At 63.1% G+C, this 114,212-nt stretch carries 97 protein-coding genes and 1 tRNA gene (1 of these 98 only partly in view); 37 read left to right on the top strand and 61 right to left on the bottom strand.

Annotated features, from left to right (window positions below):
* Positions 1–1,284, top strand: partial view of an alpha/beta hydrolase-fold protein gene (locus MFF34_RS22840; RefSeq protein ID WP_238216604.1) — the 3' portion only. 315 nt of this gene lie to the left of the window's left edge; 1,284 of the gene's 1,599 nt are visible here — the last part of the coding sequence; the start codon falls outside the window, past its left edge; it ends in the stop codon at positions 1,282–1,284.
* Between the two features lie 154 nt (positions 1,285–1,438).
* On the opposite strand, the gene MFF34_RS22835 is transcribed toward MFF34_RS22840, so the two are convergent.
* From MFF34_RS22835 to MFF34_RS22810, 6 genes are all read right to left on the bottom strand, one after another.
* The gene (locus MFF34_RS22835; protein WP_238216602.1) at positions 1,439–3,139 is read right to left on the bottom strand and encodes a SulP family inorganic anion transporter; all 1,701 of its coding nucleotides are present in this window, start codon (positions 3,137–3,139) and stop codon (positions 1,439–1,441) included.
* A 226-nt stretch (positions 3,140–3,365) separates the two neighbouring features.
* Positions 3,366–3,439 (bottom strand) — tRNA-Gly (locus tag MFF34_RS22830).
* A gap of 124 nt (positions 3,440–3,563) precedes the next feature.
* Complete coding sequence (locus tag MFF34_RS22825) at positions 3,564–4,448, bottom strand: alpha/beta fold hydrolase (RefSeq protein WP_099430304.1); 885 nt, start codon at positions 4,446–4,448, stop codon at positions 3,564–3,566.
* Between the two features lie 376 nt (positions 4,449–4,824).
* On the bottom strand, positions 4,825–5,517 hold the full coding sequence (locus MFF34_RS22820) for a pseudouridine synthase (protein WP_238216600.1): 693 nt from the start codon (positions 5,515–5,517) through the stop codon (positions 4,825–4,827).
* A gap of 33 nt (positions 5,518–5,550) precedes the next feature.
* A complete protein-coding gene (locus MFF34_RS22815) occupies positions 5,551–5,772 on the bottom strand; it encodes a cysteine-rich CWC family protein (RefSeq protein ID WP_027594127.1) in 222 nt (73 codons plus the stop codon).
* Positions 5,765–7,255 (bottom strand): sensor domain-containing diguanylate cyclase, encoded by a 1,491-nt coding sequence (locus MFF34_RS22810; protein WP_238216598.1) that lies wholly within the window; start codon positions 7,253–7,255, stop codon positions 5,765–5,767. The genes MFF34_RS22815 and MFF34_RS22810 overlap by 8 nt, the downstream gene beginning before the upstream one ends.
* 212 nt (positions 7,256–7,467) lie before the next feature.
* Here MFF34_RS22810 and MFF34_RS22805 point away from each other — a divergent pair, with 212 nt between their 5' ends.
* Positions 7,468–7,908, top strand: coding sequence for a hypothetical protein (locus MFF34_RS22805; RefSeq protein ID WP_238216596.1), 441 nt, complete (start codon positions 7,468–7,470; stop codon positions 7,906–7,908).
* Positions 7,909–7,952: 44 nt separating this feature from the next.
* Here MFF34_RS22805 and MFF34_RS22800 read toward each other — a convergent pair whose 3' ends face one another.
* Positions 7,953–9,059 carry an enoyl-CoA hydratase/isomerase family protein gene (locus MFF34_RS22800; protein WP_238216594.1) on the bottom strand — a complete coding sequence of 369 codons (1,107 nt, stop codon included), beginning with the start codon at positions 9,057–9,059 and terminating at the stop codon, positions 7,953–7,955.
* A gap of 126 nt (positions 9,060–9,185) precedes the next feature.
* Between MFF34_RS22800 and ung the strand changes: the two genes are divergently transcribed.
* Positions 9,186–9,878 (top strand): uracil-DNA glycosylase, encoded by a 693-nt coding sequence (gene ung / locus MFF34_RS22795; protein WP_238216592.1) that lies wholly within the window; start codon positions 9,186–9,188, stop codon positions 9,876–9,878.
* A 36-nt stretch (positions 9,879–9,914) separates the two neighbouring features.
* Here ung and MFF34_RS22790 read toward each other — a convergent pair whose 3' ends face one another.
* The 5 genes from MFF34_RS22790 to MFF34_RS22770 form a co-directional block, all read right to left on the bottom strand.
* Positions 9,915–10,946 (bottom strand): AbrB family transcriptional regulator, encoded by a 1,032-nt coding sequence (locus MFF34_RS22790; protein WP_238216590.1) that lies wholly within the window; start codon positions 10,944–10,946, stop codon positions 9,915–9,917.
* The gene (locus MFF34_RS22785; RefSeq protein WP_238216588.1) at positions 10,939–12,453 is read right to left on the bottom strand and encodes a tripartite tricarboxylate transporter permease; all 1,515 of its coding nucleotides are present in this window, start codon (positions 12,451–12,453) and stop codon (positions 10,939–10,941) included. Before MFF34_RS22785 ends, MFF34_RS22790 begins: the two co-directional genes overlap by 8 nt.
* Before the next feature lie 3 nt (positions 12,454–12,456).
* Positions 12,457–12,915 carry a tripartite tricarboxylate transporter TctB family protein gene (locus MFF34_RS22780; RefSeq protein ID WP_027594134.1) on the bottom strand — a complete coding sequence of 153 codons (459 nt, stop codon included), beginning with the start codon at positions 12,913–12,915 and terminating at the stop codon, positions 12,457–12,459.
* 136 nt (positions 12,916–13,051) lie between these two features.
* Positions 13,052–14,032 carry a tripartite tricarboxylate transporter substrate binding protein gene (locus MFF34_RS22775; protein ID WP_238216585.1) on the bottom strand — a complete coding sequence of 327 codons (981 nt, stop codon included), beginning with the start codon at positions 14,030–14,032 and terminating at the stop codon, positions 13,052–13,054.
* Positions 14,033–14,064: 32 nt separating this feature from the next.
* Complete coding sequence (locus MFF34_RS22770) at positions 14,065–15,354, bottom strand: OprD family porin (protein ID WP_238216583.1); 1,290 nt, start codon at positions 15,352–15,354, stop codon at positions 14,065–14,067.
* A gap of 200 nt (positions 15,355–15,554) precedes the next feature.
* On the opposite strand from MFF34_RS22770, the gene MFF34_RS22765 reads away from it, so the two are divergent.
* Both MFF34_RS22765 and MFF34_RS22760 read left to right on the top strand, forming a co-directional pair.
* Complete coding sequence (locus MFF34_RS22765; protein ID WP_027594137.1) at positions 15,555–16,226, top strand: response regulator; 672 nt, start codon at positions 15,555–15,557, stop codon at positions 16,224–16,226.
* Complete coding sequence (locus MFF34_RS22760; RefSeq protein WP_027594138.1) at positions 16,219–17,598, top strand: sensor histidine kinase; 1,380 nt, start codon at positions 16,219–16,221, stop codon at positions 17,596–17,598. The genes MFF34_RS22765 and MFF34_RS22760 overlap by 8 nt, the downstream gene beginning before the upstream one ends.
* Positions 17,599–17,762: 164 nt before the next feature.
* Here the strand turns inward: MFF34_RS22760 and MFF34_RS22755 are convergent, their stop codons facing one another.
* Together MFF34_RS22755 and MFF34_RS22750 are read right to left on the bottom strand one after the other, a co-directional pair.
* Complete coding sequence (locus tag MFF34_RS22755) at positions 17,763–18,569, bottom strand: HDOD domain-containing protein (protein ID WP_027594139.1); 807 nt, start codon at positions 18,567–18,569, stop codon at positions 17,763–17,765.
* Between the two features lie 55 nt (positions 18,570–18,624).
* Positions 18,625–19,566, bottom strand: a complete 942-nt coding sequence (locus tag MFF34_RS22750) for a folate-binding protein YgfZ (protein WP_238216581.1) — start codon at positions 19,564–19,566, stop codon at positions 18,625–18,627.
* A gap of 133 nt (positions 19,567–19,699) precedes the next feature.
* On the opposite strand from MFF34_RS22750, the gene MFF34_RS22745 reads away from it, so the two are divergent.
* Together MFF34_RS22745 and MFF34_RS22740 are read left to right on the top strand one after the other, a co-directional pair.
* Positions 19,700–19,954 carry a succinate dehydrogenase assembly factor 2 gene (locus MFF34_RS22745; protein WP_027594141.1) on the top strand — a complete coding sequence of 85 codons (255 nt, stop codon included), beginning with the start codon at positions 19,700–19,702 and terminating at the stop codon, positions 19,952–19,954.
* Positions 19,938–20,402 (top strand): protein YgfX, encoded by a 465-nt coding sequence (locus MFF34_RS22740; protein WP_238216580.1) that lies wholly within the window; start codon positions 19,938–19,940, stop codon positions 20,400–20,402. The genes MFF34_RS22745 and MFF34_RS22740 overlap by 17 nt, the downstream gene beginning before the upstream one ends.
* A 104-nt stretch (positions 20,403–20,506) precedes the next feature.
* Here MFF34_RS22740 and nadB read toward each other — a convergent pair whose 3' ends face one another.
* Complete coding sequence (nadB, locus tag MFF34_RS22735) at positions 20,507–22,111, bottom strand: L-aspartate oxidase (protein ID WP_099430295.1); 1,605 nt, start codon at positions 22,109–22,111, stop codon at positions 20,507–20,509.
* 433 nt (positions 22,112–22,544) lie between these two features.
* On the opposite strand from nadB, the gene rpoE reads away from it, so the two are divergent.
* The 10 genes from rpoE to pdxJ all read left to right on the top strand — a co-directional run bounded on the left by rpoE (position 22,545) and on the right by pdxJ (position 32,541).
* A complete protein-coding gene (gene rpoE / locus MFF34_RS22730) occupies positions 22,545–23,126 on the top strand; it encodes an RNA polymerase sigma factor RpoE (RefSeq protein ID WP_003252049.1) in 582 nt (193 codons plus the stop codon).
* 31 nt (positions 23,127–23,157) lie between these two features.
* On the top strand, positions 23,158–23,754 hold the full coding sequence (locus MFF34_RS22725; RefSeq protein WP_099430294.1) for a sigma-E factor negative regulatory protein: 597 nt from the start codon (positions 23,158–23,160) through the stop codon (positions 23,752–23,754).
* Positions 23,755–23,762: 8 nt separating this feature from the next.
* Positions 23,763–24,728 carry a MucB/RseB C-terminal domain-containing protein gene (locus MFF34_RS22720; RefSeq protein WP_238216578.1) on the top strand — a complete coding sequence of 322 codons (966 nt, stop codon included), beginning with the start codon at positions 23,763–23,765 and terminating at the stop codon, positions 24,726–24,728.
* A 209-nt stretch (positions 24,729–24,937) separates the two neighbouring features.
* On the top strand, positions 24,938–26,344 hold the full coding sequence (locus tag MFF34_RS22715; protein WP_371097684.1) for a DegQ family serine endoprotease: 1,407 nt from the start codon (positions 24,938–24,940) through the stop codon (positions 26,342–26,344).
* Between the two features lie 272 nt (positions 26,345–26,616).
* Complete coding sequence (gene lepA, locus MFF34_RS22710) at positions 26,617–28,416, top strand: translation elongation factor 4 (protein ID WP_085273580.1); 1,800 nt, start codon at positions 26,617–26,619, stop codon at positions 28,414–28,416.
* Between the two features lie 5 nt (positions 28,417–28,421).
* Entirely contained in the window at positions 28,422–29,276 is an 855-nt protein-coding gene (gene lepB, locus MFF34_RS22705; RefSeq protein ID WP_027594147.1) for a signal peptidase I, read from the top strand.
* Positions 29,277–29,437: 161 nt separating this feature from the next.
* Positions 29,438–30,127 carry a ribonuclease III gene (gene rnc, locus MFF34_RS22700; protein ID WP_027594148.1) on the top strand — a complete coding sequence of 230 codons (690 nt, stop codon included), beginning with the start codon at positions 29,438–29,440 and terminating at the stop codon, positions 30,125–30,127.
* Complete coding sequence (gene era, locus MFF34_RS22695) at positions 30,120–31,022, top strand: GTPase Era (protein WP_027594149.1); 903 nt, start codon at positions 30,120–30,122, stop codon at positions 31,020–31,022. Before rnc ends, era begins: the two co-directional genes overlap by 8 nt.
* Positions 31,023–31,073: 51 nt before the next feature.
* Entirely contained in the window at positions 31,074–31,757 is a 684-nt protein-coding gene (gene recO / locus MFF34_RS22690; RefSeq protein ID WP_027594150.1) for a DNA repair protein RecO, read from the top strand.
* 61 nt (positions 31,758–31,818) lie between these two features.
* Positions 31,819–32,541 (top strand): pyridoxine 5'-phosphate synthase, encoded by a 723-nt coding sequence (pdxJ, locus tag MFF34_RS22685; protein ID WP_189662533.1) that lies wholly within the window; start codon positions 31,819–31,821, stop codon positions 32,539–32,541.
* A 65-nt stretch (positions 32,542–32,606) separates the two neighbouring features.
* Here pdxJ and MFF34_RS22680 read toward each other — a convergent pair whose 3' ends face one another.
* Together MFF34_RS22680 and MFF34_RS22675 are read right to left on the bottom strand one after the other, a co-directional pair.
* Positions 32,607–33,989, bottom strand: coding sequence for a heavy metal sensor histidine kinase (locus MFF34_RS22680; RefSeq protein ID WP_238216576.1), 1,383 nt, complete (start codon positions 33,987–33,989; stop codon positions 32,607–32,609).
* Positions 33,986–34,660 carry a heavy metal response regulator transcription factor gene (locus MFF34_RS22675; RefSeq protein WP_238216574.1) on the bottom strand — a complete coding sequence of 225 codons (675 nt, stop codon included), beginning with the start codon at positions 34,658–34,660 and terminating at the stop codon, positions 33,986–33,988. Before MFF34_RS22675 ends, MFF34_RS22680 begins: the two co-directional genes overlap by 4 nt.
* 239 nt (positions 34,661–34,899) lie before the next feature.
* On the opposite strand from MFF34_RS22675, the gene MFF34_RS22670 reads away from it, so the two are divergent.
* The 4 genes from MFF34_RS22670 (at position 34,900) to MFF34_RS22655 (ending at position 38,691) form a co-directional block, all read left to right on the top strand.
* A complete protein-coding gene (locus MFF34_RS22670; protein ID WP_238216572.1) occupies positions 34,900–35,103 on the top strand; it encodes a hypothetical protein in 204 nt (67 codons plus the stop codon).
* 200 nt (positions 35,104–35,303) lie between these two features.
* Positions 35,304–36,467 carry an alpha-xenorhabdolysin family binary toxin subunit A gene (locus MFF34_RS22665; protein ID WP_238216571.1) on the top strand — a complete coding sequence of 388 codons (1,164 nt, stop codon included), beginning with the start codon at positions 35,304–35,306 and terminating at the stop codon, positions 36,465–36,467.
* Positions 36,468–36,480: 13 nt separating this feature from the next.
* Positions 36,481–37,476, top strand: a complete 996-nt coding sequence (locus MFF34_RS22660) for an alpha-xenorhabdolysin family binary toxin subunit B (protein WP_238216569.1) — start codon at positions 36,481–36,483, stop codon at positions 37,474–37,476.
* A 69-nt stretch (positions 37,477–37,545) separates the two neighbouring features.
* Positions 37,546–38,691, top strand: coding sequence for an alpha-xenorhabdolysin family binary toxin subunit A (locus tag MFF34_RS22655; RefSeq protein WP_238216568.1), 1,146 nt, complete (start codon positions 37,546–37,548; stop codon positions 38,689–38,691).
* Positions 38,692–38,694: 3 nt separating this feature from the next.
* Here MFF34_RS22655 and cmoB read toward each other — a convergent pair whose 3' ends face one another.
* The 7 genes from cmoB to MFF34_RS22620 form a co-directional block, all read right to left on the bottom strand.
* The gene (cmoB, locus tag MFF34_RS22650) at positions 38,695–39,651 is read right to left on the bottom strand and encodes a tRNA 5-methoxyuridine(34)/uridine 5-oxyacetic acid(34) synthase CmoB (protein ID WP_238216566.1); all 957 of its coding nucleotides are present in this window, start codon (positions 39,649–39,651) and stop codon (positions 38,695–38,697) included.
* The gene (cmoA, locus tag MFF34_RS22645; protein ID WP_085273574.1) at positions 39,648–40,391 is read right to left on the bottom strand and encodes a carboxy-S-adenosyl-L-methionine synthase CmoA; all 744 of its coding nucleotides are present in this window, start codon (positions 40,389–40,391) and stop codon (positions 39,648–39,650) included. The genes cmoB and cmoA overlap by 4 nt, the downstream gene beginning before the upstream one ends.
* A gap of 132 nt (positions 40,392–40,523) precedes the next feature.
* On the bottom strand, positions 40,524–40,916 hold the full coding sequence (locus MFF34_RS22640) for a protease inhibitor I42 family protein (RefSeq protein ID WP_238216564.1): 393 nt from the start codon (positions 40,914–40,916) through the stop codon (positions 40,524–40,526).
* 108 nt (positions 40,917–41,024) lie between these two features.
* Positions 41,025–43,445: an endopeptidase La gene (gene lon, locus MFF34_RS22635; RefSeq protein WP_238216562.1), complete on the bottom strand. Its 2,421-nt coding sequence runs from the start codon at positions 43,443–43,445 to the stop codon at positions 41,025–41,027.
* 147 nt (positions 43,446–43,592) lie between these two features.
* Positions 43,593–46,004, bottom strand: a complete 2,412-nt coding sequence (locus MFF34_RS22630) for a glucose/quinate/shikimate family membrane-bound PQQ-dependent dehydrogenase (protein WP_238216560.1) — start codon at positions 46,002–46,004, stop codon at positions 43,593–43,595.
* Positions 46,005–46,036: 32 nt separating this feature from the next.
* Positions 46,037–47,371 carry a carbohydrate porin gene (locus MFF34_RS22625; protein WP_238216559.1) on the bottom strand — a complete coding sequence of 445 codons (1,335 nt, stop codon included), beginning with the start codon at positions 47,369–47,371 and terminating at the stop codon, positions 46,037–46,039.
* A gap of 320 nt (positions 47,372–47,691) precedes the next feature.
* Complete coding sequence (locus MFF34_RS22620) at positions 47,692–49,743, bottom strand: TonB-dependent receptor (RefSeq protein ID WP_238216557.1); 2,052 nt, start codon at positions 49,741–49,743, stop codon at positions 47,692–47,694.
* 165 nt (positions 49,744–49,908) lie between these two features.
* Here MFF34_RS22620 and MFF34_RS22615 point away from each other — a divergent pair, with 165 nt between their 5' ends.
* Together MFF34_RS22615 and MFF34_RS22610 are read left to right on the top strand one after the other, a co-directional pair.
* Positions 49,909–50,130 (top strand): VF530 family DNA-binding protein, encoded by a 222-nt coding sequence (locus MFF34_RS22615; protein WP_027594165.1) that lies wholly within the window; start codon positions 49,909–49,911, stop codon positions 50,128–50,130.
* 1 nt (position 50,131) lies between these two features.
* A complete protein-coding gene (locus MFF34_RS22610; protein ID WP_238216555.1) occupies positions 50,132–50,773 on the top strand; it encodes a Pr6Pr family membrane protein in 642 nt (213 codons plus the stop codon).
* Between the two features lie 172 nt (positions 50,774–50,945).
* On the opposite strand, the gene MFF34_RS22605 is transcribed toward MFF34_RS22610, so the two are convergent.
* The 3 genes from MFF34_RS22605 to MFF34_RS22595 form a co-directional block, all read right to left on the bottom strand.
* Positions 50,946–51,707, bottom strand: a complete 762-nt coding sequence (locus MFF34_RS22605) for a siderophore-interacting protein (RefSeq protein ID WP_238216553.1) — start codon at positions 51,705–51,707, stop codon at positions 50,946–50,948.
* Positions 51,704–52,246 (bottom strand): PadR family transcriptional regulator, encoded by a 543-nt coding sequence (locus MFF34_RS22600; RefSeq protein WP_099430966.1) that lies wholly within the window; start codon positions 52,244–52,246, stop codon positions 51,704–51,706. Before MFF34_RS22600 ends, MFF34_RS22605 begins: the two co-directional genes overlap by 4 nt.
* Before the next feature lie 87 nt (positions 52,247–52,333).
* Positions 52,334–55,471 carry a transglycosylase domain-containing protein gene (locus tag MFF34_RS22595; protein ID WP_099430279.1) on the bottom strand — a complete coding sequence of 1,046 codons (3,138 nt, stop codon included), beginning with the start codon at positions 55,469–55,471 and terminating at the stop codon, positions 52,334–52,336.
* A 418-nt stretch (positions 55,472–55,889) separates the two neighbouring features.
* On the opposite strand from MFF34_RS22595, the gene MFF34_RS22590 reads away from it, so the two are divergent.
* On the top strand, positions 55,890–57,308 hold the full coding sequence (locus MFF34_RS22590; protein WP_027594170.1) for an amino acid permease: 1,419 nt from the start codon (positions 55,890–55,892) through the stop codon (positions 57,306–57,308).
* Positions 57,309–57,346: 38 nt separating this feature from the next.
* On the opposite strand, the gene MFF34_RS22585 is transcribed toward MFF34_RS22590, so the two are convergent.
* Positions 57,347–58,966: an FMN-binding glutamate synthase family protein gene (locus tag MFF34_RS22585; RefSeq protein WP_027594171.1), complete on the bottom strand. Its 1,620-nt coding sequence runs from the start codon at positions 58,964–58,966 to the stop codon at positions 57,347–57,349.
* 110 nt (positions 58,967–59,076) lie between these two features.
* Positions 59,077–63,357, bottom strand: coding sequence for a DEAD/DEAH box helicase (locus tag MFF34_RS22580; RefSeq protein ID WP_238216551.1), 4,281 nt, complete (start codon positions 63,355–63,357; stop codon positions 59,077–59,079).
* 127 nt (positions 63,358–63,484) lie between these two features.
* Between MFF34_RS22580 and MFF34_RS22575 the strand changes: the two genes are divergently transcribed.
* A complete protein-coding gene (locus tag MFF34_RS22575) occupies positions 63,485–63,898 on the top strand; it encodes an NUDIX domain-containing protein (protein ID WP_238216548.1) in 414 nt (137 codons plus the stop codon).
* Here MFF34_RS22575 and metR read toward each other — a convergent pair.
* On the bottom strand, positions 63,882–64,799 hold the full coding sequence (metR, locus tag MFF34_RS22570; RefSeq protein WP_027594174.1) for a transcriptional regulator MetR: 918 nt from the start codon (positions 64,797–64,799) through the stop codon (positions 63,882–63,884). The two genes, MFF34_RS22575 and metR, sit on opposite strands and share 17 nt — an antisense overlap.
* Positions 64,800–64,995: 196 nt before the next feature.
* Here metR and MFF34_RS22565 point away from each other — a divergent pair, with 196 nt between their 5' ends.
* Positions 64,996–65,991 (top strand): alpha/beta fold hydrolase, encoded by a 996-nt coding sequence (locus MFF34_RS22565; protein ID WP_085273565.1) that lies wholly within the window; start codon positions 64,996–64,998, stop codon positions 65,989–65,991.
* Positions 65,992–66,106: 115 nt separating this feature from the next.
* Here the strand turns inward: MFF34_RS22565 and MFF34_RS22560 are convergent, their stop codons facing one another.
* The 6 genes from MFF34_RS22560 to MFF34_RS22535 form a co-directional block, all read right to left on the bottom strand.
* Positions 66,107–67,435 (bottom strand): sigma-54 dependent transcriptional regulator, encoded by a 1,329-nt coding sequence (locus MFF34_RS22560; RefSeq protein ID WP_085273564.1) that lies wholly within the window; start codon positions 67,433–67,435, stop codon positions 66,107–66,109.
* On the bottom strand, positions 67,432–69,336 hold the full coding sequence (locus MFF34_RS22555; protein WP_238216546.1) for an ATP-binding protein: 1,905 nt from the start codon (positions 69,334–69,336) through the stop codon (positions 67,432–67,434). The genes MFF34_RS22560 and MFF34_RS22555 overlap by 4 nt, the downstream gene beginning before the upstream one ends.
* 67 nt (positions 69,337–69,403) lie before the next feature.
* Positions 69,404–70,138, bottom strand: coding sequence for an amino acid ABC transporter ATP-binding protein (locus MFF34_RS22550; RefSeq protein WP_027594178.1), 735 nt, complete (start codon positions 70,136–70,138; stop codon positions 69,404–69,406).
* Positions 70,135–70,806: an amino acid ABC transporter permease gene (locus MFF34_RS22545; protein WP_238216544.1), complete on the bottom strand. Its 672-nt coding sequence runs from the start codon at positions 70,804–70,806 to the stop codon at positions 70,135–70,137. Before MFF34_RS22545 ends, MFF34_RS22550 begins: the two co-directional genes overlap by 4 nt.
* Complete coding sequence (locus MFF34_RS22540) at positions 70,807–71,553, bottom strand: amino acid ABC transporter permease (protein WP_099430277.1); 747 nt, start codon at positions 71,551–71,553, stop codon at positions 70,807–70,809.
* 142 nt (positions 71,554–71,695) lie between these two features.
* Complete coding sequence (locus MFF34_RS22535) at positions 71,696–72,613, bottom strand: glutamate/aspartate ABC transporter substrate-binding protein (RefSeq protein ID WP_027594181.1); 918 nt, start codon at positions 72,611–72,613, stop codon at positions 71,696–71,698.
* A gap of 319 nt (positions 72,614–72,932) precedes the next feature.
* Here MFF34_RS22535 and MFF34_RS22530 point away from each other — a divergent pair, with 319 nt between their 5' ends.
* Positions 72,933–77,330, top strand: a complete 4,398-nt coding sequence (locus MFF34_RS22530; protein ID WP_238216542.1) for an NEL-type E3 ubiquitin ligase domain-containing protein — start codon at positions 72,933–72,935, stop codon at positions 77,328–77,330.
* 39 nt (positions 77,331–77,369) lie between these two features.
* On the opposite strand, the gene glpD is transcribed toward MFF34_RS22530, so the two are convergent.
* From glpD to MFF34_RS22510, 4 genes are all read right to left on the bottom strand, one after another.
* Positions 77,370–78,908 (bottom strand): glycerol-3-phosphate dehydrogenase, encoded by a 1,539-nt coding sequence (glpD, locus tag MFF34_RS22525; protein WP_238216540.1) that lies wholly within the window; start codon positions 78,906–78,908, stop codon positions 77,370–77,372.
* A 173-nt stretch (positions 78,909–79,081) separates the two neighbouring features.
* Positions 79,082–79,837 carry a DNA-binding transcriptional repressor GlpR gene (glpR, locus tag MFF34_RS22520; RefSeq protein ID WP_238216538.1) on the bottom strand — a complete coding sequence of 252 codons (756 nt, stop codon included), beginning with the start codon at positions 79,835–79,837 and terminating at the stop codon, positions 79,082–79,084.
* A 127-nt stretch (positions 79,838–79,964) separates the two neighbouring features.
* The gene (gene glpK, locus MFF34_RS22515) at positions 79,965–81,464 is read right to left on the bottom strand and encodes a glycerol kinase GlpK (protein ID WP_099430273.1); all 1,500 of its coding nucleotides are present in this window, start codon (positions 81,462–81,464) and stop codon (positions 79,965–79,967) included.
* Between the two features lie 51 nt (positions 81,465–81,515).
* Positions 81,516–82,367 (bottom strand): MIP/aquaporin family protein, encoded by an 852-nt coding sequence (locus tag MFF34_RS22510; RefSeq protein ID WP_027594186.1) that lies wholly within the window; start codon positions 82,365–82,367, stop codon positions 81,516–81,518.
* 303 nt (positions 82,368–82,670) lie between these two features.
* On the opposite strand from MFF34_RS22510, the gene ybaK reads away from it, so the two are divergent.
* Positions 82,671–83,141: a Cys-tRNA(Pro) deacylase gene (gene ybaK / locus MFF34_RS22505; RefSeq protein ID WP_054899441.1), complete on the top strand. Its 471-nt coding sequence runs from the start codon at positions 82,671–82,673 to the stop codon at positions 83,139–83,141.
* A gap of 40 nt (positions 83,142–83,181) precedes the next feature.
* Here ybaK and MFF34_RS22500 read toward each other — a convergent pair whose 3' ends face one another.
* Together MFF34_RS22500 and argF are read right to left on the bottom strand one after the other, a co-directional pair.
* Entirely contained in the window at positions 83,182–84,291 is a 1,110-nt protein-coding gene (locus MFF34_RS22500) for an ABC transporter ATP-binding protein (RefSeq protein ID WP_099430271.1), read from the bottom strand.
* Positions 84,288–85,208 (bottom strand): ornithine carbamoyltransferase, encoded by a 921-nt coding sequence (gene argF, locus MFF34_RS22495; RefSeq protein WP_238216537.1) that lies wholly within the window; start codon positions 85,206–85,208, stop codon positions 84,288–84,290. Before argF ends, MFF34_RS22500 begins: the two co-directional genes overlap by 4 nt.
* Before the next feature lie 364 nt (positions 85,209–85,572).
* Here argF and MFF34_RS22490 point away from each other — a divergent pair, with 364 nt between their 5' ends.
* Both MFF34_RS22490 and grxD read left to right on the top strand, forming a co-directional pair.
* Positions 85,573–87,681, top strand: coding sequence for a molybdopterin-dependent oxidoreductase (locus tag MFF34_RS22490; protein ID WP_238216535.1), 2,109 nt, complete (start codon positions 85,573–85,575; stop codon positions 87,679–87,681).
* A gap of 91 nt (positions 87,682–87,772) precedes the next feature.
* Positions 87,773–88,108 carry a Grx4 family monothiol glutaredoxin gene (grxD, locus tag MFF34_RS22485; protein ID WP_012313029.1) on the top strand — a complete coding sequence of 112 codons (336 nt, stop codon included), beginning with the start codon at positions 87,773–87,775 and terminating at the stop codon, positions 88,106–88,108.
* A 56-nt stretch (positions 88,109–88,164) separates the two neighbouring features.
* Here the strand turns inward: grxD and bfr are convergent, their stop codons facing one another.
* Complete coding sequence (gene bfr, locus MFF34_RS22480) at positions 88,165–88,638, bottom strand: bacterioferritin (RefSeq protein ID WP_027594191.1); 474 nt, start codon at positions 88,636–88,638, stop codon at positions 88,165–88,167.
* A 200-nt stretch (positions 88,639–88,838) separates the two neighbouring features.
* A complete protein-coding gene (locus MFF34_RS22475) occupies positions 88,839–89,057 on the bottom strand; it encodes a bacterioferritin-associated ferredoxin (RefSeq protein WP_099455144.1) in 219 nt (72 codons plus the stop codon).
* A 210-nt stretch (positions 89,058–89,267) separates the two neighbouring features.
* Here MFF34_RS22475 and MFF34_RS22470 point away from each other — a divergent pair, with 210 nt between their 5' ends.
* Positions 89,268–89,870 (top strand): peroxiredoxin, encoded by a 603-nt coding sequence (locus MFF34_RS22470; RefSeq protein WP_027594192.1) that lies wholly within the window; start codon positions 89,268–89,270, stop codon positions 89,868–89,870.
* An 86-nt stretch (positions 89,871–89,956) separates the two neighbouring features.
* Here MFF34_RS22470 and rnt read toward each other — a convergent pair whose 3' ends face one another.
* A complete protein-coding gene (gene rnt, locus MFF34_RS22465; RefSeq protein WP_371097688.1) occupies positions 89,957–90,568 on the bottom strand; it encodes a ribonuclease T in 612 nt (203 codons plus the stop codon).
* A gap of 59 nt (positions 90,569–90,627) precedes the next feature.
* Positions 90,628–91,674: a dihydroorotase gene (gene pyrC / locus MFF34_RS22460; RefSeq protein WP_099455143.1), complete on the bottom strand. Its 1,047-nt coding sequence runs from the start codon at positions 91,672–91,674 to the stop codon at positions 90,628–90,630.
* Between the two features lie 130 nt (positions 91,675–91,804).
* Between pyrC and MFF34_RS22455 the strand changes: the two genes are divergently transcribed.
* The gene (locus MFF34_RS22455) at positions 91,805–92,761 is read left to right on the top strand and encodes an OmpA family protein (RefSeq protein ID WP_238216533.1); all 957 of its coding nucleotides are present in this window, start codon (positions 91,805–91,807) and stop codon (positions 92,759–92,761) included.
* Between the two features lie 294 nt (positions 92,762–93,055).
* Positions 93,056–94,273 carry an argininosuccinate synthase gene (locus tag MFF34_RS22450; RefSeq protein WP_027594196.1) on the top strand — a complete coding sequence of 406 codons (1,218 nt, stop codon included), beginning with the start codon at positions 93,056–93,058 and terminating at the stop codon, positions 94,271–94,273.
* A 70-nt stretch (positions 94,274–94,343) separates the two neighbouring features.
* Here the strand turns inward: MFF34_RS22450 and MFF34_RS22445 are convergent, their stop codons facing one another.
* A complete protein-coding gene (locus MFF34_RS22445; RefSeq protein WP_238216531.1) occupies positions 94,344–94,778 on the bottom strand; it encodes a hypothetical protein in 435 nt (144 codons plus the stop codon).
* Between the two features lie 368 nt (positions 94,779–95,146).
* Between MFF34_RS22445 and MFF34_RS22440 the strand changes: the two genes are divergently transcribed.
* A complete protein-coding gene (locus MFF34_RS22440) occupies positions 95,147–95,773 on the top strand; it encodes a response regulator transcription factor (protein WP_033702663.1) in 627 nt (208 codons plus the stop codon).
* Between the two features lie 43 nt (positions 95,774–95,816).
* Here MFF34_RS22440 and MFF34_RS22435 read toward each other — a convergent pair whose 3' ends face one another.
* The 7 genes from MFF34_RS22435 to metG all read right to left on the bottom strand — a co-directional run bounded on the left by MFF34_RS22435 (position 95,817) and on the right by metG (position 101,509).
* On the bottom strand, positions 95,817–95,993 hold the full coding sequence (locus MFF34_RS22435; protein WP_027594199.1) for a PA3496 family putative envelope integrity protein: 177 nt from the start codon (positions 95,991–95,993) through the stop codon (positions 95,817–95,819).
* A 104-nt stretch (positions 95,994–96,097) separates the two neighbouring features.
* Entirely contained in the window at positions 96,098–96,736 is a 639-nt protein-coding gene (nth, locus tag MFF34_RS22430) for an endonuclease III (protein ID WP_027594200.1), read from the bottom strand.
* Positions 96,737–96,740: 4 nt separating this feature from the next.
* Positions 96,741–97,265: an Rnf-Nqr domain containing protein gene (locus tag MFF34_RS22425; RefSeq protein WP_238216529.1), complete on the bottom strand. Its 525-nt coding sequence runs from the start codon at positions 97,263–97,265 to the stop codon at positions 96,741–96,743.
* Positions 97,258–97,857 carry an RnfABCDGE type electron transport complex subunit G gene (locus MFF34_RS22420; RefSeq protein WP_238216527.1) on the bottom strand — a complete coding sequence of 200 codons (600 nt, stop codon included), beginning with the start codon at positions 97,855–97,857 and terminating at the stop codon, positions 97,258–97,260. The genes MFF34_RS22425 and MFF34_RS22420 overlap by 8 nt, the downstream gene beginning before the upstream one ends.
* Entirely contained in the window at positions 97,854–98,837 is a 984-nt protein-coding gene (locus tag MFF34_RS22415) for an RnfABCDGE type electron transport complex subunit D (RefSeq protein ID WP_238216524.1), read from the bottom strand. Before MFF34_RS22415 ends, MFF34_RS22420 begins: the two co-directional genes overlap by 4 nt.
* Positions 98,834–99,382, bottom strand: coding sequence for an Rnf-Nqr domain containing protein (locus tag MFF34_RS22410; protein WP_238216522.1), 549 nt, complete (start codon positions 99,380–99,382; stop codon positions 98,834–98,836). The genes MFF34_RS22415 and MFF34_RS22410 overlap by 4 nt, the downstream gene beginning before the upstream one ends.
* Before the next feature lie 87 nt (positions 99,383–99,469).
* Positions 99,470–101,509: a methionine--tRNA ligase gene (gene metG, locus MFF34_RS22405; RefSeq protein WP_238216520.1), complete on the bottom strand. Its 2,040-nt coding sequence runs from the start codon at positions 101,507–101,509 to the stop codon at positions 99,470–99,472.
* Between the two features lie 158 nt (positions 101,510–101,667).
* Here metG and apbC point away from each other — a divergent pair, with 158 nt between their 5' ends.
* Entirely contained in the window at positions 101,668–102,762 is a 1,095-nt protein-coding gene (gene apbC / locus MFF34_RS22400) for an iron-sulfur cluster carrier protein ApbC (protein WP_099430263.1), read from the top strand.
* A gap of 142 nt (positions 102,763–102,904) precedes the next feature.
* Here the strand turns inward: apbC and MFF34_RS22395 are convergent, their stop codons facing one another.
* A complete protein-coding gene (locus tag MFF34_RS22395) occupies positions 102,905–103,114 on the bottom strand; it encodes a cold-shock protein (RefSeq protein ID WP_027594207.1) in 210 nt (69 codons plus the stop codon).
* Positions 103,115–103,454: 340 nt separating this feature from the next.
* Here MFF34_RS22395 and dcd point away from each other — a divergent pair, with 340 nt between their 5' ends.
* Positions 103,455–104,021 (top strand): dCTP deaminase, encoded by a 567-nt coding sequence (dcd, locus tag MFF34_RS22390; RefSeq protein ID WP_012313046.1) that lies wholly within the window; start codon positions 103,455–103,457, stop codon positions 104,019–104,021.
* Between the two features lie 95 nt (positions 104,022–104,116).
* On the top strand, positions 104,117–104,344 hold the full coding sequence (locus MFF34_RS22385; RefSeq protein WP_027594208.1) for a hypothetical protein: 228 nt from the start codon (positions 104,117–104,119) through the stop codon (positions 104,342–104,344).
* A gap of 12 nt (positions 104,345–104,356) precedes the next feature.
* On the opposite strand, the gene pdeM is transcribed toward MFF34_RS22385, so the two are convergent.
* From pdeM to MFF34_RS22355, 6 genes are all read right to left on the bottom strand, one after another.
* Positions 104,357–105,010: a ligase-associated DNA damage response endonuclease PdeM gene (pdeM, locus tag MFF34_RS22380; RefSeq protein ID WP_238216517.1), complete on the bottom strand. Its 654-nt coding sequence runs from the start codon at positions 105,008–105,010 to the stop codon at positions 104,357–104,359.
* On the bottom strand, positions 105,007–107,460 hold the full coding sequence (locus MFF34_RS22375; protein WP_238216515.1) for a ligase-associated DNA damage response DEXH box helicase: 2,454 nt from the start codon (positions 107,458–107,460) through the stop codon (positions 105,007–105,009). Before MFF34_RS22375 ends, pdeM begins: the two co-directional genes overlap by 4 nt.
* Positions 107,461–107,527: 67 nt before the next feature.
* Positions 107,528–108,643, bottom strand: coding sequence for a succinylglutamate desuccinylase/aspartoacylase family protein (locus MFF34_RS22370; protein ID WP_238216513.1), 1,116 nt, complete (start codon positions 108,641–108,643; stop codon positions 107,528–107,530).
* 98 nt (positions 108,644–108,741) lie between these two features.
* On the bottom strand, positions 108,742–110,400 hold the full coding sequence (locus MFF34_RS22365; RefSeq protein ID WP_238216511.1) for an ATP-dependent DNA ligase: 1,659 nt from the start codon (positions 110,398–110,400) through the stop codon (positions 108,742–108,744).
* Complete coding sequence (locus MFF34_RS22360; RefSeq protein ID WP_238216509.1) at positions 110,397–111,413, bottom strand: ligase-associated DNA damage response exonuclease; 1,017 nt, start codon at positions 111,411–111,413, stop codon at positions 110,397–110,399. Before MFF34_RS22360 ends, MFF34_RS22365 begins: the two co-directional genes overlap by 4 nt.
* 175 nt (positions 111,414–111,588) lie before the next feature.
* Positions 111,589–114,030 carry a penicillin acylase family protein gene (locus MFF34_RS22355; protein WP_238216507.1) on the bottom strand — a complete coding sequence of 814 codons (2,442 nt, stop codon included), beginning with the start codon at positions 114,028–114,030 and terminating at the stop codon, positions 111,589–111,591.
* Positions 114,031–114,212: the final 182 nt, after the last annotated feature.

Here is a 114,212-nt window from a genome sequence, read left to right as displayed (position 1 = left end):
CTGGACGGGCGCCCGGGCGCCCCTTTCAGGCTGCGCCTGGAGCAGGTACTGGTGCGTGCCGAGCAGCGGCAAAGCCCACCACGGCTGGCCAGCCCGGCCCTGGCTGAGCTGGCGGGGCAGCTTGCCCAGGGCGGTGATACCGAAGCGTTCTGGAACGCGCGAAAGGCCCAGGGCACGCCGCTGGTCGAGCGGCTACCGGGCCAGCCGCAGCAGCGCCTGGTGACGTTTCTGTGGCGCGGCGCCCAGCACAATGTGCGGATGTTCGGCGCGCCGTCGGGCCGTCACGAAGCGCTGCAACGGCTTGGCACCAGCGATGTCTGGTACGCCAGTTTCGAGGTCCCGGCCAGCACCCGGCTCAGCTACCAAATGGCGCCTGATGTGCCACCGTCGGATGACCGCCGGGTGATTCTTGCCACCACGCGCCGCGACCCGCTCAACCCTGCCACCTTCGCCGACAGCAGCGGTGATGCCTGGCTGTCGCGTTCACGCCTGGAATTGCCGGATGCGCCCCCGCAGCCCTGGGTAGCTGAGCGACCAGGTATCGCCCGTGGCACGCTCGAACGCAAGCGCCTGGCCAGCGACGTGCTGGCCAACACGCGCGATGTCTACCTGTACCGACCGGCTGGCTGGCGCCCGGGTGCTGCAGGCCAGGCCTTGCTGGTGCTGTTCGACGCCCACGCCTATACCCGGCAAGTGCCTACGCCGACCCTTCTCGACAACCTGATCGCCGATGGCCTGATCCCGCCCACGGCAGCCATCATCATCGCCAACCCCAGCGACCTCAGCCGCCAGCAGGAACTGCCACCCAACCCACGGTTCGCCCGTTTCATGGCCGAACAACTAATGCCCTGGGCGCGACAACAAGGCTTGAGTGCCCCCGCGGCCAGTACGGTAATCGCCGGCTCCAGCTACGGGGGGCTGGCCGCGTCCTACCTGGGCCTGATGCACCCTGAGTTGTTCGGCAATGTGCTGAGCCTGTCGGGGTCGTATTGGTGGGCCAAGGACGGGGAAGAGCCAGGCTGGCTGACCCGTGAGTACGTCCAGGCAACTCCCAAGCCGCTACGTTTCTACCTGCAATCGGGGCTGTTCGAAGGGCCGACGATTCTGGATACCAACCGCCACCTGCGCGATGTGTTGCGTGCCAAGGGCTATGCGGTTGAAGCGGTGGAGTACCCCGCGGGGCATGATTACCTGCAATGGCGCGGGTCATTGCCGTGTGGCCTGGTGAGCCTGATCGGCAGGCCGGGTGAGGTAAGTTCCAAGGCGTGCGCTGAATACCGTTGATGCCCTGCATCCCCTGTAGGAGCAGCCTTGTGCTGCGAAGAGGCCAGCGCTAACAGCGAAGGGTATGTGTTGTCACTGGCCTCTTCGCAGCACAAGGCTGCTCCTACAGTAGAGGGTGATTGGCCTGGATTCAGCGTAAGCACTTTGACGCGTTTTACTCCGGCGTTGACACGTGGCGACTCCTGTTCCGCCACACCCGATAGGCGCGGATCCCGGCGCGTACCGAGCCGAACAGCAGTTTGTCCTCCATCTCCCTTGCCATCCCTGAGCGCACCAGCATGCGCAGGAAGGTGCCGCGGGCGCGGGCGATGGCGAAGAAGATGCCTTGGGCAGCCAGGGTGTCGCGCACTTCGCGCAGCGCGGCAATGCCGCTGACGTCGATGCTGGTCACCGCTTCGGCATCGAACAGCACGACCTTGGGCTGGGCCTGGCTCTGCACGGCTTCCAGCAGGCGCATCTTGAAGTAGTCGGCATTGAAGAACAGGATCGCATCGTCGAAGCGGTACACCACCAACCCCGGTACGGTGCGGGCGTCCTTGAACTTGCGAATGTCGACCTGGCCCTCGGTGCCCGGCAGCCAGCCCAGCACTGCGTCGGTGGGCTGGTAGATGCTGTATAGCAGGCGCAGGATCGCCAGGGTCACGGCAAACACGATACCCGGCAGCACGCCCAGGCCCAGCACGCCGACCGTGGTCAGCAGGCAGAGCCAGAACTCGAAGCGGCTCAGGCGCCGGATGCTCTTCAGCGACTTGATGTCGATCAGCCCCCAGCCCGCCATCAGCAACACGGCACCCAGCGCCGCCTGGGGGATCCAGGCCATAGGGGCGGTGAAGAACAGCAGGATCAGGGCGATCACCAGCGCAGCGATGATGCCGACCAGCTGGCTCTTGCCGCCGACCATGTCGTTGACTGCGGTACGCGAGTCGGCGCCGCTGATTGCAAAGCCTTGCGACATCCCGGCCGCCAGGTTGCTCACCCCGAGTGCCACGAATTCATGGTTGGCGTTGATGGCGTAGCCATGGCGTGCGGCAAAACTGCGCGCTGTGAGCATGGCGCTGCAGAAACTGACGGTGGCAATACCCAGGGCGTCGCGCAGCAGGCTTTTCATTTCTGCCAGGTTGCTTTGCGGCCAAGCCAGCTGCGGCATGCCGGCCGGTACCGGGCCAAGGATGGCGACACCGAAGCGGTCCAGGCCGAACAGGCCTACCACAACCGTGAACAGCGCCACCGCCACCAGCGCCGACGGTAGCCGTGGGTAGCGCTGCGGGAGCCAGATCAGCAGCGCCAGCGCGGACAGGCCGATGGCCAGGGTCACCCCATGAATCTCGCCCAAGCGCTGGAAGAAGTTGACCAGGCTGAGGATGAACCCGTCGCCCTCGATCTTGAACCCGACCACCTTGGACAACTGCCCGGCGATCAGGCTCAGGCCAATGCCATTGAGGTAACCGATCAGGATCGGCCGTGAGAAGAAGCTGGCGATGAACCCGGCCCTGGCCAGGCCCGCCCCGATCAACATCACGCCCACCAGCACGGTGACAATTACCGACAGCTCGGCAATACGCTGCGGGTCGCCCAGCGCCAACGGTGCCACGGCCCCGGCGATCATCGCGCAGGTGGCGGCATCCGGGCCGACCATCAGCTGACGCGAGCTGCCGATCAGCGCATACACCATCATCGGCAGCACGCAGGCATACAGGCCATATTGCGGCGGCAGGCCTACGATTTGTGCATAAGCGATGGCGATGGGGATCTGGATCGCCGCCACCGAAAGCCCAGCCTGCAGGTCGGCATGAAACCACTCACGGCGGTAGTGCAACAGGTTGGCGAGGCCAGGTAGCCAGCGGGACAGAAACATGCGCGGTCCTTTCGAAATGTTTCACGAATCCATCAAGCATATGCGCTTCAAGCCGTTTCGCTTGCAAGCGGATTCGCCAGCCGCGCATTCAAGCGCAACGGCTGGGAAGTGGCCATGGGCCAGATCAACAAAGGGGCATGAAAACGAATAGGCAGAAACGAAAAAAGGAGCCGAGGCTCCTTTTGACAGCGATGACGTTGCTGGAACGCCATGCGGGAATGCGAGGTGGAGCGGGTAGAGGGAATCGAACCCTCAACTAAAGCTTGGGAAGCTTTCGTTTTGCCACTAAACTATACCCGCGTCTGCGTTCGACTTTTTACCAGAACCCTCATCGAATTAGAAGCCCTAGTTATAAAAAGGGTTATAAAAAAGCTTGTCGGCGACCCATAGCCTGCGGGTAAAGGGCTACAGGACGCCGAGGCGCTCAGATGGCCAGTGCATGCTGCCCCTGTACGTGCTGGTAGCGTTGACGTGGCTCACGCACGGTCGGCTTGAGGAAGCCGAGCAGCGCGCTGCGGGTGTCTTCGCAGGCCGCCTTGGTTTCCATGTCGAGGAAGTGCCCAGCATCGCGAATCACGCTGAAGTGGCTCTTGCCCACATGGCGACCAAACTCGCGCGCATCTTCAGCCGTGGTGTACTCATCGCGGTCGCCGTTGATGAACAGCACCGGGATATCGATGTTGCGCGCACCACTCAATGCCCGTTCCAAGTCATGTTGCAGCACTTCGTTGATGTGGAAGTGCATCTGCGCGTACTCGTGGCTGTCCAGGCTGCTCACGTGGCGATAGTTGAAGCGCTTGAACAGCGAGGGCAGGTGCTTGCCGATGGTGTCGTTGACCAGGTTGCCGACCTGGTAGCGGTCACAGGCGGCCAGGTACTGGCAGCCACGGTCCAGGTAGTCGCGCATCGGTTCGTTGATCACCGGTGAGAACGAGCTGACCACGGCCTTCTTCACTCGCCGCGGCTGGTGCGCCAGCGCCAGCAGCGTGCTCGCACCGCCCCACGAAAACGACATCACGTGATCGGCCTGGAAGTGCTCGATCAGCTCAAGGAGGATATGCGCCTCGGTCTCCTTGGTGATCAGCCGTTCCTGGCGGTTGTGCGGTTTGGATTTGCCGGCGTACGGCTGGTCGAACAGCACGACGTTGAATTGTGGGTGCAGGTTCCGCACTGTCTGGGCGAACGAGGCCGTGGTGGCCAGCGAACCGTTGATCAAAATGATCGTCTTCTCGGCTGCATCCGCGCGATGGAACTCCGTGTAAACCCGATACTGACCTTGGATATCAAGTACAGCGATTTCTGGCCTCATGTCATCGACTCCTGGCGCAAAAAAGGGTATTCGCGTCACCTAGGGTGCACGTTCTTTATGACAGGTAGGCATTTGCCTTGAAGAGTTACCGGGGGCCCTGTGTCGATCCTTGGCACACATGTCGACGGTATTGTTTTTGGCGGGCAATTTGCCGTGCCCCAAGGCATCTAGGCGTTGGGTGGCCGGCAAAAAGGTGTCTTCGACTGCGGGCGTGACTCATGAGTCACATGCAGACTGACGATTTGGATTCAAGCAGTGGCCTGGGGATCCTGCAAGTGCCGTTCGGGGGAAAATGTGACTTGGGCCGCCGGGCGGTCGTGTGACACTGCCCTGGCCTCTTCGCGGGCAAGCCCGCGAAGAGGCCGGTGCAAACAACCTAGACCGAGGCGATTTCCTCAGTCGTCAACGCCCTGAATGCCCCCGGTGCCAACGTCGGATCCAGGCGAATCGCGCCCATGCTCTCGCGGTGCAGCCCCACCACCTTGTTGTCGAAATGGCCAAACATGCGTTTGACCTGGTGGTACCGCCCCTCGACGATTGCCAACCGGGCCTGGCGGGGGCCAAGGATGTCGAGTTGGGCGGGCAGGGTGGTGAGGTTTTCGAAGGCGAAATACAGGCCTTCGTGGAACTTGGCAGCATAATGCTCGCCAATCTCGTCCTCGGTCTCGACCAGGTAATGCTTGGGCAGTTTGGTCGTTGGCTGGGTCAGGCGACGCGACCATTGGCCGTCGTTGGTCAGGATAAGTAGGCCAGTGGTGTTGAAGTCCAGGCGCCCGGCGATGTGCAGGTCGTCGCGCAGTTCAGCGGGCAGCAACTCGAGGACCGTGCGGTGTTGTGGGTCCTGGGTGGCGCTGACGCACCCGGTCGGCTTGTTGAGCATTAGGTAGCGCGCCGGCCGCCCGGCCTGCAGCAGTTGCTCATCCACCTCGACGCGGCTGAACTCACGCACCTCCGTCAACGGGTCGACTGCCACTTGGCCATCGACCCGCACGCGGCGCTGCACCAGCAGCAGGCGAACGTGCTGGCGGTTGTAGCAGGGCAGGTTGGCAAGAAAACGGTCGAGGCGCATGGCGAAGGGGGCTGAAGTTAAAGGCCGCGCAGTCTAGCGCTTTGTGCCGGGCGGCGCTGCCTGCAGTTGCGCTTCGACCGCTGCGCAGCGCGGGCACAGGCAGGCCTTGTCACGCAACTCGGCGGGCAGGGCCTGGAGCACGGCGGGGTCGATGGTCACGCTGTAGCACCAACAGGCCTGCGTGGCGCTGCGAGGATCAGCCAGGCTGCACTGGTTGAGGGCGCCGCAGGCGGGGCAGTGCTGGCTGTCATTCATGGTCGGGTCCGGAAACTTCACTGCAGACGCGGTTGCGGCCGGCCTGCTTGGCACAATAGAGCGCACGGTCGGCGCGGGTCAGCAGGGCATGCAAGGTATCGCCCGGTTGCAGGCTGCTCAGGCCGATGCTGGTGGTCAGGCGCAACGGTCGGTCGTCGTAGCTGAAGGTCAGCTGTTCGGTGCGGCGGCGGATTTTTTCCGCCACTTCCTCCGCTTGCCGGCCTTCTGCCTCTCGCAGCAGCACGATAAATTCCTCACCGCCCCAGCGGCAGAGTATATCCGACTGGCGCAGGCTGCCCTGCAGCACATTGGCGAACTGGCGCAGCACTTCGTCGCCGGCCAGGTGGCCATGGGTGTCGTTGAGCACCTTGAAGTGGTCAAGGTCGATCAGCAGGGCCACCAGCGGGCCGCTGTCGCGCTGGGCCTCATGCAGGGCCTGGGCGGCCAGCAGGTCGAAGCTGCGCCTATTGGGCAGGCCGGTGAGGCTGTCGAGGGTGGCCAGCGCCTCGGTGCTGGCCTGGTGGCGCTTGACCATCGCATGCACCAGTAACAGCACCACCAGGGTGATCATCGCGCAGATTGCCAGGTTCAGGTACAGCGAGTGGCGGATGCGGTCCAGGGTACCGGTTTCGCGCTTGTCCACCAGCAGGTACCAGTCCAGCTCGGGCAGGTGCCGCACATTGAGAAAGTGGCTGTGGTTGTCGCTGTCGCGGTATTCGTGGCTGCCTTCGCCAGGTACCGGTTGCTGTGCCAGCAGGTCGCTCAGCTCGGAGTTGTCGCTCAGCGGCTGGCCGACGCGCAAGCCGTGGGGGCCACCTTCGGAGCCGGTCAGCAGGACCTTGCCCTTGGCATCGGTGAACAGCACCGAGCGTTGGTAGCGGCGCTGGTACTCGTCGATCAGCTTGACCACCGACGACACACTCAAGCCCACCCCGGCCGCGCCGAGGAAGCGGTGTTGGTAGTCCAGCACCTGGTAGTTGATGAACACCGTCAGGCTGTCCTGGTTGGCCATGTCCAGGTCGACGTTTATCTCATAGGGTGCCTTGAGGTCGCGTAGGCGAAAGTACCAGGCATCGCGCCAGCTGCCTGGCTTGATCTGCTTGAGTACGCCCTTGGCCTGGTAGTAGGTGAGGCTGCGGTCGGAGACGAAGAACGAGGTGAAGATGTCCTGCTTGCCCATGATCTCGCCCAGGTAGCGGGTGATGCGCTGGGTGTCCTGCTCACCGGACAGTACCCAGTCCCGCAAGAAGGTGTCCTGGGCCATCATCGAGGCGATCAGCACAGGGCGGATCAGGTCTTTCTGGATTTCCGAATAGGCCGTGTCGGAGGTCAGTGGCAGTTCAGTGTTGACGATGCCATCGCGAATGGCGCTGCGTGAGGCGAAGTAGCTGAGCAGGGAAGTGGCGAGAAAGCCGCTGGCCAGCAGCATCAGCAGGGTGACGATCAGCGAACGCTGCGAAAACAGAGCGGAACGTGCAGGCATGATCTTCCCGTGATGTGTGCCAAGGCGGTCATTCTAGTGAGATGACCGGTAAATGACTGCAAGTTTTTCAGGGTTATCGCACCTGTTTCAAATTATTGCAAAAATGGCACTGCACCTCGGTATGGCGGTCTTATTCAGTGTCGATGAACGCGTTTTGCATCGACGCTCGCCAGCGCCGCTGTTCGGGCACTCCAGCGGTCCAGGAGGCCGCCATGTCCTATCGAATGCTGTTGATCGCCCTGTTGGGTCTGATGACCTCTGCCTGCGCCCCTTACTACGGCGACGGGGGCTACTACCGATCGGATTACTACTCCACCGACCGTTATGTATCGCCGGGGTATTACCGATACGACCGCTACTATGTAACGCCGCAGCCGCGTTACTACTATCAGCCCGCACCTCGTTATTACCGCCCGGCGCCGGTGCCGCAGTACAGGCCCCACCCACAGCCAGGCATGAACCAGTGGCATGGCAACCCGCGGTACGACTACGGCAATCGCCAGCGCTATGACTATGGGCGTGACCGTGACCGCCATGACTATCGCGATGGCAGCCAGCGGTATCAGAATGATCGTTGGCATTCCAATGGGCGAGGGGACCGTGACCGCAGGCCAGATGGCGGCCGGGGGCAGGGCCGCAACTGGCAGCGGTGAGATGCCAGAAGGGGCCGTCAAGCGGCCCCTTTTAATTAATTGGCTCAAGCCAAATCCGCCAGTGGATGGCGCCCCTCCCAGACCTTGGCAAAATGCGCCTCGACCACCGCCGCTGGCACCTGCGCTACATCCGGCCAGTGCCATCGCGGCTGATTGTCTTTGTCCAGCAGGCGCGCGCGCACCCCTTCGCTGAATTCCGGGTGACGGCAGCAATTCAGGCTCATGCCGAACTCCATCTGGAATACCTGCGCCAATGACAGGTGCCGGGCCCGGCGGATCTGTTCCCACACCAAATGCGCGGTCAACGGGCACCCCTCATGCAGGTGTTCACCTGCTTCGGCCAGCAGAGGGTCGTTGTGATATTTCAGGCCTTGCAGCGCATGCCACGCGCCGGCGGGGTCGGCGACATCCAGCAGCTCATCGATCACTTGGCGCCGGGGCAGCCATTGCGCCTCGGGTAGCTCCTCGCACGCGCGATGCTGCTCAGCCTTGAGCAGGCTGTTGAGCTGCAACTCGGTCTGCTCCTGCCAGTTCAGCTGCAACAACTCTTCGATCAGCTCCTCCTGCTGGTGCTCGCCGAAGAAACGATCGGCGAGACCCAGGTCGAGGGCATCGCGGGCATTGATTGGGGCGCCGGTCAGCCCGAGGAACAGCCCCAGCTTGCCCGGCAGACGGGCGAGGAACCAGCTGGCGCCGACGTCGGGGTAGAGGCCGATGCTGATCTCTGGCATCGCCAACCGGCTGCTGGGCGTGACGATGCGCACATTGGCGCCTTGCAGCAGCCCCATACCGCCACCCAGCACATGCCCGTGCCCCCAGCACAGCAGCGGCTTGGGGTAGGTGTGCAGCAGGTAATCGAGGCGATACTCGGCAGCGAAGAAGGTGGCGGCCAGCGGCGGCACGCTGCCGGGGTGATCGCGGCAAGCCTGGGCCAGCGCCCTGACGTCGCCCCCGGCACAGAACGCCTTGGCGCCATTGCCCCGCAGCAGCACGCAGACCACGCCAGGGTCGCGGGCCCAGGCGTGCAACTGCTCGCCGAGTACTTCGATCATCCTCAGGTTCAGCGCATTGAGCGCCTTGGGTGCATCCAGGGTGGCGATGCCGATACAGGCGCCATCGGCACCGGTGAGTACCTCGCAATGAATAGACATGGACTACCTCTCGCAGGTCATCGCACAAGTATGGCCTGCCTGCGGGATCATGCCGGTCGTCGGTCGGATCGTTTGACAAGCGGAGGAGGCTTACCTAGTGTCGCGCCATTGTTTACGGATGGCCCCATGACTGACGACGATCGCATCAAACTCGAACCCAGCTGGAAAGCCGCATTGCGCGACGAATTCGACCAGCCCTACATGCATCAGCTGCGCGAATTCCTGCGCCAGGAGCACGCGGCCGGCAAAGAGATCTACCCTCCAGGCCCGCTGATCTTCAATGCCCTTAACTCGACGCCGTTGCAGCAGGTCAAGGTGGTGATCCTCGGCCAGGACCCGTATCACGGCCCAGGCCAGGCCCATGGCCTATGCTTCTCGGTGCAGCCTGGCGTCGCCACGCCGCCGTCGCTGGTCAATATCTACAAAGAGCTGCAGCGCGACCTGAACATTCCGATCGCCAGCCACGGCTACCTGCAGAGCTGGGCCGAGCAAGGTGTGCTGCTGCTCAACACGACCATGACCGTGGAGCGCGCCAATGCGGCTTCACATGCCAAGAAGGGCTGGGAGTTCTTTACCGACCGGGTCATCCAGGTGGTCAGCGAGCAGTGCCCGAACGTGGTGTTCCTGCTGTGGGGCGCGCATGCCCAGGGCAAGCAGAAGCTGATCGATGGCACCAAGCACCTGGTGCTGAAGTCGGTGCATCCGTCGCCCTTGTCGGCGTATCGAGGCTTCCTCGGTTGCGGGCACTTCAGCCGGGCCAACAGCTTCCTCGAACAGCGTGGGTTGGCACCGATCAACTGGGCCTTGCCGCCGCTTTGATGGCATGAAACACCGCGAAGTAGGCGACGCGGTGTTTCAGGCTTTTTCTGCGTTCCAGAGCCGGAACAGCGGCTCTGCCAAAAACAACACGAACAACAACCGCATCACTTGCAGCGCTGTCACCAACGGCACCGACAGTTGCAGGGTCTCCGCCGTCAGGCTCATCTCCGCAATCCCGCCGGGCATCATCCCCAGGGTCAGCGAACGCAGGTCTAGCGACGTCATCACGCTCAACCCCCACGCTGCGCTGCCGGCAATCAACATGCACAGCGCCGTGGCCAGCAACGTACGGCCCAGAAACGAAGGTGCGCGGCGGAAAAACGCGCGGTTGAAGTGGCAGGCCAGGCCGCTGCCAATCAGCCACTGGCCGATTTGACTAGCGCCATCAGGCAGGCCGATCTGCAGGTTGCCCGCCAGGCTAACCGTCGCCGCCACCAGCAGCGGCCCGAACAGCCAGGGGTTGGGCTGGCGCAACCGCTGCCAGATAAAGCCCGCGGCTATACCCAGCGGGGCGATCAACGCTAGCCAGCTCCAGCTCACACTGCCGGCATGATTGAGCGGTACGCCGTCACCCATCAGGAACTTGAACAGCGCCGGCACGCACAGCACCACTGCCAACACACGCAGGCTTTGCGCCGCCGCCACCTGGCTGAGCACCGCGCCATTGCGCGCGCCCAGGTTGACCATCTCACCCGAACCGCCCGGCATGCTGGCGAAGAAGGCGGTTGCGCGGTCTTCGCCGGTACGTCGCAGCAACCACACGCTGATCACGCTGGACAGGGTAGTGAACAGCGCGCCAAAGAAGATCAGCAGAAAGTGGCTGCCCACCTGTTCGATCACAGCGGGGGTGAAGTGCAGGCCGATGCCCAGGCCGATGATGCATTGCCCGCATTTGCGCCCATTGGGGATTTCCGACAGCTGCCAGGGGGTCAGGCAGCGCACCAGGATGATCGCCAACAACGCGCCGACCATCCAGGGCAAAGGCCAGCCGACCGTGCTGGCGAGATACCCACCAGTAAGGCCGACCAGCCCGGTCGCCCAATACAGGGGCAACGACCGATCAGGCATCAGCCATGGCCCGGCGCTGCAGGCTGCGCTTGCGCCAGATACGCAGCAGCGGCAGGCACAGCATGCACACCGTCAGTACCCACACGCCCATGCTGATCGGGCTCGACCAGAGGATGCCCAGTTCACCGTTGGAGATCGACAGCGCACGGCGCAGGTTCTGCTCCATCAGCCCGCCGAGGATGAAGCCGAGCAGGATCGGCGACAGCGGGAAGTCCAGCTTGCGCAGGATGTAGCCCATGATGCCGATGCCGACCATCAGGAACAGGTCGAAGGTGGTGGCGTGCACGGCATACACGCCGATCCCGGTGATGATCGCGATCACCGGCACCAGCGCCCAGTTTGGTACAGCGAGGATGCGGGTGAAGATGCGGATCATCGGGATGTTGAGGATCACCAGCATGATGTTGGCGATGAACAACGAGGCGATCAGGCCCCAGACGATGTCTGGCTGCTGTTCGAACAACAGCGGGCCGGGGGTGATGTTGTACAGGGTCAGTGCGCCGATCATCACCGCGGTGGTGCCCGAACCTGGCACGCCGAGGGTCAGCATGGGGACCAAGGCGCCGCAGCAGGAGGCGCCGATAGCAGTTTCTGGCGCGGCCAGGCCACGGGCATCACCCTTGCCGAACTTGCCGCTTTCGCCAGCGATACGCTTCTCGGTCATGTAGGCCACGGCACTGGCCAGGGTCGCGCCGGCACCTGGCAGCACGCCCATGATGAAGCCGAGCAGGCCGCAGCGGATGTTCACTGCGAACACCGAAGCCGCTTCCTTGACGTTGAACAGCATGCGCCCCGTGGCCTTGACCGCCTGGTGGCCATGGTGGGTCTTTTCCAGCAGCAGGAGGATTTCGCTGATCGAGAACAGCCCCAGCACCAGCACCACGAACTGGATGCCGTCGGCCAGGTGCACGCTGTCACCGGTGAAGCGGTAGACGCCGCTGTTGGCGTCGATGCCGACCGCCGACAGGAACAGGCCGATCAGCGCAGCGATGAAGGTCTTCAACGGTTTGTCGCCGGCCATGCCGCCCAAGGCGACAATGGCGAACACCATCAGCACGAAGTATTCCGCCGGGCCGAAGGCGATCGCCCATTTCGCCAGCAGCGGCGCGAACAGCACCATGCCGCAGGTGGCGATGAAGGCGCCGATGAACGAACTCCAGGCAGACAGCGACAAGGCAACGCCTGCCAGGCCCTGGCGGGCCATCGGGTAGCCGTCGAGGGTGGTCATCACGGTCGAAGCTTCGCCCGGGATGTTCAGCAGGATCGAACTGATGCGCCCGCCGTATTCGCAGCCCAGGTACACCGCAGCCAGCAGAATCAGCGCCGACTCAGGCGGCAGGCCCAGGGCAAAGGCGATGGGGATCAGCAGGGCCACGCCGTTGATCGGGCCCAGGCCCGGCAACAGGCCGACCACGGTGCCGATCAGGGTGCCACTGAGGGCGGTGACCAGGTTGTACGGGCTCAGGGCGACGCCGAAGCCCTGGCCCAGGTAGCTCAAGGTATCCATGTGTCAGTTCTCCAGTACGCTCAGCAGGCCAAGGGGCAGGGGCACGTCCATCACGCGGTCGAACAGCCAGTAGAGGAACAGGCTCATGCCGACCACGACGATGGCGCTGTGCAGCCAGCGGCCGCCGTACAGCCGGGCCATGGGCAGGCCGACCAAGATGGCGCTGAGGATGAAACCCAGAGGTTCGAAGGTGGCAGCGAAGACGATCAGCAGGCCGACGCAGGCGGCGATCTTGATCAGGGTTTCGCGGTCCAGTTCCGGCTCGTCGTCTTTGCGCACGATGGGCGTTGGGCGAATGGCCAGGTAAAGCAGGCCCAAGCCCATCAGGCCGAGCATCAGCAGCGGATAGGCCCGCGGGCCAACCGGTTCGTAGGAAAACGCAGCCTGGTACGGCCAGGCCATCACGGCCAGGGCGGCGCATACCGCCAGCAGGACCAGGGCGAAGAGGCGTTGCAGGATCATCGGGGAATCCTCGTTGGACGCGGACTCTGTGGGAGCGGGCTTGCCCCGCGAACACCGGCAAAGCCGGTGCCATGCACCGAGGTGCCAGCTTCGCGGGGCAAGCCCGCTCCCACAGGAGGGTGGAGGGTTTGAAGGCTTACTGAATCAGGCCGAATTCCCTGGCCAGTGCCTTGTAGTCAGCCACCTGCTTCTTCACATAGCCGTCCAGCTCTTCGCCGGTCATGGCGAACGGGAACAGCTCGCGCTGGTCACGCAGCTTGGCGAAGTCTTCCGAGGCCAGCATCTTGTCGAACGAGGCCTTCCACCAGGCGTAGTCCTCGTCGCTCACCTTAGGCCCCAGGTAGAAGCCGCGTACCACCGGCCAGACGATGTCGTAGCCCTGCTCCTTGGCGGTAGGGATGTCTTTCATCTCTGGCTCGTCCAGGCGGTTTTCGGAGAACACCGCGAGGATGCGCATGTTGCCGCTCTGAATGTGCGGCATGGAGTCGGAGATGTCGGTGGAGCCGACCTGGATGTGCCCGCCCAGCAATGCAGTGGCAATTTCACCGCCGCCTTCCAGGGCCACGTAACGCAGGTCACGCGGGTTGATGCCGGCGGCCTTGGCGATCAGCGCGGTTTGCATCCAGTCCTGGCTGCCGACCGTGCCACCGGAGCCGATCACGACCTTGCTCGGGTCTTTCTTCAGAGCAGCAACCAGGTCGGCGAGGGTTTTGTAGGGCGAATCGCTCTTCACGGCGATGGCACCGTAGCTGGTGCCGACCGCTGCCAACCACTTGACCGCGTTCTCGTCGAAGCGGCCGAACTTGCCTTGGGCTAGGTTCAGCAGCGAGCCGCTGGACCACGCCACCAGGGTGCCGGCATCCCCTGGGCGCTGGGCCACCACGGCGTTGTAGGCCACCGCGCCGACGCCGCCGGGCATGTAGGTGACACGCATGGGCTTGCTGAGGATCTTCTCCTGTACCAAGGCGCTCTGCACCAGTTTGCAGGTCAGGTCGAAGCCACCGCCGGGCGAGGCAGGGGCGATGCATTCAGGGCGTTTCGGTTCGGCAGCGAGGGCGTTGCCGGCCAGCAGCAGGCAGCCGGTAGCGAGGACGAGGCGGCGCAGTGAAAAGGTCATCGTCAATCTCCGTGAGCGTTGTTGTTATTGGGTTACCACAGGGCCACGCTGTAGCTCACCAGCAGCCGCACTTCGTCGGCGTCGCGGGCAAAATTCGAGCGGAAGGTGGCGTTGCGCAGGCGCACGGCGACGTTTTTCAACGGGCCGCTTTGTACCACGTACTTGAACTCGGTGTTGCGTTCCCACTCCTTGCCCTCGCTGCCATCGGCGCGGCTGACGTTGTCGCCGCTGATGTAACGGGTCATGAAGGTCAGGCCGGGGATGCCCAAGGCCGCGAAGTTGTAGTCGTAGCGCATCTGCCAGGAGTGCTCGTCGGCACCGGCGAAGTCGTTGATCTGCACGAAGTTGACCAGGTACGGGTCGGCGCCATCGATGTAGGGGAAGGCGCTGTCGCCGGACAGGTGCTGGTAGGCGGCACTGACCTTGTGCCCGCCCAGGGCGTAGCTGAGCATGCCGTTGACGGTGGTGTTGTCGATGTTGCCCGCCTTGGCAGCGCCGGCATCGTCACTCACGGCCAGGCGCAGGTCAGCGCCCAAGGTGCCCGGCCCCCACGGCTGGGTGGCGACCATGCCGAGGAAGTGCTGGCGGTAGATGTCGTCGAGTTGGGCGAAGTGGTAGCTGCCGGTGATGCGATCGGTGAACTGGTAGTCCAGGCCCGCGAGGTCGAGGTTATCGGCCGTGAAGGTGCCACCGAAGCGGCCGTTCTTGTTGTTGAGGGCCAGGTCTTCCCAGTTGGTGTCGTTGCGGTCCTTGGCCTTTTCCAGGCGCCCACCGGTGAAGGTCAGGTGGCTGATTTCTTTCGAGGTGAGCAGGCCGCCTTCGAAGGTTTGCGGCAGGATGCGCCCGTCGTTGGGCTGCAGGGTCGGCAGCTCGGGGATCAGCGTGCCGATCTTCAATTCGGTCTTGGACACTTTGACCTTGCCGGTCAGGCCGAGCTTGGAGTATTCGTCGGCGGCCTTGCCGTCGTCATGGGTCGGCAGCAGGCCGGTGTCGGTGCGGTCGGGGCTGGAGTCGAGCTTGATGCCGAGCATGCCCAGCGCATCCAGGCCAAAGCCCACGGTGCCGTCGGTATAGCCAGACTCGAAGTTGAGCATGAAACCCTGGGCCCATTCGTCGCGCTTGGATTGCTGCGCGCTGGTGCCGTCGCGAAAGTCGCGGTTGAAGTACATGTTGCGGGTTTCGAAGGTCGCCGTGCTGTCTTCGAAGAAGGCGGCCTGGCTCATGGGCGCGACACCGGCGAGCGCAAGGGCGCTGGCGATGGCAGAAGGGCGTGCGGCAAAGGAACGGGTAGGCACGTATGCCTGCGGCTGCGATGACAGCATCGTCGATGACTCCGTTTATTGTTCTTATTCGTTGCACCTTGCTGGTGCTTTTTTCGGCGCGTGGGGCGACCGTGGTGCGATGCTAGGTAACGAACCTTTCGCTAACCTTTCAGCGTGAAAGGTTTGTCAGAAGGGGCTTCACAGGCCGGTCGACAGCGGTACACTCCGCGCCACCGCCCCACCCGAGCAGGGAGAATCCGATGCGTGTGCTGCTGGTCGAAGACCACCTGCAACTGGCCGAAAGCGTGGCCCAGGCCTTGAAAAGTCACGGCCTGACCGTGGATGTACTGCATGACGGCGTGGCTGCCGACCTGGCCCTGGCCAGTGAGGAATATGCCGTTGCCGTGCTCGATGTCGGCTTGCCGCGCATGGATGGCTTCGAAGTGCTGGCGCGTTTGCGTGGCCGCGGCAAGACCCTGCCGGTGCTGATGCTGACCGCGCGCAGTGACGTCAAGGACCGGGTCCACGGGCTGAACCTGGGGGCTGACGATTACCTGGCCAAGCCGTTCGAACTGACTGAGCTGGAAGCCCGGGTCAAGGCCTTGCTGCGCCGCAGCGTGCTGGGTGGCGAACGCCAGCAGCGTTGCGGGCCGTTGGTGTACGACCTGGATACCCGGCGCTTCAGCCTGGGCGAGGACAACCTGACCCTGACCTCGCGTGAACAGAGCGTGCTCGAAGCGCTGATCGCCCGCCCAGGCCGGGTGATGAGCAAGGAGCAACTGGCCGCCCAGGTGTTTGGTCTGGACGAAGAAGCCAGCCCCGACGCCATCGAAATCTACATCCACCGCCTGCGCAAGAAGCTCGACGGCCACCCGGTGGCGATTGTCACCTTCCGTGGCCTGGGGTATCTGCTCGAGCATCGTGATGCGTGACAACGGCAGCTTGCGCGGGCGGCTGCTGGGCAACCTGGCACTGTTGCTAGTGGTGCTGATGCTGGCCAGCGGCCTGAGCGCCTACTGGAACGGCCGCGAAGCCGCCGACACGGCCTACGACCGGACCTTGCTGGCCTCGGCACGGACCATCGCCGCGGGCTTGTCGCAACGCGACGGCTCGTTGAGCGCGGACGTGCCCTATGTGGCCCTGGATACCTTCGCCTACGACAGTGCCGGGCGTATCTACTACCAGGTGCTGGACATCAAGCAGCGCTTGATCTCGGGCTACGAGAACCTGCCAGCGCCGCCGCCTGGCACGCCGCGCACCGACGACTACCCGGCGCTGGCGCGGTTCTACAACGCGACGTACCTCGGCCAGGACGTGCGCGTGGTCAGCCTGCTCAAGCCTGTCAGCGAGCCGAACATGAACGGCATGGCGGAAATTCGCGTGGCCGAGACCGAAGAAGCGCGGGTGCGCATGGCGCGCGGGCTGATGGCCGATACCCTGCTGCGCCTTGGGATGCTGGCACTGGGCGCCTTGGTGATGGTGTGGTTTGCGGTCAGTGCCGCGCTACGCCCGCTGGAGCGCCTGCGCACCGCCGTGGAAGAGCGCCAACCCGATGACCTGCGGGCCTTGCCGGTGGTGCAGGTGCAGCGCGAACTGGGCCCACTGGTGCGGGCCTTGAACCACTTTACCGAGCGCTTGCGCGGGCAGTTCGAGCGCCAAGCCCAGTTCATCGCCGACGCCGCCCACGAGTTGCGCACGCCCTTGGCGGCGCTCAAGGCGCGGGTTGAGTTGGGTTTACGTTCATCCGAGCCGCAGGAGTGGCGGCAGACGTTGGAATCAGCCGCCCAAGGCACGGACCGCTTGACCCACCTGGCCAACCAGCTGTTGTCATTGGCACGGGTCGAGAATGGCGCCCGGGCAATCGCCGAAGGTGGCGCGCAGCGCCTGGACCTCAGCCAGTTGGCCCGCGAACTGGGCATGGCCATGGCGCCCTTGGCGCATAACCGTGGCGTGGCATTGGCCCTGGAGGCCGAGGCGCCCGTGTGGCTCAAGGGTGAGCCGACCTTGCTCAACGAACTGCTGAGCAACCTGGTGGATAACGCCTTGGCGCATACCCCGGCCGGTGGCAACGTGATCCTGCGGGTGCTGGCGCCGGCGGTGCTGGAGGTCGAGGATGATGGCCCGGGTATTCCCGAGGATGAGCGCGAACGGGTGTTCGAGCGCTTCTACCGCCGCAGTGCTCAAGGCAGTGGGCTGGGGTTGGCGATTGTCGGCGAGATCTGCCGCGCGCACCTGGCGCAGATCAGCCTGCACGATGGCGAGAAGGGCGGCTTGCGGGTGCGGGTGAGTTTCATCGCTGACTAGGGTTTCATTTCCATTGGCCCGTCGGCACGTAGGAGCAGCCTTGTGCTGCGAAAGGGCCAGTGACTGCTGCGAAGATTTGCTGTGTTGTTAACCGTCTCTTCGCAGCACAAGGCTGCTCCTACCTGAATCGCGCAGGAGGGTAGGTGTAGCGGGCTTTCGGCGGCCTAGCGCAACAGGCTCCGCGCCTCGAGCAGCTCTTCGACTTCCAGTTCGGTGCCGAACGGCAGCCCCAGGTGTCGGTACGCCGGCAACGCGGCCAGTGGCCGGCTACGCCCACGTTGGCTGATGCAGCGGGCGATCTGCACGACGTCGATATAGTCGACCTTGTCGGTCTGCCGGTCGAGGTCCTGAACCTGGCTCGGCAGGTTGACCAATTGCTCGGGAAACTCCCACGCCTTGAGGATCTTGTCACCCAGCACGGGCTGGATCTGCTCGATCACGTAGTGCAGGCAGACCGGGTCGGACAGCAGCTCGTTGTGTTCTTCGGCGTAGATCAGCACCGGCAGGGCACCGATCTGGTTGACCAGCCCACCGAGGGTCGCCTGGTCGGGTTTGAGGTGGGTGAAGCGGCGGCAGATTTCGTAGCTGATGCCTGCCACTTCCAGGCTGTTGACCCAGATATCGCGCAGTTTTTGCTCAACAGCCGGCGAGCGGGCATGAAAGATCTGTTCGATCACCAGGCCGATGGCCAGGTTGCAGCTGTAGTTGATGCCAAGGCGAGTGATTGCGGTATGCAGGTCGGTGACCTCTACCGCAGCGCGCAACAGTGGGCTGTTGACGACTTTGATCAGGCGCGCCGAGAGGGCCGCGTCGCGACCGATCACCTTGCTCAGGGCCGACACGCTGATCTCGCTATCCTCGGCGGCCTCGCGGATGCTCAAGGCAACCTCGGGCAGGGTCGGCAGGACCAGGTCATCCTTTTCGATGGCATCGAGCAACTGTGCTTGAACCATCTCGGCCAGCTTGTTCATGGACTTCTCTACCGCAGTGGTGGTGCGGCCCCGTCACGCGGACGGGGCAGGCTGGTCAGCGCTGGATTTCCCGGTCGCGGTCCAGTTCGTAGGGCAGGCTCAGCACGTGCAGGCGTGGCCCTTCCAGGCTGCCCAGGTGCAGGTTGTCGTCGGCCACCGCATCGGCGCTGAGCACCGCGAGCAACTCGCAACCGGTACCCGTATTGGCCGCTATCACCACTTCACCGACCGACGAGCCATGGGTGGGCGAGAAAATCTCGGCACCTGGCGCGGGGATGTCCTGTTGATCGAGCGCGAGGCGATACTGACGGCGCTTGAGCTTGCCCAGGTACTGCATGCGGGCAACGATTTCCTGGCCGGTGTAGCAGCCCTTCTTGAAGCTGACGCCATCCACGGCCTGCAGGTTGATCATTTGCGGGATGAACAGCTCGCGGGTAGGGCCCATGACCTGGCCAACACCTGCGCGGATCTGGCCCAGCAGCCAGTCGTTGAGGCTGCCTTCAGGCAGGCTGGCGGCGAGTGCCGCGCCTACGTGGGCGGCCTGCTCGGCAGGTACCCACAGCTCGACACGGCCTGCGGACACGGCGATGGCGATCAGGCCCTCGTGGCGCACGGTGGCGCCCGCTTCGACCGGCGGCGTCAAGCCCAGGGCTTGCAGTGCCGCCTCGCCGCCCTGCAGGCCAAAGCGCGCCCAGGCGGCGCTCTCGTCGCTGAGGGTAGCCTTGGAGAACACGGCGTACTTCTTGAGGTCGGCCAATTGGGCATCGAGCAGCTCACTGGCCATGGCCAGCAGGTAGCCATTGCCTTCGGGCACGATACGGAAACTCGACTGCATGCGCCCTTTGACCATGCAGCGGGCACCGAGGCTGGCATGTTCCTGGCTGAGGTAGTTGATGTTGCAGGTCAGCTGGCCCTGCAGGAACTTGCCTGCGTCGGAGCCGCGGACGGCGAGGATGCCCTCGTGGGACAGGGGGCTGAAGAAAGCGGAATCGGCCATGGGTCATCGCGGTGGCTAAAGACTGGCGGCCATCATAGAACGCCAGTAACAAAATAGGTAGGTGACTAGACCAACGCCCTGTGCCGCTTCGCTCGCCTGGCTGTATACTGGCGGGCCATTCGAGGAGGGCCCCATGGTCGAACAAACTGAACTCAACCGGCTTTTCTGGCACAGCCGCCGCGGCATGCTGGAACTGGACGTACTGTTGGTGCCTTTCACCCAGGAAGTCTACGCCACCCTCAACGAAGCCGACCGCGAACTCTATGTACGCCTGTTGAGCTGCGAAGATCAGGACATGTTCGGCTGGTTCATGGAGCGCACCGAGTCTGAAGACCCGGAGCTGCAGCGCATGGTCCGCATCATCCTGGACCGTGTCCAGCCCAAGTGAGTTTTTCGAAAGCCGTTGGCAAGGCTCGCGCCTGCTGCTGACGGCCTACCTGAGTTGCCAGGTGCTGGCGCTGTTCACCGTATGGATGAGCGCGTTGCCCTGGTGGCTGTCCCTGGCGGCCACTGCCGCGTCTGTCGCCCACGCCTGCTGGGCCATCCCCCGATGCATTTTGCTCACGCATCCGCGTGCGGTTACCGGGCTGCGCCGAGACCTGCTTGGTTGGCGGGTATTCAGCCGCGCCCAGGGTTGGCAGCCGGTGCGTTTGTGCCGGGACAGCGTTGCGTTGCCGGGGATGGTGGTCGTGCGGTTTGTGCGGGAGGGGCGTTGGCTGGGGGAGGGGCAGTGCGTTCCCAGGGATGCCCTCGGGGCTGATGAGCATCGGCGGTTGCGGGTAAGGCTGAAGTTCAGCCGGCGGCGCTGGGCTGAGGTGGGAGCGATTCAGGGCTGATAGGTTTTCACCGTGGCAGGTTCAGTGCCTGTGAGATCGAGCGCCGCGCGGGCGGCGCTCGATCTCACAGGCGCTGCAGCTTTCAGACCAGACCGCTGCAGCTTTCAGACTGGGCTGAGGATGGTGTCTTTAGCCTCGTCCAGCATCCCCGGATAATCCAGCGTGTAATGCAACCCACGGCTTTCCTTGCGCTGCATCGCCGAACGAATCATCAGTTCCGCCACTTGCGCCAGGTTGCGCAGCTCGATCAGGTCGCGGCTGACCTTGTAGTTGCTGTAAAACTCGTCGATTTCGTCGAGCAGCAGGCGGATGCGGTGTTCGGCGCGCTGCAAGCGCTTGCTGGTGCGCACGATGCCGACATAGTCCCACATGAAGCGCCGCAGCTCGTCCCAGTTGTGCGCGATGATCACATCCTCGTCCGAGTCGGTGACCTGGCTGGCATCCCAGCCAGGCAGGGCTTTGGGCATGTCGACCTGTTCCAGGTGCGCCTGGATGTCGGCGGCAGCGGCGCGGCCATAGACGAAGCATTCAAGCAGTGAATTGCTGGCCATGCGGTTGGCGCCATGCAGGCCGGTAAAGCTGGTCTCACCGATGGCATACAGCCCAGGCACGTCGGTATGCCCGCGGTCGTCCACCACTACACCGCCGCAGGTGTAGTGGGCTGCAGGTACTACCGGGATCGGCTGGCGGGTGATGTCGATGCCGAAGGCCAGGCAGCGTTCGTAAACGGTGGGGAAGTGGCCTTTGATGAAATCGGCCGGCTTGTGGGTGATGTCCAGGTACACGCAGTCCACGCCCAGGCGCTTCATCTCGTGGTCGATGGCGCGGGCCACGATGTCGCGTGGGGCCAGTTCTTCGCGGGGGTCGAAGCGCGGCATGAAGCGCTCGCCGTTGGGCAGGCGCAACAGGGCGCCTTCACCGCGCAGGGCCTCGGTGATCAGGAAGCTCTTGGCCTGAGGGTGGTACAGGCAGGTCGGGTGGAACTGGTTGAACTCAAGGTTGGCCACCCGGCAGCCCGCGCGCCAGGCCATGGCGATACCGTCGCCGCAGGCACCGTCCGGGTTACTGGTATACAGGTAGACCTTGGCCGCGCCTCCTGTGGCGAGCACGGTGAAGCGCGCCCCGTAGGTGTCTACTTCGCCCGTATTGCGGTTCAGCACGTAGGCACCCAAGCAGCGCTCGCCGGGCAGGCCCAGGCGGCGCTCGGTGATCAGGTCGACCGCCACGCGCTGCTCCAGCAGCTGGATGTTCGGGCGTAGGCGGGCCTGGGCCAGCAAGGTGGTAAAGATTGCGGCGCCTGTGGCATCGGCGGCGTGGATGATGCGCCGATGGCTGTGGCCCCCTTCGCGGGTCAGGTGGAACTCGAAGCCCCCATCGTCGACACCGTGCTGCTCATCCCGGGTAAAGGGCACGCCTTGCTCGATCAACCACTGGATGGCTTCGCGGCTGTGCTCGACGGTAAAGCGCACGGCATCTTCATGGCACAGGCCACCGCCAGCATTGAGGGTGTCCTCGACATGTGACTGTACGGTGTCGGTGTCGTCCAGCACGGCGGCAACACCGCCCTGGGCCCAATAGGTCGAGCCATTGGCCAAGTCGCCTTTGCTGAGCACGGCGATACGCAGGTGGCTGGGGAGGTTCAGTGCCAGGCTGAGACCGGCGGCGCCGCTGCCGATCACCAGGACATCATGTTGGAATTGTTGGCTCATGTCGGGACACTAGTAATCTACGGAAGGGGCACGGCACAATAGTCACGCGCCGATGGCATTGTGAAACTATCGTTAAACCAGGCCGGGTTGCCTTTATAGCAGCCCCGGGTGGCCAATTTCCATGCCACTTGCCAGGAAGCAGCGACCTTGTGGGAACTTTCCGACAGCTACGGAAATCCTATGAAGGCTGCCCGCACGCCACAAATGTCGCGGCGACGCACGGCGGCAGCTCTATTCGGGCTGACACCTGCGTATTCGAAACCTGATTATTGACGTTGCCGGCCGTGACCGCGCCGCGTCTTCCGTGCGAGCCGACCAAGGGCTGCAGGAAACTTGCTTGGAGGGGAGAACTTTTGCGCAAAGCCCGAGTCTATGTTTGCAAGCCTGAACGATGGCTGTTGCAACACTCCTTCGAGTCTACCGAGGAGTGTTCATGCTAACCCAGGAAGAGGATCAGCAGCTTGTCGAGCGCGTGCAGCGCGGTGACAGGCGAGCTTTCGATCTGTTGGTGCTGAAGTATCAGCACAAGATTCTCGGGTTGATCGTGCGGTTCGTTCACGACACCCACGAGGCCCAGGATGTGGCACAGGAAGCCTTTATCAAGGCCTACCGTGCGCTTGGCAATTTTCGCGGAGACAGTGCGTTTTATACCTGGCTGTACCGCATCGCCATCAACACGGCGAAGAACTACCTGGTGTCCCGTGGAAGACGGCCACCAGACAGTGATGTGAGCTCCGAGGATGCGGAGTTTTACGACGGCGATCATGGTCTCAAGGATCTCGAGTCCCCAGAGCGCTCGTTGTTGCGGGATGAAATCGAAGGCACGGTCCATCGCACCATCCAGCAACTGCCCGAAGACCTGCGCACGGCATTGACCCTGCGCGAGTTCGACGGATTGAGTTACGAAGACATTGCCAGTGTCATGCAATGTCCGGTGGGTACCGTGCGCTCTCGAATCTTCCGCGCTCGGGAGGCCATAGATAAAGCCCTGCAGCCGTTGTTGCAGGAAACCTGAGACAGCGGCTACAGCCAAGAGAGGAACCGCCATGAGTCGTGAAGCGTTGCAGGAATCGCTGTCCGCGGTAATGGATAACGAAGCGGACGAACTGGAATTACGTCGGGTACTGAGTGCCGTCGACGATGCCGAAACCCGTGCCACCTGGTCGCGTTACCAGGTCGCTCGCGCAGCGATGCACAAGGAACTGCTGCTGCCCAACCTCGATATCGCCTCGGCGGTGTCGGCAGCGTTGGCTGACGAAGCGGTGCCGGCCAAGGTCAATAAAGGCCCATGGCGCAGCGTCGCTCGCCTGGCAGTCGCTGCCTCGGTGACGGTTGCCGTGCTGGCGGGTGTGCGCATGTACAACCAGGACGAAATCACCGGTGCAGAGCTTGCCTCCCAGCAGCCTGCGCAGCAGGGGCTGAGCGTGCCACAAACTCAAGGCCCGGCGGTATTGGCAGGCTATAGTGAAAGCAGTGAGCAACCGACCGGGCCGATGGCCAACGGTGTGCTGCAGAACCAAGCCGGCTGGGATCAGCGTCTGCCAGGCTACCTGCGCCAGCACGCCCAGGAATCTGCGCTCAAGGGCAGCGAAACCGCGTTGCCGTATGCCCGCGCCGCCAGCCTGGATAACCCCGCTAAGTAAGGAGGATCATGCGCGCGCTACCTCTCCTGTCGCTGCTGATAGGCAGCTGCATGACGGTGCCAGCGTTGGCGGCCAACTCTTCGCCCGAGGCGAATGAGTGGCTGAACAAGCTGGCACAGGCCGAGCAAAAGCAAAGCTACCAGGGCTCTTTCGTCTACGAGCGCAACGGCAGCTTTTCTTCCCACGATATCTGGCACAGGGTTGAGGACGGCAAGGTCAGTGAGCGGCTTCTGCAGCTCGATGGCACTGCCCAGGAAATCGTGCGCGTGGATGGCAAGGTTGCGTGCGTCAGTGGTGCCTTGGTCAACGGCGTTACGACGCCGCCCGATGCGGCGCCGCGTGCGCTAGATCCCCTCAAGTTGATGGGCTGGTACGATTTGGGTGTGGCGGGCAAGTCACGTGTCGCCGGGCGCGACGCCGTGATCGTCACCCTCACACCGCGCGACCAGCACCGTTATGCGTTCGAATTGCACCTTGATCGCCGCACCGGCTTGCCGCTGCGCTCGTTGATGCTCAACGACAAAGGGCAATTGCTCGAACGCTTCCAGATGACCCGCCTCGATACCGATGACCTGCCTAGCGCGGATGACTTGCGCCCCAGTGCCGCTTGCAAACCGGTGGAACGTGGCACCAGCACCGGCGAGGAAACCGTCGCCGGATGGCGCTCAGACTGGCTGCCGCCGGGTTTTGAGCTGGTCAACAGCTCGGTGCGCCGCGACCCGGCCCGCAGCAGCACGGTCAGCAGCCTTATGTATGACGATGGCCTGGCGCGCGTTTCGGTGTTCCTCGAGCCGGTCAACGACAACTCAGGCACCGACACACGCGTGCAACTCGGGCCAACCGTTGCGGTATCACGCCGTCTGAACACGCCGAAGGGCAAGGTCCTGGTCACTGTGGTAGGTGAAATACCCCTGGGTACCGCTGAGCGCATTGCGCTGTCGATGCGGCCTCAGGATGCCCAGGCGCGGCAATGATGGCGTGCGCTTTTCAGGTGGTTTCCGGCGTGAGAGACATGCTCCTGAAATGAAATTAAAGCATTGTCATTTGCAATCTTTCCGTAAATTTTCTATAGGTCAGGCTTCTTGGAGCCTGGCCTTTCCTGCTTGTGCAGGGGCCTTACGCTAACCACGCTCGTTGTGACGGGAGCCGTATGTCTATACCACGCTTGAAATCCTACCTATCGATGTTCGCCGCCGTGCTCATGCTCGGCCAGGTGCTCACCGCCCAGGCCGAGGAAGCCCTGCCAGACTTCACCACGTTGGTCGAGCAAGCCTCGCCGGCCGTGGTCAACATCAGTACCAAGCAGAAGCTGCCGGACCGCCGCATCGCCGCAGGGCAGATGCCGGACCTCGAAGGCCTGCCGCCGATGTTCCGCGAATTTTTCGAGCGCAACATGCCGCAACAGCCCCGCTCGCCGCGGGGTGATCGTCAGCGTGAAGCCCAGTCGCTGGGTTCGGGTTTCATCATTTCCAGCGATGGCTACGTACTGACCAACAACCATGTGGTGGCCGACGCCGACGAGATCATCGTCCGCCTGTCGGACCGCAGCGAGCTGCAAGCCAAGCTGGTCGGCACCGACCCGCGCACCGACGTCGCGCTGCTTAAGGTCGAAGGCAAGAACCTGCCGACCGTCAAGCTGGGTGACTCCGAGAAGCTCAAAGTGGGTGAGTGGGTGCTGGCCATCGGTTCGCCGTTCGGCTTCGACCACTCGGTGACCAAAGGTATCGTCAGTGCCAAGGGCCGTACCCTGCCTAACGACACCTACGTGCCGTTCATCCAGACTGACGTTGCCATCAACCCGGGCAACTCCGGCGGCCCGCTGTTCAACATGCAAGGCGAGGTCGTGGGTATCAACTCGCAGATCTTCACCCGCTCGGGCGGCTTCATGGGCCTGTCGTTCGCGATCCCGATCGATGTCGCGATCGACGTATCCAACCAGCTGAAAAAAGACGGCAAGGTCAGCCGTGGCTGGCTGGGCGTGGTGATTCAGGAGGTCAACAAGGACCTGGCTGAGTCCTTTGGCCTGGACAAACCGGCTGGTGCCCTGGTGGCCCAGGTGCTGGAAGATGGCCCAGCCGCCAAAGGTGGCCTGCAGGTGGGTGACGTGATCCTGAGCATGAACGGCCAGCCGATCGTCATGTCGGCCGACTTGCCGCACCTGGTCGGCAGCCTCAAGGATGGCGACAAAGCCAAGCTCGAGATCATCCGCAACGGCAAGCGCCAGAACCTGGACGTCAGCGTCGGTGCGCTGCCGGACGATGACGCTGACATCGGAACCGGTACCGGTGCAGATGGCAGTGCCGAGCGCAGCAGCAACCGTCTGGGCGTTTCGGTCGCTGACCTCAGCGCCGAGCAGAAGAAAGCCCTCGAACTCAAGGGTGGCGTGGTCATCAAGGAAGTCCAGGATGGCCCGGCCGCATTGATCGGCCTGCGTCCAGGTGATGTCATCAGCCACCTGAACAACCAGGCCATTGGCTCGGCGAAGGAATTCACCGAGATCGCCAAGGATCTGCCGAAGAACCGCTCGGTGTCCATGCGCGTGCTGCGCCAGGGGCGTGCGAGCTTTATCACCTTCAAGCTGGCTGAATAAGCGGGTCTTCAGGTAGGAAAAGGGGCAGCGTTGGCTGCCCTTTTTCGTGGAATCTACGGAGAAATGGGCTGGTCCGATCGCCGGCAAGCCGGCTCCCACAGGTGGGGTGGAGCTTTCAGGTACGGCGCTGCGGCGTTACGAAGCGGCTTGCCAGCGACACTGTCGGCACAGACAGCCGATCAGGAATCTCCCATATCCCTGCTGCTTGAGGTACAATTCCCGGCTATTTTTCGGCGGGCGTCCCGGCTCGCAGCCTTTTCGAGTGTTGACCCGTGAGTGATTTGAGTCATATCCGCAATTTCTCCATCATCGCCCACATCGACCATGGCAAGTCGACGCTGGCCGACCGTTTCATCCAGATGTGCGGTGGCCTGTCTGCGCGCGAAATGGAAGCCCAGGTCCTCGACTCCATGGACCTGGAGCGCGAACGCGGGATCACCATCAAGGCCCACAGCGTCACGCTTCATTACAAGGCGCAAGACGGCAAGACCTACCAGCTGAACTTCATCGACACCCCCGGCCACGTCGACTTCACCTATGAAGTCTCGCGCTCGCTGGCCGCCTGTGAAGGCGCACTGTTGGTGGTGGACGCCGGTCAAGGCGTCGAAGCCCAGTCCGTGGCCAACTGCTACACCGCCATCGAGCAAGGCCTCGAGGTTATGCCGGTGTTGAACAAGATGGACCTGCCCCAAGCTGACCCGGACCGCGTCAAGGACGAGATCGAGAAGATCATCGGCATCGACGCTACCGACGCCGTGGCGTGCAGTGCCAAGAGCGGCATGGGCGTCGACGAGGTGCTCGAGCGCCTGGTGCACACCATCCCCGCGCCGGTAGGCGAAATCGACGCGCCGCTGCAGGCGCTGATCATCGACTCCTGGTTCGACAACTACCTGGGCGTAGTCTCGCTGGTGCGTGTGCGTCAGGGCCGCGTCAAGAAAGGCGACAAGATCCTGGTCAAGTCCACCGGCAAGGTGCACCTGGTCGACAGCGTCGGCGTCTTCACCCCGAAACACACCCAGACCGCCGACCTCAAGGCCGGTGAAGTGGGCTTCATCATCGCCAGCATCAAGGACATTCACGGTGCACCGGTTGGTGACACCCTGACCCTGTCCTCGACCCCGGAAGTCGAAGTGCTGGCGGGCTTCAAGAAGATCCAGCCACAGGTCTACGCCGGCCTGTTCCCGGTCAGCTCGGACGATTTCGAAGACTTCCGCGACGCGCTGCAGAAGCTGACGCTCAACGACTCCTCGCTCCAGTACATGCCGGAAAGCTCCGACGCCCTGGGCTTCGGTTTCCGCTGCGGCTTCCTGGGCATGCTGCACATGGAAATCATCCAGGAACGTCTGGAGCGTGAGTACGACCTGGACCTGATCACCACTGCGCCTAGCGTGATCTACGAGCTCGAACTGAAAACCGGCGAAACCATCATCGTCGACAACCCGTCGAAGCTGCCGGACGTTTCGTCCGTCACCGACTTCCGCGAGCCGATCGTCACCGCGACCATCCTGGTGCCGCAGGAGCACCTGGGTAACGTCATCACCCTGTGCATCGAGAAACGTGGCGTTCAGCGCGACATGCAGTTCCTCGGCAGCCAGGTTCAGGTGCGTTACGACATGCCGATGAACGAGGTGGTACTGGACTTCTTCGACCGCCTCAAGTCGACCAGTCGCGGTTACGCCTCGCTGGACTATCATTTCGATCGCTACCAGTCGGCCAACCTGGTCAAACTGGATGTACTGATCAACGGCGACAAGGTCGATGCCCTGGCGTTGATCGTGCACCGCGACAACGCGGCCTACAAAGGCCGTGCGTTGACCGAGAAGATGAAGGAGCTGATCCCTCGGCAGATGTTCGATGTGGCGATCCAGGCAGCTATCGGCGGCCAGATCATCGCGCGGACAACCGTCAAGGCGCTCAGAAAGAACGTACTGGCCAAGTGCTACGGTGGTGACGTCAGCCGTAAGAAGAAACTGCTGGAGAAGCAGAAGGCCGGTAAGAAACGCATGAAGCAAGTGGGCAACGTGGAGATTCCACAAGAGGCCTTCCTTGCTGTGCTCAGGTTGGATAGCTAGGTCCTATGTCGCTAAATTTCCCGCTGTTGCTAGTCATCGCCGTAGCTGTCTGCGGCCTGTTGGGCTTGATCGACCTGCTGTTCCTGGCCCCGCGCCGGCGAGCGGCAATCGCCAACTATCAGGGGCGCGTCAATCCGCCCGAGATGGCGGTGGTCGAGCGCCTGAACAAGGAGCCGCTGCTGGTTGAATACGGCAAGTCGTTCTTCCCGGTGCTGTTCATCGTGCTGGTACTGCGCTCGTTTTTGGTCGAGCCGTTCCAGATCCCTTCGGGGTCGATGAAGCCTACCCTGGAAGTGGGCGACTTCATCCTGGTGAACAAGTTCTCCTATGGCATTCGCCTGCCGGTGATCGACAAGAAGGTCATCGAGGTGGGTGACCCGCAACGCGGCGATGTGATGGTGTTCCGCTATCCGAGCGACCCGAACGTCAACTACATCAAGCGTGTCGTTGGCCTGCCGGGCGACCAGATCCGCTACACCAACGACAAGCGGCTGTACGTCAATGGCCAACCCATTGCCGAACAACTGGTGGGCACCGAACCGGGCACCTTGGGCAGCGCCGAGCTGTACAAAGAGAAGCTGGGCGAGGCCGAACACCTGATCCGCAAGGAGATGAGCCGTTACCGCATGCCGCCGGACCAGCAATGGACCGTACCGGCTGGCCATTACTTCATGATGGGCGACAACCGCGACAACTCCAACGATAGCCGTTACTGGGATGACCCGAACATTCCCAAGGAACTGCACGGCATGGTTCCGGACCGGAACATTGTCGGCAAGGCCTTCGCGGTCTGGATGAGCTGGCCAGAGCCCAAGCTCAGCCATATGCCCAACCTGTCGCGGGTCGGCCTGATCCATTGATACCCTTCGGCGCTGTCCAGCAGACAGCGCCGAATGCATTTCTGACATAGGCTGTGTTCTCAGGGATCGAGAGTTTCGCCGCGTACAGCGGCGGGCCACAGCCAAACAGTCTTTCAGGATGTTGATTTGAACAACGCGTTGAACAACGAACGGGTGGCCGCATGAGTGCTTCCCTCGCCGCACTGGAGCGAAAGCTCGGTTACACCTTCAAGAACCAGGACCAGATGCTTCTGGCCCTGACCCATCGCAGCTACGCCGGGCGCAATAACGAACGCCTGGAGTTTCTGGGCGACGCCATTCTCAACTTCGTGGCCGGTGAGGCGCTGTTCGAGCGCTTCCCGCAGGCCCGTGAAGGCCAGTTGTCGCGCTTGCGTGCGCGTCTGGTCAAGGGTGAGACCCTGGCCCGCCTGGCGCGAGGCTTTGATCTGGGCGAGTACCTACGACTGGGTTCGGGTGAGCTGAAAAGCGGCGGTTTCCGCCGCGAATCGATCCTGGCCGATGCCCTGGAGGCGCTGATTGGCGCCATCTACCTGGACGCGGACATGCAGACCGCCCGGGAGCGTATCCTGGCCTGGCTGGCCGATGAATTCGAAAGCCTGACCCTGGTCGATACCAACAAGGACCCCAAGACCCGCCTGCAAGAGTTCTTGCAGTCGCGCAGCTGTGAGCTGCCGCGCTACGAGGTGGTGGATATCCAGGGCGAACCGCACTGCCGTACCTTCTTCGTCGAATGCGAAGTGGTGCTGTTGAACAACAAGAGCCGTGGTCAGGGTGTGAGCCGGCGTATCGCTGAGCAAGTCGCCGCTGCGGCTGCATTGATCGCCCTGGGCGTGGAGAATGGCAATGACTGATAACAACCCGACTCGCTGCGGCTACGTGGCCATTGTCGGCCGCCCCAACGTGGGCAAGTCGACCTTGCTCAACCACATCCTCGGGCAGAAGCTGGCGATCACCTCGCGCAAGCCGCAGACCACCCGCCACAACATGCTCGGCATCAAGACCGAGGGTGATGTGCAGGCGATCTACGTCGACACGCCGGGTATGCACAAGGCCAACGACAAGGCCCTGAACCGTTACATGAACCGTAACGCTTCGGCAGCCCTGAAAGACGTCGACGTGGTGATCTTCGTGGTTGACCGTACCCGCTGGACCGACGAGGACCAGTTGGTGCTCGAGCGCGTCCAGTACGTCAGCGGCCCGGTCATCCTGGCGGTCAACAAGACCGACCGCCTGGAAGAAAAAGCCGACCTGATTCCGCACCTGCAATGGCTGCAGGAGCAACTGCCGAACGCGGAAGTGGTACCGATCTCCGCGCAACAGGGGCATAACCTCGAGGCGCTGGAAGGCCTGATCGCCAAGCACCTGCCGGAGAACGAGCACTTCTTCCCGGAAGACCAGATCACCGACCGCAGCAGCCGTTTCCTGGCCGCTGAACTGGTGCGCGAGAAGATCATGCGCCAGCTGGGTGCGGAGCTGCCGTACCAGATCACCGTAGAGATCGAAGAGTTCAAGCAGCAAGGGCACGTGTTGCACATCCATGCGCTGATCCTGGTCGAACGCGATGGCCAGAAGAAGATCATCATCGGTGACAAGGGCGAGCGTATCAAACGCATTGGCTCCGACGCGCGCAAGGACATGGAAGTGCTGTTCGACGCCAAGGTCATGCTCAACCTCTGGGTCAAGGTCAAAGGCGGTTGGTCCGACGATGAGCGCGCCCTGCGCTCGCTGGGCTACGGCGACCTGTAACCCTATAGCGGCCCGGATCTCTCCGGGCCGCTCTGCTTTCGGGCCACTCCCATGGAACAACCTGTCGGCCAGCCGGCCTATGTGCTGCACAGTCGTGCCTACAAGGAAACCAGCGCACTGGTGGACTTCCTCACGCCGCAAGGCCGTGTGCGGGCCGTATTGCGTCGTGCGCGGGGCAAAGGTGGCAGCCTGGTGCGGCCGTTCGTGCCGCTGGAAGTGGAGCTGCGCGGGCGCGGCGAGCTGAAGAATGTTGGCCGTCTGGAGACACTTGGCATCGCCGCCTGGTTGCACGGCGATGCGCTGTTCAGCGGGTTGTACCTCAACGAGCTGCTCATGCGTTTGCTGCCCGCCGAAGCCCCTCACCCTGCGCTGTTCGAGCACTACACCCTGACATTGCAGGCGCTGGCCGCCGGGCGCCCCCTGGAGCCGTTGTTGCGTTCTTTCGAATGGCGCCTGCTGGACGAGCTCGGTTATGCGTTTTCGTTGCAGCATGACGTGAACGACTTGCCGATCGCCGCCGATGGCCGCTACCGCTTGCGCGTGGATGCCGGGCTTGAGCGGGTCGAGTTGCTGCAGCCCGGGTTGTTCCTGGGGGGCGAGCTGTTGGCCCTGGCGCAAGCCGACTGGGAAGCCCCGGGGGCGCTGCTGGCAGCCAAGCGGTTGATGCGTCAGGCACTGGCCGTTCATCTGGGTGCTAAACCCCTGGTCAGCCGGGAACTGTTTCGCAAGCGCTGATCACGTCGTATGCTGTGGGGCTTAATCTTCAGGAGAGCCTTTCGTGACTCACAGCAACCGCATGCTTCTCGGCGTAAATATCGACCACGTGGCGACACTGCGCCAGGCCCGGGGCACGCGTTACCCTGATCCGGTCAAGGCTGCCCTGGATGCCGAAGAGGCGGGTGCGGACGGCATCACCGTGCACCTGCGCGAAGACCGCCGGCACATTCAGGAGCGCGATGTGGTGGTGCTCAAGGATGTACTGCAGACCCGCATGAACTTCGAAATGGGCGTCACCGAAGAGATGATGGCCTTCGCCGAGAAGATCCGCCCGGCGCACATCTGCCTGGTGCCCGAGACCCGCCAGGAGCTGACTACCGAAGGCGGCCTGGACGTGGCGGGACAAGAGGCGCGGATCAAGGCAGCAGTCGAGCGCCTGGCCCGCACCGGTGCCGAAGTGTCGCTGTTCATCGACGCCGACGAGCGGCAGATCGAAGCCTCGCGTCGCGTAGGCGCGCCGGCCATCGAACTGCACACCGGCCGTTACGCCGATGCACAGACGCCGACTGAGGTGGCTGAAGAGCTCAAGCGCATCGCGGACGGTGTTGCGTTTGGGGTGGGCCAAGGGCTGATCGTCAATGCCGGCCATGGCCTGCATTACCACAACGTTGAGGCAGTCGCAGCGATCAAGGGCATCAATGAGCTGAACATTGGCCACGCGTTGGTGGCCCACGCGCTGTTCGTCGGCTTCAAGGCTGCGGTGGCGGAGATGAAGGCGTTGATCGTGGCGGCTTCGCGCTGATCGCAGGTTGACGGAAATGGTCTCATCGCCGGCAAGCCGGCGATGAGGACGGTACCAGCAGCCGGTCACTCGGCTCTGAACACCAGGGTAAACCGGGTTGGCCCTGCCGGGCTGCTCATCACCTCGACCCGCCCACCATGCAACTGCATGATCGACTTCACGATCGCCAGCCCCAGCCCTGTGCCCCCCTCAAGCCGTGAGCGCCCAGCGCCCACGCGATAGAAACGCTCGAACAACTGCGGCTGATGCTCTGCGGCAATCCCCACGCCCTGATTCTCCACCCATACCCTGACATCGCCTGCGTGGCGCTCGATACCGAGGTCTATGCGCTTGCCTATCGGCGCATGCCGAATGGCATTGCTCAACAGATTCGACAGCGCACGCTGGAACATCAGCCGATCACCCAAGGCCGTGCCCCAGCCCTGAAGGTGAAGCTTGATGTCCTTGAACTCCGCGCTGATGGCAAACAGCTCCACTACCTGTGCAGCCTCACCGGCGAGCGCCAGGGGCTTGAGCGCCACTTGCGCCTGAGGCTGGCTAACCTGGGCGAGAAACAGCATGTCGTTGATGATGCGGTTGAGCCGGGTCAGCTCTTCGATGCTGTCCTCCAGCACTTCCCGGTAGTTGGCGTTGTCGCGCTCGCGGCTGAGGGTGACCTGGGCCTTGCCCATCAGGTTGCTTAGCGGCGTGCGTAACTCATGGGCAAGGTCGTCGGAAAACTGCGACAACTGTTGCACGCCTTGGTCGAGCCGGTCGAGCATCACGTTGATGGCCCTGGCCAGCTCGCCCAGCTCTTGTGGCAGGCCACTGTCGGGCAGGCGGTGGCTGAGGTCCTGGGCCGAAACCTGGCCGGCCACCCGGCGAAAATGGCGCAAGGGTTTCAGGCTGCGTTGCACCAGCTTCCAGGCGCCGATGCCGATCAGTATCAACAGCAAGGGCAGGGCGAGCAGGGTCGAGTGCAGGTAGGCCTGGAGCAGGGCGTTGTCGTCGGCGCGGTCGAGCGTCATCATCACCCGTACTGGTGTCTCGTCGCGCAAGCGCATCTGGCGTGTCGCAGTCAGCATTTGGTTACCACGGCTGTCGCGCCATTCGTGAAACGTCAGCCGGGCGCCGGTCGCCAGCGCGCCCACGCTCGACTCCAGGGCTGGGCCCAGGCTGAGCAGGTGCGGGTGGCGGCCCTCGAGCGCGAGCACGCTGAGGCTGAGGTTGTCGTGCCCCATGACCAGGTCGAGCAGGGGGTGGGCGCGACTGCCCAGGTCCTCGCTGCGCAGGTCGACACGCAGGTTATGTTCCACCTGCAACATCTTGCGCGCGAGGTCCTTGCGCGCGCGGCTGTCGAGCTCGTGATCGAGCGCCAACACCGCCAGGCAGGCCAGCAGCAGCACCAGCAGGGCGCCCATCAGGGTCACGCTCAGGCCTAGGCGCAACGACAGGCTGGCAGTCTTCAATGGCGCGCCTCGAGCACATAGCCGACGCCGCGCAGGGTATGGATCAGCTTGTCTTCGAAGGGGTCGTCGATCTTCGCCCGCAGGCGACGGATGGAAACCTCGACGACATTGGTGTCACAGTCGAAATTCATGTCCCAGACCAGCGAGATGATTTGCGTGCGCGACAGTACTTCACCGCTCTGGCGCATCAGCAGGTGCAGCAGGGAAAACTCCTTGGCGGTCAGGTCGATGCGCTTGGCGCCGCGCCAGGCCCGATGCCGGCCTGGGTCGAGTTCGAGGTCGGCGACCCGCAGGGTGGTGGGTTGCAGCGGCTGCTCGTTGCGCCGCAGCAGGCTGCGGATGCGCGCCAGCAGCTCGGGGAATTCGAACGGCTTGAGCAGGTAGTCATCGGCGCCCAAGTCGAGGCCCTTGACCCGGTCCGCCAGGCGACCGTGGGCGGTGAGCATCATGATCCGCGTAGCGGATTCGGCACGCAGCCGCTGGAGCACGCTCCAGCCGTCCAGCTCGGGCAAATTGACGTCGAGGATCACCAGGTCGTAGGCCTGTTGACGGGCCAGGTGCAGGCCGTCGACGCCGGTGCGGGCGCAGTCGACCACGTAGCCGTTCTCACGCAGACCCTGCTGCAGGTAATCGGCGGTGCGCAGTTCGTCCTCGATGATCAGTAGACGCATGGTAGGGCTCGGTTGAATGAAAGATGGCGATTCTCAGCCCTGTAGCGGGAACAGGGTCAAGCGCCGGGATGTTACGTCATGCGGGCGCCACACATCGCTGGATAACAGATTTGTAATCATGTCGCCATGTGCCGGTCAGCTGCCGCCCAGCTTGCAGGACTGTAATGTCCGCCTCACCTTGGTGTTAGCTGGCGTGCCCCAGGATGGCCTCATCTGAATCACTCGATGAGGTAACCCTGATGAACCTGACTCGGTATGTGTTGTGGGTGCTACTGGCGCTGGGCAGCACCAGCGCGCTGGCGGAGGGCGGCGCAGAACGCTCGCGGCAGTTCTGGGAGGCGTTCCGCGAAGACCAGCAACGCCTGCATGGCCAGGCGGACCAGGCGCTGGCGGAACGTCAGCGCAAAACCCAGCAAGCCACCGAAAAGCTGGCCAAGGACTGACTTCGACCTCCGCCTTTGCGTGCTCCCGCAATGACGGTTCGTTTGGCGCCCCAGGTGGGCGCCTGTTTTGCGTGTGCCAGGCGCAGCGCCCGGTGCACCGCTGCAAATGGCGGAAAAACTGCCCGCTGCTGTGCCTCCTGTCGCTGCCTTAGCGTGGTCGGACCAAGCCTTCCCAGGGCTTGACTCGAGGAGACACGACCATGAGTACACAAACGGCTGAGTACGATCAGCTACAGGCGGATGCGGCAAAGACACCGGCCAAGCTGATCCAGGCCATGGCCGAGCGCGATGGCGAGGATGAAGGCGGACTGACCCTCAGCCGCGAGCACATCATCACCCTCAATCGGTATGTCAATTTTGTCTTCGGCCTGCCGTCGACCCCTGACAATCTGCAGCGCTGGCTGGGCTACACGCAGATCGACGAACCCGAACTGGCCCCCGCCGGCATGACCACGTTGTTCGATGCGTTGCGTGGCCATGCGCGCAGTTGGGGCCCGCTTTCCGACAGCAACAAGAAGCTCGCCAGCGAACTGGCCTCCACGGCCGCGTCGATCAACGCTGCCGGGGAAACCATCGTCGAAGAGTGCCGGCAGATTCGCGCGTTGGGCTCCGACATCAAAGCGTGGGACAAGGTCGTGCTGGGTACCCCGGTGAAACTGGACCGTGCCGACCAGCGGGCGGTTTCGTCGCTGGTCGATTACCTGCAGATCCTCCAGGAGGATGTGCAGCGCTACGCGGTGCGGGTCGCCACCGTGCGCGGCGAAACCGAGACGTTCCGCGATGCCGCGCGCTTCAAGCTGATCCCGGCGGTGAAACAGAAAGGTCAAGCGGTCGAGCGCACCAAGGGTGACAGTGTGGTGGAGCGCCTTCGCGTGCAGCTCAAGGAGCTGGACGACGAGATCGCTGCCTTGAGCAAAGAGTATGACCAGTACGTCAAGCAGGCCCTCAGCGGCCTGGTCGCAGGGCCGATCGGCGCGGTAATCACCGGCGGCATCTACGGGAGCAAGGCCGAGAAGGTTCGCAAGGAGCGCAAGCGTCGCCAGGCAGAGCGGCGTGCTACCAGCGAGCAACTGCGCGTGCGAGTCAATCTTGAGGGCCGCATGGAAGAGATGGCGACCTTCGTCGGCGAGCTCGATACCCGCTTGCAGGACGTGGTGACTGCGGCGTCCCACTTGCAGACCGCCTGGGAAATCGTCGGTGCGTACATCGACGCGTCGATCGGCAAGCTCGAACAGATCTCCGACAACCGCGCGTTGGCCAGGTTTGTCATTTATTTCCGGCAGTTCCTGGCGCAGTGGATCCAGATCGAAAAGACCTCCCTGCAACTGACCCGCATCTTCGACGACGCCGCTTCGGCCCACTAACAGGTGAACGACCATGAACGACAAAATCAGTGTTCTGCATACCCGCGCCAATCCGCCTGAGTTGGGCAACGTGCTGGGTGCAACGCGAGGCTTCACCGAAGCCTGGCAGCGCGGCGAGTTGAAATTTCAGCCGGTGATCCACGAGTCGCTGGAGCGCCACATGAAGCTGTTCATCAACTGCGCCGACGTGATGGCGCGCAACGCCCAGCGCGTTGTCGCGGAAATTTCCAATGAACCACTGCGCGACATCCTCGACGCCCTGGAGGACGGCGACGATGAGGAGGTGTTGGCAATTGCTGGAGAAGTCGCCAACACGGTGAAGTCTCTGCTGGACACCCAGGTGGCCCACCTGGGCAGGGAACAGCAGGCGCTGGCCGCCCTGGCAGCGCTGGCTTGGGCCCGCGACGAACAGCGGCTGCTCAAGCAACAGCAGGATCTGGCCAACCTGCACACCCAGGTAAGCGCCGAGCATGATCGCGAGAAGCACAGCCAGTCGGCGATCGAGCAGGCCATTGCCACCCTGGAGGCCCAGGGCTTGCAGACCCGCTTCGGAGGTGTCGTACCTTCGGCGCAAGACCTGGTCAAACTGGCCGTACCTGGCGCTGAGGCCGCAGCGATAGCCGACGCCGTGGACAAGGCGGTAAAGCAGCTGCAAACCCTGCTTGGCGATGTCGTCGAAGGCATGCGCTACGCCCAGTTGCAGCAGGCGCGGCGGGCTGCCCGCGAGCGGGTGGCGAACCTGGCGCGACAAGTGCGCGAACTCGATCAGCGTCAGCAGGTGGTGAGCGCGCAACTGGCGGCACTGCTAACGATGCCGCGTTTGCACGAGCAACGCTCCGAGTGGGACGCCGGCATCAATGTCGTGCGCCAGGCCCTGGCCAACTTCGTGCCGCGAATAGGCACTGCGGCCCCGAGCAACGTTGTGCAGGTGCAAGCCCTGGACGACACCTTCAAGCTTCTGCTGGCCTATCAGCGACAACTGATCGAGCAGCATCGTCACGGGCTGTAACGGCCCATGTCGACCGTGCTCATCGGGCGCGGTCGGCTGCGCCATACCCAAGTGGATAAGAGTCGAACCATGAATCCCCGGACATTGAGCTTCCTAGAACAGCAACAAAAGGCGATTGTCCTGCCAGGCGCCTTGATTGGCGCCATGGACGACCGCGACGGACAGGGCCGGGCGGGCTTGATCCTGACCTGTGAATCACGCCAGACCCTTAGCGACTACAGCCTGCGTATGCTGGCGCTGCCGGGCGATCGCTTGCAGACCTTGCGCTGGCTCGGCTACACCAGCATTGCCGAGCCAGAGTTGACGCCTGATCGTATGCTCGCCATGTTCAAGCGCTTGCGGGCCCACGGGCAAAGCTGGAGCCATCTGGAGCGCAGCACCCAGGCGGTCACCCTTCAGCTCGATGCGCATGCCAGCCAGGTCGAGGATTGCGGTGCCGAGGTCGTGCAACTGGTCGCGCGCACGCGTGCGCTGGGGCCCAATCGACCTTCGTGGGACAGCCTGCGCGAGGCGCCCGATGTACCACTCGATGGGCATGACCGCACGTTGATCAATTCGATGGCTGACCGGCTGATGGGCTTGCATGCGCTGATCGACGATTTTGACCTGCAACTGGATAGCGTGCGGCTGGGCTTCGAGCGCTTTCGCGACGAGGCGCGCTTCAAGCTACGCCCGGAAGTGGTCGAGAAGTGCCGAGCGGCAGCGCGCTTTTCACAGGCCCCGGATGGCGAAAACCTGGCTTGGGAGCTGGCCAGCCTGGATGAGGACATCAAGGCGGTGCGCAGTGAATATGAACGTTACTCCAGGCAATCCTCGCTCGGCTGGATCGGCGGTCCTTTCGGCGCGTTGATCGGCAATTCGATCTATGGCTCCAAAGCCAAGTCAGCGCGCGCCGAACTTCGCCGCCTGGAGCATCGGCGCAGCGCAGTCAGCCAGCAGTTGAGCGAGTTTCGTCGGGTGGAGGGGCGCGTGCAAAAGCTGTACTCCAACATGGGCCAGCTGGAGCTCGACCTGTGGGATGTGGTGCTTGCGGCGGGTCACCTGCACACGGCCTGGCAAACCATCGAGGCCTACCTGGAAAGCGCGGCAGGCCAACTTGGCAAGATGGACACCCGCCAGCAACTGGCGGTGTTCATTTACTACTTCAGGCAGTTTCTCGCCCAGTGGGCAGGGATACGTAAACATTCCCAGGAGATGGCGAAGGTCTTCAACTAGGCGCTACTTGCGCGCTACGATCGTTGCCCGCCGTGGCGCGGGCAGGCCTTCGATGGTCAGGCTTTGGTCATTGGGGTCGAGGAAGTCGCTCAGTGACTGGTAGCGCATCCAATCGGTGCTGCGCTGTTCTTCGATGCTGGTGACGCTGACATCGACGCAGCGTACATCGCTGAAGCCGGCGCGGCGCAACCAGCGCTCCAGGGCGGGTACCGAGGGCAGGTACCAGACGTTGCGCATTTGTGCGTAGCGGTCTTCTGGGACCAGCACCTGTTGCTCGTCGCCTTCGACCACCAACGTCTCCAGCACCAGCTCGCCGCCTTTGACCAGGCAATCCTTGAGCGCCAGCAGGTGCTCTATGGGGGAGCGGCGGTGGTAAAACACGCCCATGGAGAACACCGTGTCGAACCCTTCAAGGTTTGCCGGCAAATCTTCCAGGGCGAACGGCAAGTGCCAGGCTGGCAGCTCGGGCAAGTACTGCTGCACGGCCTGGAACTGGCAGAAGAACAGCCAGTTGGGGTCGACCCCGATCACCATATCGGCACCGGCGCCGAGCATGCGCCATTGGTAATAACCGTTGCCGCAGCCGACATCGAGCACGCGCTTGCCCTTGAGGTCCAGGTGCGGGCTGACCCGCGACCACTTCCAGTCCGAGCGCCATTCGGTGTCCACGTGCACGCCGAACAGGTCGAACGGCCCTTTGCGCCAGGGCGACAAGCCCATCAGCGCCTCACGCATCTGCGCGCGGGTGGCGTCGTCGCAGTCGCAATCCAGGCGCAGCCCGTTGACCAGGTCGATTTCGCTGGGTTGCAGGGCGGGAAGCGCATCCAGCGCGCCGCGCCAGCGATCGAGGTCGCCGTGGCCTTTTTCCAGCTTGGCTTCCAGTTGCGCTTGCAGGCCTTGCGACCAGGAAGCCAGGGGGGTACCCGCCAGGCGGCGGACCAAAGGGGACAGATCGATCATGGCAGGGCTATCAGCGAGGCGAAGTTGAGGCATTGGAACCACGGCACGACCTTGGAGAAACCCGCAGCGCGCAGGCGCGCCTTGTGCGCATCCAGGGTGTCGGGCTTCATCACGTGCTCGATGGCACTGCGCTTCTGGGCAATCTCCAGTTCGCTGTAGCCGTTGGCCCGTTTGAAGTCCAGGTGCAGTTCATTCAGCAGGTTTTGCTCGTCATCGTCGGCGAAACGCAGCTTTTCCGAAAGGATCAGCGCGCCGCCCGGCAGCAGTGCCTGGCGGATACGGCCGAGCAACTCAAGGCGTTGGTCGGGTGCGATGAATTGCAGGGTGAAGTTCATCGCCACTACCGAGGCCGGCTCGAAGGGCAGGGCGAGGATGTCGGCTTCCAGCACGTTGACCGGCAGCAGCTCCTGGAACATCGAGTCCTGCGCGGTGAGGTACTGGCGGCAGCGCTCGACCATCGCAGCGGAGTTGTCCACGGCGATGACGCGGCAGCCGTCGCTGCGTACATGACGGCGCAACGACTGGGTGACAGCGCCCAGTGAGGCACCCAGGTCGTACAGCGTACTGTTCGGCTGGGCGAAGCGTGCGGCCAGCACGCCGAGGTTTTCGACGATGGTCGGGTAGCCTGGCACCGAACGCTTGATCATGTCCGGGAACACGCGCACCACGTCTTCGTTGAAGGCGAAGTCGGGTACCTGCTCCAGAGGTTGGGCGAAGAGGCGGTCGGGTTGTTTGCTCACTGCGGGCTCGATACGGGGTGAAACGGAAACGCATTTTAGCCAAAGGCGGAGCATCTTGCCATGGCAGTACTTCGGGGCCAGTGCACGTGCCAGCAGGCAGTCAAGGTTGCCAGCGACAGGCGTTAAGCGCGGTCAGCGGACGATGACCTTGCACTCGAAGCTCTGCACCGGTGCGACTTCAGCCTCCCAGGGGCGTTGATACACCAGCACCAGTTGGGCTTCTCCGGCACTGCTGGCAAGGTAGCGCCAGGTGGACGAGCCGGCACTGCCGACCACGTCGGTGTCATCGGGGGCACTGTAGACCTCGGGGCCGAGGCTTTGCAGGATGCTTGCGGCAGGGTTCTCAATGCGCCAGCGGTAGCCGGTTGAGGGGTTTCCTGGAAGGGTCAGGGTCAGTGCCTGGCCCACCTTCAGACGCTGGGGGCATTCGCTTTCGGCGTCCAGCTCGACGGTTGGCAGGGGGTGCTGGGCGCAGGCAGCAAGCAGGGTAAGGCTCAGTGGAACGAGCAGACGAGGGGCGGTCATGTTGGCTCCGTAGGCTGGCGATGACCTGAGGATAACCGAAGCACGTGCAAATTTGTGCCACCGGTACAGGCCTGTTCACGGCGAATGCCGCAAACAGGCCAGGGCTGATCAGAACAGCACTTTCGCCACGTCGGCAAAGCGCTTGGCAAAATGCACCGTCAGCCCTTCACGCAGGTAGTCTGGCAATTCTTCGAAGTCGCCGCGGTTGGCCTCGGGCAGGATCAGCTCGAAGATCTTCTGCCGCTTGGCGGCAATCACCTTCTCACGCACCCCGCCAATGGGCAGCACCTGGCCGGTCAGGGTCAGTTCACCGGTCATGGCCACGCCTTTTTTCGGCGCCTGGTCCCGCGCCAGAGACAGCAGCGCGCTGGCCATGGTCACCCCCGCGCTTGGGCCATCCTTGGGCGTAGCACCCTCGGGCACGTGCAGGTGGATGAACGCCTCGTTGAAGTAGCCTGGGTCACCGCCAAACTGCTTGAGGTTGGAGCTGACGTAGCTGTAGGCGATCTCGGCGGACTCTTTCATCACATCCCCCAGTTTGCCGGTCAGCTTGAAGCCGCGGCTGAGGGTATGAATGCGGGTGGCTTCGATCGGCAGCGTGGCGCCGCCCATGCTGGTCCAGGCCAAGCCCGTTATCACGCCTTTGCCGGCCAGCACCTGCTCGCTGCGGAATACCGGCATGCCGAGCGCGGCCTCCAGGTCTTTGCTGCCAATCTTGAGCTTGGCATCCGGGTCCTCCAGCAGCTTGACCACGGCTTTGCGCACCAGTTTGCCCAGTTGCTTCTCCAGCTGCCGCACGCCGGCCTCACGGGCATAGCCCTCGATCACGGTGCGCAGCGCGCTGTCAGTGATGCTCAGGCTGGTCTTGGTCACGCCAGCCTTGTCCAGTTGTTTGGGCCACAGGTGGCGCTTGGCGATGGCCAGCTTTTCTTCGGTGATGTAGCCGGAGAGGCGGATCACTTCCATGCGGTCGAGCAACGGCCCGGGGATCGAGTCGAGGGTGTTGGCTGTGCAGACGAACAGCACTTTGGACAGGTCCAGGCGCAGGTCCAGGTAGTGGTCAAGGAAGTCGACGTTCTGCTCGGGGTCGAGGGTTTCCAGCAGCGCCGAAGCCGGGTCGCCCTGGTAGCTCTGGCCCATCTTGTCGATCTCGTCGAGCATGATCACCGGGTTCATCACTTCGACGTCTTTCAGCGCCTGCACCAGCTTGCCCGGTTGGGCGCCGATGTAGGTGCGGCGGTGGCCCTTGATTTCCGCCTCGTCGCGCATGCCGCCGACGCTGAAGCGGTAGAACGGCCTGCCGAGCGATTCGGCAATGGACTTGCCAATGCTGGTCTTGCCCACACCCGGTGGGCCCACCAGCAGCACGATCGAGCCGCTGATCTCGCCTTTCCAGGCGCCCACGGCGAGGAATTCGAGGATGCGTTCCTTGATGTCATCAAGGCCGGCGTGGTGCTGGTCGAGCACCTTGCGCGCGTGCTTGAGGTCGAGCTTGTCTTTGCCGTAAACGCCCCACGGCAGGGCGGTGGCCCAGTCAAGGTAGTTGCGGGTCACGGCGTATTCTGGCGAGCCGGTCTCGAGGATCGCCAGCTTGCCCATTTCTTCGTCGATGCGCTTCTGCGCCTGGGCGGGCAAGGTCTTGCCCTCAAGGCGCTGCTCGAACTGTTCGAGGTCGGCGCTGCGGTCGTCCTTGGTCAGGCCCAGCTCCTGCTGGATGACCTTGAGCTGCTCCTTGAGGAAGAACTCGCGCTGGTGCTCGCCGATCTGGCGGTTGACCTCGGCCGAGATCTCGTTCTGCAGGCGCGCCACCTCGACCTCTTTGCGCAGCATCGGCAGGACCTTTTCCATGCGTTTGAGCATGGGCACGCAGTCGAGCACTTCCTGCAACTGGCTGCCGGTGGCCGACGTAAGGGCTGCGGCAAAATCGGTCAGCGGTGAAGGGTCGTTGGGGCTGAAGCGGTTGAGGTAGTTTTTCAGCTCTTCGCTGTACAGCGGGTTGAGCGGCAGCAGCTCTTTGATCGCATTGATCAGCGCCATGCCGTAGGCCTTGACCTCGTCGGTAGGCTCGGTGGGTTGGCGCGGGTATTCCACCTCGACCAGGTAGGGCGGGCGATGGTGCTTGAGCCAGGTCCGGATGCGCACCCGGGTCAGGCCCTGGGCCACGAACTGCAGCTTGCCGTTCTCACGGCTGGCGTGGTGCACCTTGACCAGGGTGCCGTACTCCGGCAGGGCGGAGGTGTCGAAATGGCGGTGGTCTTCGGGCGGGGTGTCCATGAAGAACAGCGCCAGGCAGTGGTCGGGTGACTTGGCGACCAGGTCGAGGGTTTCTGCCCAGGGCTCTTCGTTGACAATCACGGGCAACACTTGTGCCGGGAAGAACGGGCGGTTGTGAATCGGGATCACATAGACCTTGTCCGGCAGTTGCTGGCCGGGCAGGGCGAGGGCGTGGCCGGGTGTGGCCTGGGTATCGGCGTGCTCGACTTCGCTGTGTTCGTCGGGGTGTTCGGGGAAATCCTGCTGGTTGCTCATGGGGCACCTGCGTGAATGACTATGGTGCTTAGATGGGGCGCGGGGGGATGGGTTTCAAGCTTTGCGTTAGAAGGTGCAAGCTGCAAAAAAAAACGGGGCCCTGCAGGCCCCGCTTTCTCTTGTGGCTTGTAGCTTGCCGCTAGAAGCTTAGTCGGCGAGTTTGTAAGCGATGATGTAATCACCCATCTTGGTGCCCAGCGAGCCGTGGCCGCCAGCGGTCACCAGCACGTACTGCTTGCCGTCCTTGCCGCTGTAGGTCATCGGCGTGGCCTGGCCACCGGCCGGCAGGCGGGCTTTCCACAGCTCTTTACCGTTGTTGGTGTCGTAGGCACGCAGGTACTGGTCCAGGGTGCCGCTGAGGAAGCCGACGCCGCCTGCGGTAACGATCGAACCGCCCATGCTCGGCACGCCTACCGGCAGGCCGATTGGCACAGGTGTGCTGTCGCGGGTGGTGCCGTTCTTGTGCTTCCACACGACCTTGTTGGTGAATAGGTCGATGGCCGCCACATAGCCCCAGGCAGGCGCCTGGCACGGTACGCCCAGCGGCGACATGAACGGGTGCATGGTCACCGCGTACGGTGCGCCGGTGTTGGGCTGCACGCCGCTGGTCTCGCTTTCGCGCTTGCTGCCGGCGGCCACTTGCTCGCGCGGCACCATCTTCGACACGAAGGCCATGTAGTTGGGCGAGGTGAACAGCAACTGGCGTACCGGGTCGACCGACACGCTGCCCCAGTTGAACACGCCAACGTTACCTGGGTAGATCAGCGAACCCTGCTCGGACGGCGGGGTGTACTGGCCTTCGTAACGCAGTTCGCGGAACTGGATGCGGCACAGCATCTGGTCGAACGGTGTGGCGCCCCACATGGCCTGTTCGGTCAGCTCAGGGCCGAGCAGGTTGAGGTCGGAGCGGGCCTGGGTCGGCGAGGTGTGGTCGCCTTTCACGGCGCCTTGCGGGGTCGGGATTTCACGGATCGGCACGATTGGCGTGCCGTCGCGGCGGTCCAGCACATACAGGCTGCCCTGCTTGGTCGGCACGATGATCGCCGGCTTCACGCCATCGGCGGTCTTCAGGTGGACCAGGGTTGGCTGGCTGCCGACGTCCATGTCCCACAGGTCGTGGTGGGTGAACTGGTAGTTCCAGCGGGCCTTGCCGGTGGTCAGGTCGAGGGCGACAACACCTGCGCTGTACTTTTCCGCGCCGGGGGTGCGGTCGGCGCCCCATTGGTCTGGGGTCTGGTTGCCTAGCGGCAGGTAGATCATGCCGAGGTCTTCATCGACGCTGGCGATCGACCACATGTTTGCAGAGTTGCGGCTGTAGGTCTTGCCGGGTGCCAGAGGCTTGGTGTCGTCCGGGTTGTTGCTGTCCCAGTTCCACACCAGGTGGCCGTCGTGTACGTCGTAGGCGCGGATAACGCCAGAGGGCTCGTTGGTCGACTCGTTGTCGGTGACATGGCCGCCGATGATCACCAGATCACGGGTGATCGCCGCCGGCGAAGTGGAGTAGTAGCCGCCGGCGGTGAATGGGCCGATGCCGGTGGTCAGGTCGATCACGCCCTGGTTGGCGAAGCCTTCGCAGACCTTGCCGTTGTCGGCGTTGATGGCGATCAGGCGGGCGTCGGCGGTGGGCAGGTACAGGCGGCGCGGGCAGGCCTGGGCGACCGTCTTGCCGGCATCGGTGATTTTCGGTGCTGGGCTGCCATCACGGCTGACGTAGTTGTTCTCGTCATAGTACGAGGCGCCGCGGCAGGTCATGTGGGCGAAGCCCTTGAAGGTACCGACCGGGCTCTTGACCTGTGGGTCGTATCGCCAGATTTCGGCGCCGGTGTCCGGGTCCAGGGCCAGCAGCTTGCTGTGCGCGGTGCAGGCGTAGAGGATGCCGTTGACCTTCAGCGGGGTGTTCTGGTTAGTCAGCTCCACCGGGTCGTTGTCCGTCGGCAGGTCGCCGGTACGGATGCGCCAGGCTTCTTCCAGGCGGTAGGCGTTCTGCGGGGTGATCTGGCGCAGCGGCGAATAGCGGTCACCATGCTCGGTGCGGCCGTAGGCCTGCCATTCGCCGTCGGGCATGGCCGGCGCGGCGCTGGCCATCTCACTGCTCTCGCGGCCCAGTTCGCCGAACACTTCACCCGGGTGGGTGAATTGGCTGCCCAGGGCGCAGGCACCGGAGGCGACCACGGCGACGCTGAGCAGCGCGGTGTTGGCCTTGGCGGCCGGGCCGATCAGTGGGCGACGTGCCCAAGGCAGCAGCAGGACCACGCCAATGGCGAACCAGATGGCCAGGCGCGGCACCAGTTGCCACCAGTCCAGGCCCACTTCCAGCAATGCCCAGGCGGTGCTGCCGAGCAGCACCAGGCCGTACAGCCCGAGGGCGATGCGGCGCTGGGCCAGCAGCAGGATACCGGACAGGGCAAAGCCGATGCCGGCGATCAGGTAATACAGCGACCCCCCCAGCTGGCTCAGCTTGATGCCGCCAGCCAGCAGGGCCAGGCCCATCAGCAACAGCAGCACGCCCAGAAGGCGCGGTAGCCAGCGGGTTCCATTCTTGGCACCGTCAGTGCTCATCGTAGGTTCTCCGTTATGTCAAAAAAGTTGATTCAGAAAGTGCTTTGGATCTTCAAGCCGCCGATCAGCGCATCGTCAACCTGCGACACCCCGCCCGGGTGGCGGATGTACTGCAGGTTGGGGCGCACTGTGAGCCAGTCGGCCAAGTGAATGCCGTAGTACAGCTCGGCGCTGTACTCCGTGTCCTGCGCGGGCAGGTAGCCAGGGTTGTCGTAGTCGTCGAGGCCGGCGGCCTGGTTGGCCAGGCGGGCGTTCTTGCGGTAGGCCGGGTTGACGTGCACGCGGGCGAGGGCGAAACCGATGTCGTCCTTGGCGCGGGCATCGAAGGGCCCTTTGTATACCAGTCCTGCCTGAACATAGTTGTCGATGGCATTGGTCTTCTTGTCGTGCAAGGTGGCGTTGGCGAACAGGCTCAGGCCACGCGACTGGTCGGACGCCAGCGAGGTGACCTGCTGCTGGGCGCCGAGCCACATGCCGTGCTTGCTCGAACGGCTGCGGTAGGCGGCGCCACTGAGCGCAGCCGGCTGGCCGTTGCTGTCGTCGAGCACATCGAGTGCCTTGGCATTACTGTAGTAGTAGCCGGCGCGATATTCCCCTTTCAGGCCATTGACCTGTGGGCTCCACACCAGTTCGACCGGCAGGATGGCGCCCTGGGTGCCGCTGCCACTGAGCTTGAAACCGTTGCCCGATTCCAGGTTGGAAGGGTTTTGCTCGTACACGCCGACTTGGGCATAGAGTGCGTCGGTGAGGTTGTAGCGCACGCGCAGGGCCCATTGGCTGACGGGCCAGTTGTACCAGATGCCGCCAACCCAGTTGCCTACCTGCGAGCCGCAGAAGGCCAGGTTCTGGAAGTCGCAGGGGAAGCTGTTGAAGTCTTCGCCTTCGCCGAAACGGCCGAATTTGACGTCCAGCGCGCCGTCGAAGTACTTCTGTTTGACCCACAGTTGCGTGAGCCGCCAGGTTTCACCGCGGCCCCAGACTTCCTGGGCAGAGGTGAAGCCGCCGACACGCGGGTCGTTGATGCGGTCGTTGCTGATGTTGTCGCCGTGGCGCTCGGTGAGGGTCAGCTGGAACTCGGTGTCGTTCCAGCCAAAGATCTTTTCCAGGTCCAGGTGGCTGCCGAAGGTGAACTGGTCGCTGTAGCGCGCGGTACGGTCGTGGTCGAAGCCGCCGTGCAGGTTGCTGCCCATTTCGCCGGTATAGCCGAGGGTGAAGTCGTAACCTTTTGCCAGTAATTCACTGCGGGTGCCGCCCCAATCGCCCAGCATCCACGGGGAATCGCTGGCGAACATTTCGCTGGCGCTGGCAGGGGTTGCACAGGCGGTGAGGGCAAGGCCGATGAAACAGGTTTTGGGCAGCTGGAACATGAGATAGCGCTATCTTTTGATTATTGAACAAACGACAAGGGCATCGAAGGGCGGGCCCTTCAATGGAGATGACAACAAGGTGGAGTCGATGAAGCGATTCAGCTTGCGGCGGGGAGGATATAGGGGAAGTTGTAAGAAAAAAAGACAAATTGTCGCAGTTGATTGTTGTCGATCCGGTAACAGTGCCGTTTGTAGGAGCAGCCTTGTGCTGCGAAGAGGCCGGTGAAATCAGTAAAGATTTGCTGTGTTAGCTCAGGCCTCTTCGCAGCACAAGGCTGCTCCTACACGCGAATGGGGGCGCAGGGCGCCCCGATGACAGCTCAAAACGTCGTACGCAGCCCCACTTCCACACTGCGCCCCGGCGCTGGCGCAATATCCCGCAGAATCGAACTGGCATAGCGCACCGTCTGATCCGTCAGGTTTTCACCCCGCACGAAGGCCAGCCACTCGCTCTGCCCGATGTCGAAGCGATAGCCAACACTCGCGCCCAGCGTGGTGTAGCCATCGGTGCTGGTTTCGTTGGCCGGTGTGCGATGTTGCGACGCGGCATGCTGCACATCGACCCGCGCCTGCCAGCGGTCCAGCGCCCAGACCAGGCCGCTGTTCAGCCGCAGCGGTGCGATTCGCGGCAAAGGCTCGCCACTGTCGAGGTTCTTGGCCCGGGTGTAGTCGCCGGACAGCTCCAGCGCGAAGCTGCCATAGCGGTTCTCGACCAGTTGCCAGCGGTCTTGTGCCTCGATGCCATAGAAGCGCGCCCGCACGCCCTGATACTGGTATTCCGGGAAGCCGTCATGGTCGTGATCATGATCGTGGTCATGCTCGTCCTCGCCATGGTCGTGGTCATGGCCCTCACGCAGGTTGCCTGTGCCGATCAGGCCAATGTAGTTGCGAAAGTGGCTGTAGAAAACCCCGACGCTGCCTTTGTGAGTGCCGTTGTCGAAGCGCAGGGCCAGGTCGCCGGAAATGGCCTTTTCCTTGTTCAGGCTGGCATCGCCCACCTCGTAGGCCCCGGTGGCCACATGCGCACCGTTGGCATACAGCTCATAGAAGGTTGGGGCGCGCTCGGTGTAGCCAAGGTTGGCGGCCAGTGCCCAGACCGGGTCGAGCTGGTATACCGCCCCGGAGGACAGGCTGAAGGCATTGAAACTGCTGGCGCTGTCAGCCGCGGCAAAGGTCTCGTTGCCCTTGGCATCTGGGTCGACGCGGGTGTGCTCCAAACGCGCGCCCAGGCTCAGGTTGAGGCGCTCGGTGGCCTGCCATTGCTCAAGCATGAACAGCGCCAGGCTGTCGGTATCGGTATGTGGGACGAACGCTTCCTCCCCCAGTGCCGAGAACTCGTTACGGCTGACCTGGGCACCGATCACCCCTTCAACCGGCCCGAGGGGCTGATGGCGCGCCTCGATGCGTGCCTCGTAGCCCTTGTTCTTGAAGGTGGTGTGCACGTCCCCTTCTTCGATTTCGCTGTGCTCGTAGTCGGTATAGCCGGCATCGACCTTGACCGAGCTGAACGGGCCTTCGAGGTCACGCAGTTCAGAGGCGAATGCGTAGTGGTCTTGCTGCATGTCCAGGCGTACGCCGGGTTCGGCCACCGAGCCGTAGTTGCTGTCGTAGCGGCTGTAGGACAGGCCGGCATAGCCATGGTCCCACTGGTAAGACCCGCCGACGGCGCCCCCATCCTGACGCCCGTCGCTGTTCTCCAGGCGGTGTTTGCTGCCCGGCTCGTCGGCGTCACGCACCTTTGAGCTGCGCGCGTAACCAGGGATGCGCAAATCGTTGAACTGGCGGCTGTTGGCGTCCAGGTGCAGGGCGAAGGCGCCGTTGCCGGCTTCCAGTTTACCGGCGCTGCTGCGGGTGGTGTCGGCGCCGCCATAACGCAGCTCGCCCGCCCCGTGGATGCCTTCGATCGGCGCATCGGGGATGCGGTTATCGAAGGTATTGACCACACCGCCAATGGCATTGCCACCGTAGAGCAGGGCAGCGGGCCCGCGGACGATTTCGACCCGCTCCACGGTTACCGGGTCGAGCGGGACGGCATGATCATAGGACAGCGATGAAGCGTCCAATGCACCGACGCCGTTGCGAAGGATGCGGATGCGGTCGCCGTCCAGGCCGCGGATTACCGGGCGGCTGGCGCCAGGGCCGAACCAGGTAGAGGCGACGCCGGGCTGTTTGTTCAGGGTTTCACCGAGGCTGCCGTGTTGCTGTTGCAGCAGGTTGTCACCTTCGAGGACCGTGCTCGGGGCGGCCAGTTGACGATTGCCCAGCGGGTTGGCGGTGATGACCTGGGGTTCGAGTTCAACGGCCTGGCTGGGTGATGAGGCCAGCCACAGCGCGACGGCGAGAGGGGAGAGGCGGAGCGGGATGTACAGCATGGGGATGGGGCGTTCCTTGGCAGAGGCTTTTGTATTGTTACTGTATAACATTGCTATTTCAGCACAAGGCTTTCGCCTCTGGCCAGCGGTTTTTCAAGCGACCTGAGGTCCCCTGGCCACTACACTCGTGTAAGGTGCGCACCTTTCCCACGCTGGAGCACTGGCATGAGCACGGCCCAACACAACGCGCTGCACGGCAAGACCCTGGAGCAGATCCTCACCGAACTGGTGGCTCACTACGAATGGCAGGGCCTTGCCGAGCGCGTCGATGTGCGTTGCTTCAAGAGCAACCCAACCATCAAGTCGAGCCTGACCTTCTTGCGCAAGACGCCCTGGGCGCGGGAGAAGGTCGAACAGCTGTACGTGAAGCTGCAGCGCAAGGCCTGAGGTGCGGCGCCATCCGTGGCTGAGCCTGGCCGCCGTGCTCGGTTGGTTCGGCCTAGCGGTGCAGGTCTATCTGGTGCTGTTGGCGCGCTGGCAGGAGCAGGCCAGCCTGATTGGCGGCCTGGTCAACGTGTTTGGTTATTTCACCGTGCTGACTAACACCCTGGTAGCAACGGTTTTGAGCTATGCCGCGTTTGGCCGGGAGGGCAGCGCCAGGCGCTTCTTTTTGTTGCCGCCGGTCAGCTCCGCCGTGGCGGCCAGCATCGTGCTGGTGGCGTTGGCCTACAGCGTGCTGCTGCGCCACTTGTGGCAACCCGAGGGCTGGCAATGGCTGGCAGACGAGTTGCTGCATGATGTGATGCCGGCGTTGTTCGTGCTGTACTGGTGGTGCGCGGTGCCTAAGGGCCATTTGCGGCTGTGGCACCTGGCGGGCTGGGCGCTGTACCCGGCGGGGTACTTTGCCTATGCGCTGTGGCGGGGCAGTGAGATTGGCGTGTATGCCTACCCCTTCATCGATGTGGCGAGCCTCGGGTATGGGCGGGTGATGCTCAATGCCCTCGGGGTGTTGGCGGGGTTCTGGGGTATCGGGCTGGTGTTGCTGGGGTTGGACCGCTGGCGCGGCCGGCAGTTGGCGGTCAGCGTGTAGGAGCAGCCTTGTGCTGCGAAGAGGCCAGTGGCATCACCCTAGATCTCTAGGGCTGGCACTGGCCTCTTCGCAGCACAAGGCTGCTCCTACAGAAAGCTGAGCTGCGCCACAGATGTTGGGCAGCCGTCCATTATCTGGGGCGAAGCTCGAGCGCGTTACGCGAGAGCGGCGCTTACTCGTCGTCCGCAGTACCGTCCGCCCGCCAGTAGGCCGCTGCCTTCAAGGTATCGTCCGGCACGCCTTTTTCCAGCAGCAACGCCTTGGCCTGGCGGGTCAGGGCTTTTTCCAGCGCCACCCAGCCGTACAGCCTGCCTTGCGGCAAGGTCAGGTTCTTCAGCAGGGCGAGCAGGTCCTCTTCCTGGCGCCGGACCCAGATCACATCCACCTGTGCCTTGCTTGGCAGCGGCTGGCGTTCCTGTTCGTCTTCGATCTGGATTACCGCCAGCACGTGCCGGCCCGCTGGCAGTTCTTCAAGGCGGCGGCCGATAGCGGGGATCGCCGTCTCGTCACCGATCAGCAGGTAGCTGTCGAAGATATCCGGTACCACCAACGAGGCCCGTGGGCCGGCGATGTTCAGGTGTTGGCCTGGCGCAGCCTGGGCGGCCCAGGTGGAGGCAGGGCCATCACCGTGCAGGACGAAGTCGATGTCCAGTTCGTTGGCCACCAGGTCGATGCGCCGTGGTGTGTATTCGCGCATGGTGGGCCGTGCGCCGCCGTCGCGGCCCAGGTTACGGGCGTCGATGGCTTGCTGTTGCGCCGGCGTTTCGGCAAACAGCAGCTTCACATGATCGTCGGTACCGACGCTGGTAAAGCCCGCCAGTTCCGCACCGCCCAAGGTGATACGGCGCATGCGTGGGGTCAGGTCGGTGACGCGCAGCACGTCAAGGCGGCGCTGGCGGATTTCGTGGTTGACGCGGTGAATGGTGTCACTCATGGGGTGTTCTCCGTAACGGCATCGTCCGGCCCGGAGGCAATGGCCTTGGCCGTGTTGTTGAGCAGGTCGCGGACCCGTTCGATTTCTTCCGGTGTCCAGCGCCCGCTGTGCATGTGCAGCGCATGGCGCAGGTTGCCGACCGCTTCGTGGATCTCAGGTGGGCGGTCGTGCCCGCGCAGGGCGCGTTTGCTGACTTCGATGCGCATGCGCACGCCGTCGAGGGCGACCGCCTGCTCGGCCAGTGCGGTGCGGCCGGCATCGGTGATGGCGTACAGGCGTTTGCTGCCCTGGACTTGGCCGCTGATCAGCTCGGCCTCTTCAAGGAAGTTGAGGGTCGGGTAGATGACGCCGGGGCTTGGGCTGTAGCTGCCGTCGAACAGGTTCTCGATCTGGCGGATCAAGTCGTAACCGTGACCAGGTTGCTCAGCCAGCAGGGCCAGCATCAGCAGCTTGAGGTCGCCGGGGGCGAATACGCGAGGGCCGCGTTCGCCGCGGCCGGGGCGGCGCTCGAAAGGATCGTGGGGTGCAGGGTCGCGCATGAACATGGGCTCCGTCTTGTTCGATATATCTTAAGATATTACTCAAGATATATCTAAAGACAAGCCTTGAATGCCAATGATTATCATCTAAATGTTAGATGAGTCGCTCCCGTGCATGGCAACCTGCGGCGCTTTGCATTCATTCGGGTTGCCCGGCTGCAGGTATGGCATGAGGATCGGCGCCATGCCCTTGAGCACTTGCACGGGCAACGCCGAGGTGAACTTGAACGCTTCGGCCGAGCGCCCCGGCACGAATGCGGTCAATGTGCCGAAGTGGTTATCGCCCAGGAAGAACACGAAGGTGGCGGTGCGGTTCAGCGAACGCGAGCCGATCAAGCGGCCCCCGGCACCGAAGCTTTCGATGCGGTTGTCGCCGGTACCGGTCTTGCCGCCCATCACCAGCGGTGTACCGTCCTGCAGTTTGAAGCTGCCGGAAATACGCCGTGCAGTCCCCGCGTCGACCACTTGCGACATGGCGCCTTTGAGGGCCCGCGCGACCTCCACTGGGAGGATCCGCTGGCCGCGATCCGGGTCACTCACCAACTTGGTCTCGTAGGGGGTGTTGGCGGCGAAGTGCAGGGTGTCGATGCGCAAGGTCGGCAGGCGCACGCCGTCGTTCTGAATGATGCCGACCAGTTCGGAGAGGGCGGCCGGGCGGTCACCCGAGCTGCCGATGGCGGTGGCCAGCGACGGCACCAGGTGGTCGAACGGATAGCCCACGCGCTTCCAGCGCTGGTGGATGTCGAGGAACGCTTCGATCTCGACCATGGTGCGGATACGGCTGTCGCGTGCGCCCTGATGGCGGCTCTTGAACAGCCAGCCATACACCTCCTGGCGTTCGAAGCGGCTGGCATTGACCATTTCGGTCAGCGTCGAGCTTGGGTGCTTGAGCAGGTAACCGAGCAGCCACAGGTCCAGCGGGTGGACCTTGGCGATGTAGCCCTGGTCGGGCAAGTCGTACTTGCCCGGGCCGTAGGCGTCGTACATTTCCGACAGGCGACCGTCGGTGAGTTTGCCCAGGGCAATCTTGTCGTCCTTGCTGTGCGCGCGTACGAAGGCGTTGAAGGTTTCCTGGCCGGCTTCGGGGAACAGGTAGCGGTGCACCGCCGCCAGGCGCTGCGGGGTCACGCGCATGCTGTCGAGGAAGGTGTCCAGGCGTTGCTGCGAGGTTTTGCGCTGGTACTTCTTCCAGAAGCGCATCAGGTAGTTGGTACCCTCCTTGTCGGCGAAACGGGCCAGGTACTCCTGGCGGCGGGGGTCGGCGTCATCCTTGAGCAGCGGTACGCGATTGAATGGCTGCTGATAGGTGACGTAGCGCACCAGGTCGCGCATCAGGCGGATGAACGGCAGGTTGATCGATTCGCGCAAGGCGATCTTCAGCGTTGGGTTGCGGCTGTTGTCTTCCTTGCGGAAGTTGTTGAACACGTGCATGCCACCCCCGGTGAAGAAGGCTTCGCCGGTGTTGGCCGAATACTTGCGTTCCAGGGCGGCGTCGAGCATGGCATCGAGGTTCTGGTCCTTGCTGTTCTGCATCAGCCATTCCAGTGACCACTGGGTGATGCGGTCCAGTTCGGCCACCTCGACCTTCTTCAGTTCGGCGGCGGGCTTGCCGGCATACTTGTCGTGCAGCTCGGCGATGATTTCCAGGTAGGTGGTGAGTACCCGCAGCTTGGCCGTCGAGCCCAGTTCCAGCTTGCTGCCTTCGTTGATGTCGAACGGCTGGTCGGTGCTGTCGGTCTGCACCCGCACCCTCGAGCCATCGGCGGTGCGCTCGAACAGCGTGAAGCTGTAGCGCACCTGGTCGGTGGTCTTGGTGGTCAGCAGGCGCTCGCCGATCAGCCCGATCTGCGCTGCGAACTCAGGGTCCGAGAGGTTCTTCAGGTACTGGCTGACCTGCATCTGCAGGTCAGCCTGCAGGGTGCTGGTGGCCGACAGGTCGAGGCGGTCGAGGTCGTACAGCGGGCGGTTGAGCATGGCCGCCAAGCGGTTGCGGGCCAGGCTGATGCCCTTGTTGGTGATGATCGGCACGATGGTCGGTTGTGCCACCCAGTCGCGATACACCGCCTTGCTGGCCAGTGCCGCATCGGCCAGCGGCTGGTCGATGACCTTGTTGGCGGCGAGCACGCGGACATGGGAATCGGTGAGCTCGGCCAGTTCGACCCGGCCTTTGGACAGGTAATGCGAGGGGCGACGCTGGGCGATCATCAGCGACAGCACCTGGCGCAGCGCAAGGCCACGCGCCGCGAGGCTTTCGGGGTCGCTGGCGGTCGACAGCAGGGCCTGGTTGACCTGGTCGAAATCGGCGCCGTACCACACCCGCAGGCCTTCAGCCATGCCATGCACTTCACCGTGGCCGGGCACCGCCGAGAGCGGCACGCTGTTGAGGTAGTCGCGCACGATGCGCTGCCGGGCCTCGGTGGTGTCCGGGCCGCCCTGGTAGGCACGCACGCTGGCGGACACCATCTGGCGGATCTTCTCAGCGCCGGACACGGTCAGGCCATCCGGCGAGTGGCGGTACTTCTCCAGCTGCGTCGCCAGGGTACTGCCACCGGCCGACTGGCCGGGCAAGGCAAAGTACTTGGCCACCTGGCTGTAGGCGGCCTTGGCGAAGCGCGGCCAGTCGACTGCCGGGTTGTTGCGCGGGTCGGTGGTGTCGAGCAGGTCGCGGTTTTCGATGAACAACAGGCTGTTGACCATCACCGGCGGGATCGCTGCAAAGTCCGGGTACAGGTGTTGCGGGTAGTTGTACTGGTACAGCGTGTCGCCACGGCAGTCGGTAATCGACAGGCCAGCCTGAATTTTCTCGATATAGGGGGCGAACAGGCCGTGATCGACGTAGTCCATCAACGCGGGCGAGAACTGCACCTGTTCGCTGATCAGGTAGTCGCGTTTGAGCAGCCGCGGCAGGAATTCACCCAGCGCGCTGTAGCCCAAGCGTTTGTCGAACGGGCCTTCACCGGGGTAGACGATGGCATCGCTGGGACCTGGCTGCAGCGAGTAGGTCAGGGTGGTGGCGAGCTTGCTGAACTCCCGCGATTGCAGGTTGGAGGTGCGGAATTCGTCATAGGCGGCAAAGCCCAGGGCGATGAGGGCCACCAGCAGGATCAGAATGATCAGCCGCCACCAGAGCCGACGCTGACGTGGGGACTTTGCAGGTGGCGTCTCGGCCGGAGGGGTTGCGGGTGCTTCCGTTCTGGTTGGTTCCGATTGCCACAGTGCGCCCATAGTCTTCAATCCGGCCAGGTATTTTCGTCTTGCTTGTCTGAAGCTTAGACGTTGACCGGGTTGGGTGAAAAATTTGTAGGAAGGCGAGAAAAGTGGCGTAGGGATATGCGGCTTTGGTGTGGGTTTCGGGACCAGGTGATGTTGGTAAGGTGTCGCCCTGAATCTGCGGCGTGTAACAGCCTCAGAACCCTATCATTTGTGGAATAGACCCGAGATTTCTCGCCAAATTTACCCGTTTATACAGTGAAAATCCCTACAGGTAGCTTCCTATACTGCTCGCCCCTTCGACCTGCCGGACGCTCTACTCCGGCACACGGGCCGGCCCACAAGGCCAGCCCGGCCAATCAACGCCCCGCCTATCGGCGCGGCAGTTGCGGCACGAAGGTCAAATCCAATAACAAAATGAGGTTGTATTGCTATGCCAGTCGGCAACCACCCTGCCCATGCCGAGACCGCACAAGGCGGCCCTCTCAAGCGTGAACTGGGCGAACGGCACATCCGTCTTATGGCGCTGGGCGCCTGTATCGGTGTCGGTCTCTTCCTCGGTTCGGCCAAAGCCATCGAAATGGCCGGCCCTGCCATCATGCTTTCCTACATCATCGGTGGCCTGGCCATCCTGGTCATCATGCGCGCCCTCGGTGAGATGGCCGTGCACAACCCCGTTGCCGGCTCGTTCAGCCGCTACGCCCAGGACTACCTTGGCCCATTGGCCGGTTTTCTCACCGGCTGGAACTATTGGTTCCTGTGGCTGGTGACCTGCGTGGCGGAAATCACCGCAGTGGCCATCTACATGGGCATCTGGTTCCCCGACGTACCCCGCTGGATCTGGGCCTTGGCGGCGCTGGGCAGCATGGGCGCGGTCAACCTGGTTGCGGTCAAGGCGTTCGGTGAGTTCGAGTTCTGGTTCGCCCTGATCAAGATCGTCACCATCATCGCCATGGTCCTGGGGGGCATCGGCATCATTGCCTTTGGCCTGGGCAACGACGGCGTGGCGGTGGGTATTTCCAACCTGTGGAGCAATGGCGGCTTCATGCCCAACGGCGTGACCGGTGTGCTGATGTCGCTGCAGATGGTGATGTTTGCCTACCTGGGCGTGGAAATGATCGGCCTGACCGCCGGCGAAGCGCGCAACCCGCAAAAAACCATCCCCCAGGCCATCGGCTCGGTGTTCTGGCGCATCCTGCTGTTCTACGTGGGGGCGCTGTTCGTGATCCTGTCGATTTACCCATGGAACGAGATCGGCAGCCAGGGCAGCCCGTTCGTGATGACCTTCGAGCGCCTCGGCATCAAGACTGCGGCCGGCATCATCAACTTCGTGGTCATCACGGCGGCGCTGTCGTCGTGCAACGGCGGCATTTTCAGCACTGGGCGCATGCTCTACAGCCTGGCGCAAAATGGCCAGGCCCCGGCGACCTTTGCCCGCACCTCGAAAAACGGTGTGCCGCGCAATGCGTTGCTGCTGTCGATTGGTGCACTGTTGCTGGGCGTGCTGGCCAACTACCTGGTGCCGGAGAAAGTCTTCGTCTGGGTGACCTCGATCGCCACCTTCGGCGCGATCTGGACCTGGGTGATGATCCTGCTGGCGCAGCTCAAATTCCGCGCCGGGCTGTCGACTGCCGAGCGCAAGGCGTTGAAATACCGCATGTGGCTGTGGCCGCTGAGCTCCTACCTGGCACTGGCCTTCCTGGTGCTGGTGGTGGGGCTGATGGCGTATTTCGAGGATACCCGCGTGGCGCTGTACATCGGGCCGGCGTTCCTGGTCTTGCTGACCGCCTTGTACTACACCTTCCGCCTGGCGCCGAAGGAGGCGCAAGGGGTAGCGAGCACCGCATCTTGATGTGAACTGACTGGGGCCGCATAGCGGCCCCAGCCATGTCAGGCTGCCACCTCACTGTTCGGCTCGAAGCTATCCGCCCTGGCCAGCTGCCACATCCGCGAATAAAACTGCCCATTCACCTCGCCGGTCAGCAGCTCGCCCGGCTTGAGGAATACGTGCATCTGCGAGAACAGCTTGATCTCCGTGGCCGACACACGCCGCACCAAGTGCTTGGCCTCCAGTTGCGCAGGGTGGTCCAGGCCGGCCGCTGCCAGCATTTCGGCCAGGGCGCGCAGGGTGTTGTGGTGGAAGTTCAGCACCCGTTGGGCTTTGTCCGGCACCACCAGCGCACGCTGGCGCAACGGGTCTTGCGTGGCCACGCCAGTCGGGCACTTGTTGGTGTGGCAGCTTTGCGACTGGATGCAGCCAATGGCGAACATGAAGCCGCGCGCCGAGTTGGCCCAGTCGGCGCCGATGGCCAGCACGCTGGCGATATCGAACGCGCTGACAATCTTGCCGCTGGCGCCGAGCTTGATCTTGTCGCGCAGGTTCAGGCCCACCAGGGTGTTGTGCACGAACAGCAGGCCTTCGCGCAGCGGTACGCCGATGTGGTCGGTGAACTCTACCGGCGCAGCGCCGGTGCCGCCTTCCTTGCCGTCGACGACGATGAAGTCGGGCAGGATGCCGGTTTCCAGCATGGCCTTGGCGATGCCCATGAACTCCCACGGGTGGCCCAGGCAGAACTTGAAGCCGACCGGCTTGCCGTCCGACAGCTCACGCAGTTGGGCGATGAACTGCATCATTTCTATTGGGGTGGAGAAGGCGCTGTGGCGTGACGGCGAGATGCAGTCCTCGCCCATGAGCACGCCGCGGGTTTCGGCAATCTCCTGGGTTACTTTGTGCTTGGGCAGGATGCCGCCGTGGCCTGGCTTGGCGCCCTGGCTCATCTTGATCTCGATCATGCGCACCTGCGGGCTGCGTGCCTGGGCGGCGAAGCGCTCGGGGTCGAAGCGCCCGTCAGGCGTGCGGCAGCCAAAGTAGCCGCTGCCCAGCTCCCAGACCAGGTCGCCACCGTGTTCCCGGTGGTAGGGGCTGATGCTGCCTTCGCCGGTATCGTGGTGGAAGTTGCCCAGCTTCGCGCCCTGGTTAAGGGCGCGGATGGCGTTGGCGCTGAGTGAGCCGAAGCTCATGGCGGAAATGTTGAAGATCGACGCCGAATACGGCTGCCGGCACTGCGGCCCGCCGACGATGACGCGGAAGCTCGCCGGGTCGGTCAGCGGTGCCGGGCGCATGGAGTGGCCGATGAATTCGAAGCCGGACTCATACACGTCGATCAGGGTACCGAAGGGTTTGTCCGAGGCTTCGTTCTTGGCCCGGGCATAGACCAGCGAGCGTTGCGCGCGGGAGAAGGGCAGGGCGTCGCTGTCGGCTTCGAGCAGGTACTGGCGAATCTCTGGGCGAATGCCCTCGACCAGGTAACGGATGTTGCCGAGGATCGGGTAATTGCGGCGTACGGCGTGGCGTTGCTGCAGCAAGTCGAACACACCGATCAGGCTGAGCACGGCAGTGGTCAGGGTGAATGGCCACAACCATTCATGGTGGGTGAACGGCAGGCTCGCCAGGGTGAACAATACACAGGCGGCGAAGAAGGCGTAGCGGCTGAGAAGTGACAGGCTCATACGGGGTCCTTGCGATGGCGCGGTCAGGCTCAGGGCCTGGGGCAAACCCCGACCATAGCCCGGTTGGGCGATGCTGAAAATGAAAATCGGGGTATCGAAAATCATTCGCTTCAGCGTGCATCGCTCAACAACCTGCGGCGCCAGGTGTCCTGTTCCTCCACCGAGGCCTCGATGAGGAACTGATAACGCCCGGCGACTCGCACCGCCACCGGCACCCCATCGCGGTACAGCAAGCGGTTACCGCTCACCGCGGGTAGTTTCGCCCCCGGCAGCAATGACCCGACCACATTGAGCGGGTCGCTGGCGCTGACCATCACCAGGGCCCCCTCTGGTTCACGCCGGCGCACTTGCCGCAACAGGCCTACAGCCTCTGGCAAGGCGAACTGCTCACCGGCCAGCCCAGCAATGAAGCGCCCACCCCGGATTTCGCCGCGGGCCTCCAGGCGGTGATAGCAACGCAGCAATTCGCGCCAGGGCGGCAATACATCACTTTCCCGTTCCAGCAGCCGCCAGCAGATCACCCCATAGCGGCGCAACAGGGCGCGGGCGATGTGCTCCAGACGCTGGCTTTCGTCTATTGCAGCAGTGCCCCTGCGCAACAGCGCCCAGCGGCCGGCGTGGGCCATGCTGGTGGAGAGGGGGGCATGGCCGCGCCTGCTGTTGCGCGAGGTGCGTTTTGCCGCTGGCGTGATCAGGCTGCGCAGCCCGATAAAACTGTCGGCACCCACCAGGCCAAAGCCCACCAGTGCCTGCAATGCGGTTTCCAGTTCGCTGGGCAGCAGGTGGGCTTCCTGCGTCAGTTCATCGAAGAACAACGCCCCATGCGCCTGCAACACGTCATGCACGCGTTGCGCCCGCGGGCCGAGCTCGTCTACTGCCGGTACGGGCGCCAGGCTGCGCCAGAGGCCCAGGTGTTCGCGCGGCAGCAGCACCAGCGGTGTACTGGCCAAGGTCGTGCTGGCCACCGTAGTCGCCAGCCGGCTCCAGGCAAACTGCCCGCTGCGGCAGGTGTCGTCGAGCCAGTGCGGGCTGTAGTCCTGGATGCGTGCCGGCAGCAGCTCCGCCTCCCAGGCGCCGGCCGCAGCGGGGAAGCCCTGCAACTGTGCCAGCACTTCGGCCACGGCCTGTGGCCCGCGCAGGCGCTCGTCTGCGGCCAGGTGCTGCCAGTCGAACAGAAAGCGCATGAAGTCTTGCAGGCTGACCGGTTCGATCTCCCGGCGCAGGCGTTTGACCGTGTAGCGGTGGATGCGCGCCAGCAAGTGCCGTTCGCACCACTGCAGCTGTTGTTCCGCAGGCCTGAAATAGCCGCTCAACACGTAGCCTTCGGCTTCCAGGCGGGCCAGGGCCTGTTCGATGTCTGGCTGCGGCTTGCCTAGCGGGGTGGCGATCTGCGCCAAGGTTTGCGGGCCGTGGCCACTTAAGCGGGCACGCAGCAGTTCGCTTAGCGCATTGTCCGCCTCGATGGCCTGCTCGAAGCCTGGCAGCACGTTCAGCGCAGGTTCGGTGGCTGAACCTGGATACACACGTTGCAGCAGGCTCAGGCGTTCACGCGCCAGCCACAGCTGTTGATCCGGCAGGCGCAAGGCGCGCCCCGCTTTGGCCAGTTGCCGAAGCAGCAAATCCCAAGGGGCGTTGGCCTGCACTTCATGGGCAGTGATGGCCCCCAGGCTCATCAACGCTTCGTGCATCTCGTCGGCGTTAGCCGCTTGCGGCCAGGCCTCGCTCTCTACGGCGGCGATGGCATCGGTGTCCAGCGCGCCCAGGTCATCCGCGCTGTGCAGTTCGTTCCAGCGCCGGTTGAGCACGGCCTGGGTGCGTCGCTCTTCCAGGGGCGCATCGTCAAGAAAGGCGTAGGGCCTGGCGTTGAGGATGGCCGAGGCCAGTGGCGACGGGGCCGGCAGGTCACGGCTGAGCAAGCGCACCTCACCGCCTTCGATGCGGCGCAGCAAGGCCAGCCAGCCTTCGCTGTCCATGGCTTCGTGCAGGCAGTCGTCGAGGGTCTGCTCGACCAGCGGATGATCCGGAATCTGCCGTTCGCCGGCGATGTTTTCCAGGCAGGCGATTTGATCGGGGAACACCGAAGCGATCAGGTCCTCGCTTTTCATCCGCTGGAGCTGCGGGGCCACCTTGCGCCCACCGACGAAGCGCGGCAAAGCCATGGCCACGGCAGCGTTCCAGCGCCAGCGCACGCCGAACAAGGGCGCATCGAGCAGGGCCTGGATCAGGAGCTGTTCGGCGCTGCGGCTGGACAGGTAGCGCCACACCTCGTCCAGCGCAAAACTGTGGCTGGTGGACAGCGACAGGACGATGGCATCTTCGCTGGCCGCTGCCTGCAGTTCAAAATTGAAGGTGCGGCAAAAGCGCTTGCGCAGGGCCAGGCCCCAGGCTCGGTTGATGCGGCTGCCGTAGGGCGAGTGGATGATCAGCTGAGTACCGCCGGACTCATCGAAGAAGCGCTCCATGATCAGCGTCTGCTGCGAGGGCAGGGCGCCCAGCACTTCGCGGGTGCGCCCCAGGTAATCGAGCAACTGGCTGGCGCTGTCTTCGCCCAGTTCGAAGGTGCGCTGAAGCCAGCCCAGCACGGCGGTACTGTCGGCGCCGGGCAACCCCAGTCGCTCATCGATGCGTGCCTGCAGCCGAGCGACCGCGGCGGACAATTCGTCACTGCGCCCCGGTGCTTCGCCCAGCCAGAAGGGGATGGTCGGCGGCAGGCCATGGGCGTCTTCTACCCGCACCCGGCCCGATTCGACGCGCAAAATTCGGTAGGAGGCGTTGCCCAACTGGAAAATATCGCCGGCAATGCTTTCCACGGCGAAGTCTTCATTGACGCTGCCAATGTTCAGCGCCTGCGGTTCGAGTAGCACGGCGTAGTCGGCGGTTTCGGGGATAGTCCCGCCACTGGTCAGCGCAGTCAGTTGGCTGCCGCGGCGGCCGCGCAAGGTGCCGCTGACCGCGTCGCGGTGCAGGTAGGCGCTACGGATGCCCTGGCGGCCGTTATAGCCTTCGGCGAGCATGCGCAGCAGCGCCTGGTAATGGTTGACATCGAGTTCGGCGTAAGGCGTTGCCTGGCGCAGGCAGTCGAACAGCGCTTGTTCCTGCCAGGGCTGATTACTGGTTTCGGCGACAATCTGCTGGGCCAGCACGTCGAGGGGCGCAGTGGGAATGTGCAGTTGGTCGAGCTCCCCGTGGCGCACGCAGTCCAGCAGGGCGATGCATTCGATCAAGTCGTCGCGCGAAGTGGGGAACAGGCGCCCTTTGGGGGTGCCCTCGACCTGGTGCCCGGAGCGCCCGACGCGTTGCAAGAAGGACGCGATCGAGCCGGGTGAGGCGATCTGGCAGACCAGGTCGACATCGCCGATGTCGATGCCCAACTCCAGTGACGCCGTGGCCACCAGCACCTGCAACTGGCCGGTTTTCAGGCGCTGTTCAGCATCCAGGCGCAGTTCCTTGGCCAGGCTGCCGTGGTGGGCGGCCACCGCGTCCTTGCCCAGGCGGTCGCTGAGGTGGCGGGTCAGGCGTTCGGCCAGGCGCCGGGTGTTGACGAACACCAACGTGGTGCGGTGCTCGCGGACGAGGGTTGCCAGGCGGTCGTAGACCAGGTTCCACACGTCCGTGGCCATCACCGCGCCCAAGGGCACGGGCGGCACCTCGAGGGCCAGGTCGCGCTGGCGGGCGTGGCCAATGTCGACGATCGCGCAAGGGCGCTGATGGCCAACCAGAAATTGCGCCACGCGCTCTACCGGCCGCTGGGTGGCCGACAGGCCAATGCGACGTAACGGCCGCCCGGTCAGCGCCTGCAGGCGTTCGAGGGTCAGTGCCAAGTGCGCCCCCCGTTTGTTGCCGGCCAGGGCGTGGATCTCATCGACGATCACCGTGTGCACGCTAGCCAGGCCCGCGCGCCCCGAGGCCGAGCCCATCAGCACATAGAGTGATTCCGGCGTGGTCACCAGGATATGCGGGGCCAGCTTGCGCATGGCTGCACGTTCTTTTTGCGGTGTATCGCCGGTGCGCACTGCGGTGCTGATGCGGGGCGGCTTGAGGCCCTGGTCTTCCAGCGCCTGGCTGATGCCTTCGAGCGGTGCTTGCAGGTTCAGGCGAATATCGTTGGACAGCGCCTTGAGCGGCGAGACATACACCACTTGGGTGCACGCGGGCAGTTCGCCGCCGTGTTCGAGGCCTTGGCAGAACAGTTCGTCGAGCACGGCCAGAAAGGCGCTCAAGGTCTTGCCGGAGCCGGTCGGTGCGGCCAGCAGCATCGACTGGCCGCCGTGAATCAATGGCCAGGCACGCGCCTGGGCGTCGGTGACCGTGGCGAAATGGCGACGGAACCAGGTGCCGACGGCGGGGTGGAACAGCGCCAGCACCGGGTGCTGTTGGGCGGGTAGGTTCATGTGTTGGTTATGGCGGGTGCGCGGCGGGTTGGCAAGGGGCCGTTCGTCTGTGAGGGCAGGCTGCACCGACCTTGTCAGGCGATGAACCCCATGGGATCCTCTCAGGCTTTTGCAGCGAGCCCATTCCATGCCCAACACCCTTCGCATCGCCGCCGCCCTGCTGATCGACCCCCAGGGCCGCACCTTGCTGGTGCGCAAGCGCGGCACCGTGGCCTTCATGCAGCCCGGCGGCAAGATCGATGCGGGTGAGTCGCCGGTAGAGGCGCTGGTGCGTGAGCTGCATGAGGAGCTGGGCCTGCGCATCGACCCCGCCCAGGCCGTCCACCTCGGCCAGTTCAGCGCGCCGGCTGCCAACGAGCCAGGCTACCAGGTGCAAGCCGAACTGTTTCGCGTCGACAGCGCCGAAGCCGTGACCCCGGCGGCGGAAATCGAAGAAGTCGTCTGGCTGGCTGCGGACCAGGCGCCTGCGCTTGAGCTGGCGCCGCTAACCCGCGACCTGATCCTGCCGTTGTACCGCCAGGCCGTCAGCGTACCGCGCTGACCCCATCGAGGGTGGCGAACGAAGTGTCCTTGGCGGTCAGCAAGAAATCGCGCATGTACGGCGCATCGAGCATGTCGGTGCGCACCGCCGCATAAAGCGTGGCGAACAGGCCCTTTTCGCCCAGGCGCTTGCCTTTCACGTAGCCCCGCGAGCTGTACTCGTGCAGTGCCCAGTGCGGCATGCCGCACACGCCACGGCCGCTGGCGACCAATTGCATCATCATCACCGTCAGCTCCGAGGTACGCACGGCGGCTGGCTCGATGTCGGCCGGCTCCAGGAAGCGGGTGAAGATATCCAGGCGATCGCGTTCCACCGGGTAGGTGATCAGGGTCTGGTCGAGCAGGTCTTGCGGCACCATGTAAGGCTTGCTGGCCAGCGGGTGCTGGTTGGCCACGGCGAGCATGGCTTCATAGGTGAACAGCGGCACGTAGGTGATACCGGCCAGGTCCAATGGGTCGGAAGTGACCACCAGGTCCAGGTCGCCACGGGCCAGCGCGGGCAGGGGAGCGAAGGCAAAACCCGAGGCCAGGTCCAGCTCGACTTCCGGCCAGGCATCGCGGAACTGGTCGATGGTCGGCATCAGCCATTGGAAGCAGCTGTGGCATTCGATGGCCATGTGCAAGCGCCCGGCGGTGCCACCGGCCAAGCGCGCGATGTCACGCTCGGCGCCGCGCAGCAGCGGCAGCGTGGCATCTGCCAGTTGCAGCAAGCGCAGGCCGGCACTGGTGAAGCGGATCGGTTTGCTCTTGCGCACGAACAGCGGCAAGCCCAGGCGCTCTTCCAGCTCTTTGAACTGGTGCGACAGCGCCGACTGCGTCAGGTGCAGGCGTTCGGCGGCCTCTACCAGGCTGTCGGCCTCGCGCAGGGCATGAAGGGTTTTCAGGTGGCGGATCTCCAGCACTGCTGACTCCGAGGGTTGAATGCCAAAGGGAAGGAATTGAGTTGAGTTTCGCTCATGTTGCCCAGGCTGTCGACTGGACCGTTGGCCACACCACTCAGCGGGGGTCATCAAACTGTCACTGAACTGTGGCAGCGCGCTCGACAGAAATTCATCAAACTCGCGCTCTACTGGGGATCTGCATTCTGGTGTTTCTTTCATGCGGGCTTTGTTGCTGTTTCTCTTCTTCCTTTTCAGCGTGCCGGCGAGTTTCGCCGACCAACGCTGTGACACGCAGGTAGCGGTACAACGGGCCGAACTGGGTGATTTGAGCCTGGTTTACCAAAGCGTCGGTGCGCCGCGAGACCCTGCATTGCTGCTGGTCATGGGCCTGGGCGGGCAACTGATCCATTGGCCGGACGACGTGGTCGAGGCTTTGTGCCGCCAGGGTTTTCGGGTCATACGCTACGACAACCGCGATGTCGGCCTGTCGCGCTGGAACCAACTGCCACCCTCGGCCAACCTGACGGTAGAGCTGCTGCGCTACAAGCTCGGCCTGCCGGTTTCCGCCCCCTATACGCTCACCGACATGGCTGGGGATGGGCTGCGCTTGATGGATTCATTGGGCATACGCCAGTTTCATGTGCTGGGGGTCAGCATGGGCGGGATGATTGCCCAGCACCTGGCGGCAATGGCGCCGGAGCGGGTCCGTAGCCTGACGCTGGTGATGTCCAGCTCAGGCGCCGCAGGGCTGCCCGCGCCGGACCCTGCCCTGGTGCAGCTGTTGGCCCGGCGCAGTGCGCCCAACCGTGAGGTAGCGATCGAGCAGCAGGCTGACTTGCTGGCGGCACTGGGCAGCCCGCAGGTGCGTGATGATCGGGCCGCCTTGTTGCAGCAGGCAGCGGTGGCCTATGACCGGGCGTTCAACCCGGATGGTGCCAAGCGCCAGATCATGGCGATCCTGGCCGAACCGAGCCGCGTGGCGTTGCTCAACCAGCTGCGCGTGCCGACGCTGGTGGTGCATGGCACGGCCGACCCGTTGTTGCCGGTGATGCATGGGGTGCACTTGGCGGCGCATATCCAGGGCAGCCAGCTGCGCTTGATACCGGGGCTGGCGCACCGTTTTCAGGAGCCGTTCAAGGCGCCGTTGCTGGGGGCGGTGCTGCCTTACCTGCAATCGCATCGGCAGGATGTGACGCATATTGCGGGGCTGTGAGATTGGCATTGGCTGCTTCGCGGGCAAGCCCGCTCCCACAGGATTAGCGCCGCCTCCGAGGGGGGTGGGGAACCGGTGGGAGCGGGTTTGCCCGCGAAGCAGGCGCCGCCGTTTTTCAGCCCAGCCCGTACTTTTTCACTTTGTCGAACAGTGTGGTCTTGGCCATGCCCAGCTCCTGGCTGGCCTGGCTGAGGTTGCCGCCGGTGCGTTGCAAGGCATCGCTGAGCAGATTGCGTTCAAAGGCCTCCACAGCCTCGGAAAAGCCCAGGCCCTGGCTGGCGCCGCCACTCGGGCCCTTCTTGAAGGCCGGTAAGCCCAAGGCATGACGCTCGGCAACGTTGCGCAGCTCTCGCACGTTGCCCGGCCAGTCATGGGCCATCAACCGCGACAAGGTCTGGCTGTCCAGCGTCGGTGCTTCACGGTCGAAGCGCAGGGCCGATTGCTGCAGGAAGTGTTCGAACAACTGCAGGATGTCTTCGCGGCGCTCACGCAGGGGGGGGAGCTCCAGCGTCACCACGTTCAGCCGGTAGTACAGGTCACTGCGAAACTGCCCGTTCTGCCCCATGGCATCGAGGTCGGACTTGGTCGCGGCGATTACCCGGCAATCCACCGCGATGCTCTGGTTCGAGCCCAGCCGCTCCAGTGTGCGCTCCTGCAACACCCGCAGCAGTTTGATCTGCAGGTTGATCGGCATGCTCTCGACCTCGTCGAGGAACAGCGTGCCGCCATTGGCGTGTTCGATCTTGCCGATTCGGCGTTTACCTGCGCCGGTAAAGGCGTTGGCTTCGTGGCCGAAAATTTCGCTCTCGAACAGGTTTTCGGGTAGGCCGCCGCAGTTCAGCGCCACGAAGGGTTGGCCCTGGCGGCGGCTGAAATCGTGCAGGCAGCGGGCGACCAGTTCTTTGCCGGTGCCGGTCTCGCCTTCGATCAGCACGTTGGCCGAGGTGTCGGCGACGTTGGCGATCAGTTCACGCAGGTGCTCCATGGCCGGCGAGCGGCCAATGATGCGGCCCTCCAGGCTGCTCTGTTCGGCCAGTTGGCGGCGCAAGGCAACCACCTCGCGGGACAGGCCGCGCTGTTCGAGCGCGCGGCGCACCACGTCGACCAGGCGCTCGGGGGAGAAGGGCTTTTCCATGAAATCGTAGGCGCCGTTGCGCATGGCGCCGACCGCCATGTCGATATCGCCGTGGCCGGTGATCAGCACCACCGGCAGGCTGCGGTCGCGGGCCTTGAGGCGGTTGAGCAGCTCAAGGCCATCGATGCCGGGCAGGCGAATGTCGCTGACGACGATGCCGGCAAAGTCGTCGCCGATGCGTTCCAGGGCCTGTTCGGCGCTGCCGACCCCTTCGCAGGCGATGTCTTCCAGGGCCAATGCCTGCTGGCAGCCGAGCAGCACATGCGGGTCGTCTTCGACAATCAGGACGGTGAGAGGCGCTTGGTTCATGGGTGCTCTGCCGATTCGCTAGGGGGGGATACCAGGGGCAGGACAAGCACGAAGGCCGTGCCGCCACTGACAGGATGCTCGACGTTCAGGCTGCCTTTGGCGGCGGCAGCAAGGCTCGCCGACAAGGTCAGGCCCAGGCCCAGGCCATGTTCGCCCGGTTTGGTGGTGAAGAAGGGTTCGAACAGATGCTTGCGTGCCTCGGCGTCGATGCCATGGCCGTTGTCGCGTACCCGAAGGCGATACTTGTCACCCTGCAGTTCGCCTTCGAGCCACAGCTCTGGCAGGGGCTGGGTGGCCATGGCGTCGATGGCGTTGCCGATCAGGTTGACCAGGATCTGCTCCAGGCGGGTCTGGTCGATGGCCAGTTGATGGTCTTCGAATTGGTTATGCAATTGCAAGTGGCAGCCACTGATGCGGTTGGTCAGTACCTGCAGGGTGGCGTCCACCGCCTTGGCCAGCGAGGCCTGGCCACCGTCGTCGCCACGGCGGGCGAATGAACGCAGGCTGGCGGTGATACGGCCCATGCGGTCGATCAGGTCGTTCATGGTACGCAGGTTGGTGCTGGCCGTTTCCAGCGCGCCGCGTTCGAGGAAGCGCACAGTGTTGCCGGACAACGTGCGCAGCGCGGCCAAGGGCTGGTTGAGTTCGTGGGCGATGCTGGTCGACATCTGCCCGATGGCAGCCAGCTTGCCCGCCTGCACCAGCTCATCCTGGGCATGACGCAGGGTTTGCTCGGCGTGTCGGCGCTCGCGGATCTGCCCCTTCAGCCGCTCATTGCTGGCGCGCAAGTCGGCGGTGCGTTCGGTGATGCGGCGTTCGAGTTGGCTGTTGGCTTCCTGCAGCGCCTCACGGGCAGCCAGGCGGGTGGCGATGACTTTGCGGCGTTCGTTCCAGGCGATGCCCAGGATGGCCAGCAGGGCGAATGCCACCCCGACCAGGATGCCTTGCACCATTGATTCTCGGCGCAGGTCCTGCAGCGGGGTCAGCAAGGTGAAATGCCACGGGGTGTCGACCAGGCGACGGGTCTGGGCCAGGTAGGCCACTTCATGCGCCTTGCCTTGTGCTGTTTCGCTGTTGGCCGGGAAGGTCAGCTTTTCAACACCATCGGCGAGGGTTTCCCGCGCCAGAGGTTGTAACTCGTTCAGCGGCCACCAGTAATACTGCAGGCTACGTGCCAGGCGTTCCTTGATTTGCGGGGTCAGCGGGCGCACCGACTTCAAGCGCCGGGCCGGGTCACTGGACAGAATGATGATGCCGTTCTCATCGCTGACGAACGCTTCCAGGCGGGCACGCTGCCAACGTTCTTCGAGGGTGTCCAGGCGTACCTTGATCACCGCAACGCCTATGATCTTGCCGTGTTCTTCCAGGCCATGGGCCAAGTAGTAGCCGGCCTCGCCGGTGGTGCTGCCGATGCCATAGAAGCGCCCGGGTTCGCCGCGCACGGCAGTCTGGAAGTAGGCCCGGAACGACAGGTCTTCACCCAGAAACGAATCGGCATCGCGCCAGTTGCTGGTGGCCTGCACCCGGCCGTTGGTGTCGAGCACGAAGATTGCCCGGCTGCGGCTGCGCCGGTTCAGGCCTTCGAGGTATTCGTTGACCGCCTGGCGGGAGCCGCCATCGGGCTCGGTGAGCAGGTGCGAGACGCTGTCTTCAAGCTCCAGCAGGCTGGGCAGGTAGGTGTATTTGCTGATCTCGCTCTCGACCGTGCGCGCGTGCAGCTCCAGCTGACGCTCGCCGTTTTCGCTCAGGCTGCGGATGCCATTGCTCTCGCTGACCAGGTAACCGGCCATGCCGAGGCCGACCATCAGCAGGATGACCAGGGGGGGTAACAGCAATTGACGAATCAGGCGGGAATTCACGGCAGGTCTGGCAGGGAGAAGAAGCGAAGGATCGCATTTCATCACAGTGGCCTTGTCACGACCAGCATCCGCTGCCCGATGGGGGCGGGCAGCGGAGGCTGAGGCCGGCTTAGTGTTGCAGGATCTTGCTGAGGAAGTGCTGGGTGCGTTGATCGCGGGCGTTCTGGTCGCCGAAGAACTCTTCTTTGGTGCAGTCTTCGATGATGCTGCCTTTGTCCATGAAGATGACCCGGTTGGCGACCTTGCGGGCAAAGCCCATCTCGTGGGTCACGCACATCATGGTCATGCCCTCGTTGGCCAGCTGAACCATCACATCGAGCACTTCACTGACCATTTCCGGGTCCAGTGCCGAGGTGGGTTCGTCGAACAGCATGACGATCGGGTCCATGGCCAGGGCGCGGGCGATCGCCACCCGTTGCTGTTGGCCGCCGGAAAGCTGGCCGGGGTGTTTCTTGGCATGCGCGCTGAGGCCGACGCGATCGAGCAAGGCCAGGCCTTTCTTGGAGGCTTCTGCCTCGCTACGGCCGAGCACCTTGCGCTGGGCGATGGTCAGGTTTTCGGTGATGGTCAGGTGCGGGAACAGTTCGAAGTGCTGGAACACCATGCCCACCCGCGAGCGCAGTTTCGGCAGGTTGGTCTTCGGGTCGGCAATCGAGGTGCCATCGACCACGATGTCGCCCTTCTGGAACGGCTCCAGCGCGTTGACGCACTTGATCAGGGTGGACTTGCCCGAGCCCGACGGCCCGCACACTACTACCACTTCACCCTTCTTGACGTCGGTGCTGCAGTCGGTCAGTACCTGGAAGTCGCCGTACCACTTGTTGACGTTCTTGATGGAAATCATACGGTGATCCTTTTTTGCAGGCGCTTGACCAGCCACGAAGCGGAGAAGCTGATGATGAAGTAGACGACCCCGGCGAAGATCAGGAACTCATGAGAGCGCCCGATGATGTCGCCGTTGGAGCGTGCCGAGTTGAGGAAGTCGACCAGGCCCACGGTGTACACCAGCGAGGTGTCCTGGAACAGGATGATACTTTGCTGCAGCAGCAAAGGGGTCATCTTGCGGAAGGCCTGGGGCAGGATGATCAGGCGCATGGTCTGGGCGTAGTTCATGCCCAGCGCTTGCGCGGCGCCCATCTGGCCCTTGGAGATCGACTGTACACCGGCACGGACGATTTCGCAGAAGTAGGCCGCTTCGAACATCATGAACGCGACCACGCAGGAGGTGAACGCACCGACGGGGGTGTCTTCGCCGGTGATCCAGCGCAGTACGAACGGCACCGCCAGGTAGAACCAGGTGATCACCAGCAGCAGCGGGATCGAGCGGAAGTAGTTGACATAAGCGCCCGCCACCCGCGACAGCAGTTTGCTCGACGACAGGCGCATCAGCGCCAGGATGGTGCCGAGTGCGATACCGCCGACCACGCCCATGATCATCAGTTGCAAGGTCATGATCATGCCTTCCCAGAGGGCAGGCAGGGCCGGGATGATTTCGCTGAAATCCATGTCCATTTACTTGCCCCCCACGGAAATCAGGCCAGGTACTGCGACTTTTTTCTCGACCAGGCGCATGAGTAGCATCAGGCCCATGTTCAGGGTGAAGTAGATCAGCGTGGCCAGGGTGAACGCCTCGAACAGGTTGGCGGAGAACTCTGCGGTCTGCTTGGTTTGTGCCAGCAGCTCCATCAGGCCGATCAGCGAGGCCACCGAGGAGTTCTTGAACACGTTGAGGAACTCGGACGTGAGCGGCGGAATGATGATCCGGTAGGCTTGCGGCAGCAGCACGTTGGTGTAGATCTGCGGCAGGCTGAAGCCCATGGCGCGGGCTGCGGATTCCTGTCCGCGGGGCAGCGCCTGGATGCCGGTGCGCACTTGTTCGCAGACACGGGCCGCGGTGAACAGGCCCAGGCACACAACCACGCTGATCAGCGCCGAAGTGGTCGGGTTGAGGTCCTGCTTGAACCATTCCTGCAGGCCTTCGGGCAGCAGGTCCGGTACCAGGAAGTACCAGATGAACAGCTGCACCAGCAGCGGCACGTTGCGGAATAGCTCCACATAGGCAGTGGCGATGCCCGATACCAGACGGTTCGGCACGGTACGCATGACACCGAGGACAGAGCCCAGCAGCAGCGCGATGATCCAGGCGGTGATGGCGATGGCGATGGTCCAGCCCAGGCCGGTGATGTACCAGTCCAGATAGGTTTCGCTGCCCACGCCGGTGGACTTGAAGAATACGCCCCAGTCCCAGTTGTAATTCATCGGGATTTCCCCTCAGACGGTTGTTTCACGGGCACCTTCGAGCATCCGGGGGCGCTTGGCGCCCTCGGATGAAAGGTTAGACACTAATGAGTGGCCTGCAGAATTGATTCGTGCGCATGCGCACCAGGCCACTATCTGAGGATCAGGACTTCTTCTCGTCCGCCGCTTTGTCGGTCGGCTCGGCGATCAGTTTTTTCAACTCGTCGCTCATCTGGAACTGCAGGTTCAGGCCCTTTGGTGGGATTGGCTGCATGAACCACTTGTCGTAGCTCTTGTTGACTTCGCCCGACTTGAAGTAAGCCACGATGGCCTCGTCGACCGCTTTCTTGAACGCAGCGTCTTCCTTGCGCACCATGCAGCCGTAGATTTCGTACGACTGAGGGGTACCGGTGATAACCCAGTCGGCCGGTTTGCGAGCCTTGGCCATTTCACCGGCGAGCAGGGCGTCGTCCATCATGAAGGCCACGGCGCGGCCGCTTTCGAGCATGTTGAAGGCTTCACCGTGGTCCTTGGCGGAAATCACGTTCATCTTCATTTGCTTGTCGGCGTTCATTGCCTTGAGGATGCGCTCGGAGGTGGTGCCGGCGGTGGTCACCACGTTCTTGCCAGCCAGGTCCGGGAAGTCTTTATAGGACGGCTGACCGTCCTTGACCTTGGTTAGCAGGCGGGTGCCGACTTCGAAGATGCCGACCGAGAAGCCGACTTGCTGCTGGCGCTCGACGTTGTTGGTGGTGGAGCCGCACTCCAGGTCGACGGTGCCGTTTTGCACCAGCGGGATGCGAGTCTGGGAGGTGACGAGGTTGTATTTGACCTTGATGTCGGTGCCCAGTTGTTTTTTCAGGGCCTCGACCACGGCCAGCTGGATGTCGTGGGAGTAGCCCACGGGCTCCGGCTTGCCTGCCAGGTAGGAAAATGGAATGGAGGAGTCGCGGTGGCCCAATGTGATGGTGCCCGAGTCCTTGATCTTCTTCAGGGTGCCGGTCAGCTCCTCGGCCATGGCCGGCGAAGCGATGACTGCAGCCGCGATAGCAGCGCCCAGCAATTGACGAACGATACGCATCAAATTTTCCTCGACGTGTTTGTTTTTTTTATGGAGCCGTTGGCGGACTCTTTCGTTCAACGAATACAACATGAAGCGGGTGCATTCGGCTAAAGAGTGTAGAGCATGAGTCGTGCCAAGCTTCCTTCTTGATCATAACGCCCCGAAATTACGGGGTATCGATCTTTTTTGACAGTAAATCGACAGCATGTGTTGTCCGTGATTCCGAATGGGTTGGCTTTTGCTGTTCGGAAACCCGAATGAATGGGGCCTAGATTTAGTTACCGCAGGTGACGGTTTGCCGTGTGGTCTGTTAACGGTTTTTACGGACCTCACTGCCATGACCCATTCTGCCGATGAAGCGCCTGCTTCGATTGATGCTCTGATTTCCCAACGTTTACCGGCTTGGCTCACCTCGGCTACGGTCGACCAGCAGCGTGCGCTTCACCGTGCCCTGCGCCAGCAGCAGGACAGCGCTGATCGTGTCCGGCAGTTGTTCAGCCGTATTCCACCCCTGGATGATTTTGCCGAGGCGCTGCTGCACGAAGCCCTGCGCCAGCGTTTTAAAGTCACCACCGATGTACGCAAGGCAACGCTGCGCAAGGTGGTGCAGATTATTCTGGCGACGCCCATGCCACCAACGCCATCGCCGAACATTGTCCGCATCTCGACTCAACCCCTGTTGACGACCGCGCTGCACAATTTCACCCAGGCGGAAACCAAGCCAGGCCCTTTCACCCAGATCGCACTGCGAGATGTGGCCGGTGTCACACTGTCGGTGTCATTCGAGCGCTTTGCCAAGTTGTGCCGCACGCTCGACCTGGGCGGGCGCTATCAGGCCCTGTTGCGCGAGCATCTGCTACCAGCGGATCGGCCAGGCGACGAACCCGGCCAGGCCCGTCGTGAGGTCGAGACATTGCTGGAGGAGGCCCTGCGCTCGTCAATGGAAGCGGCCGTGCGCCTGGCGGCCCTGAAAGGCCAGATCAGCCACGACAACTACCTCCAGACGCTGCCGATTTTTGCTAAGCATGCCGTGGTGCCTGCCTACCTCGTGGTGTTGAATACTCGTCAGGTGTACCTGCTGGGCAAGTGTTTGCACGGGGTGGTGGCCATCGAGATTCAAGACCGGGATCAGGCATTTCTGCGCGGCATTATGCTTTGGATTCCCGGGGACCCACTGCAGCCCGTGCAGGTGTTCGAATCCTGGTGGGCGTTCTATCAGGCCATGGGCCTGCGCCTGCGCGATCCACACTATGCGGCGTTCATAGCGCGTTTTATCGCTGAGCGCGATAGGGTCGCTTTTTTCGGCACCTTAAGGCGTTTGCTGTCGTCGAGCGCCGAGGGCTCAGTCCTGAGACTCGATGGCCGTGACTTCGCCATCACCCAACCGTTGTTTGCCTTTCTGCGCGCTGCGCGCATCGACAAGGTGCTCGATGATGCCCGTGTGCTGGCAGTCCCAACCGCCGATGAGGACAGGAAAGCACGGGACGAACGCCTCAAGGGCTACCAGGAGGCGGGGCTGACCTTGTTGAACCTGGCTGGGCTGTTCGTGCCGGTGTTGGGCGAACTGATGCTCGCAGTCGCTGCCGTGCAAATTGCCGATGAGGTCTACGAGGGTTACCAGGATTGGCAACTGGGCGATCGCCAAGGGGCGCTCGAGCACGCTTTCGGTGTCGCTGAAAGTGTGGCGCTGGGCGCCGCTATTGGGGCTGGCACGGCAGCGGCCGGGCACGTGCTCAAGCGCATCGCGTTCGTCGATGACCTGTCGCCGATTCGTACCGATGCCGGTCACGTCAAGCTCTGCGCCCACGACCTCAATGCCTATCAGGTAAAGGAGCAGGGCGTGACGGTGGGAGAGTTGATCCCAGAGGATGACCAGTGGCAATTGAAGTTGCACGAAGCCAGTTTTCAGTTGGCGGGCTACAAGGATGGCGAGCACTTGTTCATCCGTCATCCTCAGCGTAGCGAGGCCTTTCAGCCAATGCTCGAGCACAACGGCACTGGCGGCTGGCGGCATGCGCTGGAGCGTGCAGAGGAGTGGGCGGAGCCTGAGCGCTTAATGCGGCGGTTGAGTGCTGAACTGGCCGACGTCAGCGATGAAGAAGTACGCAGGGTGCTGGACAGCACGGGCTTCGATGATGCACAGCTAAGGCGTCTGCACCTGGAAAACGCACTGCCCCCCGCACGGTTGCTCGATGCCTTGGAGCGCTGCCGCTTGCATGAGCAATTCCCAACCGTGCAGGGCGAGGCGTTCGAGTTTCTGGTCAGCACATCGCAAGACAATGAGGAGCTGGCCAGTGTCGCGCTGCGTCGGGACTTTCCTGGCCTGTCGCAACGCGGAGCGCATGAAATCATCCAGCAGCTCGACAGCCAGCAGGTCGAGCAGATGCTGGCCAGTGATCGCGTCCCTTTGGCCTTGGCCGAACGCGCGCGCTGGTTTTTGCGCGACAGCCGCCTTGACCGTGCCTGCGCAGGTTTACGTCAGGCTTCGGCCGCCAATGCTGACACCGCGAAACTGGCCGTTGGCCTTATCGAAAACATGGCGCCTTGGCTTGAACCGTATGCCGTCGAAGTGCGAGCCGAGAGCCGCACAGGGGCGGTATTGGCACACGCGGGCGCAGATGTCGCTGCTCAGCGGTTTACTGTCGTCAAAACGCCAACGGGATACACCACCTATGTTACGACGGGCGAGCCGTTGGCAGGCACTGCCTCAACTGACAGCCTGTTGCAGGCACTTTCGTTGACCTTGAGTGAAGCGCAAACAGGCGCACTGGGGATAAATACGCTGGATACGCCAGCGTTGAGCGATCTGCTGGCCGAACACGCCCGCACACGCCGTGAGCTGGCCGCGCAGTTGATAGGCCTGGCGCCGATAGGCGGTGGTGTGCGGCCGCCGGTGCGCTGGGGGGACGGGCGCCTGGGTTACCCGCTCAGTGGCCGGGGCGAAAGCCGCGGGCAGGCCAGCAGACGCGGGATGCGGCAAATTTTCCCGACCCTCGACGACAGCCAGCTGCAACGCTACCTGCTGGACCTGATTGCGCGTGGGGTCGACCCATGGCAGCACTACAGCCAGCTCAGCGAGCAACTGGCAAGCTTGCGCCAGGTCTTGCGAAGGTGGCGTATGGAGCATGCCGGCGTACTGGACCTGCTGCGGCGTGGTCGGGTCGCCAACATTATCCGCCGCGCCTGGCGCTGCAAAACAGGCCTGCGCAGCGACGGCACGTATGCGCTTGATATTGCGGGGGAGCGTGTCGGTAGCCTGCCGACGCTGGAGGAGGGGGTGAGTTTCCCGCATGTCACGCGGCTGACCCTGCGCGATATGGACTTGTCGGAAATCGATCCTGATTTCCTCGCGCGCTTCCCTAACCTGCGCGAACTCGACCTGCGCGAAAATCATCTGGCCGTCGTCCCGCCAGGTGTCGAGCGCCTGACCCAATTGAGAGGGCTGCGGCTGGACCACAACCGGATCATCATGGACGTCGCTGGCAACCGTCGGATCAATGCCTTGGTCAACCTGCAACGGCTGGAGCTCAGTTTCAATCCGCTCGGGTTCGCTCCTGATATTCGCGGGCTAATTCACCTTGGCCCGTTGGGGTTGCGTTCAACAGGTATCAACGCATTCCCTTCGCGCCTGCAGCAGTTACCGCTGCGGGGTATCGCCGACCTGCGCAACAACCAGATCCGCCAGGTCAATCAGGACTTGCATGGGTTAAGCCAGCGGCTGCAGCGTATGGCCTTGCATGACAACCCGCTGGATGAAGTGAGTGAGCAGTATCTACATCAATTGCCCGCCCCTGCCAGTGGCCGCCACCAAGACGTCAGGCACAGCCCATCGTTTCGGCATCAGCTGGTGCAAGAGAACGAGCGTGAGCAATGGCTAGTCGGTTCTTCCGGCGCACAACGCAGCGAGCGCGAGATGCAGTGGCGTAACCTGCAATTGGAACGTGAATCCCGGCCTTTCTTCAACTTCCTGCGCGATTTATCTCGGTCTCCAGACTTCCTGCAGCGCCCCATCTTCTATCGGGCCCGGGTCTGGAACATCATCGAGGCTTGTGAACAGAACAGTGAGCTGCGTGAGCAGTTGTTCGTCATGTCCGGCGGCACCGCTTCGTGCGAGGACCGGTTGTTGTGGCTGTTCAGCCAGATGGAGGTGCGGGCGTTGATTCACCGGCACACCGCGGGGTTATCCATCGCGCAAAGCGAGGTCGAGCTGATGCGCCTGAACCGCTCGCTGTTTCGCCTGGATGCGCTTGACCACATCGCGGCGCGGCGTATCCAGGGGATTCGCGCTGCCGGGCGTGATGTAGACGACATCGAAGTTTATTTGACCTACCGTGTGCGGCTGGCAGGCCCGCTGCGGCTGCCGGCCCAACCTGCTGCGCTGCACTTCGAGGCCTATGCTGGCCTGACGCCGGCCGACCTGAATAACGCCAGGATTGAAGTGTTAAGGGCGGAAACCCCGGAGCTGCTGACCCAGGCGCTGGCCGAACGAGAGTTTTGGGAGCGTTACGTGCGAGACCGTTACGAGCGCCGCTTCACGGCGCTGGTGGATGCTTTCCGGGCACCAGAAGAGGCCTACCGGGAGCGTGCAGAAGCGGGAGAGGTCAGTGAGGAGCAGTACCTGAAGTACTGCGAAGGCATCGTGCAGGCCATACACGACGGTGAGCGCGACTTGATTGTCACGTTGGCCCGCGAAGCTTTCGACCGTTGGTTCGGGATTGATGGGGTGTTGCCGTAAGCGGGTGCCGCGCAGGCGGCACCGGCTTCAACGTCGCCTTCAGGCAGCCTTGAACGAAGTTTGGCTCAGCGGCGCTGTCACTAGGTAGTCGTGCAGCGCCTGCTGTTCCGCAGGCGATGTGAACAGGCCTAGTTTGGTACGGCGCCACAGAATGTCGGCAGCATCTACAGCCCACTCTTCGCTGCGCAGGTAATCGACTTCGCGGCTGAAGAGGCCGCCGCCAATGGCCTGCCCCAAACCTTCCGGGCCCTGAATACCCTCGAGCAGGCGCCATACGCGGCTGCCGTAAGTCACTGCCCAGCGTTTGGCGATGTCCACCGGCAGCCACCCGTACTGCGCCAGAATGGCGTCGGTCAGTGCCTGCGCGGTGGTCATGTCTTCCCCGCCGGGCAGCGGCGCTGTAGCGGTCCAGCTGGCGCGCATCTGGGTGAAGAACGGCTTGAGCTCGGCCATGGCCGATTCGGCCAGTTTGCGGTACGTGGTGAGCTTGCCGCCGAACACCGACAGCAACGGCGCCTGGCCTTCACCTGCCGACAGCGCCAGGGTGTAGTCGCGGGTCACGGCCGACGGGTTGTCCGACTCGTCGTTGCACAGCGGGCGTACGCCGGAGTAGGTGTGCAGGATGTCGGCACGGCTGAGCTGATGGTTGAAGTGCGCGTTGACCACCTTGAGCAGGTAGTCGGTCTCGGCTTCGGTGATTTTCACCTGGGCCGGGTCACCGCTGTATTCACGGTCGGTGGTGCCGATCAGGGTGAAGCGGTCCAGGTAAGGGATGCAGAACACGATGCGCTGGTCTTCATTCTGCAGGATGTAAGCGTGCTCGCCTTCGTACAGGCGCGGGACGATCAGGTGGCTGCCCTGAATCAGGCGGATGCCGTAAGGCGCATCCAGCTTGAGGTCATCCTTGATGAAGCTGGCCACCCACGGGCCAGCAGCGTTGACCAGGGCGCGGGCACGAATGCTCTGCAGGCTGCCGTCGGCATGCTGCAACTCGACCTGCCAAACGCCATCGACACGCTCGGCACGCAGGCAGCGGGTGCGGGTGACGATGTGCGCACCTTGTTCGCGGGCTGCCATGGCATTGAGCACGACCAGGCGGGCGTCGTCCACGGCGCAGTCAGCGTATTCGAAACCCCGGGTGATGGCCGGTTTGAGCGGGTAGCCCGGGCCGAAGCGCAGGCTGCGCGAAGCGCCCAGGCGCTTGCGCTTGCCCAAGTGGTCGTAGAGGAACAGGCCGGCACGGATCATCCAGGCCGGGCGCAGGTGCGGGCGATGGGGCAGCACGAAGCGCATCGGCTTGACGATGTGCGGCGCCTTGGCCAGCAGGACTTCGCGCTCGGCCAGAGCTTCGCGCACCAGGCGGAACTCGTAGTGCTCCAGGTAGCGCAGGCCACCATGGATGAGCTTGCTGCTCGCCGACGAAGTGTGCTGCGCCAGGTCGTCCTTTTCGCAAAGGAACACCTTCAGGCCGCGCCCGGCGGCGTCGGCAGCAATGCCCACACCATTGATGCCACCACCGATCACGGCGAGGTCATAACAGTCAGCGAGGGGTGGCTGGGACGAAACGGGCTGGGACACGGGCAAGGCCTCCTGGGGCTGTTCACATCGAATATGAACATTGATGTTCGTTTCCGAAAATACTAGCGCAACAGAAGGCGGGTATCCAGTCAGTCTTTATAGAAAATACTGATCGGATGACAATAAAGTGAACATTTACGAAAATAGCGGGCCGGTGATGGCCCGCGTGCGGTTCACACCACGTCGAGGCGAATCTTGTACTGGTTAAGCAAGTGGGCGAGGGCGGGCGTCGGCGTCTGGTCGGTCACCAAACAGTCCACCAGGCTGATCGAGCCCAGGCGAACCATGGCATTACGCCCAAACTTGCTGGAGTCGGCGGCCAGGATAACCTGGCGTGCATTGGCGATCAGGGCCTGGGAAACCCGCACCTCCTGGTAATCGAAGTCCAGCAGGCTGCCATCTTCGTCGATGCCGCTGATGCCAACCAAGGCGAAATCGACCTTGAATTGGTTGATGAAATCGACGCTGGCCTGGCCTACCACACCGCCATCGCGACGCACCGTGCCACTTGCCACCAGTACTTCGAAATCGTCCTTGGCCGCCAGGATCGAGGCCACGTGGAGGTTGTTGGTAATCACCTTCAGGTGGTTATGGTTGAGCAGTGCGCGGGCGATCGATTCGGTCGTTGTGCCGATGTTGATGAACAGCGAGGCATGGTCGGGAATCTGCGAGGCCACGGCTTCGGCGATGCGCTGCTTTTCGTCGCGCATCTGGTCGGCGCGCATGGCGTAGGCGGTGTTCTCGATGCTCGAGTCATACGCCGCACCCCCGTGGTAGCGGCGTAGCAGGTTGAGCTCGGCGAGCTGGTTGATGTCGCGGCGGATGGTTTGCGGGGTGACGACGAACAGCTGCGCCATTTCTTCGATGCTGACGTAGCCGCGGTCGCGGACCAGCTCGAGGATTTGTTGTTGGCGGGGGGGCAGATTCATGGGCGGTCCTTATGGGCTGCCGGACAAATTCTGCAATGATGCCGTAGGAAGCGGATGACGGCCAGTGGAGTATCGGGCCGCTGCGCAGCCCATCGNNATGGGCTGCGCAGCGGCCCCTGACCCCGGATCAGGCTTCGTGATCTTCCCAGTCACGGGTACGGTCGACGGCCTTCAGCCACCCGGCGTAAAGCTTCTCTTTCTGCGTCTCGTCCAATTGCGGGCTGAACTCGCGCTCGATGATCGCCTTGTCGCGCAACTCGTCCAGGCTGCTCCAGAACCCACAGGCCAGGCCTGCCAGGTAGGCGGCGCCGAGGGCTGTGGTCTCGCGCATTTTCGGGCGCTCCACGCAGGTGCCGAGGATGTCGGCCTGGAACTGCATGAGGAAGTTGTTGGCCACCGCACCGCCATCCACGCGCAATTCGGACAGGCGATAGCCGCAATCCTGTTGCATGGCGTCCAGCACGTCACGTGTCTGGTAGGCGATCGATTCCAGCGCTGCACGAATGATGTGGTCGACCTTCACCCCCCGCGTCAGGCCGAACAGGGCGCCACGGGCATAAGGGTCCCAATAGGGTGCGCCCAGGCCTGTGAAGGCGGGCACCAGGTACACGCCGTTGCTGTCCTTGACCTTGCTGGCGAAGTACTCGGTATCGAGTGCGTCGTTGACGATCTTCAGCTCGTCACGCAGCCACTGCACGGTAGAGCCACCATTGAACACGGCGCCCTCCAGTGCATAGGCCACTTCACCGCGCGGGCCGCAGGCGATGGTGGTGAGCAGGCCGTGGGACGAGTTGACGGCCTTGTCGCCGGTGTTCATCAGCAGGAAGCAGCCGGTGCCGTAGGTGTTCTTGGCCTGGCCGGGCTCGACGCACATCTGGCCGAACAGCGCAGACTGCTGGTCGCCAGCGATACCGGCGATGGCAATGCCGCTCTTGGTGTGGCCGTAGACTTCGGAGGAGGGGCGAACCTCAGGCAGCATCTGGCGTGGGATGCCGAGGATTTTCAGCAGCTTTTCATCCCATTCCAGTGTGTGAATATTGAACATCAGCGTGCGCGACGCGTTGGTGTAGTCGGTGACGTGCACCTTGCCGCCGGAGAATTTCCAGATCAGCCAAGTGTCGACAGTACCGAACAGCAGCTCGCCACGTTCGGCGCGCTCACGGGCGCCTTCGACATTGTCGAGGATCCACTTGAGCTTGGTGCCGGAGAAGTACGGGTCGGTGACCAGGCCGGTGGACTCGCGGATGTAGTCTTCATGGCCATCCCGCTTGAGCTGCGCGCAGATTTCGGTGCTGCGGCGGCACTGCCAGACGATGGCGTTGTACACCGGGCGGCCGGTTTCCTTGTCCCACACCACCGTGGTTTCACGCTGGTTGGTAATGCCCAGCGCAGCGACCTGGGCGTGGCTGATGCCCGCCTGGGCGAGGGCCTCGACCAAGGTGGCGCTCTGGGTGGCGAAGATCTCCATCGGGTCGTGTTCGACCCAGCCCGCCTGCGGATAGTGCTGGGCGAATTCGCGCTGGGAGGTGCCGACCACATTGGCGTCGCGATCGAAAATGATGGCCCGCGAACTGGTGGTGCCCTGGTCCAGGGCGATGATGTAGTTCTTATCCAGGGTGTCTGTCATGGTCGTAGGCCTTGCAAAAATGGGAAGTCAGGGCTTGGGCGTGAGGCCACATCAGTTGACTTGAGTATCGCCCTGGCGATTGTCGTTTGTCTCAGCGCTTGCGGTTGGCGCTACTGGCAGGTTGCGGGCGATCAGGCCGCGATACGCTGCGGCGCCCAGGCATGCGCCAAGGATCGGTGCGAACACCGGTACCAGGAAATAAGGAATGTCCCGTCCGCCAGTGAAGGCGATTTCGCCCCAACCGGCCAGGAAGGTCATCAACTTTGGCCCGAAATCGCGGGCTGGGTTCATCGCAAAGCCGGTCAGCGGCCCCATGGCGCTGCCGATCACGGCAATCAGCAGGCCGATGAGCAGCGGCGCCACAGCGCCACGGGGCAGGCCGTTGTTGTCGTCGGTAAGGGCCATGATCACGGCCATGAGGATGGCGGTGATGACCACCTCCACCAGGAATGCCTGGCCAGTGGACAGCGAGGGGTGCGGATAGGTGGAGAACACCGACGCCAGCTCCAGGCTTTCGCTGCTGCCTCGTAGCATGGCGTGGGCTTGTTCGAAATCGAAGAACAGATTGCTGTACAAGGTGTAGACCAACGCTGCGCCGCAGAAGGCGCCGCAGACCTGGGCCAGCATGTAGAACGGCAGTTTGCGCTTGTCGAAGCCGGCGAACAGGGTGAGGGCGATACTCACGGCCGGGTTCAGGTGCGCGCCGGAAACACCGGCGGTGAAGTAGATCGCCATGCTCACGCCGACGCCCCAGATAATGCTGATTTCCCACAGGCCGAAGCTGGCACCCGCGACTTTGAGCGCGGCGACGCAACCGGTGCCGAAAAAGATGAGCAGGGCGGTGCCAAGAAATTCGGCCAGGCATTGGCTGGACAAGGTGGGTTCGCGTAGAGCAGTCGTCATGTATGACCTCGTTTTTTTTGTTGTGAGGCGCGTGGCGCTCGACAGCAAAGCCCGGAGTCGATCCCCATTGACCCCAGGCAGATACAGGAAATGCACCTTAAATGTGCACCATTTCTTCAGAAACGAAAAAATATAGACAAGAAACGCTTATGTCAAAGGTCGAAAGTGAACGGTCAGTCACGTTTTGGACGTAGTGTGGGGTCGCGAAACCGCACGCTAGACAGGCGCGTAGCCTCCGAACTGGCTGGGATGTGGGATATGTCCTAAAGTAGCCGCCGACTTGTCCCTGACCGGAGCCTGCGCATGACCCCCGCCCTAGACCTGTTGAAAAAAGCCCGCGCCGAGCATCGTGTGCACAGTTATGAGCACGATCCTAAATCGGCCTCCTATGGTTTGGAGGCAGCGGAAAAGCTCGGGCTCGATCCGCAACAAGTGTTCAAGACCTTGCTGGCGAGCAGTGAGAAAGGTGAGTTGCTGGTGGCCGTGGTGCCGGTGGTGGGCACCTTGGACCTCAAGGCACTGGCCCATGCGGCGGGGGTGAAGAAGTGCGAGATGGCCGACCCGGCGGCGGCCCAGCGGGCTACGGGGTATCTGGTCGGTGGCATCAGCCCGTTAGGCCAGAAGAAGCGCTTGCGCACCTTTATTGATGACTCGGCACAGAACTTTGCAACCATCCATGTCAGCGCCGGGCGGCGCGGGCTGGAGGTGGAGTTGGCGGCGGCGGTACTGGCTGAACATACCCAGGGCACGTTTGCCGGTATTGGCAGGGGTTGAAATCGCAGGGGCCGCTGCGCAGCAGCCCCAGAATAGAGAATCAGGTCGCCGAGCTGTAGCGGCGAACGCCATTTTCCTGCCGTGGCAACTGCGCCGCGACACTGCCCGGCACCGGGAACAGCACCAGGTGATCGGCCGCCACGGCAATCCCTACATCCTCACCGACCTGATGATCGATATGGCTTGGGAAGATCGCCTCCAGCTGGCTGCCGGTAGGCAGTTGCAGGCGATACAGGGTCGATGCCCCCAGGAAGCTCTTGCCCACGATACTGGCCCGCAGCAGGCTGTCTGGCGCATACACGATATCGTCAGGGCGCAGCAGCACATCCACCGAGCTGCCTGGCGCCATGATGTAGGCGCGGTTGCCGCGCAGTTCGCCGAGTTCGGTATTGACCGCCTCGTGGCTGCTCATCTGGCCACGGATGAAGTAGCCCTGGCCAATGAAGCTGGCCACGAACGGCGTCTGAGGCTCGTGGTAGAGGTTGTAAGGCGTATCCCACTGCTCCAGGCGACCTTCCTTGAACACACCCACCTGGTCGCTGACGGCAAACGCTTCCTCCTGGTCGTGGGTCACCAGAATGGCGCTGGTACCCCGGCTCTTGAGGATGTCGCGCACCTCATGGCTCAAGCGGCGGCGCAGTTCCACGTCGAGGTTGGAGAACGGCTCGTCAAGCAGCAGTAACTGAGGCTCTGGCGCCAGCGCGCGGGCCAGGGCGACCCGTTGCTGCTGCCCACCGGACAGCTCGTGCGGATAGCGACCGCCCAAGCCGCCCAGCTTGACCAGTTCGAGCATCTCTTCGACCACCTCACCCTGGCGCGGGTGCTTGGCGATGCCGAAGGCGATGTTCTGGGCCACGGTCAGGTGCGGGAACAGGGCGTAGTCCTGAAACACCATGCCGATGCGGCGTTTTTCCGGGGCCAGGGTGAAGCCGGCACGGGAAATGACCTCGCCCGCCAGTTGGATCTCGCCTTCATGGATAGGCTCGAACCCGGCGATGGCGCGCAGGGTGGTGGTCTTGCCGCAACCGGATGAACCCAGCAGGCAACCAATGTCGCCTGCGTTCAGGTGCAGGTTGAGGTTCTGGACGATGCGCTGGTCGCCGTAGCCGCAGGCGAGGTTGCGCAGGTTGAGCAGTAGGGGTTGACTCATGCGTGGTGGTAAGCCGGTTCTACAAGGAATTCGAGAAGGGCCTTCTGTGCATGCAGGCGGTTTTCAGCCTGGTCCCAGGCGACCGAACGAGGGTCGTCGAGCAGGTCATGGCTGATTTCCTCACCACGGTGGGCGGGCAGGCAGTGCATGAACAGGGCGTCGGGTGCCGCCAGGTCGAGCAGTTCGCGGGTGACCTGGTAAGGCGCGAAATGCGCCAGGCGGCGTGCAGTTTCCTCCTCCTGGCCCATGGAAGTCCAGACATCGGTGGTCACCAGGTGCGCGCCGCGCACAGCTTCCTTCGGGTCGCGGATGATCTGCACGCGATCACCGCCCAGCGCCATGAAGCGTGGGTCCGGCTCGTAGCCTTCCGGGCAGGCGATGCGCAGCTGGAAATCGAACTGCCGGGCAGCTTCGATATAAGAGTTGCACATGTTGAAGCCATCACCGATCCACGCCACGGTCTTGCCCTGGATCGAGCCACGGTGTTCGACGAATGTCTGCATGTCGGCCAGCAACTGGCACGGGTGCGACTCATCGGACAGGCCATTGATCACGGGTACGCGCGAGTTGGCGGCGAACTCGGTGAGGGTGTTGTGGGCGTGGGTGCGGATCATCACCACGTCGACCATGCTCGACAGCACGATGGCGCTGTCGCTGATCGGCTCGCCACGGCCCAGCTGGGTGTCGCGAGGTGACAGGAAGATGGCCTGGCCGCCGAGCTGGATCATGCCTGCCTCGAACGACACGCGGGTCCGGGTCGAGGACTTTTCGAAGATCATGCCCAGCACGCGGTTTTTCAGCGGCTCGAACAGTACGCTTCGCTTGCGCAGGTCCTTCAGCTCGATGCCGCGGCGGATCACCCCGAGCAATTCGTCGGTGGTGAAGTCCAGCAGGGAGAGAAAGTGCCTAGCGCTCATGTTTGACTACCTTATCTGCAACGGTATGCAGGTCGACCGTATGGTTTTTTTTGACAACGGGAGTGACCTGCGGCGTAAGCCGCACGGGGCGGACGAAATAGGGAAAGGCGCAATACTATAATTAAATGTCGCCTGAAACCAAGAGGGGAAACAGCAGCTCTGTTGCAAAGGGTGTCATTACCCCTTGAGCGTGCGCTGTTTTTTATTTGCTACAGAGGTTGTACACGGCTTGCCCGCAATTTGGCAAATGCGTGTCGCGAATCGTTTGCCTGATGTCGGAGAATTCACAGCGCAAAGTGCGCTGGCGAGGGCCGTGGGCGGGGCGCATAGTCGTGATCAGACCCATGACAACGCAGAGGCGGCCATGACCAAGACCCTGCATCACCGTGCCTGTCACCTGTGCGAAGCCATTTGCGGGCTGAACATCGAAGTCAGCCATGAAGACGATGGCCGGGCGCTGATCAGCTCGATCAAAGGCGACCCCGATGACCCGTTCAGCCGTGGCCATATCTGCCCCAAGGCGGTAGCCTTGCAGGACATCCAGAACGACCCCGACCGCCTCCGTCAGCCGCACCGTCGGGTTGGCGAAGGCTGGCAGGCGATCGGCTGGGACGAGGCCTTCGCCCTGGCGGCCGACAAACTGTGGGCCATCCAGCAGGCTCATGGTCGCAACGCGGTGGCGGTGTATCAAGGCAACCCCAGCGTGCACAACTACGGGTTGATGACCCACAGCAACTATTTCCTCGGCTTGTTGAAGACCCGCAACCGCTTTTCGGCTACCTCGGTGGATCAGTTGCCCCAGCACCTGACCAGCCACCTGATGTACGGCCACGGTCTGTTGTTGCCGATCCCGGACATCGACCACACCGACTTCATGTTGATTCTGGGCGGCAACCCGTTGGCATCCAATGGCAGCATCATGACTGTGCCAGATGTGGAGAAGCGCTTGAAGGCCCTGCGTGCCCGGGGCGGTCAACTGGTGGTAGTGGACCCGCGGCGCAGCGAAACGGCGGCCATGGCTGACCGCCACGTGTTCATCCGCCCCGGCGGCGATGCAGCATTGCTCAGTGGCCTGCTCAATACCCTGTTCGACGAAGGCCTGACCCGCGCGTCGCACGTGCCGGTCAAGGGTGTTGATCAGGTGCGCAACGCAATTGCCCCCCTGACCGCTGAAGCCATGAGCCCGCTGTGCGGCATTGCCGCCACCGATATTCGCCAGCTGGCGCGTGATTTTGCGGCTGCCGACAAGGCCGTCTGCTATGGCCGCATGGGCGTATCGACTCAGGCCTTCGGCACCGTGTGCCACTGGCTGGTGCAACTGATCAACCTGGTCACCGGCAACCTGGATCGCGTGGGCGGCGCCCTGTGTACCGAGCCGGCAGTCGACTTGGTGGCGAGTACCTCGGGTGGGCACTTCAATGCCTGGCAAAGCCGGGTTTCGGGGCTGCCGGAGTACGCCGGCGAGCTGCCGGTGGCTGCACTCGCCGAAGAAATGCTCACGCCTGGTGACGGCCAGGTGCGGGCGCTGGTGACCGTGGCGGGCAACCCGGTGCTGTCCACGCCCAATGGTCGACAGCTGGACGAGGCGCTGGAGGGGCTCGAGTTCATGCTCAGCATCGACCTTTACATCAACGAGAGCACCCGCCATGCCGATTTGATCCTCCCTTCCACGTCGGCGCTGGAGAACGACCACTACGACAGCACCTTTAACTTGCTGGCGGTACGCAACGTGACGCGCTTCAACCGCGCGATCCTCGTCAAGCCAGAAGGCGCGTTGCACGATTGGGAGATCTTTGTCGGCCTGGCCAAGGCCTTTGCCGAGCGTGCGGCACTGGAGCTCAAGCCGACCCTGCCCCCGGCGCAGATGATCGACTGGGCTTTGCGCAAGGGGCCTTATGGTGATGAATCGGCCTGGAAGCTCTCGATCGAAACACTGGATCGACACCCCCACGGGCTCGACCTGGGGCCACTAGGCGCCAATCTGCAAGCGCGCCTGCGCACTGCCAGCCAGGCCATCGAGGCGGCCCCTCAGGTGCTGCTCGACGACTTGGCCAGGCTTGCCCGGCAGGCACCATTGGCCGCTGGGGCGCTGTTGTTGATTGGCCGCCGCCATGTGCGCAGCAACAACTCGTGGATGCACAACTTCCACCGGCTGGTCAAAGGCAAGCCGCGCCACCAGCTGTTGATGCACCCTGATGACCTGCTGCAACGGCAACTGCAGGATGGCCAGCGCGTGCGCATACGTTCGCGTACCGGCACCCTTGAGGTTGAAGTGCAGGCGTGTACCGACATGATGCCGGGCGTGGTCAGCCTGCCACACGGCTACGGCCATGCTCGCCAGGGCGTGCACCTGCAGGTCGCCCAGGGGCAACCCGGGGTCAGTGCCAATGACCTCACCGATGAGCGCTTGCGCGATCAGGTGTCGGGCAATGCCGCCCTCAATGGCGTGCCTGTGCACGTCGAGGCCGCCTGAGTAACGGCAAGGCCGAGCATACCGCTCGGCTTTCCGATACAATGCGTCACCGTGCCGACCATCGAGTCGGAAAGTTCAGACGAGGTGTTCCATGGATATCATCGAAACGATCAAAGAGCAGATTGCCAACAACACCATTCTGCTTTACATGAAAGGCTCGCCGAATGCCCCGCAGTGCGGGTTCTCGGCCAAGGCATCGCAAGCTGTGATGGGTTGTGGCGAGAAGTTCGCCTACGTCGACATCCTGCAGAACCCGGAAATCCGCGCCAACCTGCCCAAGTACGCCAACTGGCCAACCTTCCCGCAACTGTGGGTAGCAGGCGAGCTGGTCGGCGGTAGCGACATCATGCTGGAAATGTTTGAAAACGGTGAGCTGCAAACCCTGATCAAGGATGCTGCTGCCAAGGCGAAGGCTTCTGAAGCCTGACCCTCAAACATCCATAAAAAAACCCGCTCATGGCGGGTTTTTTTATGGGCGGGATTTTACTCTTCGCCCATCTGCGACTGCAGATAGTTCTCGATGCTGATCTTGTCGATCAGGCTCAGCTGGGTTTCCAGCCAATCGATGTGCTCTTCCTCGGACTCGAGGATGTCTTCGAGCATTTCACGCGAGCCGAAGTCACCAACGGTTTCGCAGTGAGCGATGGCGGCTTTCAGGTCGATGAGGCCTTTCTGTTCGATCTTCAGGTCGCACTCGAGCATTTCTTTGGTGTGCTCGCCGATCAGCAGCTTGCCCAGGTCCTGGACGTTCGGGATGCCTTCGAGGAAGAGAATACGCTTGATCAATTTGTCAGCGTGCTTCATCTCGTCGATGGATTCCTTGTACTCGTGCTTGCCGAGTTTGTTCAGGCCCCAATCTTCGTACATGCGTGCGTGCAGGAAGTACTGGTTGATCGCGACCAGCTCGTTTCCGAGGATCTTGTTGAGATGCTGGATGACGCTTACGTCGCCTTTCATGACGGGTTCCTGCCCTGTAGAAGTGTGCCAATACAGAGAAGTTTGAGCCTGATACTTAGGGCTGTCAAACCTAAGTTATTGAATAATAAGTGAAAATGAATAGGAATAAGAATGTTTGTGAAGCGCGTTGGAGTGCTAAGTTATTGAATTGCGGGCATAAAAAACCGGACGCTAGGTCCGGTTCTTCAAAATAGGGGGTTTCAAGCGGCAGTAAATTCTACCGGATAGGGCAGGGCAGCCTGGCTGACCTGAAGATCGGTCAAGGTCTCGCGGACCACTTGCTTGGCAAGGCAGGCACATTTACCGCATTGGCTGGCGACGTTGGTCGCGGCTCGAACTTCCTTGTAGCTGCAGCATCCGTCATAGATCGCATCGCGGATCTGTCCGTCGGTCACGCCGACACAAAGACACACATACATAAAGTCGGACCATCGCTGGTTGAGATGGTCTGGAGCTTAATGGTAATGAGAATGCTTGTCAAAAGACTTTCTGAGAGGGGCGTGCTTGAGCGACCGGCGGTTGGATTCGGTCTGTCATGAGAAGCCGTGTATGATGGTCGGCCTTTGTTGGATGTCGGGCAAGCCCGTCTGGCCCGGCAAACGGTTTTTCACCCTCATCAGGAGATAACAATGAGCGTACTCGTTGGTAAACAAGCCCCCGACTTCACCGTTCCCGCTGTACTGGGCACTGGCGAAATCGTCGACAGCTTCAACCTGGCCTCGGCCATCAAGGGCAAGTACGGCCTGGTGTTCTTCTACCCGCTGGACTTCACCTTCGTTTGCCCGTCCGAGCTGATCGCCCTGGATAACCGCATCCCAGACTTCCAGGCTCGCAACGTTGAAGTGATCGGCGTTTCGATCGACTCGCACTTCACCCACAACGCCTGGCGTAACACCCCGGTCAACAACGGCGGCATCGGCCAGGTGAAGTACACCCTGGCTGCCGACATGACCCACGAAATCTGCAAAGCCTACGACGTCGAGTCCGAAGGTGGCGTGGCCTTCCGTGGTGCCTTCCTGATCGACACCAACGGTGTTGTCCGTTCGCAGATCATCAACGACCTGCCACTGGGTCGTAACATGGACGAGCTGCTGCGTCTGGTTGACGCCCTGCAATTCCACGAAGAGCACGGCGAAGTCTGCCCTGCCAACTGGAAGAAAGGCGACAAAGGCATGAACGCTTCGCCAGAGGGCGTTGCTGCATACCTGAGCGAGAACGCTGGCAAGCTGTAATTGCCAAGCGCACAAAAAAACCGGCCCTGGTGGCCGGTTTTTTTGTGCCTGCATTTGGGGCCGCAAAGCGGCCCCAATATCTCAACTCAGTCGTTGAAATCGCGCCAGCCGCCCATTTCCTTCCAGCGGTTGACGATGCCGCAGAACAGCTCGGCCGTCTTCTCGGTGTCGTAACGCGCCGAATGCGCCTCACGCCCGTCAAAGTCGATGTCGGCACTCTGGCAGGCCCGCGCCAGCACGGTCTGGCCATACGCCAGGCCCGCCAGGGTGGCGGTGTCGAAGCTGGAGAACGGGTGGAAGGGGTTGCGCTTGAGGTCGTTGCGGTTGACCGCGGCATTGAGGAAGCCCAGGTCGAAGCTGCTGTTGTGGCCGACCAGGATTGCGCGCTTGCAGCCGTTGGCCTTGAGCGCTTTGCGCACGCCGCGGAAGATATCGGTCAGCGCGCTTTCTTCACTCACTGCCATGCGCAGCGGGTGGTCCAGCTTGATGCCGGTGAACTCCAGTGCGGCAGCCTCGATATTAGCCCCCTCGAACGGCTCTACCCGGTGGAAGTAGGTGTGTTCGGGGAACAGGAAGCCTTTCTCGTCCATGCCGATGGTGACGGCGGCGATTTCCAGCAAGGCATCGGTGGCGCTGTTGAAACCGCCGGTCTCGACATCCACCACCACTGGCAGGTAGCCACGGAAGCGCTCAGCCATCGGGTGGCGCGAGCCGCTGCCGGCCTGGCCGTCCTGATCGTCTTCGTAGAGGTCTTCGCTCACGCGTTTTCCTCCAGCAGGCGCCAGCGCAGCTTCTCGCCGGCACGCAGCGGTACCACGGTCTGCTCGCCAAACGGCAGGCTTTCAGGGGCAGTCCACTCTTCGCGGACCAGGGTGATGGTGTCGGTGTTCGCCGGCAGGCCATAGAAGGCCGGGCCGTGCAAGCTGGCGAAGCCTTCGAGTTTGTCCAGCGCGTTACGCTGCTCGAACGCTTCGGCGTACATCTCGATGGCCGCGTACGCGGTGTAGCAGCCGGCGCAACCGCAGGCGGCTTCTTTGGCGTGACGGGCGTGAGGGGCCGAGTCGGTGCCGAGGAAGAATTTCGGGCTGCCACTGGTGGCAGCATCCAGCAGCGCCACCTGGTGGGTGTTGCGCTTGAGGATCGGCAGGCAATAGAAGTGCGGGCGAATGCCGCCAACCAGCATGTGGTTGCGGTTGTACAGCAGGTGCTGGGCGGTAATGGTGGCACCGACGTTGGCCGAGGCCTCGGTGACGAACTGAGCGGCATCGCTGGTGGTGATGTGTTCGAACACCACTTTGAGCGTTGGGAAGCGTTCGACCACACGGCGCATGTGCTCGTCGATGAAGCGCTTCTCGCGATCGAACACGTCGATCTCGCTGCGGGTCACTTCACCGTGCACCAACAGCGGCATGCCAACTTCGGCCAGCGCTTCGATAGCGGGGAAGATGTTGTCGATGCTAGTCACGCCTGAATCGGAGTTTGTCGTGGCGCCGGCCGGGTACAGTTTGGCGGCGTACACGATACCGCTGGCCTTGGCCGCGCGGATGTCCTCGGGGCTGGTGCGGTCGGTGAGGTAAAGCACCATCAGCGGTTCGAAGCGGCTGCCGGCCGGGCGCGCGGCAAGGATGCGCTCACGGTAGGCGCCAGCTTCGACGGCATTGCGCACCGGCGGTACGAGGTTGGGCATGATGATGGCACGGGCGAAGGTACGCGCCACATCGCCAACGGTATGGGGCAGGACGGCACCATCGCGCAGATGGATGTGCCAGTCGTCGGGACGCAGGAGGGTCAGGCGATCGGACATTGGGGATTCCAGGCGGGTCGAACTCAAGGCCCAATGCTACCGGAAAACCCTGGGCCGAGCACGGCTATCAAGTTTTTCGGGTGGCGTCCGATACCCTGCAGGTAAGCCGTCAGAATTTGTGGAGCCGCCCGTGCGCCAGCGTTACCTAGCCCTGTTGACCCTGTTCGCCAGCCTGCCGGCCGGTGCACTGACTTTCCAGACGCGCATGGAGAACATTGCCTGGCAAGTTGAGGGCGACCAGTTCGAGTGCCGCCTGATCCAGCCGATTGACGGTTTTGGCAGTGGCGAATTCGTGCGCCGGGCCGGTGAGCTGCCGGTGTTCCAGCTGCGTTCGCACAGTAACGCGCTGGGGGCTGGGTCTGCCACGTTGCTGGCCGCAGCGGCGCCTTGGCAGCCGGGGCGTGGTGATATCAACCTGGGTGTGGTGCGGATGGCGCGTAGCGGCGTGCTGTTCAGCTCGTCCCAAGGGCAGGCCGGCCGACTGATCAATGGTTTGCTCGATGGCCGCAGCACGGTGGTGCGCAACTACACCGGCGAGGCGGGGCGGGCAATGGAGGTGCGGGTACTGCCGGTGAGTTTCGCCAAGGCCTACAGCGACTACCAGGCCTGTGCCAGCAAGTTGCTGCCGATGAATTACGACCAGGTGAGGCAGACGCAGGTGGGCTTCCCTGGGGGCGGCATCGATCTGGACGATTCGGCTCGGGCTCGGCTGGACGTTGTGCTGGATTACATGAAGGCCGACCCGACGGTTAACCACATCGAGCTCGACGGGCACTCCGACAACAGCGGAAACCGGCTGACCAACCGTGACCTGTCGCGCCGCAGGGCAGTGGCAGTGGCGGACTACTTCAAGGCCCATGGCGTGCCCGAAGCGCAAATCACCGTGCGCTTCCATGGCGAGCGTTACCCATTGGCGAAGAACAACAATGCCGCTAACCGGGCTCGCAATCGGCGGGTGAGTATCGAGCTGGACCGGGTTGCGATGGTTGAAAAAACGGTGGAGAAGCCGGTTGAGCAAACAGTGCCAGCTGCTGCTCCGGCGCCAGCTAGCCCGGCTGCCGTGGCGCCGGGGGCGAAGCTACCCTGAGGTCGTGGGGGCATGGCAAGTGATTGCTTCAGGGTCATTAGGGGTTCGCCACAACATTTTCAGCGCCTGTGAGATCGAGCGCCGCCCGCGCGGCGCTCGATCTCACAGGCGCTACACCTCTCAAGCCATGCCCCCCATGCCCAGACCGCAATCCCCTCCAAGCATCCATTCAGGCAACGTCGCGCCCTCGACAATTACTGTCGCTTTGTCGTCAGAAGCTGTCGCCCCACTGTAAATTTTTCCACAACGCCGTTAGAATCGACCCCTTTCCGTACAACCCCGTGGAGTGATGGCATGGCGGACGTAAATAAGGTCGTACTGGCGTATTCCGGCGGCCTTGATACTTCGGTGATTCTCAAGTGGCTGCAGGATACCTACAACTGCGAAGTGGTGACCTTCACCGCTGACCTGGGTCAGGGCGAAGAGGTCGAGCCGGCCCGTGCCAAGGCACAGGCAATGGGTGTGAAAGAGATCTACATCGACGACCTGCGCGAAGAATTCGTGCGTGACTTCGTGTTCCCGATGTTCCGCGCCAACACCGTCTACGAAGGCGAGTACCTGCTGGGTACCTCCATCGCCCGTCCGCTGATCGCCAAGCGCCTGATCGAAATCGCCAACGAAACCGGCGCCGACGCCATTTCCCACGGCGCGACCGGCAAAGGCAACGACCAGGTACGTTTCGAGCTGGGTGCCTACGCGCTCAAGCCGGGCGTCAAGGTCATCGCCCCATGGCGTGAGTGGGACCTGCTGTCCCGCGAGAAGCTGATGGACTACGCCGAGAAGCACGGCATCCCGATCGAGCGTCATGGCAAGAAGAAATCGCCGTACTCGATGGACGCCAACCTGCTGCACATTTCCTACGAAGGCGGTGTCCTGGAAGATACCTGGACCGAGCACGAGGAAGATATGTGGCGCTGGAGCGTCTCCCCGGAGAACGCCCCGGACCAGGCTACCTACATCGAACTGACCTACCGCAACGGTGACATCGTTGCCATCGATGGTGTCGAGAAGTCTCCGGCTACCGTTCTGGCTGACCTGAACCGCATCGGTGGTGCCAACGGCATCGGCCGTCTGGACATCGTCGAGAACCGTTACGTCGGCATGAAGTCGCGTGGCTGCTACGAGACCCCTGGCGGTACCATCATGCTGCGCGCCCACCGTGCGATCGAGTCGATCACCCTGGACCGCGAAGTCGCTCACCTGAAAGATGAGCTGATGCCGAAGTATGCCAGCCTGATCTACACCGGTTACTGGTGGAGCCCGGAGCGCGTGATGCTGCAGCAGATGATCGACGCTTCGCAGGTCAACGTGAATGGCGTGGTACGCCTGAAGCTGTACAAGGGCAATGTCACCGTTGTCGGCCGCAAGTCGGACGACTCGCTGTTCGATGCCAACATCGCGACCTTCGAAGAAGACGGCGGCGCTTACAACCAGGCCGACGCTGCGGGCTTCATCAAGCTCAATGCACTGCGCATGCGCATTGCCGCCAACAAGGGCCGTTCGCTGCTCTAAGTACTGGCAAGCGTTGCACGAACCCCGGCTCAGGCCGGGGTTTTTTTTTGCGGCGTTATGCCAATGGCTTTTAAGCCTTGTGATTGACGACGTCCTCCTGAAGCGCACTGATAGACAGGCGTGCGCATTGGCGCTTGTCCAGATTAAGGAAGTGCCACGTGCGTGTTGATTCAGGCGCGTGTGCGAGTGCCACGAGGATATGTTGTTCCAGCCTTTGTTGTGCATCGGGGCCGGTAAAGATAACGGTCACAGGTTCAGGCGATTCAGTCTCTGGGTTGTCGGTTGTTACTTTTTTTATGGCAGGGTTATAGAACGACTTGTAATTGAAGTTCAAGGTAAGGAAGAACAAGGCTGTAAGGAAGAACGGAAAGCCGACCAGAAACCAGGTATAGAGACTCTGGCTGGATTCGCTGAGAAACGGCAGTGTTGCAAGGGCGGATGCTTCGATGATCCCCGCGAAGATAGCAATGATCGTCAGCGGGGCGACAGGTTGTACGTCGGGCATGATGGCTGTCTCCTGCGGTTTTGCTCATCATTACCGTACTGTTATGCTCAACTAAAGGCTGTAGTGTTTCCCGACTGCGCATTGTCGGCACAACGGCGGGTGCCTGATTTTTTTCGCGCATTTAAAGTGGCCTATTCTTCGCGCGGAAGTTTGTTTTCAACTGGTTCACTCGATCGGGTCAGTGCTACGTTTCTTGCGAGACATGAATACTCACGATTAGCGTGCTGCCAGGTTTTGTGTAGGAAATTTCTGTAAGTGTTGTAGGGCTCGTCTATTCATGAGTTTCATTGACAAATCGTCGCGCCATTAAGCGTTCTGTCGGTTATCGTGGCGTGCCACAGCAAAAATAATGAATGAATGGATATCACATGAATAAAGTCCTTATCGTGGATGACCATCCGGTCATACGCCTGGCCGTGCGCATGCTGATGGAGCGGCATGGGTATGACGTCGTTGCGGAAACCGATAACGGCGTGGCCGCCTTGCAACTGACGCGTGAGCACCTACCGGATATCGTGGTGCTGGATATCGGCATTCCCAAGCTCGATGGCCTTGAGGTCATCGCCCGCATGGCGGCATTCAGCCCAGGCAGCAAGGTGCTGGTGTTGACCTCCCAGGTACCTGGGAACTTCTCGATGCGTTGCATGCAGGCGGGGGCGGCGGGTTATGTGTGCAAGCAGCAGGAGTTGACCGAGCTGCTAAGCGCCATCAAGGCGGTGTTGTCAGGCTACAGCTATTTCCCTAATCAGGCCTTGCACGCCTCGCGAGGCAGGGGCAGCGGTGGCAGCGAGACGGACATGGTCAACCGTCTCTCGGCCCGGGAGATGACCGTTTTGCAGCAGCTGTCGCGCGGGCGCTCGAACAAGGAAATTGCCGACAGCATGTTCCTCAGCAACAAGACTGTCAGTACCTACAAGTCCCGTTTGCTGCTCAAGCTCAACGCCCGGTCGCTGGTAGACCTGATCGAGCTGGCACAGCGCCACGGGTTGAACTGAGCGCTGCGCTGCAAAGCCTCCCGGTGGGAGGCTTTGCAAGGGTCTATAAGTCGTAGTCGAAATCGGCCAGTTGCTTCTGCAGGCGTCGCTCTTCCAGCAGGTTGTCGATGGTGCGACGTTTACTGAGGTTGGTCTTTGCAGTCTCTACCTGGGGCTCCGCTTCATCATCTGCGGCAACAAAATCATCTTCGATTGACAGGTCGTCTTTATCAGCACTCATGAGTCGCTCCAAGCCAAGGGGCCATTGGCCGTCCTTATAACCAGAAAGCTGACGCTGGTAAAAAAGATTTTTTCAATCGCGCAGGGTGGTTTTTAACTATCGGCTCAATCGTCAGACGTCTTGTGCTTGTATTCGCACAGGTCTTCGATTCGGCAGCTCCCACAGCGGGGCTTTCGCGCCTGGCATACATAGCGCCCATGAAGGATGAGCCAGTGGTGGGCATCGAGCAGGTAGGGCTTGGGTACGAACTTGATCAGCTTCTTCTCGACTTCCAGCACGGTTTTACCGGGTGCGATACCGGTGCGGTTACTGACCCGGAAAATATGCGTGTCCACCGCCATGGTCGGCTGCCGGAACGCCGTGTTGAGGACCACGTTGGCCGTTTTGCGCCCCACACCGGGCAGTGCTTCCAGCGCTTCGCGGGTTTCAGGCACCTGGCTGCCATGGCGCTCGATCAAAAGCCGGCAGGCTTCGATCACGTTCTTGGCTTTGCTGTTGTAGAGCCCGATGGTCTTGATGTATTCGCTCAGCCCTTCGACGCCCAGGGCGTAGATGGCCTCCGGGGTATTGGCGACCGGGAACAGCCGGGCGGTGGCCTTGTTGACGCCTACGTCGGTGGATTGCGCTGAAAGGGTCACGGCGACAAGCAACTCAAACGGGGTGGTGTAGGCCAGTTCCGTTTTCGGGTCAGGGTTGTCTTCGTGCAGCCTGCGAAATATCTCCAGGCGTTTTGCGGCATTCATGGACTCAGGGCTTTCCTTGACGACGTGGGTGGGCAGGGCCCGGACGCAGGTGATTGTACAGGGCCAACAGCACTCCGAGCAGTAGCAGTGCGCCCGGGGCGAGGCTGGCAAGGTGCACGCCCAGCCCTTCGCCCAGCCCTTGGCGACAGGCGCCGAGTACGAGGTATGCAGCCAGCAGGCCACCCAGGTGCAGCAGCAATGAGCGCCATCGACCTGCTTCCGGCAGCAGCCGGTCCATTGCCAGGCACGTCAGGCACAACAGTGCGGGGTACGGGCCCAGGAGCAGCGCCAGGGGCAGCAGCCAGGCACGCAGGGCCAATTGCAGGCAACTGGCCAGGCCAGCGAGTATCAGCAGGCTAGCTAGCACGTAGGCCGCTCCATGCAGGCGGTTGCGCAATGGCATCAGCAAGGCTTGATGCAGGCCAACCATCAACACCGCGCACCCGCCCATGACAGCCGCCATGGGCAGCGTTTGCGTCGCCCCTAACAGCGGGGCGAGGGCGGCGACCAGCACGTAGTCCCTATTCATGGGGGAGGCCCTCAAGGAGTGCGTGACGATGCTCATCGAAATAGCGCAGGGCATCTTGCAGCGCCTCGATCACTGCCCGCGAGGTGACTGTTGCGCCTGCCAATTGGTCGAAGTCGCCCTGGTCACGCTTCAGTGCCCAGTGATCACCCAGGCTGCGATTGGCAAATTGCGTCAGCCAGTGCACCTGCGGGTCGGCAAGGCGCCCGCCGAGCCCGGGGCTTTCCTGCTGCTCGACCACCTGGCTTCCCAGCAGGCGCCCGTCGGGCGTAATGGCGATGGTCAAGACGATCGGCCCAGCATAGCCCTGGGCCTGGGTGATCAGGACGACCGCTGCAGGCGTGCCCGCCAGCGTCGCCCGGTAGGCCGACACGATGCGGCTGTGCGCAAGTTGTGCGTCGGGCGTTGGCAGGGGGGTATCCAATGGGTGATTGTCGTAACTGGCCTCGGGGAGCACTGCCAGCCGCTGGCGGCTCTGCAGCTGTTTTTCAGCTTGGCCAATGGTGGGCGTGGTCCACGAGCGCCAGATCAGCGTCGTCGACAAGGCCAACGCCGCTGTCGCTAGCAACACTGCCGCCTGCGCGAGGCGCTTCATCGGGCAGCCTCTTGGCGGCGCAAGGCCAGCCGTTCAAGGCTGGGGACCATGAGGTTCATCAGCAGGATGGCGAACGCCGTGCCATCGGGGTAGCTGCCCCAGGTGCGAATCAGGTAGATCAGCAGGCCTGTGCCAAACCCGAACAGCAGCTTGGCCCACTCGCTTTTGGGGCTGGAGACAGGCTCGGTGGCAATGAAAAAAGCCGCCAGCATGGTCGATCCAGAGAACAGGTGCAGCAAGGGCGAACCGTTGGAATCGGAGCCTGAGCCGTTCCAGCCCAGCAGGCTGAACAACATCAGGCCAGCCAGCAAACCCACGGGTGCATGCCAGCTGAACACTTTGCGCTGGAGCAGAAACAACCCGCCCAGCAGAAACGCCAAGTTGACCCATTCGCCGCCGCGCCCACCGATGCTGCCGAACCCGGGGTGGCTGGCGAACAGTTCATCGATGGTCAGGCTGCGGTTGTGGCGCAGGCCGTCGAGTATTGTCGGTTGTGCCCAGGCATCAATGTGCTCGCCGCCGCCCACTACCTGCTGCAGGCTCTCGAGCAACCCCGGCGCGTGCCCTGGCCAATGGTTCATCTGCAACGGGAAACTCAGCAGTACGAAGGCGTAGCCCACCATGGCTGGGTTGAACAGGTTGCGGCCGACACCGCCGAAGGCCTGTTTGCCAACCCCGATCGCCACCCCAGCGGCGACCATGGGCAGCCACCAAGGGGCCAGCGCAGGAAGGGCGGCCGCCAGCAGCACCGCAGTGACCAGTGCACTGCCATCGCTCAGCGTCACTCCTACAGGTTGGCCGCGCAGGGCCAATAGCAGCGCTTCGCAGAGCAATGCTGCACTGGCACACAGCATCAGGTTGCACAGCAGCCCCCAGCCCTGCACCCACAGCAGTGCTAGCAAACCGGGGGCACAGGCCAGTAGCACCAGGCCCATGCTGGTACGCAGGCGTGGGTCAAGCTTTGCCTTGGTCGGGGTCATTGCGCAAAAAGTCCGTTGAAACCGGAAAATGCCAAGGCCATGATGCCCACACCGAGCAATTCGATTGGCAAGCCACGCAGGGCAACAGGTATGTCGGCGTGGGCGCTGCGCTGGCGCAGGTCCGCGAACAGGGCCAGCGCAAGCCACAAGCCCACGCCGGCCAGCAGGCCTTTGCTTAGCGTCGCAAGCCAGGCCGTGCCAGCGCTTGTCTCCTCCAGGGCCAACCCCAGCACGGCGACGTTGCTCAGCAGCACTGCAGGCAGGTCTGCCACGGGCCAGTCGGCGCGTAGCCTGGCCAGCGCCCATGGCACGCCGTAGGCCAGCAATGCCAACCAGGGCAGCAACAGGAACAGGCTCAGGTCGTGGAACTGCCAAGGGTCGAGCACCAGCCACCTGAACAGGTGAGCGCCGATCATGGCAAGTGCCACGGACAAGGCGCAGGCCAAGCCGAGCACATGCACGCGCAGCCACGATATTGGCTGTTGCTGCAGGCACAGGTGATTGATCAGGGTGGCGCTGATCAGGACCAGAACGTAGTCACTCATGACATGACGATAGCCGGGATTCGTATCGATTGTCCGGCATTCAGCGGCCGATGGAACAGCCCCGGCACAGAGGCCGGGGCTGGGGGCTTACTTGATGCGTTGGCCTGGCTTGGCGCCGCTGTCCGGGCTGAGCAGGTAGATTTCTTCACCGCCGGGGCCGGCAGCCATGACCATGCCTTCCGACACGCCAAAGCGCATTTTCCGAGGCTTGAGGTTGGCGACCATCATGGTCAGGCGGCCTTCCAGCTTGGACGGGTCGGGGTAGGCCGACTTGATGCCGGAGAACACGTTGCGGCGCTCGTCACCGATGTCCAGCGTCAGTTGCAGCAGCTTGTCGGCACCGGGTACGGCCTCGGCCTTGACGATCAGGGCCACGCGCAGGTCGACGGCGGCAAAGGTATCGAATTCGATTTCCGCCGACAGCGGGTCCTTGGCCAGTTCGCCATTGCCGGCCGGCGCCTTGGCTTCGGCGGCCAGCAGGTCTTCTTTGCTGGCAGCGACCATGGCTTCGACCTTGGCGGGTTCGATACGGCTCATCAGTGCCTTGAAGGCATTCAGGCTGTGGTTTTCCAAGCGCGACTGGTGGTCGTTCCAGGTCAGCGGCGCGACATTGAGGAAGGCCTCGGCGTCGGCAGCCAGCACCGGCAGTACTGGCTTGAGGAAGATCACCAACTGGCGGAACAGGTTGATGCCTTGGGCGCAAATGGCCTGGACTTCGTCCTGCTTGCCTTCCTGCTTGGCCAGCGACCAAGGCGCCTTGTCGGCGATCCAGGCGTTGGCGCGGTCGGCCAGGGCCATGATTTCACGCATCGCGCGGGCGAAGTCACGGCTCTCATAGGCTTCGGCGATGGACGGCGCGGCTGCCAGGAAGGCTTCGGTCAGCTCGGGTGCGGCATCACCGGCCACCATCATGCCGTCGTTGCCTTTGTGAATGAAGCCTGCGCAACGGCTGGCGATGTTGACCACCTTGCCGACCAGGTCGGAGTTGACCTTCTGCACGAAGTCTTCCAGGTTCAGGTCCAGGTCATCGACGCCACGGCCCAGCTTGGCCGCGTAGTAGTAACGCAGGTATTCCGGCTGCAGGTGATCCAGGTAGGTACGGGCCTTGATGAAGGTGCCGCGCGACTTGGACATCTTGGCGCCGTTGACGGTCAGGTAGCCGTGCACGTTGACCGCAGTCGGCTTGCGGAAGCCCGCGCCTTCGAGCATCGCTGGCCAGAACAGGGCGTGGAAGTTGACGATGTCCTTGCCGATGAAGTGGTACAGCTCGGCGCTGGAGTCTTCCTTCCAGAAAGCATCGAAATCCAGCTCTGGGCGGCGCGCGCAGAGGTTCTTGAAGCTGGCCATGTAGCCGATTGGCGCGTCCAGCCAGACGTAGAAATATTTGCCCGGCTCGCCCGGGATCTCGAAGCCGAAATACGGCGCATCGCGGGAGATGTCCCACTCTTGCAGGCCCGAGTCCAGCCATTCGGCGAGCTTGTTGGCGACGGCTTCCTGCAAGGTGCCGCTACGGGTCCACTGCTGCAGCATGGCCTGGAAATCAGGCAGCTTGAAGAAGAAGTGCTGGGAGTCACGCAGTACCGGGGTGGCACCGGAGATGGCCGACTTGGGGTTCTTCAGCTCGGTCGGGGCGTAGGTTGCGCCGCACTTCTCGCAGTTGTCGCCGTATTGGTCTTCGGCCGCGCACTTGGGGCAGGTGCCCTTGATGAAGCGGTCGGCCAGGAACATGCCCTTTTCGGGGTCGAAGTACTGGGTTACCGAACGGGTGGCAATGTGGCCAGCGTCACGCAGGCGCGTGTAGATCAGGCTGGACAGCTCGCGGTTTTCTTCGCTGTGGGTCGAGTGGAAGTTGTCGAAATCCACCAGGAAGTCGGCAAAGTCGCCGCTGTGCTCGGCCTGTACATTGGCGATCAACTGCTCGGGGGTGATGCCTTCCTTCTCGGCGCGCAGCATGATGGCCGAACCGTGGGCGTCATCGGCGCAGACATAGATGCACTGGTTGCCGCGTAGTTTCTGGAAGCGGACCCACATGTCTGTCTGGATGTACTCGAGCATATGGCCAAGGTGGATTGATCCATTGGCATAGGGCAGGGCGCTGGTGACGAGAATCTGACGTGGCTCGGACATGGTGGCTCGGCTACTTATCTGGCTACGGGGTAAAAATGAGGGTGATCGGCCACTATAAAGGGCTGGCGAAGATATTTCACCCCACAGACGCACCTGCTGACGATTGACGGGTTAGGATAGGCGCCTGTTTTACATTCAGTTTGCCAATGGGAGTCTCCATGAGTGCCGTCACCCGTGCCGCCGTCGAAGGCGTGCTTCGCCAGTACACCGACCCCTACCTGAACCAGGATCCGGTCAGCGCCGGTTGCGTGCGCGCCGTGGATATCCAGGGCGGGCAGGTCAGTGTGCAGTTGCAACTGGGGTATGCCGCTGGGTTGTTCAAGAATGGTTGGGCCCAGGTGCTGCAGACCGCCATCGGCAACCTTGACGGCGTCAGCAGCGCCCAGGTGTCGATCGACTGCGTGGTCGCCGCGCACAAGGCCCAGGCCCAGGTGCCGGCCATGGCCAACGTCAAGAACATCATCGCCGTGGCCTCGGGCAAGGGTGGCGTCGGCAAGTCGACCACTGCCGCTAACCTGGCTTTGGCCCTGGCCCGTGAAGGCGCCCGGGTCGGTATTCTCGATGCGGATATCTATGGCCCCAGCCAGGGCGTGATGTTCGGCATCGCAGAAGGCACCCGCCCTCAGATTCGCGAGCAGAAGTGGTTTGTGCCGATCAAGGCGCACGGTGTAGAAGTCATGTCCATGGCGTTTCTCACCGACGACAACACGCCGATGGTGTGGCGTGGCCCGATGGTGTCGGGTGCGCTGTTGCAGCTGGTGACCCAGACCGCCTGGGATGACCTCGATTACCTGGTGATCGACATGCCGCCAGGCACCGGCGACATTCAGCTGACCCTGGCGCAGAAAGTGCCGGTGGCGGGCTCGGTGATCGTCACCACCCCGCAGGACCTCGCCCTGCTGGACGCCAAGAAGGGCGTGGAGATGTTCCGCAAGGTCAATATCCCGGTACTGGGCGTGGTCGAGAACATGGCCGTGCACATCTGCTCCAACTGCGGCCATGCCGAGCACCTGTTCGGCGAAGGCGGCGGTGAGAAGCTGGCAGCCCAGTACGGTGTCGACCTGCTGGCCTCGCTGCCGTTGTCGATGCTGATCCGCGAACAGGCCGACAGTGGCAAGCCGACGGCGATTGCCGAGCCGGAAAGCCAGATCGCCATGGTGTATCAGGAGCTGGCCCGCCAGGTCGGTGCGCGGATCGTGCTGCAGGAAGCCGCAGCGCCGGCGATGCCGAGCATTACCATCAGCGAGGATTGACCTGAGAAACCCCCTCCTACAGGTACACCGCAGGCCTGTAGGAGCGGGTTTACCCGCGAAGAAGCCAGCACCGGTTTCAGCCAGGCATAAAAAAACCCGCCAGAAGGCGGGTTTTTTTGAAAGCTAGAAAGCTGAGATCGACTTAGGCGATCTGAACTTCTTCAGCCTGCATGCCTTTCTGGCCGCGGGTAGCGACGAAAGTAACAGCCTGGCCTTCTTTCAGGGTCTTGAAGCCGTCAGCTTGGATGGCTTTGAAGTGCACGAACAGGTCGTCACCCGACTGAGGGGTGATGAAGCCGTAGCCTTTCTCGTCGTTGAACCACTTAACAACACCGTTTTGGCGATTGGACATGTTTCTGTCTCCTTGGACAAAGTTGATTACGGTCAGGAAAAACCCTGCCCGGGACTGAGTGCAAAGAGAGCAGAAAATTCAGATATGGGCCGATCAGGATCGTGCGTCAAACTAGAGATTCTCGGTGTCACGTGCAGCACAGTGGCGTCACCTTAACCCACTTTCCGCAACCTGCCAATGGCCAGAAGCCGCTTTACTGAAATTCAGATCGGTGGCAGCTGTAGGCCCCGCCTGGCGGGGATTGTAGCAAGAATGCAGGATGGAACTTTGAAGAGGGCGCTGGGACCGGTAAGATGCGCCTCACGATTTTCACCTCGCAACTCTTCAGGACACCCCCGCCATGAGCATCAAATCGGACAAGTGGATTCGCCGCATGGCGCAGGAACACGGCATGATCGAACCGTTCGTCGAGCGCCAGGTGCGCGGCGAGCACGACAGCCGAGTCATCTCTTTCGGCGTCTCCAGCTACGGCTACGACGTACGCTGCGCCGACGAATTCAAGGTGTTCACCAACATCAATTCGGCCACCGTCGACCCGAAAAACTTCGACGCCGGCAGCTTCGTCGACGTCAAGAGCGACGTCTGCATCATCCCGCCAAACTCCTTCGCCTTGGCCCGCACGGTGGAGTACTTCCGCATCCCACGCAACGTGCTGACCATCTGCCTGGGCAAAAGCACCTATGCGCGCTGCGGCATCATCGTCAACGTCACCCCGCTTGAACCCGAGTGGGAAGGCCACGTGACGCTGGAATTCTCCAACACCACCACCTTGCCGGCAAAAATCTATGCCAACGAGGGTGTGGCGCAGATGCTCTTCCTCGAGTCCGACGAAGAGTGCGAAGTGTCCTACAAGGACCGCGGCGGCAAGTACCAGGGCCAGCGCGGCGTCACCCTGCCACGCACCTGAGCCGACGAGCGCGGGGAATTCCCCGCGCATTTGGTACTCCAACGGGTAACCTGCCGATGTGCATGATGCGTGTCGGCTCTCGTCAGGAGCTGCCAATGAAACTCCATCCCGCAATCAGTGCCAAGCTGGCTGGCCTGCAGCCTAACCAGGTCGGTATGTTGCCATGGTCACTGCTGGCGCATCCGCTGCCGATGCAGGCGGGCGGCGTGCCCCACCAGCCTGATCCCGATACCCCTCAACCACCGGAACCGGGCGAGACGCAGCCCATGGAGCCCGGTGAGCCAACCTTGCCCGACGAACCACCTCCTGCGCCCGTCGCCTGAGTGGGCGCTGCTTTAGAGCGCCCATACCCGCCCGGCGCCGGCCAGAAACACGCGGTTTTCGGCGTCGGGGTGCACGCGCCAGCCACCGGTGAATTCACCGAAGGCCGGTAGCAAGCTGATCGCGTCACCCATCAGGAAGCAGGGCAGGCGCAGACGTTGTCTGGCCCGCCCTTGCAACACGAACACCGGGTGGACGTGGCCCGCCAGCACTGGGTGCTGGGGGTGAACGACGGGTTCGTGCTGTAAGGCGAAAGGTGCCAGCAGCCAGGGTTCTTCGACCACCTCGATACCCAGCGCAGGCGGTGGGTCGCCCGCGTGGCGATCATGGTTGCCACGCACCAGCACGATGCGCAGTCCGGCGTGCCGTTCCCGCCATGTTTGCAGCTTGGCCAGCGTTGCCGGTGCGCGCGCGGTGCGGGCATGCAGGAAATCGCCCAAAATGATCAGCATCTGGCACTCATGGCTTGTCAGCAGTTGGTCCAGGCGCGCCAAAGTGGCTTCGGTGGTGCCCCGCGGCACGGGCTGATGCAGGGCGCGATAGCTGGCGGCTTTGCCAATATGCACATCCGCTACCAGCAGGGCCCGGCGGGCAGGCCAGTACAGCGCTTTGTCCGGCAGTAACCACAGGGTTTCGCCGCAGTGCTCGATGGCCAGGTGATCATTCATGCGTTGTTACCCGCCACTTTTTCCAGGTCTGCGACCATCCGCGCAATGCGGTCTGCGAGTTTTTCCGTGCTCAAGGTTTCGCGCATGCCTTCCACCAGCAGGGTAAAGGCCAGTGGCCCAGGGCGGCGTAATTCACGCAGGTCCAGCTGCAGTTGGCCCAGCTTCGCCAACTGCCGGTGCAGACGCTCGATTTCCAGTTCTTCGCGCAATACTTCGTCCCGTGCCTGGCCCAGCAGCAGGTTGTCGGCATCGTGCTTGCGAAACACCTCGTAGAACAGCCCGCTCGAAGCCTGGATCTGCCGGGTACTCTTTTGCGCCGCCGGGTAGCCGCCAAACACCAGGCCGGCGATCTGGGCGATCTCGCGAAAGCGCCTTAGCGCCATCTCGCCTGCGTTCAGGCTGGCCAGTACATCCTCCAGCAGGTGCTCGGTCGAGAGCGCGCTGGGCAAATGGGTGGCCCAATCCACCGCGCTTGGGCTGAGCAACTCAAAGCCATAGTCACTGACCGCAATTGAGACTGAAAGCGGTTGCACCTGGCTGACCCGCCAGGCAATCAGGTTGGCCAAGCCGAGGTTGGCCATGCGCCCGGCGAACGGGTACAGAAAAAGGTGCGAGCCTTGGCGTGATTTCAACGTTTCGGCCAGCAGCGTGCGGGTAGTCGGCAGTGCAGACCAGCTTGCCTGCAAGGCCAGCAATGGCCGTATGGCGCGCATTTCCGGGCCTTCGTAACGCTGGTGGGCGGCGGCATCGAGTTGTTCGACCAGGGCATCGGCCAGTTCGCTGGACAGCGGCATGCGCCCGCCATTCCAGCGGGCCACGGCGGCCTTGCGCGAGGTGCTGCGGCGGACGTAGGCGGTCATGTTCTCGACGCGCACCAGTTCCAGCACGCGCCCTGCGAAGACCAGGCTATCACCAGGCCGCAGGCGGGCGATGAACGCTTCCTCGACACTGCCCAGCGACTTGCCACCGCCGCCTTTGCTCCAGTACTTGAGCTGCAGGCTAGCCTCGCTGACGATGGTGCCGATGCCCATGCGGTGGCGCCGTGCCAGGCGCTCGCTGGCAACCCGCCAGACCCCGTCGGCGTGGGGCTCGACACGTTGGTAGTCAGGGTAGGCGCTGAGCGAGTTGCCGCCGTGGCAGACGAAGTCCAGCGCCCACTGCCACTGGCTGTCGCGCAACGCGCGGAAGGCCCAGGTGCTGCGTACCTCGGCCAGCAACTGCTCGGGGCGAAAGCCACTGCCCAAGGCCATGCTGACCAGGTGTTGCACCAGCACATCCATGCACAGCTGTGGTGAGCGCCGGGCCTCGATCTGCCCGGCGAGCAGGGCATGCCGGGCCGCAGCGGCCTCCACCAATTCCAGGCTGTGGGTGGGCACTAAGGTTACCCGCGAGGGGCGCCCCGGTGCGTGCCCAGAGCGACCGGCGCGCTGCATCAGGCGGGCGATGCCTTTGGCCGAGCCGATCTGCAGCACCCGCTCCACGGGCAGGAAATCCACGCCCAAGTCCAGGCTGGAGGTGCAGATGACGGCTTTAAGCGTCCCTTGCTTCAAGTTTCGCTCGACCCAGTCGCGGGTGTCGCGGGACAACGAAGCGTGGTGCAGGGCGATCAGGCCGGCCCAGTCGGGGCGTGCCTCGAGCAGCGCCTGGTACCACAGTTCGGCCTGGGCGCGGGTGTTGGTGAAGACCAGGCTGCTGGCGCTGCTGTCGAGCTCCCGGCTGACCTGATCGAGCATCTTCAAGCCCATGTGCCCTGCCCAGGGGAACCGCTCGATCGCGTCGGGCAGCAGGGTATCGACCTGCAGTTGCTTGTCTTGCCGGCCTTGCACCAGCAACCCATCGCCTGGCAACAGCACGTCGCGTGCGTGCTGCAAGTTGCCAAGGGTGGCCGAAAGCCCCCAGGTCAGCAGCGGCGGGTGCCAGTGGCGCAGGCGTGCCAGGGCCAGTTGCAATTGTACCCCACGCTTGTTGCCCAGCAGCTCATGCCATTCATCCACCACCACCAGGCGCAGGTTGGCGAAGTCGTCACGGGCCTGTGCCCGGGTCAGCAGCAGGGTCAGGCTCTCGGGGGTAGTAATCAACACGCTGGGCAGGCGCCGGGCCTGTCGCGCGCGTTCGGCGCTGCCAGTGTCGCCACTGCGCACGCCCACGCTCCAGTTCAGGCCCAGCTCATCGAGCGGCGCTTGCAAGGCACGCGCGGTGTCGGCGGCCAAGGCGCGCATGGGCGTCACCCACAGCACCTGCAAGGGGGCCGGCTGGCGGGCTGAGCTGGCAACGGCGAACGCGCGCAGGGCCGCCAGCCAGACGGCGTAGGTTTTGCCGGCGCCGGTACTGGCGTGCAACAGCCCGGACTCGCCGCGTTCGACGGCCGCCCAGACACGGCGCTGAAAGGCGAAGGGTTTCCAGCCGCGCAGGGCGAACCAGGCGTTGGCGAGGTCGGTGGAGGCGGCCATGGGGCGGGTGATCCTTCGAAGGCTGTGCTTCTACTGACCGCCCGCCAGGGGCATTGGTTTTACCGGATCAATTCCCCAGCAGGTAGCCGCTGCGGCACACCTGCTCGCCCGCCACATGGGCGATGACCATGCCTGCCGTCGCCATGCGGCGCACGCTACGGGCGTACAGCAGGCCGGGTTGGCTGTTGCGCACCGCAGTCACCCGGTCGTTGAGCGGGTCGATGACTTCGGCGATCAACTGGTCGGCTTGCAGGTGCTGGCCTGGGCGCGCGTGGTACACCAGCAAACCGCCAAGCGGCGTCGACACGGGCTCTACGGCCGCCAGGGGCGTGGCCGCGCGGGGCAGTGGAGGAAGGGGGGCGCAGGTGCCTTCGATGACGCCGTTGTGGGTCAGGAAGTCGAGGATTGCCTGGCAGTCCTTGCCGGCCAGGTCATGGCTCACGTCCGCCTGGCCGCGCAATTCGACAGTGACCGAGCAACAGCCCAGCGGAATCGGGAAGCGCTTGCCAAAGCGTTGCTGCAACTGCCACCAGACCAGGCTGAAGCATTCATCGAACGATTGCCCGCCTGAATCGGTGGCCAGCAGGCTCGCCTGGGCGCCCAGGTAGCGGGCCAGTGGCTCGATCTGTGGCCAGGCATCGGGCGTCGTGTACAGGTGCTCGACGGCTTCGAAGTCGCAGTGCAGGTCGAGTATCAGGTCGGCGTCGCAAGCCAGGCGTTGCAAGATCAGGCGCTGGGCCTGGAGTGGGGTGCGTGCGGGGTGGGCGTCTAGCCCGCGGCGCAGGTATTCACGGATCAAGGCGACGTTGTGTGCGGCGTCCTGGGTCAGGTGTTCTTCGACCTGATCGCCGATGGAGTCGGACAGGTCGACGAAGTTGCGATTGAAATTCTCGCCACTCTGCAGTTCAAAGCGCCCCAACGGGGCGTCCAGCAGCACCTGTTCGAGACCGACCGGGTTGGCCACCGGCACCAGGATGATTTCCCGCTGCAGACGGCCCTGTTGGTCCAGCTCGGCCAGCCTGCGCTTGAGGTGCCAGGCCACCAGCATGCCGGGCAGCTCGTCGGCATGCAGCGAGGCCTGGATGTACACCTTGCCGCCACCGCGTGGGCCAAAGTGAAAGCTGTGCAGTTGGCGTGAAATGCCCGGTACGGGAGAAAGCAGGTCGTGGGTCGAATGGTGCATGGTAGTCCTGGCTACGTGGCGAATACGGTCTGCGACACGGGTCGGCACACAGATAGAAGCATAATTTTTGCGTCTGCGCCTGTGCGAATTAGGCACTGTCAGATCAGCAGTGCCTGCAGCGTGGCGAGGTCGTCGGCTTCTTCGACCGGTTTGTCCAGGCGCCAGCGCAGCATGCGTGGAAAGCGCACGGCGATGCCGCTTTTATGGCGTTTGGACAGGGCAATGCCTTCGAAACCCAGTTCAAACACCAAGGTCGGGGTCACGCTGCGTACCGGGCCGAACGTTTCCACTGTGGTTTTGCGGATGATCGCGTCAACCTTGCGCATCTCTTCGTCGCTCAGCCCTGAATACGCCTTGGCGAAGGGCACCAATGCTCGCCCGGCCGTGCCGGGCGGCGCGTCCCAGACGGCGAAGGTGTAGTCGCTGTAGAGGCTGGCGCGGCGGCCGTGGCCACGCTGGGCGTAGATCAACACGGCATCGACGCTGAACGGGTCGATTTTCCACTTCCACCAGGTGCCCATGTCTTTGGTGCGACCCACGCCATACAAGGCCTCGCGCTGCTTGAGCATCAGGCCTTCCACGCCGAGGCTGCGTGACTGCTCGCGCTGTTCGGCCAGCTCGGCCCAGGTTTGCCCTTCGAGCAAGGGCGAAAGCAGCACAGGCGCCAGCGGGCAATCCGCTACCAGGTGTTGTAACTGCTGACGACGTACGTGCTGCGCCTGGTTGCGCCAATCCTCGCCCTGCCATTCCAGCAGGTCATAGGCCTGCAGCACCACGGGCGCGTCGGCCAGCAGCTTCTTGCCCAGGGTCTTGCGGCCCAGGCGTTGCTGCAACAGTGCGAAGGGTTGCACGGCCAGGGCATCGTCCGTTGCCCCTGGTTTCCACACCAGGATCTCGCCATCGAGCACGACGCCGTCCGGCAGTGTTTGCGCCAGGCTGTGCAGCTCGGGGAAGCGATCGGTGACGAGCTCTTCCCCACGCGACCAGACCCACAGCTGGCCGTCGCGCTTGACCACCTGTGCGCGGATGCCATCCCACTTCCATTCGATCTGCCAGTCGCTCGGCGGGCCGAGTTGCGCGTCAAACTGCTCGACGGGCGCCTGCAGCGGGTGAGCCAGAAAAAAAGGATAGGGCTGACCGCCACGCTGGCGGTGTTCATCCGCCGACTCGGCAGCGATCAACTGCTGGTAACTGGCGGCGGTAGGGCGGTGGCTGATGTCGGTGTAGCCGACCAGGCGCTGGGCCACGCGCTTGGCGTCCAGGCCGGCCAGTTGCGCCAGGGCGCGGGTGACCAATAGCTTGGACACGCCGACGCGAAAGCTGCCGGTGATCAGCTTCAGGCACAGCATCAGGCTTGGCCGGTCGAGCTGCGCCCAGAGCGGCGGCAGGCGCTGGCGGATCACGTCGGGCGGCAGGCCTCGAAGGGGCAGCAGGTGTGTCTCGACCCAGTGGGCCAACCCCTCGTCGCTGCCATGGCTGTTCTCGGGCAGCAGCAACGAGATCGTTTCGGCCAGGTCGCCCACGGCTTGATAGCTCTCTTCGAATAGCCATTCAGGCAGTTCTGCCAGCTCAGTCGCCAGTTCGCGCAGCACACGGGTTGGCACCAGTTGCCGCGGGCGGCCGCCGGCGAGGAAGTACACGGCCCAGGCCGCATCCTCGGCAGGCGCCTGGGCAAAGTAGTCGCGCAAGGCGTCGAGCTTGGCGTTGCTGGAGGTGGTCGCGTCCAGGCGCAGGTACAATGCGGCGAAGGCTTTCATGCCTCGGGCTCCGATGGCGCGGGCTCGTCTTCGTCGCCGTATTCGGTGGCGAAGGCGCGAGCATCCAGGCCCTGTTCGCTCAAGTAGCGCACCAGCACGTTGACCGAGCCATGGGTGACCATCACGCGCTCCGCGCCGGTCTGGCCAATGGCCCACAGCAGGCCCGGCCAGTCGGCGTGGTCCGACAGCACGAAGCCGCGGTCGACGCCACGCCGCCGGCGTGTGCCGCGCAACAGCATCCAGCCGCTGGCGAAGGCATCGCTGTAATCGCCGAAGCGCCGCATCCAGCTACTGCCCCCGGCAGAGGGCGGGGCCAGGACCAAGGCTTGGCGCATTAATGGGTCGTTGCGCGGGATGTCGCCGGCATAGCGGGTTTCCGGCAGGTGCACGCCAGCTTCGCGGTACACACGGTTCAACGGCTCGACCGCGCCGTGTACCAGAATCGGCCCGATACTCGCGTCCAGCCCGTGGAGAATGCGCTGCGCTTTGCCGAAGGCGTAGCAGAACAGCACGCTGGCCTTGCCCTGCGAGCAATTGGCGCGCCACCAGGCGTTGATACCGGCGAACACCTGAGGCTGGCGGGGCCAGCGGTAGATAGGCAGGCCGAAGGTCGACTCGGTGATGAAGGTGTGGCAGCGCACTGGCTCGAAGGGGGCGCAGGTGCCGTCGGGTTCGACTTTGTAGTCGCCCGAAGCGACCCAAACCTGGCCTTGGTATTCCAGGCGTACTTGCGCCGAGCCCAGCACATGGCCGGCGGGGTGCAAGCTCAGGGTGACACCGTGGTGGAGGATGCGCACGCCGTAGGCCAAGGTTTGCAGGTTGATGTCCTGGCCCAGTCGGCTGCGCAGGATGCCTGCGCCGGGTGCGGCGGTCAGGTAATGGTTATTGCCGGTGCGGGCGTGGTCGCCGTGGCCGTGGGTGATGATGGCACGGTCCACCGGCCGCCAGGGGTCGATGTAGAAATCACCGGGCGGGCAGTACAGGCCTTCGGGGCGGGCGATAACGAGGTCCATGGCACGGGCGCTGGTGGTGGGTTACCAGTTAGGAGCACGGTGGGCGATGGGAAGTTCGAGTGAGTTCGTCGTGGGGGCTGTGGCGCCTGTGAGATTGAGCGCCGCGCGGGCGGCGCTCGATCTCACAGGCGCTACAAGGGAGGCGTCATGCACTCACGGCATCACACCATCTCCTTTACCGACCCGGCACCAAGGTCAGCCGCGGGTTGCCATAGGCCCGCCCAAAGTTCTGCGGTTGCAGCGGCAGGCTCATGAAGCGCCCCTTGAACCAGGCATCCAACCCGTCGCTGTAGTGCGGGCTTGCCGCGTTGCCAGACTGGCCGCTGCTGGTCAGCACCTGCAACGGTTCGGCCTGGCCGAAATCGACGACCATGCGTGCCGACGCTGGCAGGCGGGTGTCGAAGTCACTGCCCCAGGCGTAGGGGGTGAGGGCAAGGGTACTGAAGTCGCCGCCGGCAGCCAGCGGTGAACGGCTGAGGGCATCACCCAGGCCATGGTAGGCCGGTGCCGGCCAGCGGTACTGGTGCAGCTTGCCCCACTGCCAAGCGCGGCGGTCGGCGCCGAGTTGTGCAGTGCCGGCATCCACCGCAGCGGCCAGGCTGCGGGCGAGAATCACCGGTTTTTCTTCTTTCTGCGGGGTGCTGCGGTCATCCCAGAACGGGCTGTCCTCGCGGCCCAGCAGGTGGTCGGCCTGTGCCGAGTAGGAGAGCCGCGCGTTGCTGACGAACGCCTGCCAGGCAGGGCTGGATTCTGGCCCGAGGTCGTCGAGGAAGGTTTCGCGGGCGAAGGCCTGAAGGAACAGTTCGTACAGCGCGGCATCTGCCGACACCGGGCTCAGGCGGCCATCGAATGCCTTGAGCCGGGCCAAGGCGTCGCGGGCCTTGTCACGCTGAGCGGGTGGCAGGGCATCGATGGCTTGCTTGAGCGGTTGAGCCATGCCCGGGGCGTCGAACATCTGCTTGAGCTTGTCGGCCAGCAGGGTGACTTGATCGTTTTGCAGGGCCATCAGGCTGCGGCTGTCGTGACGGCCGTTGCCTGCCAACTGAGCCAGGCGCTCGGCGCGCTCGGGGTAGTACCAGGTGTTGGACAACTGCATGCCGTAGCCGCGCGGCAGGCTGCGCTGGTTGGCGTGGCCGATCCAGCCAGCCGGCGGGTCCTGATCGTATGGGTGCAGCATCGGGTCAGCGTAACCGTCCCAGTCGTAACGGCCGTCCCAGCCGGGCGAAGGCAGCAGGCCCTGGCCTTCGCGGCGGTTAGGGTAGCGCCCGCTGACTTGCCAGCCGATGTGCTCTGGCTCGGCGAAGACGAAGTTGAGCGCCGCGGCGGCGACTTCGCGGGTGCTGTCGAATGCACGTTCGACGGTCTTGGCGCGGGTCAGGTCGAACAGCGCGTCGAGGCTGCGGTCGCCCTTGAATTGAGGCAGGTTCAGGGCCAGGCCCAGGCTGGCGCTTGCCGGCTGGGCAAGCAGAGTGCCGTGGCGCGTGTCGTACATGACCTCGCGCAGCGGGCGTTGGCCACGCACTAAGAAGGTTTCGCTGCGCGCCCGTGCTGGCAGCCATTTGCCGTCGGCCAGGTAGCTCAGCTGGTTGCCTTGGCGGCGCAGTTGCTCCAGGTACAGGTCCTGGTTGTCGGCCATCACGGCGCTGCTGCTCCAGGCGATCTTGCCGTTGTAGCCGGCCAGCACGATCGGCAGGCCCGGCAGCGACAGGCCGGCGACCTGGTACTTGCCAGTGTGGATCTGCACCGGGCTTAGCGCCCAGGCGGCCTGGCTGTCGCTGGCCAGCAGGCTCTTGCCGCTGCGGCTGCGTTGGCCTGCCAAGGCCAGGTTGGCCGAGCCTGGGCTGCCGAGCAGGTCGAGGTCGGCGAGCTTTTGGCTGGCTGCCGCCAGGGCGGGCAAGCCGGGTAGCTGGTTGGCGAGGTTGAGGCCCTTGAGCTTGTCCACTTCGCTGTCGGCCAACGGTTCGTCCGGTGCGCCGGGCAGCAGCCAGGCCAGCTTGTCGCTGCCGACCTTCTGCGCCAGGGTCAGGGCGCTGAGTTCTTCTTGCAGGTTCACCGATTGGCTGAAGGCGTACAGGCTGAAGATCAGCGCCGAGTCTTCTGGCTTCCAGTACTCAGGGCGATGGCCGCTGCTGGCCAGGCTGGCGGGCAGCTTGTCGCGGTAGCGGAACAGGTAGGCGTTGACGCCGCGGGCGTAGACCTCGAAGAAGCGCTTGAGCCGTGGCGAGGCGTCGGCGTATTGCTGGGCGGCGCTTTGCTTGAGGTTGGCGGCGCGCATCAGGCGGTCGATGTCGAGGGCATCGCTGCCGGCAAGTTCGGCGAGGCGGCCTTGGGCGAGCAGGCGCATGGCGACCATCTGCTCGATGCGATCCCCAGCGTGCACGTAACCGAGGCTGAACAGCGCGTCATGGAAGTTGCCGCTCTCGATCAACGGCGCGCCCATGGCATTGCGCCGTACCGAGACGTTTTGTGCCAGGCCTTTGAGCGGCTGTACGCCGGTGGTCGGTGGCACGCTGTCCTGGTAGCCGCCCATCTGGCAACCGGCGAGTCCGAGCATGCCGAGCAGCGTGGCAGCGGTCGTGAACCGCGGGCGGAAGGGAGGAAAGGCGGGGGCGGCCATGACAAGGGCTCCTGCAAGGCGTGGCGGGGGTTTGGAAGGCGCTAAGGTAGTGAGCACGCAGGCGCGGTGCAAGGTGCTGAGGCGGTTTATTTACGAATGGTATGTGGGAGGGGCGATGGGCGAGGGGCGGCAGGTGTAGGGCTTGAGTGTTGTGGTGTTCTCAAGATCGAGCGCCGCCCGCG

This window comes from Pseudomonas sp. PAGU 2196, from assembly GCF_022179005.1.
GTDB classification, from domain to species: Bacteria; Pseudomonadota; Gammaproteobacteria; order Pseudomonadales; family Pseudomonadaceae; genus Aquipseudomonas; species Aquipseudomonas kermanshahensis.
This window is presented reverse-complemented; position numbering and strand designations above follow the sequence as displayed.

Excerpts from the sequence above, each read along its gene's own strand:
- nadB (WP_099430295.1), bottom strand. The coding sequence starts at position 22,111 with ATGAGCCAACAATTCCAACATGATGTCCTGGTGATCGGCAGCGGCGCC.
- MFF34_RS22670 (WP_238216572.1), top strand. The coding sequence starts at position 34,900 with ATGAACCTGACTCGGTATGTGTTGTGGGTGCTACTGGCGCTGGGCAGC.
- MFF34_RS22475 (WP_099455144.1), bottom strand. The coding sequence starts at position 89,057 with ATGTATGTGTGTCTTTGTGTCGGCGTGACCGACGGACAGATCCGCGAT.
- MFF34_RS22575 (WP_238216548.1), top strand. The coding sequence starts at position 63,485 with ATGCCCAACACCCTTCGCATCGCCGCCGCCCTGCTGATCGACCCCCAG.
- MFF34_RS22620 (WP_238216557.1), bottom strand. The coding sequence starts at position 49,743 with ATGCTGTACATCCCGCTCCGCCTCTCCCCTCTCGCCGTCGCGCTGTGG.
- bfr (WP_027594191.1), bottom strand. The coding sequence starts at position 88,638 with ATGAAAGGCGACGTAAGCGTCATCCAGCATCTCAACAAGATCCTCGGA.
- grxD (WP_012313029.1), top strand. The coding sequence starts at position 87,773 with ATGGATATCATCGAAACGATCAAAGAGCAGATTGCCAACAACACCATT.
- MFF34_RS22800 (WP_238216594.1), bottom strand. The coding sequence starts at position 9,059 with ATGTCTATTCATTGCGAGGTACTCACCGGTGCCGATGGCGCCTGTATC.
- MFF34_RS22675 (WP_238216574.1), bottom strand. The coding sequence starts at position 34,660 with ATGCGTCTACTGATCATCGAGGACGAACTGCGCACCGCCGATTACCTG.
- MFF34_RS22595 (WP_099430279.1), bottom strand. The coding sequence starts at position 55,471 with ATGGGCGCACTGTGGCAATCGGAACCAACCAGAACGGAAGCACCCGCA.
- cmoB (WP_238216566.1), bottom strand. The coding sequence starts at position 39,651 with ATGATCGATCTGTCCCCTTTGGTCCGCCGCCTGGCGGGTACCCCCCTG.
- lepB (WP_027594147.1), top strand. The coding sequence starts at position 28,422 with ATGTCGCTAAATTTCCCGCTGTTGCTAGTCATCGCCGTAGCTGTCTGC.
- MFF34_RS22420 (WP_238216527.1), bottom strand. The coding sequence starts at position 97,857 with ATGAAGCGCCTCGCGCAGGCGGCAGTGTTGCTAGCGACAGCGGCGTTG.
- MFF34_RS22530 (WP_238216542.1), top strand. The coding sequence starts at position 72,933 with ATGACCCATTCTGCCGATGAAGCGCCTGCTTCGATTGATGCTCTGATT.
- MFF34_RS22615 (WP_027594165.1), top strand. The coding sequence starts at position 49,909 with ATGAGCACGGCCCAACACAACGCGCTGCACGGCAAGACCCTGGAGCAG.
- metG (WP_238216520.1), bottom strand. The coding sequence starts at position 101,509 with ATGTCCGAGCCACGTCAGATTCTCGTCACCAGCGCCCTGCCCTATGCC.
- MFF34_RS22565 (WP_085273565.1), top strand. The coding sequence starts at position 64,996 with ATGCGGGCTTTGTTGCTGTTTCTCTTCTTCCTTTTCAGCGTGCCGGCG.
- MFF34_RS22375 (WP_238216515.1), bottom strand. The coding sequence starts at position 107,460 with ATGGCCGCCTCCACCGACCTCGCCAACGCCTGGTTCGCCCTGCGCGGC.
- MFF34_RS22355 (WP_238216507.1), bottom strand. The coding sequence starts at position 114,030 with ATGGCCGCCCCCGCCTTTCCTCCCTTCCGCCCGCGGTTCACGACCGCT.
- dcd (WP_012313046.1), top strand. The coding sequence starts at position 103,455 with ATGAGCATCAAATCGGACAAGTGGATTCGCCGCATGGCGCAGGAACAC.
- MFF34_RS22785 (WP_238216588.1), bottom strand. The coding sequence starts at position 12,453 with ATGGATACCTTGAGCTACCTGGGCCAGGGCTTCGGCGTCGCCCTGAGC.
- MFF34_RS22630 (WP_238216560.1), bottom strand. The coding sequence starts at position 46,004 with ATGAGCACTGACGGTGCCAAGAATGGAACCCGCTGGCTACCGCGCCTT.
- ybaK (WP_054899441.1), top strand. The coding sequence starts at position 82,671 with ATGACCCCCGCCCTAGACCTGTTGAAAAAAGCCCGCGCCGAGCATCGT.
- MFF34_RS22820 (WP_238216600.1), bottom strand. The coding sequence starts at position 5,517 with ATGCGCCTCGACCGTTTTCTTGCCAACCTGCCCTGCTACAACCGCCAG.
- MFF34_RS22825 (WP_099430304.1), bottom strand. The coding sequence starts at position 4,448 with ATGAGGCCAGAAATCGCTGTACTTGATATCCAAGGTCAGTATCGGGTT.
- ung (WP_238216592.1), top strand. The coding sequence starts at position 9,186 with ATGACTGACGACGATCGCATCAAACTCGAACCCAGCTGGAAAGCCGCA.
- MFF34_RS22745 (WP_027594141.1), top strand. The coding sequence starts at position 19,700 with ATGGTCGAACAAACTGAACTCAACCGGCTTTTCTGGCACAGCCGCCGC.
- MFF34_RS22410 (WP_238216522.1), bottom strand. The coding sequence starts at position 99,382 with ATGAGTGACTACGTTCTGGTCCTGATCAGCGCCACCCTGATCAATCAC.
- MFF34_RS22625 (WP_238216559.1), bottom strand. The coding sequence starts at position 47,371 with ATGTTCCAGCTGCCCAAAACCTGTTTCATCGGCCTTGCCCTCACCGCC.
- MFF34_RS22605 (WP_238216553.1), bottom strand. The coding sequence starts at position 51,707 with ATGAGTGACACCATTCACCGCGTCAACCACGAAATCCGCCAGCGCCGC.
- MFF34_RS22755 (WP_027594139.1), bottom strand. The coding sequence starts at position 18,569 with ATGAACAAGCTGGCCGAGATGGTTCAAGCACAGTTGCTCGATGCCATC.
- rpoE (WP_003252049.1), top strand. The coding sequence starts at position 22,545 with ATGCTAACCCAGGAAGAGGATCAGCAGCTTGTCGAGCGCGTGCAGCGC.
- MFF34_RS22385 (WP_027594208.1), top strand. The coding sequence starts at position 104,117 with ATGAAACTCCATCCCGCAATCAGTGCCAAGCTGGCTGGCCTGCAGCCT.
- MFF34_RS22770 (WP_238216583.1), bottom strand. The coding sequence starts at position 15,354 with ATGCTGTCATCGCAGCCGCAGGCATACGTGCCTACCCGTTCCTTTGCC.
- MFF34_RS22655 (WP_238216568.1), top strand. The coding sequence starts at position 37,546 with ATGAATCCCCGGACATTGAGCTTCCTAGAACAGCAACAAAAGGCGATT.
- MFF34_RS22585 (WP_027594171.1), bottom strand. The coding sequence starts at position 58,966 with ATGAGCCTGTCACTTCTCAGCCGCTACGCCTTCTTCGCCGCCTGTGTA.
- MFF34_RS22395 (WP_027594207.1), bottom strand. The coding sequence starts at position 103,114 with ATGTCCAATCGCCAAAACGGTGTTGTTAAGTGGTTCAACGACGAGAAA.
- MFF34_RS22560 (WP_085273564.1), bottom strand. The coding sequence starts at position 67,435 with ATGAACCAAGCGCCTCTCACCGTCCTGATTGTCGAAGACGACCCGCAT.
- pyrC (WP_099455143.1), bottom strand. The coding sequence starts at position 91,674 with ATGTCCGATCGCCTGACCCTCCTGCGTCCCGACGACTGGCACATCCAT.
- MFF34_RS22550 (WP_027594178.1), bottom strand. The coding sequence starts at position 70,138 with ATGATTTCCATCAAGAACGTCAACAAGTGGTACGGCGACTTCCAGGTA.
- MFF34_RS22775 (WP_238216585.1), bottom strand. The coding sequence starts at position 14,032 with ATGACCTTTTCACTGCGCCGCCTCGTCCTCGCTACCGGCTGCCTGCTG.
- glpR (WP_238216538.1), bottom strand. The coding sequence starts at position 79,837 with ATGAATCTGCCCCCCCGCCAACAACAAATCCTCGAGCTGGTCCGCGAC.
- MFF34_RS22805 (WP_238216596.1), top strand. The coding sequence starts at position 7,468 with ATGTCCTATCGAATGCTGTTGATCGCCCTGTTGGGTCTGATGACCTCT.
- MFF34_RS22780 (WP_027594134.1), bottom strand. The coding sequence starts at position 12,915 with ATGATCCTGCAACGCCTCTTCGCCCTGGTCCTGCTGGCGGTATGCGCC.
- MFF34_RS22815 (WP_027594127.1), bottom strand. The coding sequence starts at position 5,772 with ATGAATGACAGCCAGCACTGCCCCGCCTGCGGCGCCCTCAACCAGTGC.
- MFF34_RS22490 (WP_238216535.1), top strand. The coding sequence starts at position 85,573 with ATGACCAAGACCCTGCATCACCGTGCCTGTCACCTGTGCGAAGCCATT.
- MFF34_RS22365 (WP_238216511.1), bottom strand. The coding sequence starts at position 110,400 with ATGAAAGCCTTCGCCGCATTGTACCTGCGCCTGGACGCGACCACCTCC.
- MFF34_RS22470 (WP_027594192.1), top strand. The coding sequence starts at position 89,268 with ATGAGCGTACTCGTTGGTAAACAAGCCCCCGACTTCACCGTTCCCGCT.
- apbC (WP_099430263.1), top strand. The coding sequence starts at position 101,668 with ATGAGTGCCGTCACCCGTGCCGCCGTCGAAGGCGTGCTTCGCCAGTAC.
- MFF34_RS22750 (WP_238216581.1), bottom strand. The coding sequence starts at position 19,566 with ATGGCCGATTCCGCTTTCTTCAGCCCCCTGTCCCACGAGGGCATCCTC.
- MFF34_RS22360 (WP_238216509.1), bottom strand. The coding sequence starts at position 111,413 with ATGGACCTCGTTATCGCCCGCCCCGAAGGCCTGTACTGCCCGCCCGGT.
- MFF34_RS22835 (WP_238216602.1), bottom strand. The coding sequence starts at position 3,139 with ATGTTTCTGTCCCGCTGGCTACCTGGCCTCGCCAACCTGTTGCACTAC.
- MFF34_RS22720 (WP_238216578.1), top strand. The coding sequence starts at position 23,763 with ATGCGCGCGCTACCTCTCCTGTCGCTGCTGATAGGCAGCTGCATGACG.
- rnt (WP_371097688.1), bottom strand. The coding sequence starts at position 90,568 with ATGGCTGAGCGCTTCCGTGGCTACCTGCCAGTGGTGGTGGATGTCGAG.
- MFF34_RS22640 (WP_238216564.1), bottom strand. The coding sequence starts at position 40,916 with ATGACCGCCCCTCGTCTGCTCGTTCCACTGAGCCTTACCCTGCTTGCT.
- MFF34_RS22450 (WP_027594196.1), top strand. The coding sequence starts at position 93,056 with ATGGCGGACGTAAATAAGGTCGTACTGGCGTATTCCGGCGGCCTTGAT.
- MFF34_RS22425 (WP_238216529.1), bottom strand. The coding sequence starts at position 97,265 with ATGAATAGGGACTACGTGCTGGTCGCCGCCCTCGCCCCGCTGTTAGGG.
- nth (WP_027594200.1), bottom strand. The coding sequence starts at position 96,736 with ATGAATGCCGCAAAACGCCTGGAGATATTTCGCAGGCTGCACGAAGAC.
- MFF34_RS22790 (WP_238216590.1), bottom strand. The coding sequence starts at position 10,946 with ATGCCTGATCGGTCGTTGCCCCTGTATTGGGCGACCGGGCTGGTCGGC.
- MFF34_RS22440 (WP_033702663.1), top strand. The coding sequence starts at position 95,147 with ATGAATAAAGTCCTTATCGTGGATGACCATCCGGTCATACGCCTGGCC.
- pdeM (WP_238216517.1), bottom strand. The coding sequence starts at position 105,010 with ATGAATGATCACCTGGCCATCGAGCACTGCGGCGAAACCCTGTGGTTA.
- MFF34_RS22555 (WP_238216546.1), bottom strand. The coding sequence starts at position 69,336 with ATGAAATGCGATCCTTCGCTTCTTCTCCCTGCCAGACCTGCCGTGAAT.
- MFF34_RS22545 (WP_238216544.1), bottom strand. The coding sequence starts at position 70,806 with ATGGACATGGATTTCAGCGAAATCATCCCGGCCCTGCCTGCCCTCTGG.
- MFF34_RS22665 (WP_238216571.1), top strand. The coding sequence starts at position 35,304 with ATGAGTACACAAACGGCTGAGTACGATCAGCTACAGGCGGATGCGGCA.
- argF (WP_238216537.1), bottom strand. The coding sequence starts at position 85,208 with ATGAGCGCTAGGCACTTTCTCTCCCTGCTGGACTTCACCACCGACGAA.
- MFF34_RS22540 (WP_099430277.1), bottom strand. The coding sequence starts at position 71,553 with ATGAATTACAACTGGGACTGGGGCGTATTCTTCAAGTCCACCGGCGTG.
- era (WP_027594149.1), top strand. The coding sequence starts at position 30,120 with ATGACTGATAACAACCCGACTCGCTGCGGCTACGTGGCCATTGTCGGC.
- MFF34_RS22590 (WP_027594170.1), top strand. The coding sequence starts at position 55,890 with ATGCCAGTCGGCAACCACCCTGCCCATGCCGAGACCGCACAAGGCGGC.
- lon (WP_238216562.1), bottom strand. The coding sequence starts at position 43,445 with ATGAGCAACCAGCAGGATTTCCCCGAACACCCCGACGAACACAGCGAA.
- MFF34_RS22370 (WP_238216513.1), bottom strand. The coding sequence starts at position 108,643 with ATGCACCATTCGACCCACGACCTGCTTTCTCCCGTACCGGGCATTTCA.
- MFF34_RS22715 (WP_371097684.1), top strand. The coding sequence starts at position 24,938 with ATGTTCGCCGCCGTGCTCATGCTCGGCCAGGTGCTCACCGCCCAGGCC.
- pdxJ (WP_189662533.1), top strand. The coding sequence starts at position 31,819 with ATGCTTCTCGGCGTAAATATCGACCACGTGGCGACACTGCGCCAGGCC.
- MFF34_RS22760 (WP_027594138.1), top strand. The coding sequence starts at position 16,219 with ATGCGTGACAACGGCAGCTTGCGCGGGCGGCTGCTGGGCAACCTGGCA.
- MFF34_RS22725 (WP_099430294.1), top strand. The coding sequence starts at position 23,158 with ATGAGTCGTGAAGCGTTGCAGGAATCGCTGTCCGCGGTAATGGATAAC.
- MFF34_RS22535 (WP_027594181.1), bottom strand. The coding sequence starts at position 72,613 with ATGCGTATCGTTCGTCAATTGCTGGGCGCTGCTATCGCGGCTGCAGTC.
- MFF34_RS22765 (WP_027594137.1), top strand. The coding sequence starts at position 15,555 with ATGCGTGTGCTGCTGGTCGAAGACCACCTGCAACTGGCCGAAAGCGTG.
- MFF34_RS22510 (WP_027594186.1), bottom strand. The coding sequence starts at position 82,367 with ATGACGACTGCTCTACGCGAACCCACCTTGTCCAGCCAATGCCTGGCC.
- glpK (WP_099430273.1), bottom strand. The coding sequence starts at position 81,464 with ATGACAGACACCCTGGATAAGAACTACATCATCGCCCTGGACCAGGGC.
- MFF34_RS22810 (WP_238216598.1), bottom strand. The coding sequence starts at position 7,255 with ATGCCTGCACGTTCCGCTCTGTTTTCGCAGCGTTCGCTGATCGTCACC.
- rnc (WP_027594148.1), top strand. The coding sequence starts at position 29,438 with ATGAGTGCTTCCCTCGCCGCACTGGAGCGAAAGCTCGGTTACACCTTC.
- MFF34_RS22580 (WP_238216551.1), bottom strand. The coding sequence starts at position 63,357 with ATGAACCTACCCGCCCAACAGCACCCGGTGCTGGCGCTGTTCCACCCC.
- MFF34_RS22415 (WP_238216524.1), bottom strand. The coding sequence starts at position 98,837 with ATGACCCCGACCAAGGCAAAGCTTGACCCACGCCTGCGTACCAGCATG.
- MFF34_RS22435 (WP_027594199.1), bottom strand. The coding sequence starts at position 95,993 with ATGAGTGCTGATAAAGACGACCTGTCAATCGAAGATGATTTTGTTGCC.
- recO (WP_027594150.1), top strand. The coding sequence starts at position 31,074 with ATGGAACAACCTGTCGGCCAGCCGGCCTATGTGCTGCACAGTCGTGCC.
- MFF34_RS22500 (WP_099430271.1), bottom strand. The coding sequence starts at position 84,291 with ATGAGTCAACCCCTACTGCTCAACCTGCGCAACCTCGCCTGCGGCTAC.
- MFF34_RS22445 (WP_238216531.1), bottom strand. The coding sequence starts at position 94,778 with ATGCCCGACGTACAACCTGTCGCCCCGCTGACGATCATTGCTATCTTC.
- MFF34_RS22660 (WP_238216569.1), top strand. The coding sequence starts at position 36,481 with ATGAACGACAAAATCAGTGTTCTGCATACCCGCGCCAATCCGCCTGAG.
- MFF34_RS22600 (WP_099430966.1), bottom strand. The coding sequence starts at position 52,246 with ATGCGCGACCCTGCACCCCACGATCCTTTCGAGCGCCGCCCCGGCCGC.